Raw genomic sequence first — 106,427 nt, forward strand, 5'->3', positions numbered from 1 at the left:
CCGTGTCCTCTTTTGGGGATACGCACAGCCAAATTCCACTCGGGATACTGCTTGATTAAATGAATACAATCGCCTGTGGCAAAAGCCATAAAAGAAATATAATGCGTCTTTGTCATGGGGTGATCACTCGTAATGTACCAATCGTCTTCTATGACTTGAACAGACAGTTTTTCACTTTCTTCCGCTTTTTTTAGTGCCTGAGCAGTCAGTTTTTTACCGCAGCACGAAATTTCTGCTTTGCCGGTGCAAAGTGAGATGTTATTGCATATTGAACAGATATAATATTTTGTGTTTTTCATATTGCCTCCTACAAAATCATTCGGGGTCATATCGCCGACTAGTAATTTTTGTGTATCAACTCTGAGAAGGTCTGAAAGTTCTGGAATAAGCGAAATATCCGGGCATCCCAAACCACGTTCCCACTTGGAAACGGTTTTGTCGCTGATGTTCATTTTATCCGCAAGCTGTTTTTGCGTCATATTGCATTCCTGACGCAAGGTGCGGATTATGTTTCCGACTTTACTGTTCTGCATTATTTTGTCCCTCCACGTATTAAATTGTACAAAGATTTCATCTGTTATTCAATCAACTCTCCGTAGAGTTGTTTGTTGTATTTTTATGTAAAATATAGTAATATAAATTATACAATTTTGTAGAATCGGAAGAACCATCCCATTGAGTCAGTTTAAGAAAATTTGAGCATGTAGGTAGAGGTTCATGAGGTTCATCTGGAGGAATTAATGGGAAAGAACAAACTTGCACTTGTTGCTCCTATTCTGAAATGGGCAGGAGGAAAGAGACAGCTCATTCATGAAATTGAAAAATATATACCAAGGAAGTTTACAACTTATTATGAGCCCTTTGTTGGGGGAGCGGCGGTGCTTTTTTATACTCAGCCCCCAAAAGCTGTAATTAATGATGTAAACGCTGAATTAATGAATTTATATCAAGTAATAAAAAACGATGTTGATGGATTGATTGAATCCTTAAAAAATCATAAAAATGAGGCAGAATATTTTTATAAAATAAGAGAGTTAGATCGTGATAAGAATGTATATAGTAGATTAACATTAATTGACAGGGCATCAAGGATTCTATTTTTAAATAAAACGTGTTACAATGGCCTTTTTCGGGTTAATAAAGCTGGAGAATTTAACGCTCCGTTTGGAAACTACAAAAATCCAAATTTGGTAAATGAGATTACTCTTAGGGCAGTTAGTAATTATTTTAATAAAGCAAATATAGTGTTTCTTAATGGCGATTTTGAACAAGCGGTAAGAGGTATAAGAAAGGGAAGTTTTGTTTATTTAGATCCGCCATACGATCCTGTTTCAAATAGCGCAAATTTTACAGGATATAATAAGGGCGGGTTTAATCAGGCAGAACAAATACGACTTAAGAAATTATGTGATTCGTTACAGCAAAAAGGCGTAAAATTTTTACTGTCTAATTCGGATACAGGTTTTATAAACGATTTATATAAGTCTTATAAAATTGAGGTTATTCAAGCTAGACGAGCTATAAATTCAAAAGCTGACTCGCGAGGCGAAGTTAATGAGGTTTTGGTGAGAAATTTTGAGTAGTACGAAAAATGATATTGCCTGGGAAAAGTTATTTAAAAGCCATAATATTTTAAGCGAAGTTCAACGAAATAGGAGTTTTGAAATTTCAGCTGCACAGATTAATCAGGTACGTGAAGCTCGACTTATGACTAAATTTGATCATAAGATAAATTTGCCAAAAATTTTTACGGATAATAAATTGTCTATTTTACCGATTACACGGGGCAGTTATGTAATATCCCAGTTTGAAACGTATAAAAAATTTGCGGAGATAGACTCTGAGCTTATAAGAGTATCTCTTCCTGAATACCTTCAAAGCATTGATTATGAGAATATAAATAGTGAAGCAATGGCGATAAATTGTTCTTTTGTTTCAGGAATACTTGCGGATTTTGTTGAAGATGAAGAACTGCTGCCTACTGTTAGCGGGAGGATGGGCTCTAGTTCATTTAGCTTTAATATTAGGAATATGGAACTGAAACGGGATGTTACTATAAATGTTAAGAATTCTCAGATTGAAATTGATGGTGGATATGAAGGGCTTAGGTATTTAACTTTACTTGAAGCGAAAAACGCTATTTCAGATGATTTTCTTGTTAGGCAGCTATATTATCCATATAGATTATGGGCTGGTAACGTAGCAAAAAGAGTTAAGCCTGTCTTTATGGTTTATTCAAATGGGGTTTATTATTTGTACGAGTACCAGTTTGAAAATGTAAATAATTATAATTCACTCGCTTTAATTAAGCAGAAACGTTATAGTATTGAAGCTGTCGAAATAACTTTGGAAGATATTTTACAAATAATGGGGAATATTCAATTTGTTACAGAACCAGAAATTGCCTTCCCGCAAGCAGATAATTTTAATAGAATCATCAATTTATGCGAGTTATTATTCCAGAATGAAATGACAAAAGACGATATTACTACAAACTATGATTTTGATCCACGGCAAACTAATTACTACACTGATGCAGCGAGATATTTAGGTCTCATAGATAAGAAAAGGGACAATAGCTCAATCGTTTTTTATCTAACCTATGAGGGGGAAAAGATTCTTAAGTTAAAATATAAGGTTAGACAACTGAATTTTGCGAGATTAATTTTGAGGCATAGGCCATATCATGATGTTTTAAGAAAGTATTTAACTACACGAAAGATGCCTTCAAAAGAAGAAATTGTCCGCAGTATGAGAGAATCCGGACTTTATAATATTGAAGCAGAAAGTACTTATAAAAGAAGGGCATCTACAGTGGCGGGATGGATAAATTGGATTTTGAATTTATCAAGGTGAAAAAAGCAAGGGGACGCTCAACTCGCTTCCAATCAAGAGCTAAAAGAGGGAAGGCGGTTCCTGTTCCTTTTCAAGAAAGGACAAAGGCACAAGTATACTCCGGCAGAGCAGTAAACATCCCAGTTGATGAAAATCACTCTTTTGGGGGATATATTAGAAACGGAAATTGTTTTAAACTGAACACAGTAAGTTATTTTTTTGTCTTAATAAGAGCTTTTATGGTTTGCGGGCAGGAAACTAAGAAATAATTTTGCATGAGGGGTGGTCCGGAAATGTTTGATGACTGGATTATTTGGGGATCAGTAATTGCCTTAAGTATCATTCTAATAGTATCCGCCCAACTTATTCGAAAAACATCTCATTCGTGTCACCGCAAAATTAAATACGTACATGTAAACCATATAAAATTTAGAGGTTTATATCATATGTAGCCATAATAAGAGGCGATAAAAAACATGGCAAATTTAATGACGGTTCGCGATAGGTATGCCGCAAATAAATTCAGAATGGATATCTTTTTTGTTTATGATTCCAAGCAACATATGATTTTCTTTGATATCCAGCCACAGTCAATGCCATCTGAGCATAATTTAATGCTCTTTGTATCCAATGGCATTTTAAGTGTTTCTACGATTCCCCAAAGGCACTTGTATGCTGCCAAGCGGTCAACTATTTTTGCCAATATCATAAAAATTATTAAACGATGGATAATTGATTGTAAGGTAAAATGATAAAAGCACGGGGACGTTCATTTTGCTCCATTCCCGTTCATACATTAGTTGTCTAAGGAAGAGAGAGATAGTTGTAAAAAAGGATTATAAGTGATAGTGCTGAATTTAAAAGCGTAGCAAAAGTTTTGTATTTGTTGGGGAACATATAGGTAGACTCAATTGGCCTGTTGATTTGCCCGTTTACTGTTATTGTTGGGAGGAATGTTTATGGCTCGTTTTCTTCCAGTTGCGTTGCTTCTCATACCTTTGAGCGTGATGGCTGAATTCCTGCAGTGGGGCCCTGTTCCGGTATTTGTGATTGCCTGTCTGGCGATTTTGCCGTTAGCGGTTTACATGGGCTTTGCCACCGAAGTACTGGCACTTTACACTAATCCTAAAGTCGGCGGATTTTTGAATGCGGCTTTCGGTAATGCAACCGAACTCATTATTGCTTTTTTCGCTCTTAAACAAGGTATGTTCGATGTTGTCAAAGCATCTATAGCCGGATCCATTCTGGGGAATTCCCTGCTGGTTCTGGGTGCCAGTATGGTTGCCGGCGGCGTGCGCAATGGCATACAGCACTTCAGCCGGCAGGCGGTAGAATTGTCGACTACGCTGTTGACCTTTGCTATCATCGGGTTATGCATACCGGCTATATTCCTTTATACGGTCCGGCCTGAACTGGTGAATAGCTGGACATATGAGCCGCTCAATCTGTCGATTGCCGCAGTGATGCTGGTGATCTATCTGCTGGGCATGTACTTTTCTTTTCGCAATAACAGCGACATGTATGGCGGTACAGGGCATGGTGAGGAACAGCCTCGCTGGCCGCGAATGAAAGCGATCCTTATTCTCCTGGGTTCCACCTTGTTCATTGCCTGGGAAAGCGAGATTTTAGTGAGAGCTATTGAACCAATGACCCAGGTTTTGCAGATCAGCCCGCTTTTTGTGGGAATTATCCTGATTCCCTTCATCGGCAATGCGGCTGAGCATAGTACCGCGATCTGGATGGCGATGAAGAATAAGATCGATATTGCTGCCGAAATCGCCATTGGTTCTAGTCTGCAGATTGCGCTGTTCGTGATGCCCTGTCTGGTTATCGCCGGAGCAGTTATCAATCATCCCATGAGTCCGGTATTCAATATTTTTGAAATTTTTTCTTTGGTGATTTCGATTGTGATTGTGAACCGGGTTGCAGGGGACGGGAAATCTAACTGGCTGGAAGGACTTCAACTTCTGGCAGTTTATTTTATCATTGCCGCCTGCTTTTTGTGGATCAATTAAATGACATACGGATTTAAGTGTCAGATTGCGATTTGCTGCTCAAAATTTACTATTTAAAACCTGAGGTGAATCATTATGGGAATTAAACTCAGCCAAGAAACACAGAAAGTTTTAATCAGCAGCATACAAAAGTTTTTTTCGGAAGAATGTGACGAAGAAATCAGTGAGTTCAAAGCCTCGATTTTTTTGGATTTTATTTTGAATGAGGCAGGAGTATATATTTACAATCAGGCTGTTTCCGATGCCTATCAGCTCATGAGTCAGAAAAATGAGGAACTTTTTTCACTTGAGAAACGTATTACAGGGAGATAATTTGCCGGAAATAAAGGAAATCCTAATTTTTACAGCGAACTTACTCTTATAAATCTTTCTTCTAATAAACATGTGAAATGAGGAGTGGCGTCCTATGGAAATTGACCGGAGCATAGCGGGAAAAATTGTCGATTTTATTCTTGCACAAACGGGATTCCATACGATTGTATGTGATACCAGCGGGACAATCATTGCAGATTCGGCTAAAAAAAGAAACGGAATTGTTCACAGCGGTTCGCAGAAAATTTTGCATTCCAGTATTGATTTCATCACAATAACGGAAGAAGACGAAGCTGCCAGCAACGGCAAACTGAAAGCGGGAATTCATTTGGCGATCAAAGACGGCGCCAGTAAAATTGGCTCATTCGGTATTGCCGGCAAGATCGACGTTGTTGAACCTGTCGCCAAAATTGCTGCTGGGCTCATCAAGTCCAAACTAAATGATAACCAAACCCGCATCATGATTCTTAATTCCATCCACGAAATGAATACTGCAATAGAGCAGGCAACTGCCGCTATCCAGCAGTTGACGGCGTCGTCGGAACAATTGGCCGTTGCCGGACAACATGCGGCTGAGATTTCCAGCAAAGCCGGTCATGATATCAGCAGTTCCACCGAGATACTCGAAATGATTAAACGAGTAGCCGGACAAACAAATCTGCTTGGCCTTAATGCGGCGATTGAGGCGGCCCGGGCGGGAGAGTTGGGACGGGGATTTTCCGTTGTGGCCGATGAAGTTAGGAAATTATCGGATGAGACGAATCACTCGGTGAACAAGATCAACGATATATTAAACAGCATTAGTGCGACTGTGACGCAAGTTATTCAAAATACCCAGGAAAACAGCGGCATTATCCAGGAACAGGCGACAACCACCCAGAGTATCGCCCATATGCTGGAAGGCATAGAAAGCAGCAGTAAGAAACTTATCAGTCTGGCTCAGCAACTGTAAAGACGCACTCCCTGCTCCGTACCGGGTAATGGAATGCGGCGGTGGAAATAGACAGTAAACGTAAAAAGTATAAAATCTAAAACTTGACAGCAACGGGGGTCCTTGCTACAATGTAAAAAAGATAGATTTGTACTATATTTTTACAAAAATGATTATTTTAATTGTCTTATGCTATCCGTACAGTATAAGTACGATAGACCGAAAATATTATTTTGCGGCGATGGAGTTCGCCTTGGAAGCGTTTTAAGCGCTAATGACTCCTGCAGAACGAATCTGCAGGAGTCATTAGCGCTTTTTAGACGGTTTGGAGAATTTATAATAGGTTATTTGCTGCTTATGCAGTGGATTAATTTCGTCGTGAGGGCATTTTTCATGATAGAGGTTTAATATATGGGCTCTCATGACGAGGGGGGGATTTTGTGAAGCTCCACAGTATTTTATTTGGGGAAATGGCAGACAGCAGGATAACTGAAACGGAAACAGCAGAAGTTCCAGATTTTTTTAGTGATTTAATTCTTGACCAGATTATCGATGCGATCACGGCTGATAAGCAGGAATATCATTTAAAACCGTTTTTTTACACTCCTTTGCACGATATAAATCTGATTCGATATCGTTATGAAGTTATGCAGGATCTGGCAGACAGAAACCTGTTTGACTGCATCAAAGCATTTACAAGCAAGATGAGCTGTATGCGGGAGCAGCTTGTTCAGGCAGATAAGCTCCACTATAAGTACCAAAAAGAAAGCTGGTTTTTGGCTGCGGTGGAAGTTTATTGTGAAGCCGTAGGCTGTCTGGTTCATGATTTATCCCTTGTTGAACTAAAGTCCCGCGGCTTTTTGGCTTTTCGAGACTACATAACCGAATATTACCAATCGCAAATTTTTACCGCACTGCTGACTGAAACGAAACAAAGTAAAACGGACTTATCACTTGTTCAGTATTGTATGTTAATACAAGATAACTGTATTCAAGTTCGTAAATATGCAGCAGAGACAGATTATAGTGCAGCTGTGGAGAAAACATTCGAGAAGTTCAGACAGGGAGCGGGGAAAAATTATCAGATTCAATTTTCCGATTATCCGGAGATGAATCATGTTGAGGAGCAGATTTTGGACTTTGTAGCCAAATTGTATCCGGAAATATTTTCACGCTTCGATAATTATTGTATAGTCCATGACAATTATCTGGATGAAACGTTGAAAATTTTTGATCGGGAAATACAGTTTTATATTGCTTATTTGGAATTTATTGAAAGATTTGAACAGAACGGATTGAAGTTTTGCTATCCGCAGGTTTCAAGTACAGGTAAAGAAGTGTGTGCTTATGAAAGTTTTGATTTAGCCCTGGCCAACAAGTTGATCGGCGAAAAAGTACGCGTTGTCTGCAATGATTTTTACTTGAAGGGGAATGAACGTATCTTTGTCGTATCCGGTCCCAATCAGGGGGGGAAGACAACATTCGCCCGCACTTTCGGACAGCTGCATTATCTGGCGGGTATCGGCTGTCCCGTTCCCGGCAGAAAAGCGCAGCTTTTTTTGTTTGATAAGCTGTTTACGCATTTTGAGAAAGCAGAGAATATCAAAAATCTCCGGGGAAAATTGCAGGATGACCTGGTTAGAATTTACGATATCCTAAACCAGGCCACAGCAGACAGTATTATTATCATGAATGAAATTTTTACTTCCACCACACTAAAGGATGCTGGTTTTTTAGGCAAACAGATCATGAAGAGAATCGTGCAATTGGATGCGTTGTGTGTTTGTGTAACTTTTATTGATGAATTAACCGCTTGCAGCGAAAACATCGTCAGTCTTGTCAGTACGGTAGTACCTGAAAATCCGGCCTTGCGGACCTACAAAATTGTGAGAAAATCTGCCGGCGGCCGCTTATATGCAGTATCCCTTGCCGAGAAGTATCGATTGACGTATGAATGCTTAAAGGAGCGTATCCAATGAAGGCATTTCTCATGTACAGAGACAGTGATTTCGATATGCAGCAAAAATTACCGGCCAATGAACAGGCACTGATACAGGATTTGGCATTAGACACACTGTTTGCTGCTATGGCACGCGGTGACAAACTTTTATTTGAAGTGGCAAAAAAAGCCGTTTTAACCGGATTAACGAACCCGGATGGTATCGTATATCGACAGCGCATTCTTCAGGATTGTTTGCAAAATGCTTCCATCATCAGGGAGATTTACGCTATCCTGGCAGAGTCAATCGAAGGAAGAAAAAAATATTACTATAGTTTCTTCAGCAAGTATCCTGCGGCGATATTACATCAGGCGATTGAACAACTGGAACTGTTTTTTGACACCTTAAAGAAAATGAGAACTATTGCTGATCAATATGCCGATCATTTTGTTTCGGAAGGGTTTACGGTGTTTTTCGCGATGCTGCGTCGAGAGCTGGATGACGAATATTTGTCCAGAATTGAAGAATACCTGAAAGAACTGACCTTTCGCGATGGAGTTCTAATCAGCGCTGAGTTGGGAAAAGGCAATAAAGGGTCGAATTATGTACTTCGCAAAAATTCGGAGGAGGGAAAACACGGTTGGCGGCAGCGCTTTTTCGGCATGAAAACGCCGGTTTACGTTGTTCATATCCATGCAAGAGATGAAAGCGGTGCTAGGGCTTTAGCGGAGTTAAGAGACAGGGGCATTAATCTCGTGGCTGATGTACTTGCCCGGTCGACAGATCACATTCGCAGCTTTTTTACTATACTGCGGACCGAGTTGGCTTTTTATATCGGTTGCATGAATTTGCAGGAGCAATTGGTCAATATGGGAGCGCCAATATCCTTTCCACTGCCTTTGAATCTAGGAGAACCCGGGCATTCTTTCCAGGGACTGTATGACGTTTGTCTGGCTCTCAGCCTGAAGCAAAGAATTGTCGGCAACAAAGGGAAGCCTGACAATAAAAAGCTTGTGATTATTACCGGCGCCAACCAGGGAGGAAAATCGACTTTTCTGCGCAGCATAGGTTTGGCGCAGCTGATGCTGCAATGCGGAATGTTTGTGCCGGCGGAAGCTTTGAGCGCCTCTGTTTGCAGCGGACTGTTCACTCACTACAAACGAGAGGAAGATGCCGCCATGAATAGCGGAAAACTGGATGAAGAACTGAGCCGAATGAGCGATATTGCCGACCATATTACGGCAAATTCGCTGATCCTGTTTAATGAGTCCTTTGCCGCGACAAATGAAAGGGAAGGGGCGGAGATTGCAAGGCAGATCGTTTCGGCCTTGATGGAAAAACAAATTAAAATTTTCTTTGTTACGCATCAATATGAATTTGCCCATGGCTTTTATGAGAAAAAAAGCGAGGATATCATTTTTTTACGGGCAGAGAGACAAAACGATGGTGAACGGACGTTTAAAATCGTTGAAGGAGAGCCATTGCAGACAAGTTATGGCGAAGATTTGTATAACAAGATATTCGGTACCGCATGATTCGTTGGCTTAGGCATTTTACTGCTAAGGTCAGATTGACGTATGGAGGAGAAAAGTGATGGAGCAGGATATTAAAGATAAAGAACATCCCACAAATGAAGAGCAAGTCGGGATTGCCGATGGTACAGATTCTGCGTTTGAAATCCAGCCGGATTTGGAAAAGCTTCGCATATATACCCAGACTAAATTGGCTTTGGCAAGCCAACTGCGCAGTTTGCGCGAGGCACTGATATCACTTGGTTTGGAAGAAAGTGAACAGCAATGCGGGGAATTGACGGTAAAACTGGCCGAAGATCGGTTTACCCTGGCGGTATTGGGGCAGTTTAAGCGGGGTAAAAGTTCGCTTATGAATGCAATCATCGGACGTGAACTTTTACCAACAGGGGTTCTTCCCCTTACTTCCGCTATCACGGTTCTTAAATATGGACCGGAAGAACGGCTGCTGGTTCGCCGGGAAGATTCCATTTTTCCTGATGAATTGCCGGTTGCGTCTCTGGCCGATTATGTGACCGAAAAAGGGAATCCATCCAACCGGAAAAAAGTGAAGACCGCCTGCGTGGAGCTGCCGCTTCCTTTTCTGCGCCGTGAAATTGAGTTTGTCGATACTCCCGGCGTCGGGTCGGCAGTGACAGCTAATACGGTCACTACGTATGGCTTCCTGCCGGAGTGCGATGCCGTATTGTTTGTAACCAGTGTGGATACGCCGATGACAAGTTTGGAATTGGAGTTTTTAAAAGAAATTCAGGAATATGTGGACAAAATTTTTTTTGTAGTGAATAAGATTGATCTGGTGAAAACGGAAGAAAGAGAGGAAGTTCTGAAGTTTGTGAAAGAAACTATTCGGAAGCAGACCGGCTGTAGTGCTGTGAGGGTTTTTCCCGTTTCCTCCCGCAACGGTATTGCCGCTAAAAATTCCGGCGATCCGGCTTTGTATGAACAAAGCGGAATCAAAAGCATTGAAGAAGCATTGGCTTCTTTTTTATCGGAAGAAAAAGCGTCCGTATTTCTGGCTGCAGTAGCACGGAAAGCATTGCAGCTATTGGATTATGAAACGGATCGGGGAAGTTTTACCGAAGCTGCCTTGCAGCTTCGTGCCGAGACTGTAAAAAATGAAAAAATTATTGTCGTCCGGCGCAATCCCCATGATGCTGCGGTAATGGCGGCAGAGGTGCGGACGAAGCTGCAAGCATTGTATCAAGGTATTCTTAACAACCAAATAGCAGAGGTGGTAAAGAATGAAAACTTGACGGCGGCTGTTCCAGCAGCCTGTCATCAGGATGAGCTGTCAGGGATTGTTTCGCCGCCGGCGGTGTCGGATCTACAGACGGATTTGCAGATAAGGGGCTGTCCGGTTTGCCGACATATTGCCCAGCTTGTTTCTCAATTTTTTGCCCATTGGCAATACAAGCTGGGCAGCGACGGGCAGTCGCAGGCTGAGTTTGCCGCGGAACTGGGCTTTTGTCCGCTGCATACCTGGCAGCTGCTGGCGATGTCTTCTCCCCACGGTGCTTCTGTGGGATACGTGCGGCTGGCAGAAGAAATTGCCCGCCGCTTGAGAGAGAATATAACTGCAGATAAAGGCGGCGAGGCGGTACAGCGATTGGTACGGAATTCCCAGAATTGCCGCGTTTGTGGAATGATCCGACAGGCAGAAAAAGAGTATATTCGGCGGCTGGCTGTCATGGTTGGCGAACCGGCCGAAAATCGTATCGCAGTTCCCAAAGCGTTTGTCTTCATCATCTTGCTATGCTGCTGGATGTTTCAACCGCCGAGACCCGTAAATTTCTGCTTTCTCATACCGCTCAGCGATTTGAGGAAGATGCGGAAGACATGCAGAGTTATGCCATGAAGCATGAGGCCATCCGCCGGGCATTGCAAAACCGCAATGAGGAGGATGCCTACAGAAGAGCCATGATACGTATGGTAGGTGAACGGAATGTTTGCATGTCTTAATATTTATCTATGCAGCAGAGAAACGCTAATTGACCACATAAAACAGGGTGTTATATAATAAAAGCAATCATCATAGGGGCGATGGAGTTCGCCATTAATCCGCAGTGCGCGGTAATGACTCCTACCAGATTGACTGGTAGGAGATTTTGTTGTTCGCTCGCCTGACAAAATAGGAGGATGATGCCGTTGACGGAGAAAAATAAAGCAGGGACGCATGAATCGAAACAAGAACAGGAACAATGTCTTTTGGCGCTAATGACAAAGGCAGCGATGCTGTTTCGCCAGACGGGAAAAAGCCTTTCTGCTTATGGCGATCAGATGGAAGAACTGGCGACCCGGCTGCGGGAAGAACGGTTTCATCTTGCTGTTTTAGGTCAGTTTAAGCGGGGGAAAAGCAGCTTGATCAATGCCTTGCTGGGCGGGGAAATACTGCCGGCCAGTTCGATTCCTTTGACGGCTCTGCCGACGGTGATCCGCTGGGGCGAAAAGCGGCAGGCGGTTATTACTTTTGCAAGCGGGCGGGTGGAGAAAAACGTATTTGCGGATGATCCGTCGTTGACAGCTTATTTGACCCGATTCGTCGCCGAGCAGGAAAACCCTCATAACCAACTGGCAGTGAAGCAAGTGGAAGTCGAATATCCGGCCGGCTTTTTAGCCAATGGAGTGACACTTATTGATACGCCTGGTATCGGATCAACATTCAAGCACAATACGGAAACAACTTTGCAGTTTCTTAGCCAGTGCGATGCGGCTTTGTTTGTACTATCCGCCGACCCGCCGATTACAGCTAATGAAGTGGAATTTTTGCAGACGGTAAAAAAGCATGTTCGCCAAGTCTTTTTTATTTTAAACAAGGTAGATTATCTCAGTGCTGCCGAGAGAGAAACTGTCATTGCTTTTTGCGAAAAGTTTTGCATGAACAGGCAGATGTGGCGGAAACAGTGCCGGTTTACAGGCTGTCGGCGCGGCAGGCGCTGGCAGCCAAACAGGCCGGTGATGTACAGCTGCTTGAACAGAGCGACCTTGGTGCGCTGGAAACGGCATTAACGGTTTTTTTGCAACAAAAGAAAAAAGCAGTATTGGCAGCAGCTGTTGAGATGAAATTTGCTGCCGGGCTGCAAGCGGCTTTTATGGATCTGGAGCTGCATGTTAAGGCGCTGGAATTACCGGTGGATGAATTGGCGATCAAGCAGGAACTGTTGGCGAAAAAACTGGCGGAAGTTGAAGAACAGCACCGGCTGGCCGGTGATTTGCTGGCAGGGGATAGAAAACGGGCGCTGGTATTTCTGGAATCTCAGGTTGACGCTTTGCGGCAAAAGGCCTATGCTCATCTAAGCAATATAGCGGAGGAGCTTCTTGGCAGCGGCTATCGGCCGGGAATGGAGCAGGAAGCTCATCTTGTTTTGTCGCAAGCGGTTCAGACCCTTTTTGAGCAGGAGCTTACGGCAGCGGCCGAGCTTTTCGACGAGTATATGACCGGAATTCTCGCACCTCACCGACAAAAAGCCGACGCATTGATTTCTGCTGTGCGGGAAGCTGCCGTAGCTGTGTTTGCTATCGACTATCAAGCGACGGAGCAGGAAACAATTTTTCAAATGAAGCGTCAGCCCTATTGGGTCAAGGATAAGCTGCAAACCGGAGTGGCTGTTATTCCTCACGCTTGGCTGGAATCTCTGCTGCCTGACACTCTCCGTTTAGCTCGTATTCGCAAACGTCTGAAGCAGCATGTGGATGCGCTTATTACCCAGAATGTAGAGAATCTGCGTTGGGCAATACTGCAAAATGTGGAAAATGCCTTTCGCGCTTTTTCCGAAGCGCTCAAGGTTCGTCTTGCAAGGGCTGTAACGAGCACCAATCAGGCGGTCGCAGCTGCAGCGGCGATGAAAAATGACCGGGCGGATGTGGCGGAGGCAGAATTATCCCGGCTGCGGACGGCAGCACAGGAGGTGCGGCAGTTAATGGGGCGTTTGACAGTGCTGCAAAATAATCAGCCGAAATAGCGGATACAGGATATGCGGCAGGAAATGGGAAAAAGGGCTGAAAATTCTATGAAAAATACCAGTCAAAGGCAAAAGAGGTGAAATCGTATGTTATACGACATCGGCCATTATTTAGAAGGACAGGTCTGCCCCGTTTGTGCCGTGGTGGCGGAAAATGAAGCCCGGTTTGTACGGTGGTTTGATTTGGAGTACGCCAGTTCGCCGCCGATGTGGGCTATGATGGCCGGTGGCGGTCTGTGCCGGAAGCATAGCGAGCAATTGGAAGGACTGGGGACAAGGCTTTCCGCGGCATTGCGCTATGTAACGGATAGTCGGCGGTCTGCGTTAGCCGGACTGGGGCAACAAGTTGGCGAAACGCGAAAAAGTTGGTGGATGAAGGGACCGGACTGGTTTCAACGATATTTTTGGCGCAAGAGTTTAAAGCGGCAAATTGCTGCTCTTACGGGTACTGTCGGATGCCCTGGTTGTGATAGCAATAGACATGCTGTACGTTATGGCGTGATTGTGATGAAAGAATATCTCCTGCGCGAAGATGGCCGGGAATTGTACCGGCGGTATCCGACACTTTGCTGGACTCATTTGGTCGATGTTTTGCAGCAAGCCGATACGCCGGAGACAGTGAATTTTTTAGTCGACTGCCATAAGGTACGGATGGAACAATGGGCTGGTGAATTTGAAGAGTATTTTCGCAAGCTGGATTACCGCTACGCTCAGGAACCAAAAGGATCAGAACAGCAGGTGTGGCGGATTGTGCTTCATTTTTTTGCTCGGGGATGATGTGTCGTATATTGTATTGACGGCTGCAAAACTATTTTGTATAATAAAAATGTCATTCAAAAAAATAGCGGCGATGGAGTTCGCCTTGAATTCTGTGCAAACGGTAATGGCTCCTACCACCTCGCGGTGGCAGGAGTCTATTTTTTTGCAAAGAGGCGGGGTAAACGAATCACCTGAATTGATTTTGACAGGAATCTTTTGGTTATAGCAGTATAGTTTATGGCGATGGGGTTCACCATAAAGTCCGTGAAAACGGTAATGACCTCTACCAAAAATTTGGTAGAGGTCTGTTTTATGGTGGATAAGAAGGGAAATGAATTATATGAATGAAAAGAATGAGCAAGTAGATGATGAAAAAATAGCCAAAAAAAATATTACTGCGTTAGGCTGGGTCGCTTTTTGGGGCGGATTAAGCCAGGATATGATTGTGCCGATTCTGCCGATTTTTTATACGCAGATACTGGGAATGACCAAAGAGACGGTCGGGCTGATCGAAGGCTGTCTGACGACTGTTGTCAGTGTATGCAAAATTTTGTCCGGCATGATTTCCGATAAGGTGGGGAAGCGAAAACCTATTGTGTTTTTAGGCTACTTGTTTTCGGCAATAGGGCGGTTGCTGCTGGCCTTTTCTTCTCAGGTGGGGGCGGTGTTTGGCGTTAGAATGCTGGATGGTATCGGCAAGGGGACGAAAGACGCACCGCGGGATGCGCTGATTGCTAAGTCAGCATCTATGAAGAATATGGGGTATGCTTTTGGCTATCAACGCATGCTGGATACGCTTGGTTCATTTGTTGGACCGCTGGTCACTACCGGATTGCTGGTTTTATTCGCTCAATACGGAGAAGTACAAAAATATCGAATGGTTTTTTTGCTAGCCGGTATCGTGGCTTTTATTACGATTGTTTTGATTGCTCTATTGGTGAAAGAACGCAGTGAGACAAAGGCTGCCGGTAAGTTTGTTCTTGATTTTTCCGTACTCAAAGGAAAATTTTTATGGTTTTTTATAATTATGCTGGTATTTACCCTGGGTAACAGCAGCGACGCCTTCCTGATTTTACGTGCACAGGACGTAGGGGTAGCTCCTGTGCTGATTCCGGTCATCATTGCAGTATTCAATTTATTGTATGCATTGTTGGCTATTCCCTGCGGCGTTTTGTCCGATCGCATTGGGAGAATTCGCGTCATTCAACTGGGCTGGCTGGTTTATGCTGCCAGCTATTTAGGGTTTGCTGTCGCCCAATCTGCCTGGCATATCTGGATTTTATATGCTGTTTATGGAATCTATTACGCCATGACGGAAGGGGTCGCCAAAGCATTGGTGGCTCAACTGGTGGATGAAAGCCATCGCGGTGCGGCCTTTGGTCTTTATAATGCATCTCTGGGACTTATGGCGCTTCCGGCCAGCGCGCTCGCCGGTGTATTGTGGGATAAAGTGTCACCTAGCGCTCCGTTTTATTTTGGCGCCGGCTTGGCTTTGGCGGCTGCCGGTTTACTTTTTCTGGTGAATTTTAAAAATACTGCCGAGAGCAAGGCGTTATAAATCTTCGTATTGACGGATGAAGAAAACGGCTGGTATAATGAACCCATATCTAAATAGCGGCGATGGAGTTCGCCTTCAATTCCGTAAAACGGTAATGACTCCTACCACTTCGGCGGTAGGGGTTTGTTTATTTTCTGCTGTTGAGTTCTAAAATTTGGCAGCATGGACATTAAAAAGATGGTGGTGGCTTATGATGGGTCGGCAGGAAGTCAGAAGGCATTGGCCTGGGCAGTGGACTTAGCCCTCAAATTTGAGAGCGATGTAGTTGTCGTTTTCGTGGTCAAGCCGCCGGAGTTCAGCGCCAGTATTGATGAGGTGGATGAAGTATATGCCGACGGGGAAAAGCACTGTCGCCCGCTGTTGGAGAAAGCGGCGGCTTATGGCGAAGAGCAGGGAATTACTTTACAGACTAAAGTTTTACACGGCCATCCGGCGGAGAGTATTGTTCGCTATGCCGCTGACCGCAAGGCTGATTTGATTGTGATGGGAACCCGAGGTATGGGCGGATTTAAAAATCTTGTCATTGGCAGTGTGGCGCAAAAAGTGGTTACTTATTCCAAGGTGCCGGTAACGATTATGAAGTAGCAGTAGCAGCAGAGAATGGAAGGAGAAAATTTCTATGCCAAAAATTGCAAGCCAGGCTAAGCGGTTACGAATTTATATTGGGGAAAGCGATCATTGGAAACGGCGATCGCTGTATCATGCCATAGTAGAAAAAGCGAAAGAACTGGATATGGGCGGAGCTACCGTGTTTCGCGGATTAATGGGGTATGGCGCCAACAGCCGGATTCATATGGCCAAGATTGTGGATTTATCAAGTGATCTGCCTATTCTGGTTGAAATTATTGATAGTGAAGAGTTTATTGATAAGTTAATTCCTTATTTGGATGAAATGATGGAGGAAGGCATGATTATCCTGGATGATGTCGAAGTTATCAAATACGGACGCAAGCCGCCTAGACGCTAAAAAATACGGATGAGTTAGTTATTGATGCAAGTGAGGTGAAAAAAGTTGCAGGAAATCATTGCAGTAGCAGTCGGCGGAGGAATTGGTGCAGCGGCAAGGTATCTTGTGTCCATTTGGGCCGCAGGCAAGTTTGGCGCAGAGTTTCCCTATGGAACGCTTATCGTAAATATAGTCGGTTGTTTTATTATCGGCGCTTTTATGACACTTGCCGCGGAACGGCTCATCGTCAGCCCATATTGGCGGTTATTGATTGTTGTGGGCTTTGTAGGCGGATTGACGACTTTTTCATCCTTTAGTTATGAAACGCTGCGTATGCTGGAGGAAGCGGATATAGCTCAGGCCTTTTATAATATCGGCCTTAATGTGATTATCGGTTTTTTAGCGACATGGCTGGGAATTGGCGCTGCCAGATTGATTTGACAGTAAACGAAACTGATTTAGAGGAGTGGAGAATATGATTTCAGTACAATTGCCGAATGGCAGGCAGTATGAATTTCACCATGTTGTGTTTGACTATAACGGAGTATTGGCAGAAGGCGGCCGCGTTTCGGATGAAGTCCGGCAGCTGCTGACGGAACTGGCTGTGAAGGTTTCGGTAGCGGTAATTACTGCCGACACTTTCGGCACAGCCCGGGAAGAATTAAAAAATGTGCCCGATGTAAAGCTGATTGTTTTACCGGCCGACAAAGACGGAACGGAAAAAGCCCGCTTTGTTCAGGAGTGGGGGGCTGATACGACGGCTGTTATCGGCAATGGCGTTAATGATCAGCCGATGTTTTTTATTGCCGGGCTGAAAATCTGCGTATTAGGAGCGGAAGGAGTCAGCAGCGGCATTATGGCGGCAGCTAACGTCGTGGTGCGGTCGCCGGAAGATGCTATCCGACTGTTCTTAGATACTACGCGCCTTAGCGCGACATTGCGGTCATGAGGTGATGCGATAGAAACGCTGTTTTGCCATATATGAGTTTTTTTAGTAGAGAGGAGAGGTACGATGAACTATTCAACGGAAGTAAAAGCAATGTGTACCGTAGCCAAAGGGCCAAACCACGGAGCGGCTCCCATTCCTCAGGAAGGGAAATGGACCAAGGTAAAGGAAGTTAACGAAATTAACGGGCTGACTCATGGTGTAGGCTGGTGCGCGCCGCAGCAGGGGGCGTGCAAACTAACTGTCAATGTAAAAGATGGAATTATTCAGGAAGCATTAATTGAAACGATCGGCTGCTCGGGAATGACTCATTCCGCCGCGATGGCTTCGGAAATTCTTCCCGGTAAGACTATTCTGGAAGCATTAAACACGGATTTGGTTTGTGATGCCATTAATACGGCTATGCGTGAGCTTTTTCTTCAAATCGTGTATGGCAGAAGCCAGACGGCGTTTTCTGAAAATGGGCTGCCTATTGGAGCGGGATTGGAGGATTTGGGTAAGGGATTAAGAAGCCAGGTTGCCACTATGTACGGCACATTAGACAAAGGACCCAGATATTTGGAACTGGCGGAAGGGTATGTAACTCATATCGGGTTGGATGAGAACAGTGAAATTATCGGCTATCAATTTGTCCATCTTGGGAAAATGATGGAGATGATCGGTAAAGGAATGGATGCCAATGAAGCGCTGAAGAAGGCGACAGGCCAATATGGACGATATGACGAAGCGGTAAAGGTTATTGATCCCAGACATGAATAATCCACATGGAGGAGGAACCATCATGATTACGTTTGAAGGCTACGAACGGCGTATCGACAGTATTAATAAAACACTTAGCAAGTATGGGATGGAATCCCTGGAGCAGGCAAAAGAGGTTTGTGATAAAAAGGATATTGACGTATACAGCATCGTAAAGGGAATTCAGCCAATTTGCTTTGACAATGCTTGCTGGGCCTATACGCTGGGGGCGGCGATTGCTATCAAAAAAGGCAATACAAAGGCAGCCGAGGTCGCACAAACACTAGGCGAAGGGCTGCAAGCATTTTGCATTCCCGGCTCTGTTGCCGATCATCGCAAAGTGGGTTTAGGTCACGGTAATTTGGCCGCCATGCTGCTAAGGGAAGAAACGAACTGCTTTGCTTTTTTAGCCGGACACGAATCATTTGCGGCAGCAGAAGGGGCTATTGGCATTGCGAAGTCCGCCAATAAGGTCCGGAAAAATCCATTACGCGTCATACTGAATGGATTGGGGAAAGATGCAGCTCAAATTATCTCGCGTGTGAATGGCTTTACATACGTACAAACGGAATTCGATTATCATACAGGAACATTAAATATCGTAAAAGAGATAAAGTATTCTAAGGGTGAACGGGCGAGTGTTCGCTGCTACGGGGCTGACGATGTAGTGGAAGGCGTGGCGATTATGACTAAGGAAGGGGTAGACGTATCCATTACCGGAAATTCGACAAATCCAACCCGCTTCCAGCATCCGGTGGCAGGTACGTATAAAAAAGAATGTATAGAGCAGGGAAAAAAGTATTTTTCCGTTGCTTCCGGCGGCGGAACGGGAAGAACGCTGCATCCTGACAATATGGCAGCGGGACCGGCATCGTACGGCATGACGGATACGATGGGGAGGATGCATTCAGATGCTCAGTTTGCGGGTTCATCTTCCGTGCCGGCCCATGTGGAAATGATGGGCTTGATTGGAATGGGCAATAATCCAATGGTAGGCGCCAGTGTAGCAGTAGCGGTGGCGGTTGAAGAAGCAGTCGGTTGAATCCGGAAGTAGGCCGGCTTTACATTGCAAATATAACGGTCTTTGCTGAGAATTATTGGCAGAGACCTGCTTTTTTTTTATTTTATAAAAATTAGTTGATTATGCTTGCTTTTTATATCGTTATATCGTAATATATGAATATAAAGATATAAGGAGCTGATACAATGAAAGTTGTGATAATAGGCGGTGTGGCCGGCGGTGCCAGCGCGGCGGCAAGATTGCGGCGGTTGGATGAAACAAGTGAAATTATTTTGTTTGAACGGGGGCAGTATATTTCCTTTGCCAACTGCGGTCTGCCCTATTATGTGGGAGATATAATCCGCGAAAAAGAGCAGCTGCTGGTACAGACGCCGGCGGCGATGCAGGAACGGTTTCGCATTGATGTCAGGACCGGCAGTGAAGTGGAAGCAATTGACAGAACCAATAAAACAGTAACCGTATATGAGGCGGCAGGTGGTAAGCGCTATCAGGAGTCCTACGATAAGTTGATTCTGTCACCGGGGGCTCTTCCCATCAAGCCGGAACTGCCGGGGCTGGACGCTGACAATGTGTTTACGGTCCGTAATATTCCCGATACCTACCGGCTGCGAAATTTTGTTGACAGCCGCAATCCGGAACGGGCGGTTGTGGTCGGCGGCGGCTTTATCGGCATTGAACTGGCGGAGAATCTGGCCGAGCGGGGCGTTAAGGTTTCGCTTGTGGAACTGGCCAATCAGGTGATCGGCCCAATCGATTTTGAAATGGCAGCTCTGGTGCAGCGCCATTTACGGGAAAAAGGAGTAACTTTATATTTGAACAGCATCATTCAAGCCGTAAGCAAAGAAGACGGATATTCCGTTGTTGAATTGTCCGGGGGAGAAAGGCTTAAAACCGATCTGGTGGCGCTGGGAATCGGTGTTACACCGGAAAATCAATTGGCCAAAGCTGCGGGACTGAATGTGGGAAATCGGGGCGGTATCCGGGTAGACAAAACGCTGCGTACTTCCGATCCGGATATTTATGCGGTAGGGGATGTAATTGAGGTCACCGATTTTGTCAACGGTCAGCCGGCGATGATTCCTCTGGCCGGTCCGGCCAATAAGCAGGGGCGGATTGCCGCCGGCAATATTTGCGGTTTTTATGAAGAATATGAAGGAACACAGGGAACTTCAGTGCTGAAAGTATTTGATCTGACAGTCGCTTTTACGGGAAACAATGAAAAGATTCTCCAACGGCTGCAGATTCCCTATGAAAAGTCCATCACCCATTCTATGTCTCATGCTTCCTATTACCGCGGTGCTACGCCGATTTCGCTGAAACTGCTGTTCGCGCCGGACACGGGCAAAGTGCTGGGGGCTCAGGCTGTCGGCTATCAGGGAGTGGAAAAGCGGATTGATGTCATTGCCACTGCCATCCGGTCCGGCATGACGGCGGGCGATCTGGAAAAGCTGGAGCTGTCCTATGCACCGCCATATTCCTCGGCGAAAGATCCGGTGAATATGGCCGGCTATGTGGCGAATAATATTGTCAAAGGCGACAGTAAGGTGATTCACTGGCAGGATATAGCCACTTTGGACCTGGCGAAAACAGCGTTGATCGATGTGCGGACAGCCGTGGAGTTTTCTCTGGGAACGATTCCGGGGGCAGTGAACATCCCCCTTGACGAGCTGCGGGAGCGGCTGGCGGAAGTGCCTCAAGTGAAAGACGTTGTGGTTTTTTGTCAGGTCGGCCTGCGGGGCTATCTGGCATACCGGATTTTAGTCCAGCACGGGTTTGATCAGGTTCGCAATTTAAGCGGCGGGTATAAGACCTATTCCGCCGCGGCGGAGCAGTCCGGTTCCGCCGACTCCGATGGGGACGGTATTTCGGCATCAAGCAATCTGCAGGCAGGCGGAGAACAGTCAAAAGCGGCGGTGCAGGAACAGCCGGCTGCCAGAAGGATTGATGCCAGCGGACTGCAGTGCCCGGGACCGATCATGCAGGTTCACAAGGCGCTGGCCGTGATGGAGCCGGAGCAGGTTCTGAAAATTACAGTAAGCGACCCCGGATTTGCTGCCGACATTACCGCCTGGTGTCAGAGAACGGGCAACCGGCTGCTGAAAATCAACCGGCAGGGAGTGCAGGCTATTGCTTATATCCAAAAAGAAAGTTCCGGCAGTAAAAGCGAATTACCGACGGGAGGGCACGATAAGACGATGGTGGTTTTCAGCAATGATCTGGATAAGGCCATGGCTTCCTTTGTCATCGCTAACGGAGCGGCGGCTATGGGCCGCAGGGTGACAATGTTTTTTACCTTCTGGGGGTTGAATGTTTTGCGAAAATCTGCGCCGACTGCGGTGAAAAAAACATTTTTGGAAACAATGTTCGGCAAAATGATGCCCCGCGGTTCCCGGCAACTTAGCCTGTCGAAGCTGAATATGGGGGGGCTGGGAGGCAGGCTGATGCGCTATATGATGCGCACGAAGCAGGTCGCCTCGCTGGAAGATTTAATGGGACAGGCAAAAGATCAGGGTGTCCGGATGGTGGCGTGCAGCATGTCCATGGATGTGATGGGGATCAAGCCGGAAGAACTTATTGACGGAGTGGAAGTCGGCGGTGTGGCGGCTTATTTAGGTGCCGCGGAAACGGCGGATACCAATTTATTTATTTGAAATCGGGGTGAGGCAATGGAAGATTTGAGACAATACGAGCAGTGCAGTGAAATGCTGAAAGCCTTGGCTCATCCGGTGCGGCTGTGCATTGTGCGGGGCTTGCTGGATCATCAGTGCAATGTGACAACGATGCGGGAATGTCTGGAGCTGCCGCAATCGACGGTTTCGCAGCATTTGGCCAAGCTAAAGGCGGCAGGAATCATTGAAGGCAAGCGGACGGGACTGGAAATCTGCTATCAGGTGGTGAATCCCCAGGTCCGCCGGATTGTGGAGGTATTGTTTGGCGGATAAAATAAAGACAGCCGCTGCAGAGAGACGGTTGGCCTTGTTTCCGGTATTTTGAGGGATATGTGGGGAAAGCGGATGCTTGATGTGCAATTAAAATTTTTCAAACATTGTTGAGCAGAACGGATTTTCCAAAGCGCAGAAGTGCTGCATATGGCACAGTCTTCCGTCAGCCAGCAGATTCAGCGTCTGGAGGATTAAATTGTTTGAACGGCTTTAAAACACTTATGATGCCTTTATGCAAATAATAAATTTTTTATTTGCATAAAGGCAGGATTTTTTGATAGAGTATAAAATTAATAAACTAAGTAACAGTGCAGTGCAGCCGGGGAATCGGATCAGGCAAAACGAAATGAATTCGTTGTACTGTCGCCAATAAGTTATATCAGCGACAAATGAATACAAGAAGAAAAATATGCCATGAAGGCTTTTCTCTGTAACGGGAGAGCTTTTTTGGCATTTTTTATTTTAATTTCAGGAGGCATGAACAGATGATAAATCAGCAGCAATGGGAGCAGTGCGTGGAGTTTCACGGGCATGAGTGCCCGGGACTGGCAATTGGCTTTAAAGCCTGTGAAGCCGCAAAAGAAAAGCTGGGAATTACATTTTCCGCCGATGAGGAAGTGGTGTGCGTGACGGAAAATGATGCCTGCGGCGTCGATGCTATTCAGGTAATTACCGGCTGCACTTTGGGAAAGGGAAATCTGTTGTATAAAAATACCGGCAAGCAGGCTTTCAGCTTTTTTGACCGGGCGAGCGGCAGGAGCATCCGGCTGGTATTAAAGCCTTTTTCCGGGGAAATGGAACGAAAAGAAAGGCAGAACTATATTTTAGAAGCACCGGCCGCTGAGATTTTTACCTGCAAAGAACCTCATTTCAGTGTACCGGAAAAGGCCAGACTGTTTAATACCGTGATTTGTGAACAATGCGGTGAGGGCGTCGCGGAACATCGAGTAAGGATTCATGAAGGCAAAAAGCTCTGTCTGGACTGTTTTGCCGATTATAACCGAGGGTGGGGCAACTCATGAAACTGGAGGATTTTACGGCGGCCTGGGATAATGAACCGGATTTAAACCGGATGCAAAAGGTCTGGAACTTGCGGGCCGATGAATTTAATGATCATTTCCGTCACAGAGAAAGCAGCCGGCGGCAGGCAGATGTCCTCGCTTATTTAACTGAAAAGGGCATGCTGTTTAAAGGCTCCAGTATTTTGGATATTGGCTGCGGTCCCGGCCGGTTCACGGTGGAATTTGCCGGGCAGGCGAAACAGGCAGTCGGCCTGGATATTTCTCCCAAAATGCTTGAGCATGCCCGGGAGAACGCACGGCAAGCCAACTGTGACAATGTTTTTTTTGATATGGCTGCCTGGGAGTCCTTAGATTTAAAGGAACGCGGCTGGGTAAAAAAATTTGATCTGGTTTTTGCTTCCATGTGCCCCGGCATCAGCAGCGGCAACGCTTTGCTGAAAATGTGCCAAGCCAGCAGCGGCGCCTGTTTTATGAGCAGTTTTGCAAAGCGGGAAGGCGCTGTCAGGGACGAGCTGCAGCATATTCTTCATAATCGGGGCGGGGAGGCGCGATGGGGCAGGAACATTTACTATGCCATCAATATTCTTTTCCTGTCCGGTTACTATCCTGAGATTACTTATCAGGATACCGAATGGGAAAATACCTGGCCGCTGGAACAGGCTGTGGAAAATTACACCAATCAATTTCAGACAGACGGCAGCGACGAGGAGGCAATAAATAAAAAAATCCGGGACTATCTTGCCGCTATCGCTGCGGACGGCAAGGTCAGTGAAAAAGTCAGCTCTAAAATTGCCTGGATTTGCTGGAAGGTATAGGAGTATTGGGAAAGAGGGGACCGGTACTGTTGATGAATAAGGTGTGTAAAATTATGGCAGCGGCGCTGGCTGTTGCTTTGCTGGTGCTGGCGTCAGGCTGCGGCGGGAATTCTTTATCATCCGACCGCGGAAAAGCGCTTGTGGTGAATCTGGCAGGCGGCGACTGCGGCTATCCCACTCCTTACAGCCACTATGCCAGAGGTCCAGGCATGTTTAAAATGCAATTGATTTTTGACAGCTTGCTGGAACGGGGAGAAAAAGACTATATTCCCTGGCTGGCGGAAAAATGGGATGTATCGGCCGATGGAAAGGTCTATACGTTTTTTCTCCGGCAAAATGTGAAATGGCAGGATGGCAAGCCGATGACGGCAGAGGATGTAAAATTTTCTTTTGAGTATTTTATTCTGCATCCTCCCCTTGGGGATGAATTGACTCTGAACGGCAAGAGCGTCATTGAGAAAGTGGAGGTTCTCAATGACCACACTGTAAAAATTACGGTGGATCAGCCTAACGCTGCGCTTTTGGGGCGGCTGGGGCAAGCGCGGATGATTCCAAAGCATATTTGGGAAAAGGTACAGGATCCGCAGAATTTTAACGGCCCGGAAGCGGTGATCGGCTGCGGGCCTTATGTTTTGAAGGAATACAATAAAGAACTGGGCGCTTATAAATTTGAAGCGTTTAAGGAATATTGGGGACCGAAGCCGCGGGTGGATGTTTTGCAGTTTGTTCCCGTCAGTGATAATATTTTGGCCTTTGATAAAGGCGAGATTGACTTGACGGTAATTTCTCCCGATCTGTTGTCTAAGTATCAAGATAATGAAGAATTTAAGATTCAGAAGAATCCGCCGTTTTGGGGATACTGCCTTACTTTCAATCTGGAACGGCGGCCGGAGTTTCAGGATAAAAACATGAGGCAGGCTTTTGCTTATGCGGTGGATCGACAGGAGCTTGTGGAAAAAGTGGCAAGAGGGGCGGCTGTACCGGCCAGCGCCGGTTATCTGCCGACCGGTCATATCTGGTACAATCCCGGTGTCAGGCAATATGAATTTAATATTGCCAAAGCACAAGAACTGCTGAAGGGCCGGACGCCGGAGTTTACGCTCCTGATTTCGAATTCAAATGATGAAGTCCGGATTGCCGAATTGCTTAAAATCAGCTGTGCCCGGGCCGGTATTGGGCTGAAAATCAGGAGTGTCGACGGTAAAACGCGGGATGCGGCGGCCAAAAAAGGAGAGTATGAGATTCTTCTCAACGGTTACGGCGGCTGGGGCGGTGATGCCGATCTGCTTAGAAGCGTTTACGCCGCCGGCGCAAATGCAGACTCCGCTTTCCTGGGCAGAGGAATACCCGGCTACAGCAATACGCAAATTAATGATCTTGGCGCACAGCAAATCATAACCATGGACAGGGAAAAGCGTAAAGCCTTGATTTTTCGGCTCCAGGAAATAATCGCCGAGGAAGTTCCGCGGCTGCCTCTTTATAATACAACCGGCTATATTGTCTACAGACCGGCTAAATACGACGGCTGGAGGTATATGTTTGACCATCACGAAGTCACCCACAACAAATTATCCTATTTGGCAGGCCAATAGCCCCGGAGGCCGGATGGTGAGAAAATTCGGCGAATATGCACTTACTTTTTTTTGCATCATTACGCTGAATTTTCTCCTTCCCCGGCTGATTCCCGGGGATCCCTTTACTTTTTTGGCAGCGGATACGGACGAAGTTGCGATAACCTGCTCCGAAGAGCAGATTGCCAGGTACAAGGAATATTATGGCCTCGATAAGCCGCTTTCCAGCCAGTACGTGCAGTATATCGATAATATGCTGCACGGGTATATCGGCTACAGTATTTATTATCATGAAGATGTGCTGGCCATGATTGAAAAACGGGCAGCTTGGACTGTTTCCCTGGTGACGGTGTCCCTTGGGATCAGCTGTGTGCTGGGAACGATTCTGGGCAGTTTTTCCGCCTGGAAGCGGAATCGTTCTTTTGACCAAAGATTGTATCTGTTAATGATCAGTTTTTCAGAAATTCCGTCCTTTTTAATTGGACTGTTTTTTCTGTTTATTGGCGCGGTCTGTCTGGGGTGGTTTCCGTTGTCCGGGGGAATGAGTCCCTTTGCGGTTTTTGCATCGCCGCTGCCGAAGATGCTGGATATTGTTCATCATGCGCTTTTGCCGGTCCTGACTCTGGTGGTGGCGCGGCTGGGGGAATTTTACCTGATTTCCCGGAACAGCATGCTGACCGTTTTGTCGAAAGACTATATTCGTACGGCACAGGGCAAGGGACTGACGAAAAAACGGATTTTGTTCGGTCATGCGCTGCGAAATGCCGCCATACCGGTTGTCACCCGGATGTTTCTGAGCCTGGGGCATGTTTTTGGCGGTGCTGTGCTGGTGGAAAATGTATTTCGGTATCCCGGAGTGGGGTATTTGATGCGGGAGTCGGTGATGATCCGGGATTATGCTTTAATTCAGGGGATTTTTTTGTTTATCGCCGCTGCGGTTCTTACCATGAATTTTGCCGCTGATATGCTTTATCAAAAGCTTGATCCCCGGATCCGTTAACAAAAGAGAGGAACCTGTGCAATGCGAATCACGGAGATCTTTGCCAAAATATATCATAAGCTGTCGCCAGCCGCCAGGATTGCCCTTATAGTTGTGCTGTTTATTCTGTTTGCCGGTGTTTTTGCCGGCTGGCTATCGCCTTACTCCTACAATCTGCCGTCGGGGAAAGCGCTGCAGCCGCCTGGTGCCCAGCACTGGCTGGGAACCGACGACATGGGAATTGATTTGTGGGCGCAGATTTGTCACGGCGCACGGCTGAGTGTGATTATCGGGCTGAGCACCGCTTTTTTGGCCGGACTGGGCGGCAGTATTCTGGGAATGGTGTCCGGATATTTTGGCGGGATTACCGACCGGATCGTAATGCGGTTGACGGATTTGATGATTGCCCTGCCGGATCTGCCGATGATGATTTTACTGGGGGTATTTTTCGGCCCCGGCATTTACAATATTATTTTAGTCCTTGCCTTGTTTTCCTGGACCGGCCCGGCCAGAATCGTGCGGTCCAGGATACTGTCCATCAAACAGGAAAAATATATTACGGCTGCTGTCAGCTTCGGGGCGGGTTTTTTTCATTTAGTCAAACATCATTTTCTTCCCGGAGTGCTGCCGCTGATTGCCATCAGCATCATTCGCCTGACCGGACGGGCGATCGTGGCGGAAGCCGGTCTGTCGTTTCTGGGCCTTGGCGATCCGACTTCAAAAAGCTGGGGACTGATTTTGAATCATGCGGTTCATTTTAAGGGCATTTATTTCACGGAATTCTGGAAATGGTGGCTGACCGTCCCGCTGGCAGCCATTACACTGCTGGTTGCGGCTATTGCCATTTTGGCCAGAGACTGCGAGAAATTGGTGAATGCCAAATTATAGGGAGACATTCATGACGCCAATATTGCTGAAAATAGAAAATTTGACAGTTCGTTATGCTGCCGGTTCTTTCGCGGTTACGGCGGTGGATGATGTTTCACTGATACTGAAACAGGGAGAAAGTCTCGGTATTATCGGTGAATCCGGCAGCGGCAAGACCACCACTGCTCTGGCGGTGCTGGGGCTGCTGGGCAGAGAGACCGGCGTATGCGGACAGGTGTATTATCGCAGCACGGAATTGCTGCAATTGCCTGAACCGGAGCGCAACCGCTATCGCTGGGGGAAAATAGCCCTTGTTTTTCAAAATAGTCTGGATGTATTGAATCCGGTGCTTACGGTTCGGGAGCAGATCCTGGAATGCTTGCGGGAGCATACGATTTTGGGCAACAGGGAGGCAAAGGAAAAAGTCGGCAGCCTTTTGGCGATGGTGGGGCTGGACCCGGACCGGCAATATGATTATCCCCATCAGTTGTCGGGAGGCATGCGGCAGCGGGTTTTGTTGGCCATGGCTCTTTCCTGTGAACCGGATGTCCTGCTTGTGGATGAGCCGACGAATGCCCTGGATGCTGTCGCTAAACAGGAAATTGCCGCTTTGCTGCGGCAGCTTCACTGTGAGCAAAAGTTCGGTATGATTGTCATATCCCATGAAATCGGCTTGGTAGCCGGCCTGACATCACGGCTGGCCGTGATGTATAAAGGCCGGATTGTGGAAGAGGGTCCAACGGAAAAGATTATGGAACATCCTCTTCATACCTATACCCGGGGACTGTTGAACGCTTCGCCGGAAATAAATCCTTTTCGCGATTTATGGGGAATTCCCGGTGAAGAAAAGGAGACAGAAGGAGGCGGCTGTCCGTTTTATCCCCGCTGCAGTCAGTGCCTTGCGGTTTGTGAAAGTCAAAAGCCATTGCTGCAGCCAGCGGAGCCAGGACATTTGGTTGCCTGTAACCGGGGCGGCATTGTGACTGTTCTAAAAGGGAGTGGTATTTGTAAAACGTATAAGCTGCAGGGAAAAGAGATTCCGGCCTGCGATGAGTGCGCCATTGAAATTCGTTCCGGAGAAATAGCGGCGCTGATCGGTCAGTCTGGTTCCGGCAAGACGACTTTGGCGAGTATTCTTTGCGGCGTACTGGATGCCGATGCAGGCGAAGTTTTGTTTCAGGGAGACAAGGTGAAGCATAACGGGGCAACCTGCCGGAAAAACGGCATGCAGATCGTATTTCAGGACCCTTATTCTTCGCTTAATGAACAGTTTACGGTGGAAGCGGCGGTGCGGGAACCGCTGGATATTTTGCGGGACCCGGCTTCTGCCGCTGAACGGCAAGAGGCAGTCAGAAAGGCTTTGATTCAGGTACAGCTTCCCATGCGGGATGATTTTCTGCGGCGGAAATGCTACACGTTAAGCGGCGGCCAGCGCCAGCGGGTGTCGCTGGCCCGGGCTTTGGTTATGGAACCGGTTTTGCTGATTGCCGATGAAATCAGTTCCATGCTGGACCCGTCGACGCAGGCTAATATTTTGCGGCTGCTCAAAGGTCTGCAGAATCGCAGCGGGTTTGCCATGCTGTATATTACCCATGATTTGGCGGTAGCGCAAAAAATCGCCGATACAGTTTATGTGATGTATCAGGGCCGGATCGTCGAGCACGGAGATGCCCAGACAGTATTTTTCAAACCGGCTCAAGAGTATACGAAACAATTGCTTGGGGTCGGACAGGCGGGGGAAATTTAGTGCTGCTTTTTGTAAATCGTGTTCTTAGCAATGCTTAGGATAGGCAATCAAACGGGGGAGGTATATTTTTTGAAAAAAATAAAGAGACGATCATTAGTTTCAAAAACTATTTTAGCGGTGATAGCATCTTTTATGGCGGCAGCTCCGGCGGTATATGCGGAAGATGCGGCGCCGGATTTTACCATGGAGACGATTTTGGTCACCGACAGCCGGGCTGTTCAGGATAATGAAAATGAAGCGACGAAAGTGACTTCCATTAATGTGAAGGATAAAATCGATGCCGGGCAGATTAAAAGCATTACCGATCTGCTGCAGGATGTTCCCGGAGTCATTGTGAATACCAGCCCTCAGTCCGGCACTACCGTTAGTATGCGGGGAATGAGCAACGAAAGAATTCTGGTGGCCATTAACGGCAATGTCATCGAAAATCAGGGGGGGATCTTCCGGGGCCGGTCCCTGGAATGGGACTCCCTGCCTGTCAACAATGTCAAGAAAATTGAGATTATCCGCGGTGCCAGCTCGGCTTTATACGGCGGCACCTGGGGCGGCGTTATCAATATTGTAACGGTGGACAATCCCGGAGAAAATAAGACGTTTCTCAAATACAGCTACGGCAGCTATAATGATTGGAAGACCTCACTGACGAACCAGGGAACCGATGAGAACGGTAAATTTTCCTGGATCATTAACGCCAATAAACGGGAAGGCGACGGCTATTACCGCAATAATTCCATTGATGCCAAAGATGTTAACTTGAATATGACCTATCATCTTGCAGAGAAGAAAAAAATGTCTTTTGCATTTACTGACAGCGACAGAAAAGAAGGGGTCATTACCGGCAATAATCACTTGGCGGCGAATGACAATGGCTGGGATTCCGACTATCCGGAAGTACCGGTGGCGCCTAATGCCGGTTTTGCTTCCGGCAAGCAGTATCTGGACGGCAGCTACCGTGAATTTAAAACAAAGAATTATGCTTTGAATTATGATAATGAAAATTGGAAATTGAACTTATACAGAAATACGCAGAACCGGGAGGATTATTTAATAACGAAAAACAGTACGTCTGTCTCGGGGCTGGATACCAAAAATACCGGCTACAGCTGGCAGCAAAACCGGAAGATCAATAATCATAACCTGATAGACGGCCTGGATTTCCGGCAATTGAAGCTGAGCGGCAGCAGCGCCTTCGAAGCCAATCTGCACGGCTATTTTCTTCAGGATAACTGGCAGGTCAATCATAAAACAGTCGTCGGCTTGGGGATGCGCTATGATGTGTACGATGCGGAAAATCAGAAAACCGATGTGGATTTGGCGGATGAATCCCAGTTGAGCCCGAAAGCCAGCGTAACGTATCAGCTGAATTCCCGGGAAGCGGTGTACGCCAGTGCCAGCCGGGTGTTCCGGGCGCCGACGGTGGCCGATTATTCCCGTTGGAGCGGTAACTATTATAACGACTCTAAGGGAAACACTCCGGCTAATTTGACGACATATAACACCGCACATGGTTTAAAATGGAATTTAAACACCTGGCAGCAGGTACTGGGAACACTGAAGCCCGAACACGGCATGGCCTACGAATTGGGCTGGAAAAAGGAGTTTACCGCTAAATGGAACGGCCGGGTTACCGGTTTCCTGAATGATATCGATGACTATGTGAATGTTTATTCCGGTTCGGAAATTGGCTCTCAACCGCCCACGTATAATATTGATCATGCTAAAATTAAGGGGCTGGAGTTTGCCACCGACTATCAGTTCAATCAAAAAGCGGGCGCGGTATTCAATTTTACGACCCAGACCGCCAGTAAATCAGGTGATCAGCTTGATCCTGACGGGACGGATTTGACTAACCTGCCGAAACAGACTGTTAATTTCGGCCTGCGCTATAATAATCTGCAGGGATTCCGCAGTTCCCTGGACACCCGCTACCGGAAGAATAAAACCCTTGGCAATTATGCGATTGTTGATCTTGCTATGTCGTATACGAAAGACAACAGAACGGTTGCTTTGGCCGTCAACAACATTTTCGACAAAGATTATCAGCAAACAGCCGGATTCCCAATGCCGGGCATTAATTACAGTCTGTCGTACCAAATCGGCTTTTAAGGCGATGCTGCAGCGTTCGTTTGCTTCAAGGCAGAAAAGATGTTATTATGGCTATAATAGTTTGACGCTTGATTCGAATTGAGATTAGGCACGGAGGATGATGCAACAAATGAAATTGCAAACTATACGCAAGCTGCATCTTTGGCTGGGATTATTCTTTTCTGTTTTTTTACTGGTTGAAGCGGTAACCGGTTTATTGCTTTCCGAACCGTGGCTGCTGGGAGAGAACCAGCCGAAGATGAGAGTGGAAGCCGGGAAGCAGCAACATTTGGCGGCTGCCGCCGGGAATGGCGGGCAGAAGCTGCAAAATCAGCCGAGAGGGCAGGGACAACATTCTGACAGTCTGTATCATACAATGAAAACGTTGCATACCGGAAATTTTGACAATATGAATCTGAAATGGCTGGTTGATCTTACCGCCATTGCTCTTATTATTTTAGCGGCTACGGGAGTTTATTTCTCAGTGGTTTTGCTGCGGGCGGGCAGTAAAAAATAATGTATTGGTTACGGGTTAAATCGTTATGTATAGTTACAAAAATTCCTTTCATGTATACATGAAAGGAATTTTTGTACGAAGCAGCACAAACGGGGATAACGCTGTTGGTAGTCTTAACAGCAGTCCTTTTTATCCATTGAAAGAATAAATTTACAAATCATCGCATGCTGAAAAAAATGGCAGGGATCCAGACCGACAATTTTTTTCAGTTTTTCCAGACGGAACTTCAGGGTGTTCCGGTGGATAAATAATTGGCTGGCAGTCGCGGAGATGTTGAGATTGTTTGCCAATAGGCAGTCCAATGTTTTATGCATATCATAGGGACTTTTGACTTCGTCAAATTTCTGTTTGATTTTTTTTAGCGCCAGGGAAGAAGCGCATTTGCCGCATTGATTTTCAAATAGATAATTTAGCAGGATGTCATATTCGGCGATGGAGCGGGTTTGATCCGGCGGGGAAGACGACAGAGCAAATAGCGCCTCTTCGTAAGACTGGCGAAGCAGGGATTCATTGGCTGCCGGACTGCCGATTCCTATTTGTATCGTCAATGGAGGCTGCAGAGATTTTAGCATGCCAGTTACACTTTTCGTAAAAATATTCAGCTTCTTTTCGCAGAAATCATCGGCCAAGGATTTAATAATACATAAATTTTTTTTATAAAACAAGCTGATATCCTGGTCGGTAAAACAAGCAGCTTCTTTAATCGTATTCAGCACCGTTTCCCGGATACGGGCGGAATACAGATTTTGCAGGCCATCGGCGCAAAAATCGTCTTTGCCTGCCGGCTCCAGTGCAATGAGAATGACCAAGCGCGGCAGGTTGATCCGATAGTTGAGCATTTCGGCCAATGTTTTAATATCTTCTTTTGCTCCCTCCGGTTGATTGGAGAACAGCAAATCCACCAGCTGTGCTTTTACTCTGTTTTCCGATCGGTAATCGGCCAGAAACATTTCCCGTTCCAGAATCAACTCGGTGACGGTTTTTACCAGCTTAGCGGTATCACGTACTTCACGCGGTTCACCGGTTACGCCGACAACGCCGACAATTTTCTTTTTTATATCAATCGGCCACATGACTCCAGGCAAAGCACCGCTGTAATGCTCCACTTCGTTCGTTTGGATTTCAACGACATTTTTTTCTTCTACAGCCAGTTTTCCTCCCTGATGAAAAGTATTGATTCGTTCAGACTGACCGGAAGCGATGATAAGTCCGCTGCAATTCATAATATTTACATTCCGGTGGACAATATCCATAAGTTGATTAACGATTTTCTGTGCAAGTTCCCGCGAGATAATGGTAATAGTATCAACCCCTTTCCGTCAACTTCATTTTACCATTATCCCGGTTGTGAGTAAATGCGGCTGGCTTTTGTACATTAGTGGCAATGGAATTCGTATATGTGCCTGATGAACAAGAATGAACTGTGAATATTCTAAATTTTTGTTCTTGAAGCACAAAGGGATCATAAAGAAGATATTGAATTATATTTCATATGATTTAAATACAAGTTTGGAGGAAAAAAGATGGCGACAATTAATATTCCGTACAGTAAAAGCCATATTGCAGTTTCCCTGCCGGACGCACAGCTGCAAGGCATATTGGAATCCAGGGCTCACCGGTATAAACCGGAGGCCGGTGAAGCTGAATTGGTACAACGGGCGTTGGAAAATCCTATTGCATCGCCGCGGCTGTGCGAGCTGGCAAAGGGACGCAAAAAAATTGTGATTATTACCAGTGATCATACACGGCCTGTCCCCACTAAAATTATCAGTCCGCTGCTGCTGAAAGAAATTCGCAGCACGAATCCGGGCGCAGATATTACGTTTTTGGTGGCGACCGGCTTTCATCGGGCGACCACGCAGGCTGAGCTGCTGAATAAGTTTGGCGAGGAACTGCTGAAGAATGAGAAGATCGTTGTGCATGACTGCTGGGATAAAAGTACACTGGTTTCTGCCGGTAAGCTGCCGTCCGGCGGTGATTTGTTAATCAACAAGCTGGCAATGGAAGCAGATTTGCTTATCGCCGAAGGGTTTATCGAGCCTCATTTATTCGCCGGGTTTTCCGGGGGGCGGAAAAGCGTTCTGCCGGGGATTGTCAGCGGAGAAACTATTCAGGCCAACCATTGTTCCGAGTTTATTGCCCACGAAAAAGCCCGGGCCGGTATTTTAGACGGTAATCCGATTCATACCGACATGCTGTTTGCCGCGAAACAGGCGAAGCTGGCCTTTATTATGAATGTTGTCATTGATGCCGATAAAAAAGTCATTCATGCTTTTGCCGGGGATCTGGAGCAGGCTCATGTGGCAGGCTGTCAGTTTGTTCGCGAACTGGCATCCGTTGAGGCAAAGCCGGCCGATATTGTGATTACCTCTAACGGCGGCTATCCTTTGGATCAGAACATTTATCAACTGGTGAAAGGCTTGTCTTCCGGGGAAGCGACCTGCAAGCAGGGGGGGGTAATCATCATTTGTGCCGCCTGCAACGACGGACACGGCGGCGAGGCGTTCTACAAATGGTTCAAAGAGGCACCGGGCGGCGCCCGGGAGGTTATGGACAAGATTATGAAAATCGGCCGGAACTCCACCATTCCCGATCAGTGGGCGGCGCAAATTATCGCCCGCATTCAATTGAAGCATACGGTTATTATCGTCAGTGATCAATGCGATCATCAACTCATTGCCGATATGGGATTCAAACCTGCATCGACAATGGAAGAAGCACTGGCGGCGGCAAAAATTGCCGGCCCCCAAGCTACATTTACTGTAATTCCCGATGGGGTGGCAGTCATTATCAACTGAGTATAGGCGGGTTTATCAGTCGGCTATATAAGGGGCATTAGAAATATGGATTTTTAATGCATTATATAGAAAAACACAAAGGAGGAAAAATATGGCTATTGATGCAATCGTATTGAATGAGAAGGATAATGTGGCGACAGCAGTGCAAATATTGAAAGCCGGTCAAAAAGCATCGGTTCGCTTAGGACGTGAACTGCATGCGGCTGTTTTGGCAGAGGATATTCCTTACGGGCATAAGTTTGCTGTGCGGAATATTACCAAAGGTGAAGATATTCTAAAGTATGGCGAGGTTATCGGACGGGCAACGAAGGATATTCCGAGCGGCTGTCATGCCCATGTGCAAAATATTGAAAGCCTGCGCGGCCGCGGTGATCTGAAAGGAGATAAATAATTATGGAATTTTTGGGTTATCGCCGTGCCGACGGTACGGTGGGTACGCGAAATTATGTAGGTGTTTTATCTGTAGTTGTATGTGTGAATGAAGTGGTAGAAGCGATTGCCAGCAAGGTTCAGGGCACGGTTCGTTTTACTCATCACCAGGGTTGCTGTCAGACGCCCCTTGATATTGGCAAGGTCAATCATACTTTGATTGGGCTGGGACGCAATCCCAATTTGCACTCCGTATTATTGGTCAGCCTGGGGTGTGAAAGCACGGATCTTTCCCAAGTTATCGAAGGTATTCGTGCCAGCGGCAAACGGGTGGAGCATATTGTGGTGCAGGAAACCGGCGGCGCGTCAAGGACTACGGCTCAGGGGATTTTGCTGGCTCAGGAAATGGTACGGGAGGCATCGTTGCAAGCCAGAGAACCGTTTCCCATCAGCGAACTCGTCATGGGTATGAAATGCGGCAGCTCGGATACGACGTCCGGTCTTGTACCAAATCCGGCGATTGGTGTGGCTTCCGATTTACTGGTAGCTGAAGGCGGTACTTCCGTATTGGGTGAAGTCACTGAGTTTATCGGGGCAGAACATATTTTAGCCCGTCATGCCGCTAACGAGGAGGTGGCCAAAGGAATTTTCGCTCTTGTAAAACGCATGGAAAATCGGGCGATGGCAGTTGGGGAAGATATCCGCGGCGGCCAACCTACCGGCGGCAACATTAAAGGCGGTCTGACCACGATTGAGGAGAAATCCCTCGGCGCTATTGCTAAGGCCGGCAGCGCACCCATTCAGGCAGTGTACGAGTATGGCGAGCGTCCGCAAGTCAAAGGACTGGTCGTTATGGATTCTCCCGGCCGGGAACCGGAGATCCTGACCGGTCTGGCGGCGGCAGGCTGTAATGTGATTGCGTTCGCAACCGGGCGGGGAGCGCCGCAGGGATTTCCCTTTGTCCCGGTATTGAAAATTACCGGTAGCCGTACAGCAGCGGAAAAAATGAGCGATCATATTGATATGAATCTGAGTGCCGTAATTGACGGGGGCGATACGATTCCTGATGCCGGACGGCGTGTTTTGGAAGAATTGGTCAAAGTTGCTTCCGGTGCCATGACAAAAGCCGAGATATCCGGTTATACCAACTCAATGGATATTTATATGTGGGGTCCGGTTATCTGATTAGCACTACGAAAAAAGGATAATTATCTTCCTTAAGTAACCATGGAGTTGTTATAATACCTGGGTTTTGATTAAAATGCATGGGGATAAATAGACGAATGTATAAAATAAAATATCATCCGTGCTAGTTAAATAAGGGGGGACAAGTTTGGACGCTTTAATTGCTTCATTACCAATAATAGTCATGCTGATCGGTCTGCCGATACTGATGAAACCGGCAGTTAAGGTTGCTCCGGTTGCTTGGGCGGTGACCGTTTTAGTTGCAATCTTTTATTTCGGATTTCCGGCACAGGTAACCTTGCTGGCTGCTTTGCAGGGTGCAATCACCGGTATATTTCCAATTATGTATATTCCCTTTGGGGCCATTGTTATTTATAATGTATTAAAGGCTACCGGCTGGATGGATAAGCTGCAGAATTGCATGTCTTCATTGACCAGCGACCGTCGGGCCCAGGCTTTGCTGATTGGCTACGGCTTCAGCGCTTTCCTGGAAGGTATCTGCGGTTTCGGCGCACCGGTTGCCATTCCGGCCAGTATTTTGGTCGGGTTGGGCTACGACCCGATGACAGCCGCTCTGGTTTGCCTCGTATCCAACACCGGACCGGTTCCGTTCGGTTCACTGTCGATTCCGACTAATACCCTGGCTCTTACCACCGGCCTTGATTTTGTAAAACTGTCGCAAATGGGCGGACGTATTATGCCGATTATGGCGTTCCTGATGACATTTTCCTGTGTTTATGTCATGTCCGGCGTCAAAGGCATGAAGGGTATTATTCCGGGAATTTTGATTACCGGTCTTAGTTTTTCCGTTGTCCAATTTGCTGTTTGTAATATCATTGATTCCACCATGGCCACCATTTTGGGCGCTTTGGCTTGTTTAGCCGCATTGTCAATTTATCTGTATAACCTAAAGACCGAGACAGTATGGGTTTTCCCCGGAGAAGCCGCTTGCAGTGGAATGGGGTCTAAAAATATTGATTTCAAAGAACTGGGACTGGCGTGGCTGCCTTATATCCTGGTGGCAATTTTTGTTCTAGCAGTAAGCTTGCCTTCAACAGCACCCTATATTTCGGGTAAAGCTCCGGGATTTAGCGCTTTGCTGGTAAAATTCCAAATTTACAATCCCGGAAAACCATATGCATTTTCCTGGTTCCAAAGCCCTGGTACAATTGTATTGATTGCCGGGTTGGTTGCTTTCCAGTTCATGGGGATCCGCTTTTCGGAATTTACCAAGCAGGTTGGGGTTACTCTAAAACAAATGATGCCGGCTTTCATTACCGTTGCCTGCATCTTGTCTATTTCCGAGGTCATGAATTTAGCAATGCCGATTGTAGATCCTAAGACAAAAGCTGTTGTTTGGGCAACTGCTTCGGGGGCTGCGCAAAAATCGATGATTGCAATTATGGCGCAGAATCTTGTCAATACGGTGAACCAGCAGGTTATGCCGTTCCTGAGTCCGCTGATTGGTGCCTTGGGCGTATTTATTACCGGCAGCGCTACCTCGTCTAACGCTTTGTTCGGTAATTTGGAGAAATTGACTGCCCAAGGTTTGGGACTTTCCGATATCCTGATGGCAACCGGCGGGAATGTTGGATCGACAGCCGGCAAAATGATTTCGCCGCAGAGTATCGTTATTGCCGCTACCGCTGTGGGATTGATGGGCAAGGAAGGTTTGATTATGCGTCAAACTATTAAGTTTGCCGTTCCCTACGCCATATTGCTGGGCATCATCGTCTGGCTGTATGCCTTTGTATTCCCTGGCTTGGTGCCGTAAAAGAGTATTGCAAAACTTATGAAGAAAGCACGCCGGTGGCGTGCTTTCTTCATATTTGAATATTTGGCGCAATTGAGGTAAAATAATGGTATAATTTGGTTGTGATTTGAAATTTTGGATTACATTTTATAGGCGGCGGAGGTAATGTTATGGCACAAAAACATCAGATTCCTCAGGAAATTGCACAGAAAGTGGTGAATTTGCTGTATGAAGCGATTAACTGTAATATTAACGTGATGGGTGAAAATGGCGAGATTATTGCAACGATGCAAAAAGAGCGGCTTGGCAATATTCATGAGGGGGGAAGACGGGTTGTAAGCGGAGAGGCGGAATATGTTTCGATAGACGCAGAAATGGCAAAAACAATGACGGGGGTTTTACCGGGGTATATGGGTCCTATTGAGCTGGGTGGAGAAAGGATAGGTTGCATCGGTATTACAGGAGATCCCGGACAGGTAAAACCAATACAAAAACTGGCAGTTATGATCATTACGGAAGAACTAAAAAAAGAAAGACTGCATTCGGCACGGCAGCAGATTATTAATACGGTAGCGGGGAAAATTCAGGGTGCCTCCGCCAGTATTCAGGAGATTTCCGCCGGTGCCGAAGAAATTGCCGGTACCAGCCAGACAATGAAGGAAACGGCACAGGAAATTGATCAACATGTCAGTGACATTAACCGGGTTGTAGATTTAGTTAGAAACATTGTTATGCAAACCAATTTATTGGGCTTGAACGCCGCGATTGAAGCGGCTCGTGCCGGAGAGTACGGACGAGGATTCAGTATTGTGGCGGAAGAGGTTCGGAAGCTTTCCGTCGATTCTGCTACTTCTTTACAAGATATCAGCAAGACACTGGATCAAATAAAAATTTCTGTTTTAAATATTACTAAAGGGGTTGAACAAACAGCCGTAACCACAGATGAACAGGCAACTGCCTTACAGACCGTGGGAACCAGTATTATTGATATTCAGAATCAGGTTACGGCTTTAGTGGAAGAAAATTCGGCGGATGGTAAATCATCAGGCTCTTGACTTTTTTAATAAAACATAATATTATTTACATGAAATATATTTCATAAGGAGTATACTATGGTTCGTCCACAAAAAGAACGGCGGATAGAGCAGCTGCCGCCGGTTACCCATTATAAACCGGCAGGCGTTCCACTGAGGGATATGAAAGAAATTGTATTGACATTTGAAGAGATGGAAGCAATCCGTCTGGCGGATGTGGAGCAGATGGATCAGGCCGGTGCCGCTCAGCGGATGGAAATATCGCCGCCTACTTTTAACCGGATCGTAAATGGAGCCCACGGGAAAATTGCCACCGCCCTTTGGCAGGGCTATGCCTTGCGGGTTGAGGGGGGGAACTTTCGTATTGCCCGCTGCTGCCAGCAGCAGGAGAAGCGGAAGTTTACCTGTAACGCCTGCGGCCATCACTGGGTCCTGCCCCATGGCACGGGACAAAGATGCCGCGATGTCGTTTGTCCCCAGTGCCATTCCGGCGATATCAGTCGTTATCAGGAATAGACGCCGGTATAATCCGGCAGGAAAAAATAATTATGGAGGGCTGCACTTGCAATTCAGTCCCATCGAATCGGCTCCTGACGCCGAAAGAGAGAACCGGCAGGAGCAGCAATTAAGCAAGTTAATCCGTCGTGTTTATCAAAAGACGGTTTTTTATCAGGAACGAATGGCGGCATGGAATCTGCAGCCGTCCGATATTCAGGGTATCGGTGATTTGAAGAAGATGCCGTTTATGAATCAAACAGATTTAGCCGTAAATTATCCTTTTGGGCTTTTGACTATGCCGGTAAGCGGATTGAACCGGTTGTGCCAGGAGAAAAACGGCGAAGGCTTATTTTTTTCTGCTGGATTTACACAAGATGATCTTAAGCGGAAAACCGAGGCAATTGGCCGCATCTTACTTTCTTGCGGCATTACGACGGGTTCAGTGCTTATGTTTGATTCGGCTTTGCCGCCGGAAAGGAGTCTGTCTCTTCGGCAGGCTGCTGAATGTCTGGGTGCAACGGTGGTATCTGCGGCCTCGGCTGATGCCAGTTCCCAAGTTCAGGCGATACTGGACTTCGGAGTTACAACGATTGTTTCCAGCCCGGAAGCGATATCTTTATTATTCGGTATTGCCAGACAGAACGGTATTGACCGGCTGCCCTTGCAGAGTGCTTTTTGCGAGGTTCACCAATGCCATGAGGATGTCCGTGCTGTTTTGGAGGAAAAGTTTCAGATTCCCGTTTTTCTCTTTTACGGTCGTTCCGATATTATGAATGTGGGAATTGCCGGCGAGTGTTACCAGCGGGATGGGCTGCATATTCAAGACGATTGTTTTATTCCCGAAATTATTGATCCGGATACCGGTGAATTGCTGGATGAAGGGAAGCCGGGGGAACTGGTTCTTACGACACTATTCCGGGAAGGAATGCCGCTGATTCGTTACCGGACGGGAGATATTGTACAATTGATCCGCGGCCGCTGTATATGCGATCGTACTATGCCCCGATTGCAAATTATTTTTGATCCGATGACCAACCGCTCTTAACTTCCGTTTCTGCAAGCGGGAGTTAAGAGCGGTTGAGTCCCTGGATAAATTCGACTGAAATTCAGATGGAGTTCAAACTTCACTTGAATTAAAGCTCATTCGATCAGAAAAAGGAGATGTAGCAGATGTCATGCGGTACAAGTGATTTGGCAATGCAGGAACAGGATCAGCGAATCAACAGCTTCCTGCAGAACGTAAAGCATAAGTTTTTAGTCATGAGCGGCAAGGGCGGCGTGGGAAAAAGCACCGTTGCCACCAACTTAGCGGTTTTTCTCAGTAATGCGGGATACAGCGTAGGTTTGCTGGATGTGGATGTACACGGACCGAGTATTGCCGGTATGCTGGGTATGACCGGAATGAAACTTAATTTTGCCGAAAATAAACTTCAGCCCTATCTTTATAAGGAAAATTTAAAAGTGATCTCGATTCAGGGACTGCTGGAGCAGCCGGATGAACCGCTGATTTGGCGCGGCCCGGTGAAGATCGGAATTATCCGTCAGTTTCTTGCCGATGTGAACTGGGGCCCGCTGGATTATTTAATTATTGACAGCCCTCCCGGTACCGGTGACGAACCTCTTACCGTCGCCCAGACGATTCCCGGCTGCCAGGCTTTGATTGTCACCACACCTCAGGAGATATCCCTTGCCGATGTCCGCAAATCATTGGAGTTTTGCAAAAAAGTCAATATGGATATTGTTGGGATTATTGAAAATATGAGCGGCTTTGTCTGTCCCGACTGCGGTACGATTCACGAAATCTTTAAATCCGGCGGCGGTGAGAAAACAGCGGCTAAATGGGGCGTTCCCTTCCTTGGCCGGCTGCCGATTGATCCGTCTGTCGTAGCGGCGGGAGATGATGGCAGGCCTATTGACAATTCGGACAGCCAGGTGGCCAAAGAAATGCAGAAAATAGTGAATTCTATTCTTAAACGGTAAGCAAAAACGGCAAAGCACATTTGGATGATATCATGTCATTTCAAATGTGCTTTTTGTTTTAGGCAAAGTAGCTCTCGAATGAAAAATAGTTGCAGAAAAATAGTTAATATATTATAATATGATAAAAATATAATATATACATATTTCTTCAAGGAGGTGTTTCTATGCTGCAAAAATTTGCCGACATGCTGGTTTATCAATGGCTTGGTTTGATACCCGGGACGACGCTGGGCGAAGCAATTAATTTTTTTGTCTATGACAGCATAAAGATATTTCTTATGCTGATTGTCATTATTTTTGCCGTATCATTACTGCGCTCGTATTTTCCGGCAGAGCGAACGAAAAAAATTCTCAGCCACAGGCGGGAGTTTTATGGGAATATTGTGGCGGCACTGCTCGGGATTGTTACGCCCTTTTGCTCCTGTTCCGCCGTACCGGTGTTCATCGGGTTTATTGAATCCGGGGTACCTTTGGGGATTACCTTTTCCTTTCTTATTTCCTCGCCAATGGTCAATGAGGTGGCGGTTATCATGCTGTGGGGATTATTGGGCTGGAAAATTACTGTCATGTATATTCTGTCGGGCGTTACCATTGCTATTATTGGCGGGTATCTGATCGGTAAATTTAAATTGGAACATTTGGTGGAAGAATATGTGTATCAAATGAAAGTAGGCGATATTGAGATCGCCGAACAGTCTTTTGCCGATCGTTTGCTATATGCCCGGGACTATACGAAAGAAATTTTACGAAAAGTGTGGCTGTATGTCATCATTGCCATTGGCATTGGCGGTTTTATTCATGGTTACGCTCCGGAAGACTTTTTGGTCCAGTATGCAGGGAAGGATAATATCTGGGCGGTACCGATGGCGGTCTTAATTGGTGTGCCGTTATATTCCAATGCCGCGGGAGTGATACCTATTGTTACGGCACTTATTCAAAAGGGTATGAGCCTGGGAACGGCACTGGCCTTTATGATGGCAGTGACCGCCTTGAGTTTTCCGGAAATGATTATTCTGCGCAATGTGCTGAAGCCAAAACTGATTGCAATTTTTATTGCTATATTGGCAGCGGCGATTATCTTTACAGGATATCTTTTTAATTTTATAATTTAATCATATTATTAAATTCTTAGCAGCATATTCCATTACGGTTATCGGATAGGGGCGTTCATTAAATTGATTCGGAGGTTCTTGCTATGGCGGAAGATATTGTGGTCAAGTTAACGGCCGAACTGTTTAAAACACTAGGCCATCCTGTCCGCATTGAAATTTTGCGGATGTTAAGGGACGGCGAGCGGTGCGTTTGTGAAATGATTGAGCAAATCGATATTGAACAGTCCAATTTTTCACAGCATCTGGGCGTGCTGAAAAAGCAAGGCTTAATCGATTCGCGCAAAGACGGGCAGCGGGTTATTTATTGGCTTGCCTATCCGTCGATAACACAATTAATCGAAGCGGCGGAACAAACGCTGAGCGAGCAGATCAGGCATAGTCAGGGTCTGCTGAAGTTTTTGAAATAAATTCAATTTGTGGAGGAAATGCAATGAAAATTGAAATTTTAGGCATGGGCTGTCAGAAGTGCAATGCATTAGAGCAGGCAGCAAAACAGGCGGCAAAAGAGCTGGGCATTGATGCTGAATTTGTGAAAGTGGAAAACATTAAGGAGATTATGAAGTACGGGGTTATGACTACACCTGCACTGGTGGTTGATGGAGTTGTTAAAGCCGCTGGCAAAGCGCTCGGCAAAGAAGAAATCAAAACAATGCTTACGATCAGCTAAGACTCATCTTCCTTAAGCACTTCCCGATAACAAAGTTTGTTTTTGACAAAGAAACGGAGACAAAGTATAATAAATACGGAGTTTTGGCATATTGTAGTTATTGCTGCCTCCCAAGTCGGCGGGGTATCTGTAATGGAAACGATTAGCATGCCTGAGGCATGCTTTTTTCGTTGTATATATTGTGTCAGGAATGGTAAAGCGGAGGGTAAGGAATGGTAACGATACGAGAGAAGGTCCGGTTTGTGGAAACCGATATGATGGGGGTTGCCCACCATTCTAATTATTTCCGCTGGTTTGAGATGGGGCGGGTGGAGTATTTGCGGCAGGTGGGAATCTATTTGAATGAGCTGATGGCGGCGGGTATTGTGTTTCCCATTACCAATGTGGACTGTCAATATCGGGCATCTGCCAAGTTCGACGATTATATATTGATAGAAACGACGCTGGCGGAAGTGTCACGGGCTAAAATGGTGTTCAGTTATGACGTGCGGCGGGAGACGGACGGTGTTTTATTGGCCGCCGGTCACACCACGAATGTTTTTACCAATCATGGCGGTAAAGTTGTTCGTTTGCCGGTCCAATATTATGAGCCATTATCAGTTGCATACGCGCAGCGCATATAATATTATGGTCTGGGGAAATATTTCTGCATAGGGAGGTGGCGTTGTGAAAAATAACGCGCCAATCGGTGTGTTTGATTCGGGAATTGGCGGGCTGACGGTGGTGAAAGAACTGATTCGCAAAATGCCTGGCGAAAATTTGATTTATTTCGGGGATACGGCTCGTGTTCCTTACGGCTCCCGGCCGGTAGCTGAAATTAAGCAATTTATGGATCAAATACTGCGGTTTTTTGTTGCCCAGCAGATTAAGCTGGCTGTCGTAGCTTGTAATACAATGACGACAGTGGGTTTGCAGGAAGCTGTCAAGCGATATCCTTTTCCCATGGTTGGCATGAATACCGGCGTTCATAGGGCACTGCAAATCAGCCGCAGGCAGCATGTCGGAGTGATTGCTACGGAAGCTACTATTGCCGGCGGCAAACATGCGGCGGCGGCATTGGCGGTTAATCCTCAGGCTCAGGTCTTTTCTCAGGCGTGTCCAAAGTTTGTGCCGCTGATCGAACAGGGACGTGTTAAGGGACCGGAGATCGAAGCTGCGGCCAGGGAATATCTGCTGCCGATGAAGGAAGCCGGGATTGATGCGTTAATTATCGGCTGTACTCATTACTCATACATAACTCCATTAATCAGCCGGATTGTAGGTTCGGAAGTGGCTTTGGTGGATCCGGCCGGTGAAACAACAGAGGATGCTTATGGGCTGCTGGAACAGGAGGAACAGCTTTCGGCGCTGACCCAAGGGACAGTGCGGTTATGTGTATCCGGGGATGTACTTCAGGCCGACAGAATGGCGTCATTGGCATTGGAACCGCCGCTGCCGCAGTTTAAACGGATCAGACTGCTGGATTTTCCCTGAGAACATAGATTTTCAGGGAAAAATTTGGTATACTATTTAAGTTAATAGTTAAGGAGAGCGTTAGTTAGAGATGGAGGCTTTGGTGTGGATTTTTTACTGATTTTATTGTTGGTAGCCTTGGCATTTGCGGCAGCGGTTTGGCTGTTTATCACTCATCAGGGAGATGCTGAGTTTGCTTTCTTGGTGGATCAGCGTACCGACTTTGCCGTAACTGAGATAAATGAAAATATGGCAACATTTTCCTGTAAGGTCCCTTTTATAAATAAAGGTACACAACTGGGAACGATTATGGATGCCTATACCCGTCATTTGCTGCCTTATGAGCAGTATGACGGCGTAGAGGTTTATTCCCGTCTGGAATTGGAATCGGCACCGCGGACGGATGGCTATTTTGAAGCATTGCTTGTGCCTAAATCTACCGGCCAGACAGTAGTTATTACTGTGAAACTGACTGCCAAAGACGGCGATATTCGGCAAGCGCTTGCCGATATGGTGGACATGCCTGTTGATATCGTTTATCAGGCGGTGGCTCGCGGGAATTGGTATATCGACAAGGCACGTATTGTGATGAAAGCTGCGGAAATCAGGCAGGCTGCGAAGCTAAGCGGCGCTGCCGCATAGAATTGTCGGTGCGGGAGGTAAATATGGAAGAACTGGAACTTAAATCAGTACATACACGAATATTGACTTCGGATGATAATATAGTGGATGCCATTGAACAATATGCGAAAGAAGATATCGGTCCCAATGACGTTGTGTCGGTTGCGGAGAGCGTTGTTGCTATTACCCAGGGACGGATGAAACGGCCGGAAGAGATGGATCCCTGCTTTCTGGCGAAATTGCTCTGTCGGCTGGTGCCGCAAGAAGGAAGCCTGGCCAGTGCGTACGGCATGCAGGCGGCTATGGATGCGGAGGGGAAGTGGCGGGTGTTGTTTGCCATGGTGATGGGCATACTGGCAAAAATCGTGGGGAAAAGCGGTGTTTTTTATCAGTTGGCCGGCACACAGGCAGCGTTGATTGATGATGTAACCGGCACGATGCCGCCTTTTGATAAACATTTGGTATACGGACCCCATAATCCCGATGCGGTAGCGGAAGAAATAAAACAGCGTTTCGGTTGTTATGGAGCGGCCGTAGCGGATGTTAATGATTTGAAGCGGGCGGCTGTACTGGGAGTATCGGCAGGACTTGATGGCAAGCAGTTGGCTCAGATACTGATTGATAACCCCTTCGGCAATGCGTCTCAGCGTACGCCAATCGTTATTATTAAAAATTATGCTCAGGCGAGAGCCCATTCAAATGAGCCAGGTTAAAGGATTACCGAAGAGGATAGAATAACACTATCCTCTTTATTGTTATTATGGAGTTTAAACGGGGGAGGCAGGGTGGTGTCTCGTATTGGCATGACGACTACGGTACCGGTGGAAATTATTCTTGCCGCCGGACAGGTTCCGGTTGATTTAAATAATATTTTTATATCGGATAACCAGGCCTCCGTCCTGGTAGAAGCTGCGGAAGATGAAGGTTATCCCCGTAATATTTGCGGCTGGATCAAAGGACTTTACTCGGTAGTAGTGAGTGGCGGCAATATTGATAAGGTAATTGCCGTTACTCAGGGGGATTGCAGCAATACTCATGCCCTAATGGAAACTTTTCAATTGGCGGGAATTGAAATTATACCGTTTGCTTTTCCGTTTGACCGGGATTACGACTTGCTGCGATTGCAAATGGACAAATTGATTCAGCTGTTGGGAACCAGCTGGGAAGATGTTCAGAGAGTCAAACACCGTTTGGATGTAGTGCGGAAGAAGGTGGCCGAGATTGACCGGCTTACCTGGCAGGAAAACACGGTAAGCGGCTGGCACAACCACTTGTATCAAATTAGCTGCAGTGATTTTAACGGTAATGTGTCTGAGTTTGAGCAGACTGTTGATCGTTTTTTGCTTCAAGCCGGTGCTGCATCCGAATTTGATGAAGATATCCGTCTGGGATATATTGGCGTACCGCCGATTTTTACTGATTTATACAGTTACTTGGAGAGTGTGGGAGCCCGGGTCGTTTTTAATGAAGTGCAGCGGCAATTCGCCATGCCTTTTCCGGTGGATGATATCGTGGAGCAATACCGGCTGTATACGTATCCCTATGGAGTTTTTGGCCGGATTGAAGACATCAGGGCCGAGATAGAGAAGCGTAATTTGGACGGGGTTATTCACTATGTACAAAGCTTTTGCTTCCGTCAGATCGAGGATATGATTTTCCGGGAGAAGCTGGATGTGCCTATTCTGACGATTGAAGGGGATAAGCCGGGCAAAGTGGATGCCAGGACGAAACTGCGAATCGACAGTTTTGTGGAGATGTTGCGATGAGGTGAGGAATATGCGGTGCGGCATTGATTTAGGCAGTCGCAGTGTGAAATTAGTGTTAATGAATGAAACCGGCCTGCAGGACTCCAGGTTATTTGAAACCGTTGATTTTTACCGCAATTATGGCCGGCGGACAGACAATGGCATGGTTGTTGACTTTCCGGCGATTGGTATTGAAGCAGTGGACAGCATTACGGCTACCGGTTATGGCCGCAATACCATCGATATCGTCGGTGCGAAGATTATTCCTGAGCTGAAAGCCCATGTTGTGGGTGCTATTTGGCAGACCGGACTGGAAAGCTTTACCCTTTTGGATTTAGGCGGGCAGGATAGCAAAGTGATCAAAGTGCAGAGCGGTAGGATGGTCGGCTTTGAAACCAACGATAAATGTGCGGCCAGTACCGGACGGTATTTGGAGAATATGGCGACAGTTTTAGGTATCAGTTTGGAAGAATTGAGCCGTTACAGTGACAATCCGGTAGAGTTAAATGCTACCTGCGCTATTTTTGGTGAGTCTGAACTTATCGGCAGGATTGTGGAAGGACATGGTATTCCGGAATTAGCGGCCGGAGTGAACTATACCATTTTTAAACGGATTAAACCTATGCTGCGTTCTTTGCTTAGCGAAACGGTTGTTTTTACCGGGGGGGTGGCTCTTGGCAAGGGAATTTGCCGTTTGCTTGAGCAGGAGCTTGGCGTAAAGGTCGTTGTGCCCCGCCATCCCCAATTGAACGGCGCAATCGGCTGTGGGGTGTATGAGAAGGGAAAGAGGCGATAAAAGTGCTGTTAGGAATTGACGTGGGAGGGACTTTTACCGACGCGGTTGTAGTAGCGGCTGGGAAGGTTATCGTACAGGTAAAAACTCCTACCACCCATGGCCAGCTTTTGGCCGGAATTTTAACGGCGCTGGACAAAGCGATGATCGGCATTGACAGTGGTGAGATTGAACGGGTTGCTTTGTCTACGACCATTGTTACCAACACTTTAGTAGAGGGGAAAACCGATCCGGTGGGGTTGTGCCTTCTGCCGGGTCCGGGGATGGATCTTAGCGGGATGATTCCCGCCAAGTCCTATCGGTTGGCAGGCAGTATTGATCATCGGGGCCGGGAAGTGGTGGAACCTGACCGATTGGCAGTACATGACGCCTGCCGGGATTTTACCGATTGTGATGTTTTTGCCGTTTCCGGTAAATTTTCAGTACGCAATCCGAAACAGGAATTGCAGGTCGCCCGTTGGATCAGGGAAACGGCAGATCCAAACTATATTAGTCTGGGATCTGCCGTATCAGGAACGCTTAATTTTTGGCGCCGAACCAATTCCGCTTATTATAACGCTGCCGTCTGGCGTCAGTTCGGTGTTTTTGCGGCTGATATTGAAACGGCTTTGGCTCAGCGGGATGTTACAGCTCCTGTATACGTATTAAAAGCCGACGGCGGGACAATGCCTTTGGCGGCGGCCAAGGAACAGCCGGTAGAGGCCATTTTTACCGGACCTGCCGCTAGTGTGCTGGGGATTATGGCGATGCATGACAATCACCTTCCCGCCATATCACTGGATATTGGCGGAACAACAACCGATATTGCTTTGTGGCAGGAAGGGGTGCCTTTATTTGCTGCCAGGGGAGCAAATATCAGTGGTTATCCTACTGCTGTTCGGGCTTTTTGGCTGAAATCGGTGGGCCTGGGCGGCGATAGTTTTGTTCGCCGGGAAAATGGGAAACTTAAGATTGGGCCGATGCGACGGGGACCGGCCATGGCAATGGGCGGTGATCAGCCAACTGTATCGGATGCGATGATTGTGGCAGGGAAAGCTTCCTTTGGTGATGAAACTCGGGCCTATGAGGCGATGACGCAGGTTGCTGCTTCCGATCAGACGCCCCAGGAAACGGCCCGAATGGTAATGGAGGCTGCGGCCGAGATTATTTGGCAATCGGTGGAAGCTATGCTGGATGAACAGGTTGCTGCGCCTGTTTACAGGGTGGAAGATGTTGTTCATAGTAATCGCTTTTTACCCCGATGGGTAATTGGTGTCGGAGGAGCGGCTGGTGGATTGGCACCGTTAGTGGCGAAGAAGTACCAGGTTCCCTGTGTGGTACCGGAAGGCGCGATGGTTGCTAATGCTGTTGGCGCTGCCGTTGCGAGACCTACAATTGATATTACGCTGCGGGCCGATACTGCCCAGGGTTATTTCACGATTGCGGAACTGGGCCTGCGGCAGCGGTTGACCAAACAACACTTCGGTCTTGCTGATGCCGGTGAGCTGGCATCACAGTATTTGTCCGAACGGGCCAAACAAGCCGCTATGTCTGTTTCTGAGGTGGAGACTCTGCAGGCGGAAGAGTTTAACCTGGTCAGAGGCTTTAGTACGGCAGGAAAAATTATCACCTGCCGCAGACAGATTAAGCCGGGAGTACTGATGAATATTTCCGGGTTTAGCCAAAAGGGGGCCGTGTTATGAGTGCCAAACCGTTAGGCCTGGTATTTTTCCCGGCTTTTGACTGGGCAATCAGTCCAAGCCATCCGGAACGGGAAGAACGATTGTTGTATACCCGGGATCAGATTGTGGAAGAAGGGCTGCTGGACATGCCCGGCATTCGGGAATATAAGCCGTCTATGGCTGACTATAAAGATATCGAACGGGTACATATTGGAGTGCCGAATCTTCGGTCCCTTATCACTGATGCTCATTTAGTTTCGGCAGGGGGAGCAATTACGGCGGCAGAGTCGGTGATTCGGGGAGAAACAGCCCGGGCTTTTGCTTTGGTTCGTCCGCCGGGACACCATGCTATGCGGGTGGTCCATGGTACCCGTGGTTTTTGTACTGTAAACATGGAAGCTGCCATGATTGAGCATTTGCGGCAGCAGTATGGCATCAAAAAAGTGGCTATTGTTGATACCGATGTTCATCATGGTGACGGGTCCCAAGACATATTCTATAATGATCCGGATACTTTGTTTATTTCTTTTCATCAGGACGGCCGGACGCTGTATCCCGGCACCGGTTTTACCGATGAACTTGGCACGCCCAATGCCCTGTGTTCTACGGTAAATCTGCCGCTGCCGCCGGGAACTGGCGATGAAGGACTGCATTATATACTGGATCAGTTGATTCTGCCGATGCTGGATGATTTTAAGCCCGAATTGGTGATCAATTCCGCCGGGCAGGATAATCACTACACCGATCCTTTGGCCAATATGGCGATAACGGCTCAGGGCTATGCTCGCTTAGCCGATAAATTAAAGGCGGATATTGCCGTATTGGAAGGCGGCTATTCGATTGAGGATGCGCTGCCCTATGTGAATGTGGGAATTATTCTGGCTATGGCCGGCCTTGATTACAGTAAAGTCAGTGAACCCGATATTACCAGATGTCCGCGGCAGTCGGTAGCTACTACTGCCTATATTAAAAGACTGGTGCAAGAGCGGCAGGAAATGTGGCGGAATCGGGAGCAATTAAGGCGGCAAGCCATTGCCCGGGCCGGGGATTTCTGGCAGCGGAAGCGTGGTATTTATTATGATGACAGTGGAATCAGCGAGCAGCAGTTGGAGTCCGTGCGGATTTGTCCCCATTGTCATGGTTATGTTACGCTGGCAACTGAGTCGGGGGATTACGGAATAAATGCAAAGTCTGCCTTTGCGGCAATTATTCCCCGGAATGCCTGCTCTCATTGTCGGCAGGAAGCCCGAGACCGTGTTTTAAGAGCCAAAAAGCAGGGGAGATTCGATTACTATTTTATTCAGGATAAGCCGGCCGATCACTTAGAGGAATTGTAATAACGATATACAGGAGGTACTTATGACACGAATTGATGGACGACAAAAAGATGAAATGCGGAAGGTGAAAATTACTCGTAATTATTTAAGATATGCGGAAGGGTCGGCTTTGATTGAGGTTGGCAATACCAAGGTAATTTGCGCGGCCACCATAGAAGACAGAGTGCCTCATTTTTTAAAGGGAAGCGGTGAAGGCTGGATTACGGCCGAATATTCCCTGCTGCCTCGTTCGACCCAGAGCCGTAATCCGCGGGAATCGGCAAAAGGCAAAGTGACAGGGCGTACCCATGAGATTCAGCGGCTGATTGGACGGGCACTACGCAGTGTAGTGGATTTAAAAGCATTGGGAGAACGGACAGTTTGGATTGACTGTGACGTGATACAGGCCGATGGCGGCACTCGCACCGCCTCTATTACCGGTGCATTCGTAGCCCTGGTTGACGCTGTGGATACCATCTATTCCAATAGCGACAAACCTTTTCCTGTTAAGGATTTTCTGGCGGCGGTGAGCATTGGATTGCTTGAAGAGGGAATTGCTATGGATTTGTGCTATGAAGAAGACTCTAGCGCCATTGTGGATATGAATGTAGTAATGACCGGCACCGGCCAATTCGTTGAAATACAAGGTACCGGCGAAAAACGGCCTTTTACCAAAGATCAGATGGAACAGATGGTTGGGGTGGCTGAACAGGGTGTTATGAGTTTAATTGACTATCAAAAAGATATTTTGGGGCCGCTGACATGGAAGGTGGGCCGGGAACCGTGATAGAAGTTGTTGTAGCCAGTAAAAATGCCGGAAAAGTTGCTGAATTTACTGCTGCTTTTGCGGCTGTTCCGATTCGAATTTTATCGCTTGCTGATTTCGGCGATATTCCGGAAGCGGAGGAAAACGGCGACACTTTTGAAGCCAATGCTCTTGCCAAGGCCCGGCATTATGCCCATTATACGGGCAAGGCTTGTCTGGCCGATGATTCGGGCCTGGAAGTTGACGCACTGGATGGGGCGCCGGGGGTATACTCGGCCCGTTATGCCGGAGAACATGGCAGTGATGAAGCGAATAACCGTAAATTATTGGCCGAAATGGAGAAATTTGCTCCGGGAAAACGAAGCGGGAGATTCTGCTGCGTATTGGCATTTGTTGCCGAAGATGGTACAACCTTAACAGCTGCCGGTACTTGCGAGGGAATTATCCTTCAGGCTCCTTCCGGTCATGACGGTTTTGGCTATGATCCGTTATTTTATGTCCCCGCAAAAGGAAGAACCTTTGCGGAACTTTCCCTAACGGAAAAGAACGGCATCAGTCATCGGGGAAAAGCCATTCGAAGCATGGTGGAGCAATTAACGGGGTATTACCGGTGAAATTCGGCGTTATCAGCGATACTCATGGCGATGAAGCGGCTATTCGGCAGGCCGTTGCGCTAATCGGCGAGGTGGATGGGTGGCTCCATGCCGGCGATTACAGTCAGGATGGCGCGGTATTGGCCGCCTTAACCGGGCAAAAAATAATTGCGGTTAAGGGAAACTGCGATGGGGCGGCTTCGGCAAACATCAATGAATTTATCGATGTTGACGGGAAGAAAATCTGGCTTACCCATGGACATCGGTATCAGGTAAAGCAGGGAATTCACGAGCTCAGCTGGTGGGCCAGGCAGTATGAAGCGGACGCGGTGATTTACGGCCATACTCATGTCTCCAATATTTTTTGGGATAAGGAGCTTTTATTATTTAATCCCGGCAGTGCCGCCTGTTTCAACTGGAATGACAATTCTGCCTGCGGCATACTGGAAGTGGATTCTGCGGGAAATATCATTCCCCGGATTCTTAAGATTGCATGAAAAGAAAGCTGTCTCATGATAAGTTTTTCCTATCTGAGATAGCTTTTTTAGCAGGTAAAATTTAAGTTATGCCGAAAGGATCATTTATTCAGATATGATTGGACTCATTTATAAGGAGTACGACATGGTGTGTATTGCTCAATTGAGACAGGATATCATGAAGATTAATAATGCAATTAATACGAAAATGTATGGCAGAGGTCTTATTCGGCAGAAAGTTTGTTTTTTGGAAGAAGAGAATATAATCTTAATCATTGCCAACAATCAAAGGGTGCCTGCGTTGGCGGCATTAGACAGTAAAGATCGTACAGCGACCCGACTGTTTGATATGACATTACTTAAAGAGTTTTCGGAAAGATTGAAGGAAGAACTTTCTATTACACTTGGATTATCGATAAAATGTATTTTAAAAGACTACGATCCGGTTTGTGAATTAGCAGTTACAACAATTGTTTTAGAAAAGAGGATAATTGATAAAAAATAATAAAATGAGTAATATTTGTGCAGGAAAAAAGCAGATTGTATCGAAATACTACTCATCAAAGATGAGCTAAATAAATAGGTGGGCCGAAAGAACTCGTTTTGAGTGCTTAAAAGCTACCAGTATGAACGCAAGCGGTTCGAAATGCAGATTTTAAAATGCATTCCGGCAAGAGCGTTTTACTGGTAGCTTTTTGTCTTACTTGGCTTAAAGGAAGGTGATAAGTGAAAAGGGCTGAAAGGAATACTAATGTTTTTATTACAGAGGGGGATGAAGTGGTGGAAACAAACGGGAGGACAAAGGTAAAAGATGTATTAACAGTGCTTGATAAAATTACCGGTGGCAGATGTGTGAAAAATCTAAGTGATATTTTTGAAGGGAAAAACCCTTTTGTCGTAGTAAAGTCTTCCAATATTCCTGGTAAGCAATGTATGGAAACCCCAGGTTTTGTCTGCGGTAATTTGGAAGCACCGGTACACAAAATTGCTGTGACCATGACATTGACGGAGTGTAATATTGAATTGGCCGGGGCTATCGGTATTGATGTTATTATTGCGCACCATCCGATTGTGGAGGCGGCTAATTCCGGGGGAGTGACTTTGCGAAATTATTTGGCTCTTTATGGAATCTCAGTGTTTGAACTTCATGAGGCATTTCATGGTCTGCACCCCGGGATTGCATTGCTTCACGGACACAAGGCATTTCGGGTAGATATTGCCTATGGCGGTATACCGGGAAATATTTTATATGTGGGGAAAGCCTTGGAAGAGGTAGATACTTTAGGAGATATTTTAGAGCGACTGGATACCTTTATGGGGCTTGAAGAGGAGAATAAGGTCTTGATTGCGGAGAGATCATGCCGGGGCTGCGATTGCATTAGCGAAACGAATGTTGCTACAGGCGGAAAAATATTGCTGGGTACCCGTAAGGATAAGGTGGACACTATTATTCATATTTTTCCGCACACTGGGTTTAGCCCTAAACATCTTGAACAGGTGAAAAAAGAGCATCCTGAGGCCGACACTGTATTGGCGTCCATCAGCCGCGTCCGACCCGACAGTGAGCTAGTGGAAAAAGCGAAAGAATTAAAAATGAATTTTATTGTAGGGAATTCTCATGCCATGGAAATTTTGGAAAATGGGCTGCCGTTGGCGAAAGCGATTGAAAAACAGCTTCCTGATGTAGAAGTGGTCCTGTTTAGAGAGCGTATTACCTCAACTCCTTTAGCGATGGCAGGAACAAAAGCAGTGCGAGAATACGCCGCCGACATTGCGGAACGGTTTCTTCAACCAAAGTAGTGAAATATAACGGAGGTATGAACGATGAGTGAGAATAACAATGCCGAAACTGTAAAAAAGGCTTCGCTGAAAAGAGAAATGAAGCCCATCGAATATCTAGGGTTTGTATTGGTAGTTTTAGCATTAATCGCACTATTCTATTTTCCTGCACCGGTCGCCGGCGCGTTTACAGCGGCGGCGGCTAAGGTTAAATCCGTTTGCTTTGATGCGTTTTTAATGAATATTGTTGGGTGGGCAATTATTTGCGGTGTTATTTTAGGACGATTAATGGAACGGGCCGGTTTTACCGATGCGTTAATTCGGATATTTGTTCCTATTACCCAGCGAATTGGCGTGAATCCCGCGGTTGTGGTACCCGCTATTTATCACATTATAGGGGATATTAATGCCGCGGGCAGAATAGCCGGGCCGACGGTGAAAAAAGCTGGGGCGACTAGAGATGAACAGAAAATTGCAATCGCGACAATGGTTCAGTCACAACAGTCATTTTCTACATTTATGCTGGGCCTTGTCGCCCTCACATTAGCGAACATCAATCCGTTTCCCCTGATTATTATTGCGATCTTTCTGCCGATTGTCGTTGTGCCGTTTATTCTTAAAAACACAATTTGGCGGGATACGAAAGGCGTTCCGTTGAGTGAACTGCCGCGATTTACTCCTGAGACGCCATGGATGAGTGTTTTATTCGGAGCGGCAAAAGAGGGGGCCGAGGTTCTGTTCCTGATTGTTATACCGGCTGCTGCTGCGGTGTTTGCTATTATCGGCGCCTTGGAATACGCCGGGATATGGCAGGTGATTCAAGGGTGGATCACGGTAGCTTTAAATGCGATTTCCGTTGATGTCGAAACCGGGACAGTCACCATTCTAGCCGCGCCAACTTTGGCTATGGGCATGCTGACAAAGACGGCGGCGACGATTCCGCCTAAAATGGTGGTTGGTTCGTTTGTCTTGGCGGCTTCGGGATTTCCGATTGGAGTAATGTTGGGGCAGATCCCCATGATTTGGAAGGGAGTATCCGATTTGACGGAAGCGGAAGCGGCGAAAGCCGCCTGTTTAGGTATTGGAATGCGGATTATTACTGCATGGCTGGTGGCCGAGTTTTTAACGCCTTTCATCATGAGGTAGATAGTAACTATGGCAGGGGTATAGCCCCGGATTCATAGTTGACGTACGGAATTTATTAGCAAGGAATCTTAATCAAGTAGTTGCCGCGGGATGTCCAATCAATGGCAACATCGGGACGAAGCAGGGGAATCTCGGTGGGCATCCCGCCATCGGCAGCGACTGCAAGGGACAGATAGTAGGCAAGTTGTCCTTGGTCAAGAATTACATTTGTTTCCAATGCAACGGTTAGTTCTTTTAGCTGATTTTCTTCCAGCGACAAGGGCGCTGATTCAGCAGCCTCTAACGGACCAAGCCCTGCCGGAAGATCATCTAAAGCATATTGTTTTGTGCGGCCAAAGCCGGCAATCCGTTTACCTGGTAAAATGAAATCGTTCAGATTATACTGATCCCGGCCGGAGGTTTCGGGGATAACCTGCCCGTTGTTTACCAGAGCAACTGAAAAATAGTCACCGTTGTTGACCTCAAGCTGATGTTCCGTTTTGATTTCCATGGACAGACGCATTAGTTTTCCCTCCTAATACTTTCTCGCGTTTTCTCGTATCAAAATATGCAAGAATGTTAAAAGTGTGAGTATCCTTACTTGTGGGGGAGGAAAAAATTAGTGCGGGTCGAAAATGATTAGAGACTTGTGCATTGATGCCCAGATAGGCTCAGGCGGATATATTCTGCAGTTAGTTGCTACGGTTTTTCTGATGATCACAAAATTGTTAAAATATTTTTAATATAATGTTATTTTGTGCAGGAAAAAAAGAAGAACCAGCGAAGTAGTACTCATCATAAATGAGCGATGAGACGTACTCAATTTCATGAGCGCTATAATGTCTCATTGAAGTAAAAAGGAGGAGGATATTATGGCTAAAAAAGTAGTAATTGTTGGTGGGGGATGGGCAGGCTGCGGCGCCGCATTAGCGGCTCGGAAAGCAGGCTGCGATGTAGAATTATTTGAGCGGGCAGATATGCTGCTTGGTACCGGACTGGTTGGCGGGATTATGCGCAATAATGGACGGTTCACCGTTGCCGAGGAAATGCTTGCTATGGGTGGCGGCGATCTGTTTACCATTACGGATGAAAATGCCCGTCACAGAAACATTGATTTTCCCGGGCATAAGCATGCATCGCTTTACGATGTATGTACCATTGAACCCGCTGTGCGCAAGGCACTGCTGGCTGCCGGGGTAAAGGTTCATCTTAAGGCCCGTGTTAAGGATGCTATTGTGGAAGATGGTAAGATTGTAAAGGTTATCGCTGATGTATTCCATAGTGGTGAAGTGATTGAAGCCACGGGTGACGCTTTCGTCGATGTCTCTGGTACTGCCGGTCCCCAAGTCAATTGTATGAAGCATGGTAATGGCTGCGCCATGTGTATCTATCGCTGCCCGACCTTTGGTCCCCGCTTCAGCATTGCCGCCAAAGCCGGCATTAAAGAGATGATCGGTGAAAAAGCGGACGGTAGTTTTGGTGCTATGAGCGGTTCATGCAAACTTCACAAAGATTCCTTAGCACCCGCGGTGAGAGAGGAGCTGGATAAGACTGGCGTTTGCGTCATTCCGGTGCCTAAGAATCTCCAGAAAAGCATGTCGGATCTTGCGCAAAAAGCCTGTCAACAATATGCGCTGAAGGAGTTTGCTGAGAATATTGTTTTACTGGATACCGGCCACGCAAAACTGATGTCTGCTTATTATCCAATTGAAATGCTTCGCCAGATCCCTGGTTGTGAGAATGCCCGTTTTGAGGATCCCTATTCCGGCGGCATTGGCAACTCCATGCGTTATTTCGGAATGCTGCCCCGCGACAATGCTCTCAAGGTAGAAGGACTGAAAAATGTCTTTTGCGGCGGAGAAAAAGCCGGGTTGTTGGTAGGCCATACCGAAGCAATTATTACGGGAACTCTTGCTGGTCATAATGCTGCAAGATGCGCATTGAGGCTGGATATGATCGAGATTCCCCGGAGTCTGGCCTGCGGCGAAGGCATAGCTCATGTAAAAGAAAGAATGCAGACGAAAGAAGGGTTAACTAAGAAATATACCTTCTCAGGTTCGGTGCTATTTGATCATATGAGGAGCAAAGATTTGTATACCACTAACGTTCAAAAAATTAAGGAAAACGTTAAGAACGCCAATATGATAGACTTTTTCGCAAAGAATCTTACGGGTTATCGTTCGGAAGCGGCTGCAACTAGAACGGATCAATAAGTAGTTGAAGTACATATTTTGTTTTTCCCGGCAAAGGCATAGAGAGGTTACTCTATGCCTTGTCGTGTGAAACATCCGATTTCGAGCGATGCCAGTTTAGTCACTAAATGTTAAATGGGGGAGGATTCTACAATGCAACAAGTTGCGACATTGTCACTTGCGGATTGGGTCTTTATGTTTTTTGTAATTGTTACCTTGGGCTGTTTGGCGACACGTCGGGATGCTTTGCTGCCGACTTCCGTGGGACTGTTAGTGGTTGGGTCGATTCTTAAGGGGAGTATTATTGGTGGACTTATGGTGTCATTTAATGCCATTTTGGCGTCTACTACCGACTTATTAAATATTATCATTGTCATAGCTATGGTTGTTATGATGACCAAAACAATGGAAGATATGGGTTCAGACCGCCTGATGGTTGCTCCTCTCCGTAGTTTATTAGGCAATCCCAGTGTTTCTTATTGGGTTATTGGTTTTGCAATGCTAATTCTTTCCTGGTTTATTTGGCCTACGCCGGCTGTTGCCCTATTGGGTGCGCTTGTTTTGCCTCTGGCGATTGTTGGCGGTTTACCACCTATCATTGCTGGTATGTCGCTATCAATTTTTGGTAAAGGCATCGCTTTGTCAAGTGACTTTATTATTCAGGGCACGCCATCCATAACTTCCAAAATGACAGGAATACCGGTTGGTGACATTATGTCCGCCAGTATTCCCGTATGGGCAACGGTTTCTCTTGTTGCGGCCGTTAGTGCTTTCTATATTGCGCACAAGGCTATAAAAGCCAGCAAAGGCAAAGAAATTGAGAATACTTCCAGCAGCCAAGAAATGGCGAAAAGGGCTGCTGCCGCTACGGCCACTATTAACGCCAGCCCAATTGGCAGAGTGATGGCATGGATTATCCCGCTGGCCCTGCTGCTGGATGTTTTCTTTATGTTTAAACTGGGACTGAAAGGCGGCGCGGCGACCGCTCTTGTCGGCGGTACTACGCTGGCTATTACCATGATTAGTGCTTGTTTTCAGTATAAGGACGATGCTTTCTCCAAAGTGATGAATCATGCCCGTCAAGGCTGGATGTTTGCCGTAAAAGTATTTGGACCGGTTGTAATTATCGCCGGATTCTTTTGGTTAGGCGGCGATTCACTGAAAGATATCCTAAAGGATAAAAATGTTCAGGGCCTAATGTTTGACTGGGGGTACTTTATTGCCGCCCATGTACCGATTAATACCTTTATGGTATCTTTAATGGTGACTATTGCCGGCATACTAGCCGCTTTCGACGGCTCCGGCTATGCGGCCATTCCTCTGGGAGCAAGCATAGCTATGGCTCTTGGTACGCCAATTGGTGCCGATGTATCTATCCTGGCTTCTCAAGCCCAAATGGCTGCTATTTGGACAGGCGCCACTTTGGTTCCCTGGGGCTTCCTTGCGGTTACCGCATCTTTCGCCGGCGTTGACCCGGCTGACTTGGCACGACGCAACATGTGGCCAACCCTGCTGGGCTTGGGCGCGGGTGTTATCGTCACCACGTTTCTGGCGTAATTTCAAATATGTGGAGACCAAACATACAAATCATCAAAGATGATGAATCTTTTTAAAAATATTGTTAGAAAAATTCGTAAAGGGTTGCAGAAACAGCTGGGTTGATTTATACTAATAGTAGGTCATCAAAGATGAGCGATGATCGAGAGCTTAATTGAAAAATCTAATAGGGTCATATTATGGGTTAACACTACTCATTAATGGTGAGTTACTAATGGGTGAGATATTGGAGGGAGTATCGTGTTAAGATCCTTAAACCAAGTGATGGATGCGCTCGACATAGAGACTTTCTTTATCTGCCAAAGTGAACAGGAAGGTAAAAACCTGATGTTGAGTCTGCTGACGAATATGGGCTTTAAAGATATTGATATTGTGTTTGCTCAATATGCAGGCCCCGGCGCCCGCATTAGGGGCAGGGCCTATGTGCATCGTCCTGCGGATCAATACAGATGGCTGTTTGCCGATACTGGAAAGGAAGGGGAATAAGTATGAAATGCAAAGTGATGCTTGTTCCTATTGATCCGGTTCATGATATCGGGTTAAAAATGATCGCCAGAGGTTTGATAGAGAAAGGTCATGAAATCATAATGCTGCCGCCGGATCTAGCGATGGAAGAAATCGTCGAGCAAGTGCTCAGAACAAAAAATGTTGACACACTCTTGATGAGCCGGACGCTGGGCTACGGTGTCGGGGAATTATTGGCCCGCTTTATTGATCTTGTCGACTCAACAGGAATTCGGGAAAAAGTCAAGATTGGTATCGGCGGAATGGCCATTAGGCCTGAGCTTGCGGCTGAATTGGGCTTTGATGCCGGTTTTGGCCCCGGGACAACGGTGGAAGAAACAATATGCTTTGTGGAAGGCCGGGAATATACACCTGATACACTGCGAACTCAAAAGGTTAAGCAAGACATGACAGCAGGGTATGACTACGCCTATCATAGTACGTTAATCGGCGATGAGCTGCATTCCATTACCGATATGATTCTGGACTGGGTCGACGATAAGACATCACCAGGCGTCGAGCGGGCTAAAGTACGCGATGAACTTTGGGATATAGAAAGATGGCGCAGCCGCCAAGGTAATCCGGAATTTGACAAAGTCTATCCTGGCCTATGCGGCGAGATCCCTCGCCGCTACTACCAGACAGGTGAATTACATCCCAAGACTCGACGCTTTACAGTCGATGAAGTGCAGGCTTTTGAAAGATATCAAAAAGAAACAAAGTCCCGGATGTCAGTAATGAAACTGCAGCATACGCGTAAAAAGCCAATGATATTTAATCAGTACGGTACAGGATGTCCTTTTATGGATATCGGTCATGTAATAGCCAGCGAAGCGTGGGGGGCGGATGGTGTAGTTCATTTCGATCCTTCGTGGGGGGCAAGAACGGAAGGGTTTCTGGACGGGTTTTTAACCCATCAGGAGGATGGAACAGTTATTACCCCGGCGAACCTTAATCGTATTCATGGGGGATTGGAAAAGTCTACATTGTGGCAGGTTCGGGCGCATCGGGGCCTTAATACCCCGGAGACGGTTGTGCTGGCGGGAAAGATAGGCGCTGATTTGACGAAGATTAACATTTGCTATGGGGCGCTGGGGGCCGGCACTGATCCGGAACGAATGACTGTCGACGGTTATCATTCAATCTTATATGCCGCAAAGTACAATATGCCTTTTGACGTAGTAACAAATGAAGAACTGTGCGGGGTTCCGTCATACAAGGCGTTTGCCGGCATGCTGATTGTCGCTGATCTAGCGAGAAGACTTGGCGCCCGGCCCATTTTACAGCCCCTTTTCGCTTATTCGCCGGAAGTGATGATTCACGGATATATGGAAGACAACTATATTGATTTCAATGCCGCAAAAGTGTTCGCGTTACGAAGCATTATTAATGCACCTATCTGGCCCGGGGCACCAATCGGTTTCTTGACTCATACCGAAGACCGTGTGCAGTCGGCGATGACGACGGCACTGCATACTTGTCTGGGTTCATCACTAGGTGTTGATGCTGTCTCTATTGCTTCTACTGACGAGGCATATTCCGGCGGGCCGATTACCATTCCGGCCAAAATAGACACACTGCGTGCGGTCGCGGAAAGTCTTCGTTTCATGGGCCAGGCCCATATTAGAGAGACAGAACAGGCTCAGGTATATGCCGATCGCATGGTAGAGGGTATAAGCCACGTACTCTCCGACATCATCCATTGTGGTGATTTTGTTACCGCCATTCATGCGGGCCTCCTGGGAAGTAGAGAAGAAGGAGCATATCCGGGACGAACCGGTAAAGGTACAGTAACAATAAAGAAAGGGGTGTATGAATATGACAGATCCTTATGCGGCAGGGAAGCTTGTCAGTAATCCCTATACAAAAAAGAGTGATGTGGCCGGTCCATTGGTTGCAATTCTTGACGGCCGGATGGAAGACAGGGGCCTTAATTTAATGAAGCCGATTTCTCGCTGTGTTAAAACTTATGATGTGCATGAAATCATTCTTACTGATGAGCAGGAGGCCGGTCCTGGTAGGAAAGTGAACCGAATTGCTTATTTGGGTTTTTTTGAAGTGGCTGGCGGTGGCGTAATTGTCGCCGGTGATAAAGTACTTCTTGATGATGTTTGTGTTGGTGTCTTGGCGGGTTTTGATGAGACCCATATGCCCAATCATCTCAATATTGTCATAAAGACAGATAAATTATTAACCGGCGTAGAATGCGGGGCAGGTTTAGGTAATATAATTACCTTTAAAATAAAAACCTAATATCAATAGGGGAGGAAAAAGATGAGTATTGAAGCTAAGCTGAAAGAGATGGGTCTGGAACTTCCGTCAGCACCAAAGCCGGTAGCGGCTTATGTTCCAGCCGTAAAGGTTGACGGGTATGTCTACACATCAGGACAGATACCTTTTGTCAATGGCGAATTAAAGTTTAAAGGTAAAGTAGGCAAGGATCTCGACGAGACACAGGGATATGAGGCGGCTAAATGCTGTGTGTTAAATTGCCTGAGTGTAATTAAAGCACAAATCGGTGATCTTGACCGTATTGAAAAGGTGATAAAGGTTGTGGGCTTTGTAAGCAGTGCTCCAGGCTTTAATATGCAGCCTAAAATTATTAATGGTGCTTCAGAACTTTTAGGTCAATTGTTTGGTGAAAAGGGACAGCATGCCAGGTCTGCTGTCGGCGTTAGCGAATTGCCGCTTGATGCTGCCTGCGAAGTAGAATTGATTGTAAAGTTTAACTAAATATAAATACATAAATAAAGGAGAGGAATTTTCTATGGCTAAATTCAAGTATAAACATCAAATGTATCAACATCTTCTGGCGAATACTGCCAATATCTATGCCGATGCCCGGAAGGCTGCTGAAGAACTAAAAATCCCGGCAGATATTAAAGGTAAATTTGGGATGACAGGTGGCATCTCGGGGTGTCCGGCACCGCTGAGGGACGATATGATAAAAGCAGGCGAAGAAGTATCCCAAAAGGTAATGCCTCTGGCAGGCATGGTTACTCAGATCCGCGAACTGGTTAAGGATATTTATGGCGACGAATATGACGCTGCTCCGGTTAGTACTTGCGAAGCAGGCCTATGGACGGCTTTTGGTTGTTTGTTTACGCCTCCCAGCCTTGGCATGGGTGATAACTATCGTGCTCGTTATATAGCGCCTCTGGAAAAACATTTTCATCATCAAGGCGGCTATGGCCGGCCGTTCCCTGCTCGCTATAAAGATATGCTTGCTGACCGCGGGACTACTCCGGGTGAGCTTGGGGTATATGGCAAGCGCCAAAACAACCTGGATGTCATTGTAGTACCGCTTGCCGGTGCGAAATACGATGTTCATGGCATCAAATCCCATCCGGTTCCGATGCTGGCGAAAGTTGATCCGAAGCAGGTCTTTGAAGATATGAAAAAATTTGCCGGCATTCATGCCAGCATGCTGACTGGTATCGCATCCGTGGGCTATGATACTCCGGGCTACGGTTACGGCGTCCATGAAAAAGATGGTTGCCCAACCTTGCAAAAAATGTATGCCAAAATTGCCCAGGAATATGGTATTCCGTACGTGATTGATAATGCCTGGGGTGTACCCGGTATTGGCCACGATATCCGTAAATCTGGTGCTGACGTTATCATCTACAGTATGGATAAGGCCAGCGGTTGTGCTACCAGCGGTCTGATTATTGGAAAAGCAGATGTTATGGTGCCAATCCGTCGTTCATTGGGCTTCCATGGCGACAGATGGGGTTCAACCGGCTCTTATGGTAAAGCTGCTTTCGTAGGGTTTGATCCCGGGAAAGAAGCACTTGCCTCGCAAATTCAGGCATTGAAAGTATTGCGGGATAATCCTGGCGTATACACGAATGCAGTTGATGATCTGTATGATGTGGTTGTAGAAGAGTTTGCCAAGATTAATCCCAAACTTAAAACAGGCATCGTCATCAGTAAATCCTATAATTCCCGTGCAGTTGAAGTTAACTACGAAGGCACTTGGGCGAACGGTGAAATGGGATTGCCGATTTTCTCGATTGAAGATATGTATTCTAACACAAACATGTTCCAAAGCGGTATGGCGCAAATGGGCGTAATTCCGACCATTGCTTATGATGGCAACTTATTCTTCTCGCCGGATCTTGCAACTACCGACAGTAAGGGTAATCTGTTGAAGGATGTTATGAGATATGGTGTTAAGGCTCAGGTTGCTTTAATGGAGATCGTCGCAAAGTATGCAGGCGTTATCTAATTCAGCCGGTTAAAATTCATAATGGATGTAGAGCAGGTATGGCAGAGGTATTGAGGACAATCCTTGATGCCTCTGCGTATTTTCAAAACAGCCGCTGGATGAGGAAAAGAGTAGAATCTTTAGGGCAGACTATATTGATGCCCCAACAGTTCTAGCTGAATCTAGCTGGAATTTCCCGCGACCTGGGCGAAACGATAGCAGGTATTGAAATCTCCACCATTCCGGCTAATGAACAGATGCAAGAACGTGGTTGAGAAGTAAAATTGAATGATTATTATCAAGAATAATTGAAGAAGGCAGGAAATAATCAGCTTCGAGGCGAATCCACAAATATCTAGGTTTGTCTACTCGCGATTGTTCGTACGGAGGTTGGATCATTGTTAAGCAATAAGGAAAAAATAGAACGGGATATTTTGCGGATTGTTCGCGATGCTAAAAAGCCGATTGGTTGTGGAATTATTAGCACGCTGCTGCAGGCCGAGGGGTATAGTGTCAGTGAGGCTACTGTTGGTAGAGTATTACGGGATTTAGACAATATGGACTATACGGAAAAAGCTGGGTATCAAGGCCGGACGTTATCTTGTACCGGCGAAAAGCGGTTGATTGAACTTTGTAAGGAAGAACGACGGCTGCAATGGGGCGTAGAGTTCGCCGAGGCGCTGCAGGGACATACGAAAGAGCAGCTATTGGAAGTCCTTGTGGCCCGGAGGGCGATAGAAAGTGAGCTGGCCGCCCTGGCCGCACAAAATGCTACTTCAGAGCAGTGCTCCATATTGCAGCAGATTTTGCAATGTCAGCGTACTACTACTGACTTTGGCGGCACTACGGCTCAGGAGGATATCGAATTTCACGCTGCAATTGCACAAATGTCAGGCAATGCCGTGCTTAAAGCGGCCATTGCTCTCATTCGCCAGGATACACAGCTGTCACCGGTATTGGAATATATCCGTAAACGGGTGCATAGTGTGGTGTTTATTGATCATCAAAAGATATATCAGAGTATAAATGACAGGAATTCCCCTGCAGCCAGAGAGGCTATGATTCAACATATTAACAATCTGATTCATGATGTTGAGTCTTATTGGGAAAATACGCTATCAGATGAGACTTGATCCAGGGGGGTGACTCCAGCTGAATAAGGGTGAGATGTTGTTAGCTCATTGAGAAGGTCCTTTTGCTACAGGCTGCGTAGTTGCTGCCGCCATTATGCGAAAGTATTCTTAATGAGCTATTCTTTTACGGTAGTGCCAAAAAATTCATTGGGCAGGTGATGACAATATTTACTGAACTCACACTTGGATTGGCCGGGACTGCTAAAAACACGGGAAAGACGACCACTGCGGCAACTATCATTGAAGAAATCAGATCCCGGGGTATCGCTTTATATTTAACAAGTATTGGTTTTGACGGCGAAACCGTTGATAACATAACCGGTCTGCCTAAGCCTAAGCTTTGGGTTGAACCGGGAGATATCGTTGTAACAGCCGAAAGGTGTATCGGTATCAGTACAGCGAAACTGAAAAAAATAGAGGACACCGGCATTACTAATCCTTTGGGAAAGATATACATTACTCAGGTGAGACAACGCGGGTTAGTGGTTACTGCCGGTCCGAACAAAAGCAGCGAACTGTGTAGGATCATGGATATACTGCGACGCTTAGGTCCGGCAGTAACGATTGTCGACGGGGCATTAAACCGCATGGCTCCCATGATAAAAACGGATGGATTTGTATTATCTACAGGGGCATCAAGAACGCCGAATATTGAACAGTTGGCCCAGGAAACGGGCTTGATTTGGAATCTCTGCAATCTTGTAAAGGTACCTAGAGCCGGTGAACTGGCTGAACAGAGAATTGATAAAATTACTCTTCTGGACGGCAGTCTGAAAGAGGTGGCATCATGTCCGGCTTCTTCCTTACTCAATGAGGCTGAAGTTGCGAGTTTGTTTGCACAACCGATAAAGGACGGGTATTATCTTTACATACCCGGAATTATTGGGGAGAAAGCATTGCACAGCGTGTATGAAAAGCTGGCAGGTCTGCATCGACGACTGATTTTGGCTTTTGCAGATCCGATCAAATTATTGGTATTTGGCAATCCGGCAGCTTATTATCAATTGCTTATGCAGCTTGAAGAAATAGGCGTATTTGTTGGAGTTGTAAAACGTATTCCGCTGTTAGCGATTACGGTCAATCCGTTTTATCCCGAATATAGGTGGAATGACAATCGCTATAGTCCGGCATTTGTGGATCTTATTCGCTTGCAAGTTTCGATTCAAAACAGCGTTAGGGTACCGGTATACAATGTAGTCCGGCAAGGCGGCAAGGAACTTGTAGATCAGCTTTTAACCAATGCCCGGCGATGGGAGAGTCCGTCGACTATAACCTTTACATAAAGTGAAGAATAATTTTCAGCCCGCGCTAACGGTTCCGGACTGCAGAGGTGACAGTGGGAGGACGGCTGAAATAAAATTTGACACCTAGATTCCAGAATACATTTCTAGGAGATATTAGGAAGGCTTCATATATTTTTAAGGACAAAATTGATTGTCAATACAATTAGATTGTGCTAAAATGAACATAGATTTGAGTAACAGGAGGGATGATATGCGTACAATTGAGGTTGAACAAATTACTCAGGCAATAGCAAAAATGTGCATAAATGCCTGCTATTATTTGTCTGAGGATGTTTATGAAGCTTTAGTCGCAAGTAAAGACACAGAAGAATCTCCACTAGGGCGAGATGTTCTTGACCAAATTGTCAAAAATGCTGATATTGCCAGAAATGAAGACAGACCAATTTGTCAGGATACCGGGATGACGGTCGTCTTTATGGAAATTGGACAAGATGTTCATTTTGTTGGCGGGAATCTTGTAGATGCTGTAAATGCCGGTGTGGCGAAGGGCTATACCGAAGGTTATTTGCGCAAATCAGTAGTAGCTGAGCCGCTGTTTGATCGAAAAAATACTACCAATAATACTCCTGCCGTATTACATATTAGTATCGTGCCTGGCGACAAAGTAAAGATCAAGCTGGCACCAAAGGGTTTCGGCAGCGAAAATAAAAGCGGTTTGCAGATGCTGGTTCCGGCTGACGGTGTAGAAGGCGTTAAAAAAGTAGTTTTGGACGTCGTTAAACATGCCGGAATGAATCCCTGTCCGCCGATGATAGTGGGTGTTGGTATCGGTGGAACTATGGAAAAAGCCGCTATTTTGTCGAAAAAGGCATTGGTTCGTTCCATTAAAAAACGGAACGAGCATCCTCAATACGCCAAATTAGAGCAAGAGTTACTGGAAATGATCAATAAAACAGGTATTGGGCCTCAGCTAGGCGGTACGACTACCGCTTTGGCTGTAAATATTGAATGGTATCCTACGCACATTGCCGGGTTGCCGGTTTCTGTGAATATCAGTTGCCACGCTACAAGGCATGCTGAGATTGAGTTATAAGGAGGTGTAAAGTGTAATGGCAGAAAAAATTCGTATTACCACTCCGTTAACCGAGGAAGCGGCTCGCAAACTGAAAGCCGGTGACAGCGTGCTCATTAGCGGAATTGTTTATAGCGCGCGTGATGCTGCGCATAAGCGCATGGTAGAGGCTTTGGATCGGGGCGAAAAATTACCGGTTGATTTAACGAATCAAATTGTTTATTATCTTGGACCTACTCCGGCTAAACCGGGCAACCCGATTGGATCGGCAGGCCCGACTACTTCCGGACGTATGGATGCGTACGCTCCTAAGATTATTGAACAAGGATTAAAGGGGATGATTGGCAAAGGTTCCCGTTCGACAGCAGTAGTTGATGCGATGAAAAAGCACGGCGCTGTTTATTTTGCTGCTGTTGGCGGTGCTGCTGCCTTAATTTCCAAATGTATAAAAAAATATGACGTACTGGCATATGATGACCTTGGCCCGGAAGCGATTGCCGCTTTGACGGTGGAGGATTTTCCGGCAATTGTTGTTATCGACAGCGAGGGCAACAACTTCTATGAAGAAGGCCAAAAACCGTACCGTAAGATTTAGGGTAGGCTGTCCCATTATTTGGTCATTGCATCTGTTTTGAAACAATGAATATTGAGTTTTAAAACAGATGTGTTTTTTTGATTTTAATTGGACAAAGTCAAAACAGATGGTCTATGATTTGCGGCAGGGGGGTGGTACCCTGTATTTTGCCACCGAAATATTACAGGAGGTACAAGCATGAGCAATTCAGACTTCTATATCCGGCGAGTTCATTCGATCCTAGGTATCGTTCCCATTGGTTTCTTTTTGTTAGAACATATTTTTTCGATTTCCAGTGTAATGGGGGGGCCGGCTTCCTTCGATACAACGGTTGCCAAAATGGCTAGTATTCCCCATGAAATTATGATTCCGCTAGAAATTATTGCTGTTGCTATTCCATTTCTGTTCCATGCCATTTACGGCTTAATTATTGCATTCAATGCCAAAAATAATGCAATGGGTGGTTATACGTATTCCCGTAACTGGCAGTTCTTTCTCCAAAGGATGTCCGCTTTCTATCTATTTGCTTTTCTGATCTGGCATGTTGTTTACCTGCGTTTCATGGTTAAAGGCGCCGGGCTGCCGATTGATTATACTCAAATGCATGCTTATGTAAGCAATCCGATTGTCTTAGTTTTGTATGCGATTGGTTTGGTAGCGGCTATTTTCCATTTTACCAATGGTATTTTCACATTCTGTATTACTTGGGGTATTACTGCTGGACCTCGTGCGCAGGATGTGGTCAACAAAATCATGTGGGTACTCTGCGTAGTACTGTCAATCATCGGTGTGATTGCTCTGGCCAATTTTGCAATGTAAATTGAGCGGTATGAAAAGAATATGAATTAAGGAGAGAACCCGAGTGAAAAAGAAAATTATAGTTGTTGGCGGTGGTTTGTCCGGCTTAATGGCTACAATGAAAATTTGTGAAGCCGGCGGCGAAGTAGAATTATTCTCGTATTGCCCGGTAAAACGTTCTCATTCCCTTTGTGCCCAAGGCGGTATTAACGCTTGTATGGATACAAAGGGTGAACATGATAGTATTTATGAGCATTTTGATGATACTGTTTATGGCGGTGACTTCCTTGCCGACCAGACTGCAGTAAAGGGTATGTGTGAAGCAGCACCTAAGTTAATTAGAATGTTCGATCGTATGGGTGTTCCCTTTACTCGTACGGCGGAAGGACTACTTGACCTTCGTAACTTTGGCGGTCAGAAAAACAAACGTACTTGTTTTTCCGGTTCCACCACAGGGCAGCAGCTCCTTTATGCACTTGACGAACAAGTCCGTGCCTGGGAAGTCAAAGGTGCTGTTACGAAATATGAATTCTGGGAATTCATTAAAATTATTAAAAATAAAGAGGGCGTTTGCCGCGGTATCGTAGCACAAAGCATGAATTCTATGGAAATCAAAGCTTTCCCCGGGGATACGGTTATTTTGGCAACCGGCGGTCCTGGTATGGTATTCGGCAGATGTACTGCTTCGACAATTTGTAATGGTTCAGCCGTATCTACTGTATATCAGCAAGGCGCTCGTATTGGTAATCCTGAATTTATTCAGATCCATCCAACCGCTATTCCCGGATCCGATAAGAATCGTTTGATGTCTGAAGCCTGCCGTGGTGAAGGCGGACGTGTCTGGGTATATAAAGATGGCAAGCCTTGGTACTTCCTAGAAGAAATGTATCCTGCATATGGCAACCTTGTACCGCGTGACGTAGCATCCCGTGCTATTTACGATGTATGCATGAATCAGAAACTCGGCATTAACGGTGAAAACAGAGTCTATCTTGATCTTTCCCATATCCCGGCAGAATACCTTGAACGTAAATTAGGCGGTATTTTGGAAATGTATTCGGAATTCGTTGGCGATGACCCGCGTAAAGTTCCAATGCAGATTTATCCGTCCGTTCATTATTCCATGGGCGGCATCTGGGTAGATACAAAACATAACACCAACATTCCTGGTCTTATGGCGTCCGGTGAATGTGACTATCAATACCACGGTGCAAACCGTCTTGGTGCGAATTCACTTCTTTCCGCTGCTTATTCCGGTACTATTTCCGGTCCGGAAGCTATGCGCTGGGCTAAGGAAGGAGAAAGAGGTTCGGAACTTACGGATGAAGATTTAGCAAACGCCGAGAAAGAATGTCGCGACCAATATGAAGCTATCTTAAAGATGGACGGACCGGAAAATGCTCACGAACTTCACCATGAACTTGGTGATTTAATGAACAAATACGTTACTATTGAACGTGTGAACAAAGATCTTGATTATTGTTTCGTTGAAGTCAAGAAAATTCTTAAACGCTGGAATAATATCGGTTTATCCGACAAAGGAAACTGGGCAAATCAGGAAGCTATGTTCGTAAGGCAGCTTCGCAATATGATTCATTATGCTTTAGCGGTAACAAAAGCAGCCCGTATGCGCGATGAAAGCCGCGGGGCTCACTTTAAACGCGAGTTCCCAACACGTAATGACGAACGCTTCATGAAAACAACAATCGTTGAGTATGATTCGGCCACCGAAGAACCTCAGATCAGTTACATCGATTTTGATCATTCTTTGATTAAACCTCGTCCGCGTAACTATGCTGTTGCTAAGAAAGAGTAAGAAGGAGGTAGAATAATTATGGCAGACACAAAGAAAAAAGTACATTTTATCATAGAAAGACAAGACGGTCCTAATTCCAGCCCTTATACAGAAGAGTTTGAAGTTGACTATCGGCCTGCGCTGAATGTTGTTGCAGCGCTTATGGAAATTCAAAAAAAGCCTGTGACAAAAGACGGCAAAAAAACGACTGCTGTTGTTTGGGAATGCAACTGTCTTGAAAAAGTATGCGGTGCATGCATGATGGTTATTAATGGCAAAGCTCGTCAAGCCTGCGCAGCTTTGGTTGATCAGTTGGAACAGCCGATTCATTTGGCACCGGCTCGTACTTTTCCTGTTACTCGTGACCTTATGATTGACCGTTCCATTATGTTTGAAAACTTAAAGCGCATTCAAGGATGGGTAAAAGTTGATGGAACATGGGAAGTTCATAATGACGCTCCCCGGCAGAATCCCAAAACTGCCGCCACAGCATATGAAATTTCCCGTTGCATGACTTGCGGCTGCTGCATGGAAGCCTGCCCGAATGTAAATCTTGGTTCTGACTTTGTTGGACCGGCAACAATGGGGCAAACTTATTTATTCAATTTGAATCCAATTGGTGAGTACAATAAGGAAGAACGTCTGAATGCTCTCATGGGCAAGGGCGGTATTGCCAGTTGCGGCAACAGTCAAAACTGCGTACAGGCTTGTCCTAAGAATATTAAATTGACCACTTATATTGCTAAATTGAACCGCGCGGTGAATAAGCAAGCTTTAAAAAATTTATTTGACAAGTAAATTTGTAAAACCCAGCTGAGTTTTGGCCCAGCTGGGTTTTTTATAATAGAATTTACATAAAGAGATATTGACGTGGGATGAAGGATATAGTATAATCTATTTTGTGATCGGCGGGGCGTGGCTCAGTTTGGTAGAGTACCTGGCTTGGGACCAGGGGGTCGCAGGTTCGAATCCTGCCGCTCCGACCAGTAATTGTATATGGTTTACCTTAATGCGGGTGTAGCTCAATGGTAGAGCACTAGCCTTCCAAGCTAGCTACGAGGGTTCGATTCCCTTCACCCGCTCCATTTTAATTTATAGGCGCTTGTAGCTCAGTGGATAGAGCAACGGACTTCTAATCCGTTGGTCGACCGTTCGAATCGGTCCAGGCGCACCAGTGAAATTAAAGGGATACAGGGCGTGAAGCCTTGTATCCCTTATGTTTTTGCATAGATGCCAATATTATATTTAATATTATCATGCTAAATCACGCAAAATTTTTAAACAGAGTTGTCAAGAGCTTTTGATTTCCCCAAAAATTTATGTCGCTTTTACAAATAGACCTATTTTTATGTCTTTGCACCTTATTTGCACCTTATGGAGAAGTTTAAGCTTCGGTTGGATAGGGACAAAACGACAAGACTTCGGAGAAGAAGAATTTTTCAAAGGCTTGCTTGCGGGCTACTTCATCGTCTAAGCCTTGGCTTGAGTCTTCTAGGAATTTTTTGAACTTGCTTTCATTAAATTTTAATCCGGATATGCCGCGATGATCTGTTTCGTTATTCTTTAAATAACGATTCTTGAGCTGCTTTTTCTGATCGCTTTTGTTGAGTTTTGCTAGTTCTTTTCCTGTGAGTCGCTCACCATAAGCTGTTTTCAAATGATTTCTAAATTTGGAAATACTACATGCGGAAAATTCTCGGTTTACGATGGTAAACCATTTCTTATAGTTCAAATACATGTCGTTGGCATCTACAAAATCGTTAGAGTCATCTTTCTGTGAATGATTCGCCTTTTCCGGATCAAATGTTTGGATGTAAAATTCGTTGAAAAAATCGGCAATACATTCCTCTTGCGCAGAAAGTACGGAAGGTGAAGGTTCTTCAGTCAGCTTTTCTTCAATAAGGTTGATTCCATACGCTAAAAATCCGGTCACGAGAAAAAACAGCTCATAGGCGTCAAGCCTATTATAGGCGGTTTCATATGTGTTGCCTTCGCAGACTATGGTATCGTGAGCGATTTCCGCAGAATTTTTAAACAGGTCATTAACGCTTTGCACGATTTTGATGTAATAGGAGTTGCTGCGATACGTTAGGATACTGTTAATCGTTCCATCGTTGTCGGAGCCTGTAACGGCGACACCAGAGACAAATTTAGAGAAGGTTTCAATGAACGGCGTGGTATTTGCATCGATGTTTACAATATTGCCCAATAATTTCTCTTTAATCAAGTCTTTAATGTTTTTGGAATTACATACATAGCTGCAAGGGTGAGTAGTACAGAGATAAAAATTTTCGGGACGTAGCATGCGGTGGACAGAAGATACACGTAACTCTCGTTTGCTATAGTCTATATTTTTCGGATTAGGTGTGTATTCGAATATGTCCACTAAGAAATTCTTTATATAAGCTGGATTATCCGATACGATGCATGTTAAATTTTGCATGACGGAGTCGGGATAAAGTTTTTTCAGGTTATTTTTCCCGATAAATATTTTGGTCAATAATACTGCAAATTTCTTTATAATCAAAGGATTTCCATCGGAAATATCGTAAAATACATTGCATAATTTAGCAAATGGCGGATTCGAAGGCGGCAGATAATCCAACTGTGTTGAGCAAGCATGTAAAGTAGTAGTGTATCGTGCGACTAGATCTGGGGTGTCATCAAAAGTGAGATTAAACATTTGTCTGATAAACTTATCAAATTCGGTTATGCAAGTTTGAATTTGTTCATTATAGGTTGGTTCGGTGGCGAGGATACGGGGAATTTTGAAACGACAAAATAAGTTTTTAGCAAGCTGATAGACGACTATTTTATAAGATAGCGGGGGAAAAAGCGGAAAAGAAATTGATTTTAATCTTCCAGAATTTTTCAGAAATTCTCTATGGATTTGTATAAATGCACTGAGTTCCTCGTCGTTTGGTTCTACCATGCGAGATCCTGATGAATAGATGCCAGAACCATCAGGACTATTGAATTCATAGCGAATAGGAAGAAACCATTGTCTTAGCTTAGGAAAGTCATCATCCTTCGACAAACAAATATTTGAAAAATCCGGTTGTTTTAAAAGGTCCAGTGATGGTATATAGTAAAAAAAATTTTTGTCCATAGATCGGTAATTTATCTTGTGTTTTTCGCACAAACACTCTGCGCAAAAATAGTAAGAATAATAGTCTCTCGGGAAATAGTAATCATAGCCTGGCATTTTTCTAAAATGCCAGATGCTACATTGATCGCAGTTTTCGTCATTGCATAGTTTGGCAAAAAGTTGAAGAGGTCTAATTTCTTTTCTTAATTTATCTGGGAATTTTTTGGCAATATTATAGTTTTTGTTCTTTAAATAAATTTGGTGTATCTCCGCCTCAACATTTTCCATTAAATTTTCTGAATTCTCAGTTCTGCCCATTTTAACACTTTCTTTCGATATATTGGTTTTTCGCCAATGAGTCGCCAGAATTTTTGGTGACTCAAGTGGTATAATTTTACACTTCGTCATAATATGTGAAAACCCTTTATATATAAGGCTTTTGTGGCATTGTAATTTGAAGTTTCGCCAAAGAATGTGCCAATAAATATAATAAATAAATTCAGCAATTAACCTATTTATGGCATATATTATGTTGGAATTTTAGTATAACATTAGTCGTGGTTATGACGAAAAATTTGAGATTTATTACTCTCTCAAAAAGGTGAAGCGAGAGGTGTGGTAACACCGTAGAATGTCGATGGGGGAATTGTCGCTGATGGTACAGCCATGCCATTCAAACGATAAGCTTATTTCCGAATAGTAATTGCGTGCCGTGGTGCAACAGGCGATCCATGCTCAGCGAGTCTCATCGATTGGTGAAAGCTAGTTGTTGAGTTCTTATTCCATAGCAGCTAAAGGAATTTTTCCCGTTGTACTATGAGGATTGCTGTTCACTTGTACATCGCTTGGTGATTTAAGTCATCTAGGTCATCAAAATACTCCCTGATAGGTAAAGAAGTTGTCTTTTAGCTTGATGAGCCGTTTGACCCAGTTTTTGGTTTGTGACTGTCTTGATCGCAGAATTTAGGCATAGCTCCACGACAGAGGCAGAATTCTTAAAATATTTATTATACAAGATTTGTCGGCTTCGCTGTTATTAATAACAGTATTCATAATCTGTGGAGAGCCATTGAACTATTTAAAGGCGTTCACCATTTAGCGTAATAGAGTGGTAGAACTTGCGCCGCTTGGAGTTAAGTATTTAGTTTTTGAGTGTCCCATGGCAGAATGCTGATTTTCTAAGATGCTGCTAAAAGATGAATTTGGAAAAAATCTGATTCAACTTTATAGCGGGAAAGATGCTTTATAGTATGGATTTTGTCATTTAAATCATAACGTATAATTTTGCTAGTAGTTTATTATTTTTAAAGTAACACAACATAACAGAAGCTAGTAAATAATGCCGAGTTCTTGTATCCTTATTTATTAGCTAGCAATGTTTAGTCAGTATCGGTGTTGCTTTGTAAAAAGATTCAGTCTACAGAAAACCAAAAGTGCTGTCACGTGGATCAGAACCACCAAAATATTGGATAAAATGATTGGAATTAATCAAATATCATGGTTATATTTAATTGTGATTATCATTCTCGTTAAATATCCTGTATTCTCACTGCTATGAGATAATATTAATGATTTTTCATGATAATCTATTGTGAGAGAATGAAGTTTATGATATGCTTTGTTACAAACATCGTTAAATTGTATTGAATTAATTCGGTGTGGCAGGACTCTCAAAGTAGCAGGTTAAACCTGTGGATATTGCGGTTCCACAGATTAATTATATACTCACAAGGTTAACGACATTTCGTATTCCCTATGGAAGCTAGCCAGCGCTCTTAAGAAGATTGAATACTATGCCATGAATGCTGAGTTTCCAGCAGCTTCTCCGGCAACATCCCACTTGTTCATAGTGAATCCTTTCAGTGGTGCTGGCAGTTGGGGCACTAGTCTTTTCAGCACCCATCCTGCAACCAAACAAAGAGTCGCAAGGCTTGAGGAACTGGCTAGACGGATGAGTTAGACGAGAGGGGGAATTCCCTGGAGGCTTGTTCATTTGTTTGTAAGGAGTGAGGCATTATGGGATAGTTACAAAGATAATGCTGCTGATTGTATTAGGTAGCGCCGCGTTGGTTGTTTTACACGTAGCTTTGGATAGAATTCCGTAAATAATTGACGCAAATTAGTACTGTATACTACCGCTTAAATTTGAAATACTATGTGGCAAGAAAATATCTATTTTTCATTAGGACATTTTCTAATTTAGTTGGATATTAATATAGGAAGACCTGTGGGGGATTATTCTACAGGTTTATTTTTATATAAGGAGAGATTGGTTTTGTCCCAATTTTATTCAGCAGATGATGCTAATTCAAGGAAAACCAGAGCAGCAAAAGTTTCTGTTTTATCTAATAGCATATTAGTAATTGCAAAATTAATAATTGGAATAGTAACCAGTTCGGTAAGTGTCATTTCTGAGGCAGCACACTCATCTGTTGACTTATTAGCCGCCTTAATCGCCTATTACGCAGTAAAGACATCAGGGAAACCCCCTGATTCTAGGCATCCGTATGGTCATGGTAAGATTGAAAATATTTCAGGCGCTGTAGAAGCTATATTAATTCTTGTTGCTGCTGCTTGGATTATTTATGAAGCAGTACACAAGCTGTATGTCGAGACTTTACCTGAAAAATTAGAGTATGGCATTTATATTATGTTCATATCCATTGTACTGAATATCTTTGTGTCAAAATATCTATTTCGAATAGCTAAAGAAACGCAATCTCATGCTTTAGAGGCGGATGCTTTACATTTACGGGCTGATGTTTGGACTAGTATCGGAGTTCTTGGAGGGTTATTAGCCATCAAATTAACTGGCGTATATTGGCTGGATCCGGTAATTGCCATTGGAATGGCCTTCATAATATTTAAGGCTGGATATGGTATGACGAAAAAAAGTGTAGCTGAATTGATGGATGTCACCATGACGGAAGAAGATAAACAGGTGATTGCAGGGATTTTGCAAGAGCATTCGATGGTTAAGGGATTTACAAATTTGCGGACACGCCGATCTGGTAGTATGTATATCATTAATGTTAATTTAGTCCTCGATAAAAACCTTTCGCTGGATAGGGTTCATTTTGTTTGTGATGAAATAGAACAGCAAATTAGAAAGCAATTTACACCTTCTGAGGTTTTTATTCATGTAGAGCCCAGCAATAATTTATTGGGATAAAGATGCTCCCCAATATATAAAGTTGTATGGCATTCATTACTAGTTCCCAGAAATAGATCTTAAAGGTATAATCGAAATACGCTATCTTAGAATAAATAGTGGGGGAAGAAAATGGAAGATATAATTGCTTTGTTTTTAGGATGGGGTTTACTCGGCTTAATTGTAGCTGCATTTACCGAATCTTTCTGTTCACCCATTTTACCGGATGTGTTCTTATTACCATTAGCTATGGCCCAGCCGCAGCACGCGATTTATTATGGAGCCATGGCGACCATTGCTTCTGTTCTGGGTGGCTTTATTGGCTATGGAATTGGTCATAAAATTGGCTTGCCTGCTGCAAAGAAAATGATACCAGCGAAATACGATGAAAAAATTCGACTATTAGTCGAAAACAATGCAAAATGGGCTATTTTTTTAGCCGCGATGGCACCAATTCCATATAAGTTTGTTAGCATTACAGCAGGAGCACTAAAAATTAATTTTCCTTTATTCCTGGGAATGTCCCTTCTCGGCAGAGGAAAACGTTTTTTACTGGAAGGAGTTCTGATTTACTATTATGGACCAAAGGCCGAGCATGTTTTCAAACAACATTCTAATGAACTTCTTTTTATTTCAGCCGGAATCGTTGCATTAGTTGCAGTGGGAGTTTACCTTTTCAAACGCTATCAGCAAAATGCTTTGCCAGAACGAGATTAAAAGACCGTGATATTTATTGAATAGAATGCTTCATGATTTGAATAGATCGGATGCAATTATTGACGTGATTACCATAAGAAGTAGCAGACTTTCCACCTCCTCCATATAATATACTAGATCGTTATTATAGGGAGGTTTCAATATGCCAAGGCCCAAGTATTATAACCCTGGTAGCACGTTTGATTACTGTCCCGATGAAATGGAGGACTGCCCTAATCATTGCGACCTGTATTTACTACGCGATGCAGCTGCTGATGAGCGGGGAGCAATTGCAGATTATTTAAGTTGCGCTATTAACAACCCTTGCGTAGCTGAAGTTTTTTTAGATGTTGCGGAAGACGAGATGCAGCACTATGTCGAGACTATGCGACTGATTTCTTTATTGGACCCAGTTCAAAGACAAATGCTAAAGGAACAAAACTTAGATTATCTGACGATGAAGAAATTAACAAGTCGGGCTAACTGGACGAAAAAATATCAAGTACAAAACGATGAAGACGTTAAAGTGATACCTCCTCATAAAAGGGACCTCGCAGCTGTTCATTGTTTTACCAAAGCAATTCAAGATGAACTTCACGCAATTAATAAATATCAACGATATATGAATGAGGCTGAGGAGCCAAGGGTTAAAAAGCACTTTTGTGAATTGATGAATGAAGAAAAAGAGCATGTAGCTGAATTTACCGCTGCTTTATATGAATTGACTAATGAACCCTTACCGGAAGAAGTGGATTAAAAGGATAAGATAAATTGGTCATTGGACTTTTACCAGATGACCTAAAAACAAATTTCTTCTGCATTGGAGGTACTAGCAAAATTCGAAAGTAAAAGAACAGGCTGTATTTACGGCCTGTTCTTTTACTTTTGAGGATTATATAGCTAAAGATTGGCCATATCCGATAATAGCAAAATCAATCGATGACAATTATATCGGAAAAAGCTGGTGATTTCAGGAAAATTAGTCGGGAAAATTCAGGCGAATTCGGTATTACAATAAATTGGTTACAAACTAATCAGCACAAATTACACTCAAACAGTGAGTTTATGCCGAAAAGGTATTACATATTTAGTACAGAATTTTGTCGATAGTATTTGTTCGATGATCGAATAGATGTGTTGCACATGAAATACAAGGGTCGAATGAGCGTATGATGCGGCCAGGAATGACAAATTTGAATTCTGGTGCGGAAATTTCAGTGCCGACGAGGGCGGTTTCCGCCGGACCCCGATTCCCATAATCATCCTTAGGAGAAAAATTCCAGGATGTCGGGGTAATGATGTCGTACCTTTCTATTTGTTCTCCCTGTAGACGGGTGCTGTGAAGTAGTGGTCCACGCATGGCATCGGTAACAGAGAGAGCTTGGTCTTGAACCAATTCTTTCTTTTGATTGATTGGCGGTTCTCCCGGTTCTAGCTCATGCAGCCATTCTTCAACGAGTTCTGTTATATAAAGAGTTTCCAAAGAACGGGCAACAATGCGATCCATTGTGGATGTGCCGCCATTATAAAACCCGTTTATAGTCATACGGGCCAGCGGGCCGCCCTCATAGTGCTGTCCTCGGTACAAAACGGCTTTCGTCCAGGAATAAGCTCCCGGTTTGCGTGGTGCGGGGCGTACTTCCCCCTGTTCAGTCGATTCCGAACGTTCAAACCAAGCTCTTGAAATATCTTCTTGTATAAAATCCAGTTGCGGTTGATCTAACCGGCATCCGTTTAGAATGCCCGGTTTCCACAGCACCTGGTTGTTTTTATTCCCGAACCGGAATAGCCCAAAAGATAAAAACCGGCCAGGTGTTTCGCCAATGTGAAAGTAGTCTTCATAGCACCTGGAGATGAGTTCCGTGTCTGGCATCATATACAGTTGGACAAAATTACGAATGTCATGAATGAGAGCTAGGGCTTGGTTGATTTTATCAGCCGTGGGTGCGACCGCTACTCCGCCATGTACAAAGCTATGCTGGTGAGGGGCTTTGCCACCGAAAAGAGCGAGAATTTGGTGGCTTTTCTCTGCTGCTTTAATTGCATCAATATAGTGGCCTGCCAGGCGTCGGTTATCGATATCGTCAAGGCGGCAGTCACTGCAGTTTTGATTAAGGAAGGGTGGTTGATTAGGCATGATGACAAAGTCAGGTAATCCGAAAAAGTAGAAGTGGCGAATATGGTTTTGCAAAAAATCAGCCCCAAACATGATGTTCCGTAAAATTTGGGCGTTCTCGCTAATGTCGTTGTCGTATAACTGGTCTAGGAGATAACTAGCTACAGCACCATGAGCCGTTGAGCAAATGCCACAAATCCGCTGCGTTAGGTAAACGGCGTCTGTAATATGCCGATTACGCATAATATATTCAAAGCCACGGAACATCGTGCTGCTGACATCGGCTTCCGTTATTATTCCGTTATCCAATGATAGTTCGACGGAGAGGAGGCCGCTTAAGCGGGTAACCGGACTGAATAGAATTTTTTGCGGACTCATTAAACTTCACCCTCCGTCATCGGCGGTTGTTTATGGTTATCATCTTTTTCAGCCTTGCTTTTTTGGGGTAACGGAGAGAAAAATGGGGCAGACCCGTCGGGAAAGTCCGGATTCGTACAACCGATGCAAGGCGTATTTACTTTGACCGGCCAGCTAACGTGATTAATCCACTGCCGGTATGGGCAGTCGGAGCCGGTGCGGGGACCGGAGCATCCTTGTGAAAACATACATTCAATATCGCCTAGTTGTTTGGCGAAGTCTTTCTTGTCAAAGTAGGAACGGCGTTGACAATGATGATGAACGGTAAATCCGTAAAAGAGCTTGGGACGGTTGTACTCATCCAGTTCCGGCTTTCCATACATCAGCAGGTGGGCTAACGTTCCTACGAACCAATCGGGATTTACCGGGCAACCACTTACATTAATGACTTCCCGCTCCAGCACTTGGCTGACTCCAACGGAGCCGGTTACGTTTGGTGCAGCGGAAGAGGCACCGCCAAAACTTGCACAAGTGCCGATAGCAATCACGTGTTGAGCAGCTTCGCCAAGCCGGGTTATTGCCTCTAATGCGGTTATAGGACCATTTTTCGTCCGGGCGATTACATTATAGATTCCTCTGTCTTTTGTTGGCACAGCTCCTTCAACTACTAACGTAAATCTCCCGCGAAAGTGGTTGACAGTATCCTCCAGCAGCAGCAGCGCGTCACTTCCTTGGGCAGCCATGAAGGTATTGCTGTAGATAAGATCAATCATATTTGTAAACACATGGTTTAAATATGGGTACGTTGCATTCATGAAGGCAATATTGTTGTCGCCACTATCACTCGTTTCCAACCATATTACCGGAAGTTTATCGGTAGAGTGATCTAGCAGATATTCGCGTACGACAGGCAAGATTCTTGCCGATAACTTATGGTTACCAGCCAGAGAATTATCACGGCACAATTGTAGAAATTCGTTTTTCTCCATGATTCGCCTCACTTCGAATTTTTATCATCATCATATGCGAGGCAGCTCTTGTCTATTACCGCGACCAGTCGTACAAAATAAAAACCTGCGTTTCACGGCAGGTCAGGGCGAATCATTTATCAACATTTTACAACAGTTTGTTATAAGAACCGATGGTAGCTTGCATCTAGCACTGAGAAATCGGCATTACACTAATGATTTGTTGGCAACGTATGAAAGTAACTCCTGCACCAACTTGTAAGACTATGTGGTCATGTTCAACTTCCAGCAATCTTCCATATAGCGAATTACGTGTTGTTTCAACTACTATATCCATTCCCATAACTGATATTAATCTTTTGAGCCAAGACGGTTCCACAGGGGTAATCATTTCCGGGAGTTGAGCCTCGCATTTCATCCCAGACAACAGTCTCCCTCCTTTGCGCAAATCTGTTACACTACATAATATGTTATAGCGGCGATGTTGGTTCGTTCTAAAATATTTGACCAGGCATTTATAAATGTATTCAATGCTACTGTTGAGTGCGGAATTATTTAGGTAAGGAAGCAGCAAGCAGTCTGACGGTAAACAGCGGTTGCGTGGTTGACAAGCCGAAGACACCACCAAGCATTTCTAAAAACTATGGCAAAAAGATTGAGAAATAGGTTGGCGGTACCTATTAGGTAGGGGCGCGTTTAAGCAATTCTATCTTTTTAGTTTATGACGATAAAAAAATGTGCACGGAAAAATTATCTTGTATTTTTTTATACATTATATTATAATATGATAAAAATCTAATATATAATAAAAGCATAGTAAGAGAAGGAATCGTTTATGAACAGTCACGATCATTACGATCATGGCGACAGTCATAGTGTATGCGTATACTATTATATAACTTTGGCGAGGCTGTATCGGAGCTTACAATTATAATCGAAAATCTGCTGCTTATTTAAAACCTGGTAGCAAGTGGGGCTGTACAAAGACAGGTTTAATTCATGGAGGTGTTCGTATGTTAAAGGAATTTGCCGATCTTTTGGTCTATCAATGGGTGGGTTTGATGCCTGGGACCACGCTAGGCGAAGCAATTAATTTCTTTGTCTATGACAGTATAAAAATCTTTTTAATGCTGTCGATTATTATCTTTGGTGTATCGTTACTGCGTTCGTATTTTCCGGCTGAGCGCACGAAAAAAATTCTCAGCCACAAGCGAGAGTTTTACGGGAATATTGTGGCTGCACTGCTCGGGATTGTTACGCCCTTTTGCTCCTGTTCCGCAGTGCCTGTATTCATTGGTTTTATTGAATCGGGCGTACCGCTGGGCATTACCTTTTCTTTTCTGATTTCATCGCCGATGGTAAATGAAGTGGCAGTTATTATGCTCTGGGGATTGTTAGGCTGGAAAGTTATGTCTATTTATATCCTATCTGGCGTTACCATTGCTATTATTGGGGGTTATCTGATCGGTAAATTCAAGCTGGAGCATTTGGTGGAAGATTATGTGTATCAAATGAAAGTAGGTGATATTGAGATCGCCGAGCAGTCTTTTGCTGATCGTTTACAATATGCCCGGGACTATACCAAAGAAATCTTAAAAAAAGTGTGGCTGTATGTTATCATTGCCATTGGCATTGGCGGCTTTATTCATGGCTACGCTCCAGAAGATTTCCTGGTACAGTATGCGGGTAAGGATAATATCTGGGCGGTACCGATGGCAGTCTTAATTGGGATTCCGTTATATTCTAATGCCGCTGGAGTTATTCCGATTGTTACGGCTCTGATCCAAAAGGGCATGAGCCTGGGAACGGCATTGGCATTTATGATGGCGGTGACAGCCTTGAGTTTTCCGGAAATGATTATCCTGCGTAATGTACTAAAGCCAAAACTGATTGCAATCTTCATTGCTATTTTAGCTGTAGCAATTATCTTTACTGGATACCTTTTTAATATTATAATTTAATCATATTATCAAATAATTAGCGGTGGATGTTGCTAACATCGGGCATTAATGTAATTTGAGCAGGAGGTTAGTATTATGGCGGAAGATATTGTAATCAAGTTAACGGCTGAACTGTTTAAAACATTAGGGCATCCTGTACGCATTGAAATTTTGCGCATGTTAAGGGATGGCGAGCGGTGCGTCTGTGAAATGATCGAACAAATCGACATTGAGCAGTCCAATTTTTCGCAGCATCTGGGAGTGTTGAAGAAGCAAGGTTTAATCGATTCGCGCAAAGATGGGCAGCGTGTTATTTATTGGATTGCCTATCCATCGGTAACGCAATTGATTGGAGCGGCGGAACAAACGCTGAGCGAGCAGATTAGGCATAGTCAAGGACTGTTAAAGTTTTTAAAATAAAACTAGTTTTATAGGAGGTAGTTAAGATGAAAATCGAAATTTTAGGTATGGGTTGCCAGAAATGCAATGCTTTAGACAATGCAGCTAAACAGGCAGCTAAAGAGTTGGGGATTGAAGCAGAGTTCGTAAAAGTGGTAGACATTAAAGAAATTATGAAATATGGTGTAATGACCACACCGGCTCTAGTGGTTGATGGTGTAGTTAAAGTCGCTGGAAAAGTGCCCAACATCGAAGAAATCAAAGCAATGTTGAAGTAATAATATTCAGGTGCGATAAGAAAATACCTTAGTGCTAGTAATGATATTGAAACGACTTGATTCGCCTATTTGGATAGGCGAATTTTTGTTTTAACGGGGGTCATTAATATCATATATCTCCCGAAAGGGATTTTATGGTAAGTATAGAATATATACAAAATAACAAATGTGTAAAAAGGAGGAGCTTAAATGAGAAAAATACTTTTTCCCTTATGGTAAGCGGTTTTCTACTCAACGTAACACCGGTTTTTGCGGACGAGGGAAAGGCGGATAATTCTCAGGAATGGTTTTCTCCTTCAGGGGCTGCAGAAGCCAGGTATAATCAACCTATAGTTGTACTCGACACAGATAGTGGATTAGGGCGGCATTCGCTACATACAAAAGAAATTGGGCTGAAAGATCTTGCTAGAATGCATGGCCATCTATGTGATGGACTGGTAATCAGTTATATCGAATCAAAGCCGTATTAGAACAGCTATTTCCGAATGGTGTAGTTGATAGAACTGACTTACGAGCTGTTTCAAAAAATGGACCCTGCTGGGTAGATGCCTCCTCTATGATGACGGGCGCACGTATAAATTTCCAAACGCTCAGAATCGATTCTTCAATTGGTGATGGCTTTATTATTCAACGGATATCAACTGGTGAAGCGTATGATGTTCATTTGAAGTCGGGAAATTTCTCTGAAGAGCAAGCTCAGCTTGAAAGTAAAATACGTAAATTAAGAAGCCAAAATCAGATGGTCACTGCTGAAGATATTGATAAAGTGGAGTTGATGGGCGAGAAATTAGGGCAAAAATTATTAAACTCACCGCCGGACGAAATTTTATCTATCAAACCTATATCCGGATATAAGTTTGTATTTAGTGACATGTTTGGAAATCGCGGCGATATCATCAATAAAGATATGCCGAGGATAACAACTGAAATTAACAAATGAATCGTAGATAAATCTAAGACTTACAATTTTCATATTTAGGAGGAAACTATGCACACAAATATTGATATTGCCAAAATAAGAATGGACGCAGAAACATATTATCGCAATGGCGATTTTTATTGCTCAGAAGCGGTTGTGAAGTCGATAAAAGATGAATTTGCTTTGCCGCTGGACGATAGTGTAATTTCAATGGCATCTGGATTTCCAGTTGGCATGGGTGGATCTGGGTGTACCTGTGGAGCCATAGCCGGGGGAATTATGGCTATTGGTATGGTCTTTGGCAGGAGTAAGCCTAAAGATTCAAAAGTGAATAAGGCAATGCAATTGGCTAAAGAGTTGCACGACGCATTTCGGCAGCGCCATAAATGCTTATGTTGTCGGGTGTTGACTAAAGGAATGGAACTAGGTTCACAGAAGCATATGGAGCAATGTATTTCTTTCACCGGTGAAGTTGCAGAGGAAGCAGCAAAAATTATTCTCCGGGAATTGAGTGCTTAAGCGTAGGTAATCTGAAATGTTTTATTTTTCCATGAGAGCAATTGAGATCAATAAAGTATTTTAGAACAAATCATAAGCATAAAGGAATTGTACGTTTAAAACTCCTACCTAAACTAAAGGTAGGAGTTTTTTTATGGTAGGCATTTAATCTTTTTGAATTGTATATCCACCGTCAACCGGAATCGAAGCCCCTGTAATATATTTTGCCTGATCCGAGATTAGAAAAAATACTGCCTGGGCTATTTCATCTGGCATCCCAAATCTTTCTAACGGGATTAGCTTTTGACGTGAAACTTCGCCATCTGTATCAGTAATATGTTTTTTTAAGAGATCGGTAAGGGTTCTGCCAGGCTCAATGGCGTTAACGTTGATTTTATAGGGTGCTAATTCAACGGCCATGGCCTTAGTCAACATTCGGACACCCGCTTTGGCAGTTGCGTATGCCGCCATGCTTTTTCCTACAAGGCTAGCTCTCATACAGGCAATATTTACGATATTACCACTTATGTTGTTTTTGACCATCCAATTTGCCACTGCTTGGCCCCAAAGGAATACTCCTTTTAAATTTACGTTAATCGTTTTATCCCATTGTTGTTCAGTCATTTTTAGAAAGTCTACCTTTTCCATTATGCCTACGTTGGAAATTAGTGCATCGATACGCCCGGTTTCTCCAAGACACTTGCTTAAAGCTTTATCAACATCTGCTTTAACGGTAACATCTCCACAGAAATAGCCAGCAGTTCCGGTGGAAAAATTATCACTAATTACTCGGTTTAACTCATTTTCATCTTTATCAAATATAAAAACATAATATCCATTGTGAGCTAAATGTAATGAAATGGCTTTTCCTATTCCTGCGGCACCGCCGGTTACAATAGCTACATGTTTTTCAATCAATCGTATCACCTCATCAGTATGATAACTAAAGCCCGTTTTAGTTAAATTTGTTAGAAGGGACTGTTTTTGTGACTGTATATATGCTTAATTTAATACTTCTGTCATTACTTTAGAAAGAATATCAATCATATCATCAGAATCCTTAGAAGTTACAATTAGCGGCGGCATCAACCGTATCATCATAGGCTGCGGTGAATTAATTATCAGACCCTTTTGAAGGCACCTGGAAACAATCTCTTTTCCTTTGTCTTTCGGCAGGTTAAATGCAATGAGCAATCCCTGTCCTCTTATATGCGTTAAGTGGAATAGGTTTGCTAAGTCCTTTAATTTACTCTGAATATATTTTCCCTGCTTCTCTGCGCTTTCGGCAAGATGATCTTCAATGATTTTCTTTACCACTGCTAAGCCAACTGCCATGCCAAGAGGCTGACCGGAATAGGTTCCTCCCTGATCCCCTGCCTCAAATATATTAAACTTTTCTTTGACCAATAAGGCCGATAAAGGGAAACCACCGCCAATTCCTTTAGCTAAAGTCATAATATCGGGTTCTATATCGTAATGTTCATATGCAAATAGCTTACCGGTTCGGCCCAACCCGGTTTGGACTTCATCAAAGATTAAAAGAATTCCGGTTTGATCGCACAATTTGCGTAATTCTTTCGTATATTCTTTTTCAAGCTCAAAAACACCGCCTTCCCCTTGAATTGGTTCCAGCATAATCGCACAGGTTTTAGGGGTTATTGCCTCTTTAAGGGCATTCAAATCATTTAGAGGAACATGCTTAAATCCCGCAACTTTAGGCTCAAATAAATTCTCAAATTTTTTCTTGCCAGAAGCTGACATCATAGCGAGTGTACGGCCGTGGAAACTATTTGTTGCTGTGATGATTTCGTAGGCACCATTGAGATATTTCGAACCATATTTTCTGGCTAATTTAATCGCGCCCTCATTGGCTTCAGCTCCGCTGCTGGCAAAGAAGACCCTGTCGAAGCAAGATTTTTGCGTGAGCAGTTTTGCTAATTCAATCATCGGCTCATTGAAATAAGAAGGGCTCGCGTTTACTAATTTACGACTTTGTTCTTCAAGCGCCGTTGCAATGATATCGGGACAATGCCCCAAAGATGTAACTGCCCAGCCACCGATAAAATCTAAATACTTTTTCCCGGTTGTATCCCACAAGTACATGCCTTTTCCTTGTTCCATTATGATGTCAGGCCTAACAGCAGTGAATAGAATGGACTTTTTGGCATCATTAAGAAGTTTTTCAGTTTTGCTCATTTTTTCACTTCCAATTCAAGTGTTTTGTATAATTATACATCAACACCGATTAATTATTCAAGAATTTTTTCCATCTGAATGGAAAATTGGGGAGTTTAAAGAAAGGAGGTTTAGAGCTATCTTGTACATGATTTATTTAATTCAAGAATTTATACAAAACTATACTTAATATAAAAATTGAAAAGGAGTTGCATTTTTGTTTCTGCGGGCATATTATAATTATATAATCGCGTAAACGATTATTAACATATTCGCCATTTGGAAAAGAGGTGCATGAATGGAAAAACTCATTGATATATTAAAATCACTATCCGATGAAACACGACTTAGGATATTGAATTTGCTCTATGAAAAAGAGCTCTGTGTCTGCGATGTGATGAAAACCCTGCAAATATCACAGGCAAAAGCGTCAAGACACTTGATTTATCTTAAAAATGCGGGTCTTGTCAAAGATCGGAAGCAGGCGCAGTGGGCATATTATTCTCTGGCTAAAGACGAACGATTAAAATTCATCGACAGCTTGGTCTATGACAACTTAAGAATGATGGAGCCTTACAAAAATGATATGGATAACCTGGAAGAATGGTTGAAACACAAGGATATTGATTGTGACTAAATCTTAAATCATAAGGAGAGATGGATAATGAAAAACGTTGAGATTTTTGATCCGGCAATGTGCTGCCCAACAGGAGTATGCGGTCCTTCGATTGACCCTGAATTACTTAGAATAGCGACGGTTATTAATATGCTGAAGGAAAGTGGAATTATCATCAAAAGGCATGGACTGTCGAGCGAACCCCAAGATTTTGTTTCCAACAAAGTGGTCAACGATATTCTGCAAAAAGATGGCGCGGATATTTTACCGATTACGCTAGTAGACGGTGAGGTGGCGAAAACAAAAGAATATCCAACGAATGCGGAACTGTCGTCATGGCTGGGTGTAGAAATCAAAACAAAGGAACCGGAGAAAAAAGGCGGGTGCTGCTGTGGCTCCAAGGGGTGCTGCTAAGATGACGGCTCCCTTTGAACCATTTGACCTGGGGAGAATACCTTTGACAAAGTATTTGTTTTTTACTGGCAAAGGCGGTGTAGGTAAAACTTCGACCGCCTGTGCCGTTGCTGTCGGCTTAGCGGATAATGGCAACAAGGTATTGCTTATCAGCACTGACCCTGCATCCAACTTACAGGATGTTTTTCATACGGAACTGAATGGTAAAGGGGTACCCATTGATGGTGTACCCGGTCTTGTGGTTGCAAACCTTAATCCGGAGGAAGCGGCGAGAGAATACCGGGAATCGATTGTCGCTCCCTACAAAGGGAAACTGCCCGAAAGTGTAATCACCCATATGGAGGAGCAGCTTTCCGGCTCTTGTACCGTCGAAATTGCTGCGTTTGACCAGTTCTCGAATTTCATAACGGATCAAACGACGGAAAAGAAGTACGACTTTATTATTTTTGATACTGCCCCTACGGGGCATACCCTCCGTATGCTGCAACTGCCGTCCGCCTGGAGCAATTTTATCAGCGAAAGCACTCATGGTGCATCTTGTTTAGGCCAACTTGCTGGGCTTGAAAATAAAAAAGGAATGTATAAGAAAGCGGTGTTGAATCTCGCCGATAAGCACAAGACCACACTGCTATTAGTTTCCCGGCCGGAGGAAACCCCGCTGCTTGAGGCAGAACGTTCCAGTCTTGAACTCAGCGATTTAGGGATCAACAATCAGTGGCTAATTATTAACGGCGTGTTAGGCTGCGCCTCGGATAATTTATCGCACAAGATAGTCGATAAACAGCAAAGAGCGATAGAAAATATCCCTTCAGGATTAAAGAAACTCAAGACGTTTTCCCTTCCCCTTCGTTCTTACAACATTTTAGGACTGGATAAAATCAGGGCCTTTTTTAATAGCGACCAGTACGGGGCTACCGATACAAGCGGAAAATTACTTGATTTGAAACCACTGAGTGTTTTGGTTGACGATATCTATACTTCGGACAAAAAAGTTATTTTCACGATGGGGAAGGGTGGCGTTGGTAAGACGACAATCGCGGCTGTGATTGCCCTATCGCTTGCTAAAAAGGGAATCAAAGTGCATTTAACATCGACGGACCCGGCGGATCATCTCGCTTATGTCATCCATGAAACAAATCACATTACGCTTAGCAAAATTGATGAAAAGCAAGAATTGTTGAAGTATCAGAACGAAGTGCTAAACAAGGCTCGGGAAACGATGAGCGAAGAGGATATAGCCTATATTGAGGAAGATTTACGGTCCCCTTGCACTCAGGAGATTGCTGTCTTCCGGGCATTTGCTGAAATTGTTGACAAAGCGGAAGATGAAGTGGTGGTTATAGATACCGCACCCACCGGGCATACGCTATTACTGTTGGATTCGACCCAGAGTTATCACAAAGAAGTGCAAAGAACAAAGGGTGAAATCCCGGTATCGGTGCAAAGATTGCTACCGCGGTTACGGGACGAGCAGCAGACAGAGGTCGTAATTGTTACGCTGCCGGAGGCAACTCCTGTTTTTGAAGCTTCCCGCCTGCGGGATGATTTACTAAGAGCGGGAATTCAGAATAAGTGGTGGGTTGTTAATCAGTGCTTGTCACTCACGAATACCACGAATGCCATGCTGACTGCACGGGCTGAGGCTGAGAAGCAGTGGCTGGAAAAAGTGAGAAGGATAAGTTCCGGTAATTTTGCTGCCATACCCTGGCTTGAAGATGCGTCGATCATTACGATCAGCAAAGTTACAAATCAAATTAAATAAGGGGCGATTTTTATGGATAACACAAAAGCCCGGTTATCATTTTTAGATCGGTTTTTGACGTTGTGGATTTTTATCGCCATGGCTATTGGAGTTTTAGGCGGGTATTTATTCCCTGAGCTTGCAAAGTCGCTGGCAGCGTTCAGTACCGGCACTATATCCTGGCCAATCGCCATCGGGCTTATTGTTATGATGTATCCGCCTCTTGCCAAGGTGAAGTATGAAGAGATTGGTAAGGTGGCAGAAAATAAAAAGGTATTTACTTTTTCGCTTATCCAGAACTGGGTCATTGGGCCTGTTCTAATGTTTGGCTTGGCGGTGCTGCTGCTGGGAGATATGCCGGGCTTCGCTATCGGACTCATCATCATCGGGTTAGCTCGCTGTATTGCCATGGTGATTGTGTGGAATACGCTTGCAAAAGGGGACAATGAATATTGTGCTGCCTTAGTGGCGCTCAATTCCATATTTCAAATCCTGCTGTACACCGTATACATCTACCTCTTTGTGACCCTTGTTCCCAAATGGCTGGGACTCTCCTGGGGAGGGCAAGTGGTTGAGGTATCCATGTGGGAAGTAGCGAAAAGCGTATTAATTTATCTCGGGATTCCTTTTGCTGCCGGTTTTATTACACGATTTGGCCTGATTAGGGCTAAAACAAAAGACTGGTATGAGACCGTTTTTATCCCCAAAATCTCACCGTTAGCCCTGATTGCATTGCTATATACGATTGTCATCATGTTTACGACCAAAGGGGAGCAAATCATCCAAAACCCTGGCAACGTTGTTAGAATTGCGATTCCGTTGTTAATTTACTTTGGAATTATGTTTTTTGTCAGCTTTTATATGTCGTATCGCGGCGGCTTTCAATATGAGCAGACCGTTACCTTGGCGTTTACAGCAGCCAGCAATAATTTTGAGCTGGCGATTGCTGTTGCTGTAGCGGTATTTGGGATTGCCTCGGATGTTGCTTTTACCGCAGTTATCGGCCCATTGGTTGAAGTGCCGGTCATGATCGCATTGGTTAATGCAGCCCTCTTTTTCAAAGAAAAATATTACAATAAGAATGGGATGCCTAAAGCTGAGGTATCCCGATGACAGAGAAAATTAAAGTTGCCTTTATATGTGTTCATAATGCATGCCGTTCACAGATGGCCGAAGCAATAGCAAAGCTTTTTAGCGCAGATGTTTTTGAGGCATATTCGGCAGGAACGGAGACAAAGCCGCAGATTAACCAAGATGCTGTTGCGGTAATTAAAGAATTATTTGGAATCGATATGAACCAGACACAAAGTTCGAAGTTGCTTTCTGCAATTCCGCCGGTTGACATCCTGATCACTATGGGCTGTAATGTTACGTGCCCGTACTTGCCCTGCCAATACAAGGAAGACTGGGGGTTGGAAGACCCCACCGGAAAAGATAAAGCGGCGTTTGTTCAGACTGCCGATGCTATTCGGGAAAAGGTATTGGGTTTAAAAAAGCGAATTGAAAATGGCAGTATTCCGATTGGTTCAAATTGACAATTTGAGTGATGTTTGATAAAATCCAAATAAAGTTAATCGTTAGCTGATCAAATAAATTGAAGGCTAAAAAACTTCCTACAAGGGAGCTTTTTAGCCTTTTTTTTTTGAAAACTAATTGGGGGGAGAGCAAATGTGTAACCAAATCCAGCGGATAACGGATCGATGCCTTCGGTGTGGAGCTTGTGTAAAAAAATGCGAATATCTTAGTCGGTATTGTAAAAAATCGCCGGTTGATTTGATTGACAAAATTCAGTCAGGTGAACTCAAGGACAATATTCCGGCAGTGTTTACTTGCAATATGTGTAGCCTTTGTGAAGAGGTGTGCCCGGTAAACCTGAATATTGGAAAGCTTTCATTAGAGTTGAGACAGAATTTTGTGGCTCGACATGGCGGCGTCAGTGAAATTCACAAACCATTATTGGACGTTCAGAAAATTTATGTTTCCGAGGAGACGAAAACGGTTCTTCGCGGCTGTCAGAAAGAATCAACAACCCTCAAGGGAGCAGGGACGGTCTTTTTTCCGGGATGTTCCCTACCACTCAATTCACCACACCTGGTGAAAAGAACTTTTTCCTTTTTACAGAAGCAAATTCCCGGTATCGGCATCTTGACCGGTTGCTGCGGAGCTCCGACACATCTGATCGGCGAGCAAAAAATCCCGGGGGATATTTTTAACGACATTGTCCGGAGAGTTAGGGAAGTAGGAGCAACAACGATTATAGCTGCCTGCTGCTCGTGTGTAAAATTGTTAAAGAGCAAGCTGCCGCAAGATATTCGTGTTATTTCTCTTTATCAGGTATTGGCAGAATTTGATTTTCCGAAACGCTCCGGCGCATCCCACATATTTAATATTCATGATGCCTGCTCATCCCGCGGTGATCACTTAACGCAGGCAGCTGTGCGAAAAATAATTACCGACCTTGGCTACTCTATTGAAGAAATTGCGCATTCGAAGAATGTAACCCAGTGTTGTGGGATGGGAGGAATGGCCTCCGTCGTGGACGACAAGTATAGCGCAACCGTGGCTCAACGTACCTTGCGAGAAGTTCATCGGGATTTAATTGTTTATTGCGCCACCTGTAGGGCTAACTTTTTTAATCAGGGGGCCCGGGCCGTTCATCTACTGGAACTTTTATTTAATGAGGAATGGGAGGCGGCAATAACCAAAGCACCATTACCATTCGAAGAAAGCGCAAAGAATCTTCCCAAACTAAAAAAATATTTTGAAGAGGTGGTGCGATAGGAAGGGTATTTTTTAATAAAAATGAGGAGGTAAAGGATGAGAAGAAAGACATTAGTATTCATGATCAGCAGTTTTTTGATGTTGAGCTTTGCGTTAACCGGCTGTGGTTCCCAAAATTCTACTTCGAACCAGGCTCAGCAAAATACAGCGTCCCCAAAAGTTAAGGTGGGATATTACGGCGGCACCTGTGAAGCACCGGTTTACGTTGCCTTTGAAAAAGGTTTTTTTAAGAACCAGGGCCTTGACGTAGAATTGGTTAAAGTATCGGGTGACGTGCTCAAAGAAGGAATCGCAACCGGAAAGATCGATGCGGTGCAGGTGTCACCGGGTTTATTAAAACCAATTGAACAAGGCTTGAATATCAAAATTACGGACGGAGTACATACCGGTTGCATTCAAGCCGTTGCGGCGCAAGATTCCGGCATATCTTCCTTACAAGATCTAAAAGGTAAAACAATAGGGGTTGATGCAATCGGCGGGGTTCCCATGGTTCTATTATCAGTAGAACTTGGTAAATTGGGGATAGATCCGAAAAAAGATGTTGAGTGGCGGGCCTATCCATCGCCTCAATTATCCCAAGCCTTAGAGAAGGGGGATATTGCAGCTTTTGCAACCTGGGATCCTTTTGGTGAAATCGCAGTTGGTAAAGGTGCACGACTGATTTTTAGCAGTACCCATGACCCACAGTATCATGATCAGTTCTGTTGCTTTGTCGGCATTAACGGTGATGTAGCACAGAAGAACCCGGAAATTGCCAAGAAAATTACCGCTGCAATTCGGGAGGCCGGTGAGTGGATTGCCCAGCATCCGCAAGAAACGGCAGAGCTGGCAGTGAATAAAAAATATATCGGTGGCAGTATAGAGCTAAATACGAAACTCCTAAGTGATTATCAATTCAAGTCTAGTCCTTCCCTGGCCCAAAGCAGTCTCCTATTCCATTTGGAGAGTATGCACGAACAAGGAATACTGGATTCCAGCACCGATCCCAATGAGTTATTACAGCACATGTTTTTAAGTTTAGACAATTAAGAATAGAAAATGAGGCTATTAACCATCAATGGGTTGGTAGCCTTGTTATTTTATACTGATAAAACCGATAATAATTTTGTAATATTCGTTGCATAAAAACATTGATAGGAAATGTTTTTAGAGAAGAATTATGTGGAAAACATGTAACTGATAAGTCTTAACGTACTAGGTTCTCTTTATCTTTATTGACAGAACTTGGTATAAAGAATATAATCATAATATAAGCATATAAGAATATAATAATTATAGAGGTGCTTTTATGATAGAAAAATACACAAAGTTTTTTAAAGCTCTTGGTGAACCTACACGTCTAAAAATACTACGACTTTTAGTAGAAAGAGAGATGTGCGTTTGTGAGTTAATGAAAGTTTTAGACATGAATCAACCTCGTATTTCACAGCATCTAAAAATTTTAAAGGAAGTGGGAGCTGTTAAAGAGCGTAAGCAAGCGCAATGGAGTTACTATTCGGTGTGCTGCGAAGATTTTCAAGACTTTATTAATGCCTTTGCTATTTTCATGACGGAAGATATGAAAAATATTACTGATTTGTCCAGTGAATATCAAAGAATGAAAATCTGTAAAAAGTGATAAGGAGGCCTAGTGTGAAATTATTAGTAAATTTTAAAGTCGCCTTTTTAAATGGCATTTGTCCCTTCCCTATCTCATATTTAAATAATTTCAAGTAATCTTCATTAGAAGTGTAAGACGGGGCGAGGTTTTTTGTTGATAATCATTAACTATGATAGAAAACAAGGGAGGCAAAAAAATGGATGGTAATGAAGTACGTGAATTGGTTCGTCAAAAATATGCGAAAGCGATTACTGCCAAAAAGGGCTGTTGTGGTGGCTCAAGTTGCTGTGGCTCGAATGACAGCAAGGCTGCCAACCTGATCACTGGAGGATTATACGATGCCAATGAGGTGAAAGAAATTCCGGCAGAAGCCGTGTATGCCTCGCTGGGCTGTGGGAATCCGACGGCACTGGCGGAATTGCACCCTGGCGAAACCGTACTTGATTTAGGAAGCGGTGCCGGACTTGATGTTTTGCTTTCCGCCAAAAGGGTAGGAGCTTATGGGAAAGCTTATGGCCTGGATATGACGGACGAAATGCTTGCCGAGGCAAATGCCAATAAGCTAAAGGCGGGGGTAACCAATGCTGAATTTTTAAAAGGCCACATCGAGGAAATGCCTTTACCCGAAGCGGCAGTTGATGTGGTGATTTCCAACTGTGTAATTAATTTGTCGGTTGATAAAGATCAAGTATTCCGGGAAATTTATCGTGTCCTAAAGCCTGGCGGCCGGGTTGCGGTATCTGATATTGTAACCACAAAGCCATTGTCAGAAGGTATTAAGCAGAATTTACTAGCTTGGGCCGGCTGCATTGCGGGAGCGCTTTTTGACGAAGAGTATAAAGCCAAATTAGCAAAAGCCGGTTTTAAAGATATTGAAGTTGAAATTACCAGAAAGTACGACTTAACCGAACCATCCGCGCAGAATCTTGTTCCTGGATTTACGGATGCGGAGCGTGTTGAATGGAACGGGGCATTGGTCAGTGCGTTTATCCGGGCCAAAAAGCCAAGTAAGCAATTGGTTGTAGATAAAGATTTTAGAATCAGGCAGGCGGGACAAGAAGATTGGGAGAACATACACGCGCTGTTAAGTAAGAATGGCCTCCCGACAGCGGGCGTCGATTCTGCCTGCGAAAATTATTATATCGCCCATAATCATCAGGAACTCATTGGGGTAATCGGATTCGAGCCTTATGGAACAGCGGCACTGCTACGCTCGCTGGCCATTAAGCCTAAATTCCGGAAAGCGGGTGTTGCCCATGAATTAATAAACCATGCTTTACAGGCAATACGAGAGGCTGGATTTACCGATATCTATTTATTAACGAATACAGCCGACCAATATCTGGCTCGATATGGATTTAATAAGATTGAGCGCAGTAAAATACCGGCTAATGTGTTAACAACTTCTGCACTTGGTGATGCCTGTCCAGCTTCAAGTACATGCATGCATTTGAAAGTATAAAAGAGGGAGGGTGCCAAGTGTTCGATCATGGATATGAATTTGAGCAGGTTTATGAGGAGTTTCAGCCTAAAATTCATCGCTATTTGACGCGGATGATTGGTCCTAAAGAAGCGGAAGATTTAACACAGGAAGTTTTTATTAAAGTCGGCAAAGCGCTAAACACTTACCGCAAAGAATCCCAAATGTCTACATGGATTTATCGCATCGCTACCAATGCGGCAATTGATCGAATGAGAAATCCTTCTTATCGGCGAGAACTGGTCGGAAAGCAGCCAAATAGCTGTCTAAATAAAGTGAATCATACTGAAGATGCGGGAAACGGGGCTGGAGTATCGTGTCAACCTTGCTCAATGGAAGAGCAAGTGGTTCACAAGGAGATGAACGATTGTATTCGGGGTGTTATAGAAAATCTTCCCGATAATTACCGGGTAGTTGTTATTCTAAGTGAACTAGAAGGACTAAAAAATAAAGAAATTGCTGAGATATTGGAAATAAGCCTGGACATGGTAAAAGTACGCCTCCATCGCGGAAAGGCAAGGCTGAAAAAGGAACTGTTGAATTATTGCCAATTTTCCTGGGATGAACGTAATGAATTTATCTGCGATCCTAAAGTACCGGTAAAAAATAAGAAATAGAAGATTAGCAAGTGTATCTTTTTTGTCCTCACCTTCGTCTATAGATGTAGAAGGAGGTGAGATAATTATGAGTTTGGATGGGCGGATCACAGCGTTGATTTCTATTGGAGTATCGGTCGGTGTAAACTGCCAGCCATGTTTGCAATATTATATTGCTAAGGCCAAAGAAAATGGAGTGAGCGAGCAGGAGATTCAAGAAGCAATCGAGGTGGGGCAGGCAGTGAAGAAAGGTGCGGCATATAAAATGGACGAATATATTGCGACTTTCTTTGATAAGAGTTCCTCAGTGCAACCACCAGCCAGCAAAGGATGTGGGTGCGGTTGTTTATGCTGATTCACTACATTTTATTCACAGACTGAGGTATCGATCGCCGAATAGAAAATTCATCGTAGGCACATATAGCATGTTGGCTTTTTCATTTGCTATATGTGCCTACGCGTAACAGAGGGGTGAAGAGGATGGGATGCTTTCCTTATTGGGGGGCCAATTCAGGCTTTCCGTGGTTTTTGTGTATCCTACCGATATTGTTTTTTCTAGGTATGTTTATGGTCTGTGGGTTTAGGCGCAGATGGCGATTCGCTAATTGCTGCAATCAAGAGACGTCGGGTCTGGCCGACGAGGTATCCAGACTTCGCAAAGAGTTAGAAGAAATTAAAAAAAAATAAGATTAGTGAGATCTGGTAGTTATGTTACTTATTGGGGGTTTGAAATAACACAGGGGAGGAAATGACATGTCAACCGGATGTGGACAAAAAGGTAGTGAAGCACGGATTTGTCCAGAAGGGGCAAGGTATGTAGAAAAAATATTGGCAGGCCCACCTCGAAAAGCCATCCTGGCCTGTGAAGGTGGTTGTATTAAAGGTGAAGTCGCCCGTGTTGCCGCTAATATATTGGCGTATCAGTTGGAACGGGATTCTGCTGTACGAATATGCCTGGGGGATGCTGTAACCGGCGATTCCGGTTTTGTGGAACTGGTGAAACAGGCTCCTGAAACCATTATAATTGAAGGCTGTTTTCTACACTGTGGTACACAGATAATGAAAACGCGTATTCCAGATTTTGATCCTGTCGTTGTGGAGGCAATTCGATTATACAGTTTTAATCGTGAAAAGTATTTTGAAATCTTCGATATACCCAGGTCAGAACTAGAGCAATATGCGAAGAGGGTCGCAGATTATGTTCAGCAGACAAAATTTCAAGGTGCACAGATTGATGAGTCGCAGCTTGATGTAGGTTGTTGTAGCTGTTCTTCTGGCAAATAAATTTAATTTATCAGTTTCATGCTGATCTTTATTAACGTTTTGGTGATTTACGGAGCTATTCAAATTTTTTAAATAGGAGACTTACGATGGGGTGTTGTAATAATGCAGAAGAAAACGGAAGGGTTTTATATACCTGTTCAGGCGCTTGTGATTTGGGGCAGATAACCGATCTATTAGGCCGCAAACTTAGAAAAAATGGATATGCCCGTTCCTCTTGTAGCTGCCTTGCGAGTATTGGAGCGGGTATTCGGGCTTATGTTGACAAAACTAAAGCAGCGGCGGAGGTAGTTTGCATTGATGGCTGCCCAACTGCCTGCGCCAGTAAGATGATTAAAAAGATTGATGTAGAACCTAAGGTGTATACTCTCACTAAAATGGGAATTCCAAATGGGAAAGTACAGATATCTGAATCGCTGATTAATGAGTTATATAATCGAATCATTGCTGATTAAAAAATGCAGGGAGTGTTTTTCATATGGAAGAAATTACTTTTCAGGAACTATTGGAAAAGTATCCTTCTTTACATACCTATATCCGTCAACAGCACAGGACGAGCAGAAATTTAACGGATATTTTAGCAGATTGCGGTTACCGTTTTGCAAGAATAGAAGATATAGTGTGTGTACAAAAGGATAAAAATAATGAGGTAAAAAAATTTTTAGAGTGTTCGGTTGTCAAAATTCAACAGTGTTTATGATTGATTTTTGGTCTGTGGAGAATTTTTTGTAATGATGGTTTTGGAGGAGATTAATTTATACAAAATTAAATATAGGGACTTGGCGATTGCCAAGCCCTATATTTACGCAAGATTGCTTTGACTTAAAACATACTCAATAACACCCTGTTTAGGAATCTTCCAAACCCGGTTATAGCGAAATGCTTTCACCTGACCCGATGATAATAAACTATAAGCAGCATTTTTTCCGATGGATAGCATTTCGCATAGTCCTTCCACGTTGACCACGTCGTCATATTGCTCAAACATCATTACATTGCCCCTTTAACTATTTTTTAATAATATGTTCTCGTAGTAATAAAGAGAAAATGTATTGATTAAAATAGGAATGCTAAAATAGTAATAATGGAAGATAAACAAAGACACCTTTATTTGGTTAATCTTGATTTCATATAAGCTTCGAGAGCTTCTACTGGTATTTTCCACGCTTTTCCCGCCTTATAAGCATCCAGTTCGTTATTATGAATCATTTGATAAATCCTTTGCGAACTGACACTAAGCAGACTTGCGGCGTCGGATACATGCAGAGCCAGTTTTTCAATTTGCATTGGGCTTCACCTCCTCATCTTTTTTATCATTATGTTAGCTTAATAAAGCGCGGAATGTGTTAGCAGCGTTGACTTCGTCAAAATTCAGTTGCATGACAGGTTAAAAAAATACAATTATATATTATAAAATTGACACTGGCAGGTTTTATGGAGGTCCCATAAACCCTTGCAAAGGAACATACTAAAGGAACATAGAAAAGCACTGACTTTTGCGGTCAGTGCTTTTCCTGTTTCGAGGAGGAATACTGCTATGCCTATTGACAAAGAGGAAACGCCATTGGAATGTCTGTCGGAGGAAACCTTATTAAGTGAATTTGTAACCCCGGCTGCTGCCAAACAGCTCATTGCGGAATATGCCAGTATCTACAATATTCTGAAGCATACGTCGGAACAGCAGTTGGTCGGTATTACCGGTATCGGCAAGGCCAAGCTCAGAAAGCTTGCCTGCATTAAAGCGGTGATCCAGCGGATGGAGCAGGAACGGAAAAAGCAGATCCAAAGAGTCAGCAAACCCCAGGATGCAGCAGACTACTGCTTCGACATGCAGGACTTACGGCAGGAAGAATTCCGTGTTTTACTGTTGGACACAAAAAATAAGATATTGGCGCAAAAATGTGTTTTCATCGGTACCGTCAACTCCTCCCTGGTATCCGCAAGGGAAGTATTTCATGCAGCAGTACAGAATATGGCGACTAATATCATCGTTCTGCACAATCATCCCAGCGGTGAACCGTCTCCCAGCCAAGAAGACAAAGAAGTAACAAAGCGGTTAGTACGGGCGGGGAAGATACTAAACATCCCGGTCATCGACCACATCATCATCGGTAAAAACGGGTATTTCAGCTTTAAAGAAGGCGGCTATATGGATTCCTGTTGAGGCAGGAAGGCGAAAAAGCTTAGCTGCCATTTTCCTGCGTTGGCGTGAAAATCATCCACAGACCGGGCATTATCGTACGAAAATAAACAGCCTGAAATTGCGGATTGTAACGGACAGTTAAAGTTTAATAACTATTCTCTAAAGCCGGAAAAATCGGGATATGCGATAATTTAGGTAGAGAGCGGGGTGAGTACATGGAACTAGAATACCGGGATAAATTACGTCAGGTCGGATTGAACATCAATTATTACAGGCGATACAGGAAACTGACCCAGCTGCAGCTGGCGGAAAAAGTTCATATATCGCCGTGCTATGTAAGTCAAATCGAGCGTGGGTTGGTAAAAAATGCGGTTTCATTGCCAGTACTCATCACCATCGCCGATGTTTTACATATTGAGCTGGCAGACCTTTTCAAGTTTAGAGCAGTGCCAAACTCCAAGGAAGCAGGGGGATAAAAACGATTTTACCATTGCCGGCTACATGCGGCAGTATCTATTTTCTTTACCAATCAATTGCCCGTAAAGTAACCGGACCCCATACATAGGGAGTTGAGCTATTTTAAAAGGAAAAGATGTGAGCCAATCCGGTAAGGTGATTGTCAGGGCGGTTCTTGCCGTTTTATTAGCACCGATTCAGAATTTCTTTTAGGATAGGAGGAAAATTTGTGTTAGATGTAATCATCAACTATGCCTATATCATTTTCGTCCCCATCATTGCCATTGCCGGAACGGTTTGGTATATGAACAGCCATACAATCATTTCAACGGGACCGGAAGGAGAAGCAAAAGGCTGTCTGGGTGTCTTTATCACCTTCGGTATTGTAGGGGCGATACTCGTGACCTTTGCGATGTATGCCCTGTCTTGGTGCATACAATTCTTCCTGACACACTGGAAATGGTTTGCCGGTGGTGCCGTGATTTTAGTTGTATTGCTGCTGTTTGGAAATCAACGGTCGAACCCGACCAGCGAGAAGGCGGAGGGTAAAAAGTAGACTCTATATTAGGTCAAGCGGCAGAACGGCCTTTAACTGCTGGGAGAATATATGAAAAAGTATATATTAACTGTGCTGGCCGCAGTATGTTTGGTATTTACTTTCGGGAATGCCCAGCCAGCAAATGCTCAGCATTTTGACTACGATGAAGCCTATCAAATTCTGCAAGGAGCATGGACGGATGAATCTCCTTCCCATACAAACCCTCAACCAAGATATCTGGTATGGAGGAGCAATGACGGCTCCGAATGCAATATTGTCAACGGGAAAGGTTATACAGATCCTGACGGTAATAGCATAATTTATTTTGATTATAAAGGTACAAGGGCATATGCGAATGTAACCTATTATCCTGATCAAGGGAAATATTACGCTAGAATTTATGCATATATGAATACATCTAAAAGTTGGCTTACCCTTTATGATTGTTTATCTAAAGACAGGTAATATAAAAAGTAAGGATTAAAGCTTGATGGACCAAGTATGTTTCTAGAGAAACTATACATAGCTTTGCACTGACTTAAGGGGTCAGTGCTTTTTTGTGCCAATTTTAAAATCAAGAGGCAGAGGAGAGAAGAAAATGAAACAAGGTAGAACGTTACTGGAACTGGGAACCGAACTGGACCGGCAGAGAAAAGCCCGGAAAGACTATATTGCCGATACCCGCAATCTGGAAGTCGAGACAACCGGCAGGAATACGGTGTTATCCATCAGCCTGGATAATGCAATGGAAAAGTTTGTACTCAATGAACTGGCCCATCAGCAGATTGCTTCCCGGCTGCAAATCCCATACCGGTACTATCAAAAAATGCGGGAAGAATACCCGTCCCTATTGGACGACAACATCAATAGCTGGTTTATGAAGGCACCGGAAAAAAGAATGATTCGGACGCTGGATAACAACGTCAGAGCGTTCTTATCCGACCGGTACCGGCGGCTGGATCATCTGGAGCTTTGCGGCGCGGTACTGCCGGTCATTCAGGAAATGAAAGGGGCGGAAGTGATTTCCTGCGACGTAACAGAGACCCATTTATATCTGAAAGTCCTCAATAAAAAGCTTAAGGCCGAAGTGGCGGTTGGGGATCAAGTGCAGGCTGGGATCGTGATTAGTAACAGTGAAGTGGGTTTAGGTAGTTTGAAAGTCGAACCTTTGGTGTTCCGTTTAGTGTGCAAAAACGGACTGATTGTAAAAGACTTTACCCAAAAACGCTATCACGTCGGCAAGCAGGTAGAGACCGACGATCCGGCGTATGAACTGTATTCCGAAGAAACCTTACGGGCCGATGACAAAGCTTTCTTTATGAAAATACAAGATACGGTTCGCGCAGCGGTGGACGAGGCAAAATTCAACCTGTCGGTCGAGAAGCTGAGAACTGCTGCCAACGAACCCACCGGACCGGACCCTATTAAGACCGTAGAACTGCTGGCGGACAAGTACATTTTATCGCAAAGCGAGCAAGGCAGTATCCTGCGGTATTTTCTGATGGGCCGGGACAGCAGCCGGTATGGACTGATTAATGCGGTTACCCGCAGTTCCCAGGACGAAGCGGACTATAACCGGGCAACAGAGTTGGAGAGGCTTGGCGGAGAACTGCTGGCACTACCACTACAAAGGATGCTGTCCGCTCCGTCCCGTGAGCCGGTAATGAGAAATGTGACCCATCTGGCCAAACGGCTGGAAATGGCATAAGAAAGGAAGAATGATCAAATGTTTCTGTCCCATTGTTTTGCTTACACCCATATCGCGGCTGAAATCCGACAGCAACAAGATTGTGTAGCCATAGAACTCAAAGATGAAAATAGGACCAATCTACAAATTACCTTTAGCTATCTCCAGGCCAAAACACTGGCGGAGGGATTGTCCGCCATGACGAGTCAGGCATCGTTAACCGAAGTACTGGCTCCAAAGTGCGGTTTTATCTTGGGAGATATGGCCGTTCATTTTGTATTACCTATCGAAAAAGAAAATCAGCAGGAAGGAGAGGAGCAAAGATGCCGGCCCAATATTTTACCTGCCCCGACGGCAGAACCATCCCTATCAAAGAGTGCCTGACCGCTTGCCCCAGAAAGCAACGATGTATGTTCCTACCGACCTTAAGGGCGGTAGCTAAATCCTTAAACAGAGGGATTAAGGAACCGACGGTTACGGAGCTTATTGCCGGTTCAAGGGAAACCTATCTTAAGAAAACAGTGGACTATGCTGTGAACCCCCAGGATGTCTTGTATGCTTTGCATGGGCAGGCCGTGCACAAAATTAATGAAAATCATACCGAAGGAGATATTTTGTCAGAAATCCGGCTGTATGACGGAGTGAAAAGCGGTTCCTTTGACTTATATGGCAAGATTATGGATGAAGAAGAAGGAGTATTGGGAGATCTTAAAAATACCAGCTCCTACAAGCTCATGAAGGCGCTCGGCATTTATAAAGTCGATGTAGCGACGGGTGAAGTCTATAAAACCGGATTGAAAAAAGGTTTGCCTAAAACCAGAAAAGAGTTCCGCTACGACGGTGTAAGACACATCATGGATTGGGCCATGCAGCTGAATGCCTACCGTCTTTTGCTGGAATCGGAAAATTTTACGGTAAAACGCATGGTCATACAGGCCATGTGCCGGGATAACAGTCTCAGAATTGCTTCGGAGAGAGGAATTGATAAAACCATCTACCTTATTCCCATTTATAAGCTATCCGATCATTGGCTGAAACGCTATTTCACCGCTAAAGCAAATAGCCTGCAGCACGCTTTAGCCAATAAAGAACTGCCGGAGATTTGTAAGCCCAGAGAACGCTGGCATGACAGGAAATGTTTGGATTACTGCGTAGTGGCCGGATATTGCCCTTACGGACATGTAATACAACAGAAACACCAAAAATCGGCAAGCTGAAGGAGGCGTATTATCATGCAGAAATTGGCGGCAAAATTGGTAAAAGTAATGCACGAAGTGGCATATGTAGCGAAGAATGGCAACAATGAATACCATGGCTATTCCTATGCGACCAGTGCCGACGTATTACAAAAAATCAATGCGGCTTTGACGAAGTATAATATTTGCTCCATTGCATCACCGGAGGTCATCAGTATGACCGATGTAACCACGGCAAAAGGAAATACAGAGCACCTGGCAACGGTAAAAATCAGTATTCTGCTTGTAGATGCGGAAAGCGGTGAAACCGTGACGATTGCCGGGTTGGGCTCCGGTCAGGATATCGGCGATAAGGCTGTCATGAAGGCCGAAACGGCAGCGATTAAGTACAGCTATTTGTTGTCGATGGCTATCCAAACAGGCGACGACCCGGAGGCTGATACTCAAACTGATGAAGCAATGGAAGAACAACCGAATATGGATACTGCCGGTAAAAAGAATGTTAAGCAAACCCGTAATACTTCTAAAGCCACGGTATGTGCGGACTGCGGAGTTGAGATTTCCGAAAAAGTTAGGACATATTCGGCAGGAAAGTATGGGAGACCGTTATGTATGAAGTGCCAACAACAGCAGCATAACGTGGCATGAAGCTTTAAAATAACTCTAATTTAGTTGATTAGGGTTATTTTTTATGCTTTGAGCAGAGCGAATCTACAAAGGTTTTTGTTAACAAAAACTGTATTATATATTTGAGAGCTATGATTTCCAGATGGCGACGCTTTCAAACTATTATCATCTATTACATTTATAAACCAAATGGCTAATTATTTGCTTGTTTCCCCAGTTTCCCCATAAATTTAATGTTCTGGCTTATAGGGTATGATCCAATATTGGGGAAGTTGGGGATATATATTAAAGTTTCTGTATTTAAAGCCAATTTTGGTTTTGATAACTAATGCATATTGGCTTTCAAACCTACCATTATTAGCCTGTTTGGCGTAAAATGGACATTTATTCGAATGCAAAACTTCAATAACAAGTGCCGTATAGTTACGATGATCGATTTTAAAATGTGTAATTCTACTTAATCTGCTTAAACCACCCGCTATGCGGGTGAGAACTGAAAAAGTTATACCTTGACGTAAGAAAACACCGGTTTACTACCTAGATATAGAAACCTTCTGGATATTACTTACAAAGATTTTGTTTTCCGAGTAAATAACTACTAGTTGATTCGTTAGCTATAGCTACAAGGGGGTCGATCAAGCCACCCGTTTTACGGGTGGTGCTATAAACCCGCAAGTAGTTCTGGAAAACTGCACTTCTTTGCACGTACCCGGTTATGCCTGATTTCATGCGGGCCACCGGGATTTTTTACGCGCGCCGCCGTCCGCAAGTAGTTTGGGAAAAAAACAAGGATAAAAAACATTTGAGACAATTTTGTCCGCGATTAAAGGACATGTTATAGACAGCCTTTAAACTCCCTTAAATACTGATTTAAAAGCATTTAAAGGCGTCTATTTTTGGCCGAAATTTAACCTTTGACGTCATGTAACTAAGGAACTAGAAAGGAACTAAAATAAAAAAAGCCACAACCGCTTATAACATAAGGTTTTAAAGCAGTTTAGGCCACGGAAAGGTAAGGAACTTTTTAAGACATGCCATATTAATAAATATAACAAAAAATCCGTATTAATATACGCATTATACAACGATAAATAAAAATCTTTGAAAATGATTTGAATTTAGCATTACAATAAAAAAGAATCTGATATAGAAAGCGAGATGGTCATGTATTGCCGCAGCAATATATAAAAACATTTAATGATGATAATTCCCAGGCGGGCGGCAACCTCTCGCCAATTTATGCTGCTACCAGCGGAATCATGCGTGAAGTTTTTTTTCCGTCAGCGTAGCACAATGTTCTTTAAAAGCGTTTTGAAATTGAATTTTAGCCCAGCCACGCAGATCGGCATCGCCACTCTGCATAAGTTCAGTTAGAACATCGAACATCTCTTTTAAGTCGGGGTCAAATATGGCCTCGACTTTTTGTATTTGCTGTGATGACTCGACCCCTGTTAATATCCAATCAACAGAGCACATTAATTTCTGAGCAATATTTTTTAGTGCAAGAGCACCGGGCAATGAACCATTTTCCCAATTGCTCACATTGCCGGAAGAAACACCGATTAGCTGTGCAAATTTAGCCTGAGAGAGACCCGTTCTTGCTCGCAGCTCTTTCAATCTATTTACAATTTCTTGTGTTTCGTCATTTAAATGCATAGCCTCACCCGCTTTGCTACATTAAATTTAATTTAAAATAATTGACTATACATTAATTTTAATGTAAAATGAATTTGTGCAGTGAACTTGTACACATATTATTCCCAAAAATAACCGCGTTTAACGCACGCGGCGGAGGGTGGTGAATAAAGTGGTATTTCCTGATATTTATATTTCTTTCCGCTAAGGCATGA

Annotated in this window: 111 protein-coding genes, 3 tRNA genes and 5 riboswitches; of the genes, 103 read left to right on the forward strand and 11 right to left on the reverse strand. The window is 44.7% G+C overall.

The window, feature by feature from the left end:
• A partial coding sequence (locus ABFC84_08130; protein MEN6412718.1) for a helix-turn-helix transcriptional regulator occupies positions 1–479 on the reverse strand: 479 nt, incomplete at its 3' end.
• 261 nt (positions 480–740) lie between these two features.
• Between ABFC84_08130 and ABFC84_08135 the strand changes: the two genes are divergently transcribed.
• The 29 genes from ABFC84_08135 (at position 741) to ABFC84_08275 (ending at position 32,034) form a co-directional block, all read left to right on the forward strand.
• Entirely contained in the window at positions 741–1,583 is an 843-nt protein-coding gene (locus ABFC84_08135; protein MEN6412719.1) for a DNA adenine methylase, read from the forward strand.
• Positions 1,576–2,856 (forward strand): type II restriction endonuclease, encoded by a 1,281-nt coding sequence (locus tag ABFC84_08140; protein ID MEN6412720.1) that lies wholly within the window; start codon positions 1,576–1,578, stop codon positions 2,854–2,856. Before ABFC84_08135 ends, ABFC84_08140 begins: the two co-directional genes overlap by 8 nt.
• Positions 2,823–3,104 carry a hypothetical protein gene (locus tag ABFC84_08145; protein MEN6412721.1) on the forward strand — a complete coding sequence of 94 codons (282 nt, stop codon included), beginning with the start codon at positions 2,823–2,825 and terminating at the stop codon, positions 3,102–3,104. The genes ABFC84_08140 and ABFC84_08145 overlap by 34 nt, the downstream gene beginning before the upstream one ends.
• Positions 3,105–3,311: 207 nt before the next feature.
• On the forward strand, positions 3,312–3,587 hold the full coding sequence (locus ABFC84_08150; protein ID MEN6412722.1) for a hypothetical protein: 276 nt from the start codon (positions 3,312–3,314) through the stop codon (positions 3,585–3,587).
• Positions 3,588–3,794: 207 nt separating this feature from the next.
• Entirely contained in the window at positions 3,795–4,850 is a 1,056-nt protein-coding gene (gene cax, locus ABFC84_08155; GenBank protein ID MEN6412723.1) for a calcium/proton exchanger, read from the forward strand.
• A 75-nt stretch (positions 4,851–4,925) separates the two neighbouring features.
• Complete coding sequence (locus ABFC84_08160) at positions 4,926–5,162, forward strand: DUF2164 domain-containing protein (protein ID MEN6412724.1); 237 nt, start codon at positions 4,926–4,928, stop codon at positions 5,160–5,162.
• A gap of 94 nt (positions 5,163–5,256) precedes the next feature.
• Positions 5,257–6,114: a methyl-accepting chemotaxis protein gene (locus tag ABFC84_08165; GenBank protein MEN6412725.1), complete on the forward strand. Its 858-nt coding sequence runs from the start codon at positions 5,257–5,259 to the stop codon at positions 6,112–6,114.
• 207 nt (positions 6,115–6,321) lie between these two features.
• A riboswitch (Fluoride riboswitch) is annotated at positions 6,322–6,384 on the forward strand.
• 149 nt (positions 6,385–6,533) lie between these two features.
• Positions 6,534–8,072 (forward strand): hypothetical protein, encoded by a 1,539-nt coding sequence (locus ABFC84_08170; GenBank protein ID MEN6412726.1) that lies wholly within the window; start codon positions 6,534–6,536, stop codon positions 8,070–8,072.
• A complete protein-coding gene (locus ABFC84_08175) occupies positions 8,069–9,568 on the forward strand; it encodes a hypothetical protein (GenBank protein MEN6412727.1) in 1,500 nt (499 codons plus the stop codon). The genes ABFC84_08170 and ABFC84_08175 overlap by 4 nt, the downstream gene beginning before the upstream one ends.
• A gap of 58 nt (positions 9,569–9,626) precedes the next feature.
• Positions 9,627–11,417, forward strand: coding sequence for a dynamin family protein (locus ABFC84_08180; GenBank protein ID MEN6412728.1), 1,791 nt, complete (start codon positions 9,627–9,629; stop codon positions 11,415–11,417).
• A 172-nt stretch (positions 11,418–11,589) separates the two neighbouring features.
• Positions 11,590–11,652: riboswitch (Fluoride riboswitch) on the forward strand.
• Positions 11,653–11,707: 55 nt separating this feature from the next.
• Complete coding sequence (locus ABFC84_08185; protein MEN6412729.1) at positions 11,708–12,568, forward strand: dynamin family protein; 861 nt, start codon at positions 11,708–11,710, stop codon at positions 12,566–12,568.
• 1,040 nt (positions 12,569–13,608) lie between these two features.
• Positions 13,609–14,298, forward strand: coding sequence for a DUF6062 family protein (locus tag ABFC84_08190; protein MEN6412730.1), 690 nt, complete (start codon positions 13,609–13,611; stop codon positions 14,296–14,298).
• 60 nt (positions 14,299–14,358) lie between these two features.
• Positions 14,359–14,421: riboswitch (Fluoride riboswitch) on the forward strand.
• Positions 14,422–14,510: 89 nt separating this feature from the next.
• A riboswitch (Fluoride riboswitch) is annotated at positions 14,511–14,573 on the forward strand.
• A 47-nt stretch (positions 14,574–14,620) separates the two neighbouring features.
• Positions 14,621–15,838 carry an MFS transporter gene (locus ABFC84_08195; protein ID MEN6412731.1) on the forward strand — a complete coding sequence of 406 codons (1,218 nt, stop codon included), beginning with the start codon at positions 14,621–14,623 and terminating at the stop codon, positions 15,836–15,838.
• Between the two features lie 49 nt (positions 15,839–15,887).
• Positions 15,888–15,949, forward strand: a riboswitch (Fluoride riboswitch).
• Between the two features lie 51 nt (positions 15,950–16,000).
• Complete coding sequence (locus ABFC84_08200) at positions 16,001–16,423, forward strand: universal stress protein (protein MEN6412732.1); 423 nt, start codon at positions 16,001–16,003, stop codon at positions 16,421–16,423.
• Positions 16,424–16,457: 34 nt separating this feature from the next.
• Entirely contained in the window at positions 16,458–16,805 is a 348-nt protein-coding gene (locus ABFC84_08205) for a DUF190 domain-containing protein (protein ID MEN6412733.1), read from the forward strand.
• 45 nt (positions 16,806–16,850) lie between these two features.
• Positions 16,851–17,225: a fluoride efflux transporter CrcB gene (gene crcB, locus ABFC84_08210; protein ID MEN6412734.1), complete on the forward strand. Its 375-nt coding sequence runs from the start codon at positions 16,851–16,853 to the stop codon at positions 17,223–17,225.
• Positions 17,226–17,259: 34 nt separating this feature from the next.
• Positions 17,260–17,733 (forward strand): hypothetical protein, encoded by a 474-nt coding sequence (locus tag ABFC84_08215; protein ID MEN6412735.1) that lies wholly within the window; start codon positions 17,260–17,262, stop codon positions 17,731–17,733.
• A 63-nt stretch (positions 17,734–17,796) separates the two neighbouring features.
• Entirely contained in the window at positions 17,797–18,489 is a 693-nt protein-coding gene (locus ABFC84_08220; GenBank protein ID MEN6412736.1) for a hypothetical protein, read from the forward strand.
• 22 nt (positions 18,490–18,511) lie between these two features.
• Positions 18,512–19,510, forward strand: a complete 999-nt coding sequence (locus ABFC84_08225) for a GGGtGRT protein (protein MEN6412737.1) — start codon at positions 18,512–18,514, stop codon at positions 19,508–19,510.
• 164 nt (positions 19,511–19,674) lie between these two features.
• A complete protein-coding gene (locus tag ABFC84_08230) occupies positions 19,675–22,140 on the forward strand; it encodes a DsrE/DsrF/DrsH-like family protein (GenBank protein ID MEN6412738.1) in 2,466 nt (821 codons plus the stop codon).
• A 15-nt stretch (positions 22,141–22,155) separates the two neighbouring features.
• Positions 22,156–22,431, forward strand: a complete 276-nt coding sequence (locus ABFC84_08235; protein MEN6412739.1) for a metalloregulator ArsR/SmtB family transcription factor — start codon at positions 22,156–22,158, stop codon at positions 22,429–22,431.
• Between the two features lie 485 nt (positions 22,432–22,916).
• The gene (locus ABFC84_08240) at positions 22,917–23,453 is read left to right on the forward strand and encodes an FmdE family protein (protein MEN6412740.1); all 537 of its coding nucleotides are present in this window, start codon (positions 22,917–22,919) and stop codon (positions 23,451–23,453) included.
• On the forward strand, positions 23,450–24,268 hold the full coding sequence (locus tag ABFC84_08245; GenBank protein ID MEN6412741.1) for a class I SAM-dependent methyltransferase: 819 nt from the start codon (positions 23,450–23,452) through the stop codon (positions 24,266–24,268). Before ABFC84_08240 ends, ABFC84_08245 begins: the two co-directional genes overlap by 4 nt.
• A gap of 32 nt (positions 24,269–24,300) precedes the next feature.
• Positions 24,301–25,860: an ABC transporter substrate-binding protein gene (locus ABFC84_08250; protein ID MEN6412742.1), complete on the forward strand. Its 1,560-nt coding sequence runs from the start codon at positions 24,301–24,303 to the stop codon at positions 25,858–25,860.
• Positions 25,861–25,876: 16 nt separating this feature from the next.
• Positions 25,877–26,839, forward strand: a complete 963-nt coding sequence (locus ABFC84_08255) for an ABC transporter permease (GenBank protein ID MEN6412743.1) — start codon at positions 25,877–25,879, stop codon at positions 26,837–26,839.
• 21 nt (positions 26,840–26,860) lie between these two features.
• Positions 26,861–27,706: an ABC transporter permease gene (locus ABFC84_08260; protein ID MEN6412744.1), complete on the forward strand. Its 846-nt coding sequence runs from the start codon at positions 26,861–26,863 to the stop codon at positions 27,704–27,706.
• A 10-nt stretch (positions 27,707–27,716) separates the two neighbouring features.
• Positions 27,717–29,432: an ABC transporter ATP-binding protein gene (locus tag ABFC84_08265; protein ID MEN6412745.1), complete on the forward strand. Its 1,716-nt coding sequence runs from the start codon at positions 27,717–27,719 to the stop codon at positions 29,430–29,432.
• Positions 29,433–29,501: 69 nt separating this feature from the next.
• Complete coding sequence (locus tag ABFC84_08270; protein MEN6412746.1) at positions 29,502–31,538, forward strand: TonB-dependent receptor; 2,037 nt, start codon at positions 29,502–29,504, stop codon at positions 31,536–31,538.
• Between the two features lie 109 nt (positions 31,539–31,647).
• Positions 31,648–32,034, forward strand: coding sequence for a PepSY-associated TM helix domain-containing protein (locus ABFC84_08275; GenBank protein ID MEN6412747.1), 387 nt, complete (start codon positions 31,648–31,650; stop codon positions 32,032–32,034).
• Positions 32,035–32,147: 113 nt separating this feature from the next.
• On the opposite strand, the gene ABFC84_08280 is transcribed toward ABFC84_08275, so the two are convergent.
• Positions 32,148–33,335: a sugar diacid recognition domain-containing protein gene (locus ABFC84_08280; GenBank protein ID MEN6412748.1), complete on the reverse strand. Its 1,188-nt coding sequence runs from the start codon at positions 33,333–33,335 to the stop codon at positions 32,148–32,150.
• Between the two features lie 222 nt (positions 33,336–33,557).
• Here ABFC84_08280 and larA point away from each other — a divergent pair, with 222 nt between their 5' ends.
• The 25 genes from larA (at position 33,558) to ABFC84_08405 (ending at position 55,778) form a co-directional block, all read left to right on the forward strand.
• Positions 33,558–34,832: a nickel-dependent lactate racemase gene (gene larA / locus ABFC84_08285; GenBank protein ID MEN6412749.1), complete on the forward strand. Its 1,275-nt coding sequence runs from the start codon at positions 33,558–33,560 to the stop codon at positions 34,830–34,832.
• Positions 34,833–34,923: 91 nt separating this feature from the next.
• The gene (locus ABFC84_08290) at positions 34,924–35,223 is read left to right on the forward strand and encodes a UxaA family hydrolase (GenBank protein MEN6412750.1); all 300 of its coding nucleotides are present in this window, start codon (positions 34,924–34,926) and stop codon (positions 35,221–35,223) included.
• Between the two features lie 2 nt (positions 35,224–35,225).
• Positions 35,226–36,386, forward strand: a complete 1,161-nt coding sequence (locus ABFC84_08295; GenBank protein ID MEN6412751.1) for a UxaA family hydrolase — start codon at positions 35,226–35,228, stop codon at positions 36,384–36,386.
• 148 nt (positions 36,387–36,534) lie between these two features.
• Positions 36,535–38,160 (forward strand): L-lactate permease, encoded by a 1,626-nt coding sequence (locus tag ABFC84_08300; GenBank protein MEN6412752.1) that lies wholly within the window; start codon positions 36,535–36,537, stop codon positions 38,158–38,160.
• Positions 38,161–38,309: 149 nt separating this feature from the next.
• Positions 38,310–39,194: a sugar diacid recognition domain-containing protein gene (locus ABFC84_08305; protein MEN6412753.1), complete on the forward strand. Its 885-nt coding sequence runs from the start codon at positions 38,310–38,312 to the stop codon at positions 39,192–39,194.
• Between the two features lie 57 nt (positions 39,195–39,251).
• On the forward strand, positions 39,252–39,689 hold the full coding sequence (locus ABFC84_08310; protein ID MEN6412754.1) for a DUF134 domain-containing protein: 438 nt from the start codon (positions 39,252–39,254) through the stop codon (positions 39,687–39,689).
• A complete protein-coding gene (locus ABFC84_08315; protein MEN6412755.1) occupies positions 39,613–40,716 on the forward strand; it encodes a hypothetical protein in 1,104 nt (367 codons plus the stop codon). The genes ABFC84_08310 and ABFC84_08315 overlap by 77 nt, the downstream gene beginning before the upstream one ends.
• Positions 40,717–40,841: 125 nt before the next feature.
• Positions 40,842–41,651, forward strand: coding sequence for an Mrp/NBP35 family ATP-binding protein (locus tag ABFC84_08320; protein MEN6412756.1), 810 nt, complete (start codon positions 40,842–40,844; stop codon positions 41,649–41,651).
• A 164-nt stretch (positions 41,652–41,815) separates the two neighbouring features.
• Positions 41,816–42,763: a permease gene (locus tag ABFC84_08325; GenBank protein MEN6412757.1), complete on the forward strand. Its 948-nt coding sequence runs from the start codon at positions 41,816–41,818 to the stop codon at positions 42,761–42,763.
• Positions 42,764–42,846: 83 nt separating this feature from the next.
• Complete coding sequence (locus ABFC84_08330; protein MEN6412758.1) at positions 42,847–43,170, forward strand: metalloregulator ArsR/SmtB family transcription factor; 324 nt, start codon at positions 42,847–42,849, stop codon at positions 43,168–43,170.
• A gap of 23 nt (positions 43,171–43,193) precedes the next feature.
• On the forward strand, positions 43,194–43,430 hold the full coding sequence (locus ABFC84_08335; GenBank protein ID MEN6412759.1) for a thioredoxin family protein: 237 nt from the start codon (positions 43,194–43,196) through the stop codon (positions 43,428–43,430).
• A 212-nt stretch (positions 43,431–43,642) separates the two neighbouring features.
• Entirely contained in the window at positions 43,643–44,053 is a 411-nt protein-coding gene (locus ABFC84_08340; GenBank protein MEN6412760.1) for a thioesterase family protein, read from the forward strand.
• A gap of 43 nt (positions 44,054–44,096) precedes the next feature.
• Positions 44,097–44,903: a glutamate racemase gene (gene murI, locus ABFC84_08345; protein ID MEN6412761.1), complete on the forward strand. Its 807-nt coding sequence runs from the start codon at positions 44,097–44,099 to the stop codon at positions 44,901–44,903.
• 84 nt (positions 44,904–44,987) lie between these two features.
• Complete coding sequence (locus ABFC84_08350; protein ID MEN6412762.1) at positions 44,988–45,524, forward strand: hypothetical protein; 537 nt, start codon at positions 44,988–44,990, stop codon at positions 45,522–45,524.
• Between the two features lie 23 nt (positions 45,525–45,547).
• Entirely contained in the window at positions 45,548–46,216 is a 669-nt protein-coding gene (locus ABFC84_08355) for a coenzyme F420-0:L-glutamate ligase (protein MEN6412763.1), read from the forward strand.
• A gap of 75 nt (positions 46,217–46,291) precedes the next feature.
• A complete protein-coding gene (locus ABFC84_08360) occupies positions 46,292–47,269 on the forward strand; it encodes a 2-hydroxyacyl-CoA dehydratase (protein MEN6412764.1) in 978 nt (325 codons plus the stop codon).
• Between the two features lie 10 nt (positions 47,270–47,279).
• Positions 47,280–48,044, forward strand: coding sequence for an acyl-CoA dehydratase activase (locus ABFC84_08365; GenBank protein ID MEN6412765.1), 765 nt, complete (start codon positions 47,280–47,282; stop codon positions 48,042–48,044).
• A 2-nt stretch (positions 48,045–48,046) separates the two neighbouring features.
• Positions 48,047–49,723, forward strand: coding sequence for a hydantoinase/oxoprolinase family protein (locus tag ABFC84_08370; protein ID MEN6412766.1), 1,677 nt, complete (start codon positions 48,047–48,049; stop codon positions 49,721–49,723).
• Positions 49,720–51,039, forward strand: a complete 1,320-nt coding sequence (locus tag ABFC84_08375; protein ID MEN6412767.1) for a histone deacetylase — start codon at positions 49,720–49,722, stop codon at positions 51,037–51,039. The genes ABFC84_08370 and ABFC84_08375 overlap by 4 nt, the downstream gene beginning before the upstream one ends.
• Positions 51,040–51,061: 22 nt before the next feature.
• Positions 51,062–51,805 (forward strand): ribonuclease PH, encoded by a 744-nt coding sequence (gene rph / locus ABFC84_08380; protein MEN6412768.1) that lies wholly within the window; start codon positions 51,062–51,064, stop codon positions 51,803–51,805.
• On the forward strand, positions 51,802–52,398 hold the full coding sequence (locus tag ABFC84_08385) for an XTP/dITP diphosphatase (protein MEN6412769.1): 597 nt from the start codon (positions 51,802–51,804) through the stop codon (positions 52,396–52,398). The genes rph and ABFC84_08385 overlap by 4 nt, the downstream gene beginning before the upstream one ends.
• Positions 52,395–52,874, forward strand: coding sequence for a metallophosphoesterase (locus tag ABFC84_08390; protein MEN6412770.1), 480 nt, complete (start codon positions 52,395–52,397; stop codon positions 52,872–52,874). Before ABFC84_08385 ends, ABFC84_08390 begins: the two co-directional genes overlap by 4 nt.
• A 94-nt stretch (positions 52,875–52,968) precedes the next feature.
• Positions 52,969–53,358, forward strand: a complete 390-nt coding sequence (locus tag ABFC84_08395) for a Na-translocating system protein MpsC family protein (GenBank protein MEN6412771.1) — start codon at positions 52,969–52,971, stop codon at positions 53,356–53,358.
• 221 nt (positions 53,359–53,579) lie between these two features.
• Complete coding sequence (locus tag ABFC84_08400) at positions 53,580–54,653, forward strand: Nif3-like dinuclear metal center hexameric protein (protein MEN6412772.1); 1,074 nt, start codon at positions 53,580–53,582, stop codon at positions 54,651–54,653.
• Positions 54,654–54,677: 24 nt separating this feature from the next.
• On the forward strand, positions 54,678–55,778 hold the full coding sequence (locus ABFC84_08405) for a hypothetical protein (GenBank protein MEN6412773.1): 1,101 nt from the start codon (positions 54,678–54,680) through the stop codon (positions 55,776–55,778).
• A 55-nt stretch (positions 55,779–55,833) separates the two neighbouring features.
• Here the strand turns inward: ABFC84_08405 and ABFC84_08410 are convergent, their stop codons facing one another.
• On the reverse strand, positions 55,834–56,280 hold the full coding sequence (locus tag ABFC84_08410; GenBank protein ID MEN6412774.1) for a hypothetical protein: 447 nt from the start codon (positions 56,278–56,280) through the stop codon (positions 55,834–55,836).
• Positions 56,281–56,629: 349 nt separating this feature from the next.
• Between ABFC84_08410 and ABFC84_08415 the strand changes: the two genes are divergently transcribed.
• The 17 genes from ABFC84_08415 to ABFC84_08495 all read left to right on the forward strand — a co-directional run bounded on the left by ABFC84_08415 (position 56,630) and on the right by ABFC84_08495 (position 72,010).
• Positions 56,630–57,970, forward strand: a complete 1,341-nt coding sequence (locus tag ABFC84_08415) for an FAD-dependent oxidoreductase (protein ID MEN6412775.1) — start codon at positions 56,630–56,632, stop codon at positions 57,968–57,970.
• A 132-nt stretch (positions 57,971–58,102) separates the two neighbouring features.
• Positions 58,103–59,506: a hypothetical protein gene (locus ABFC84_08420; protein ID MEN6412776.1), complete on the forward strand. Its 1,404-nt coding sequence runs from the start codon at positions 58,103–58,105 to the stop codon at positions 59,504–59,506.
• Between the two features lie 240 nt (positions 59,507–59,746).
• Positions 59,747–59,992 (forward strand): hypothetical protein, encoded by a 246-nt coding sequence (locus ABFC84_08425; GenBank protein ID MEN6412777.1) that lies wholly within the window; start codon positions 59,747–59,749, stop codon positions 59,990–59,992.
• Positions 59,993–59,994: 2 nt separating this feature from the next.
• Positions 59,995–61,866 (forward strand): cobalamin-dependent protein, encoded by a 1,872-nt coding sequence (locus ABFC84_08430; GenBank protein MEN6412778.1) that lies wholly within the window; start codon positions 59,995–59,997, stop codon positions 61,864–61,866.
• Positions 61,829–62,263, forward strand: coding sequence for a hypothetical protein (locus tag ABFC84_08435; protein ID MEN6412779.1), 435 nt, complete (start codon positions 61,829–61,831; stop codon positions 62,261–62,263). The genes ABFC84_08430 and ABFC84_08435 overlap by 38 nt, the downstream gene beginning before the upstream one ends.
• Before the next feature lie 21 nt (positions 62,264–62,284).
• Positions 62,285–62,743 (forward strand): RidA family protein, encoded by a 459-nt coding sequence (locus tag ABFC84_08440; GenBank protein ID MEN6412780.1) that lies wholly within the window; start codon positions 62,285–62,287, stop codon positions 62,741–62,743.
• A gap of 34 nt (positions 62,744–62,777) precedes the next feature.
• Entirely contained in the window at positions 62,778–64,241 is a 1,464-nt protein-coding gene (locus tag ABFC84_08445) for a hypothetical protein (GenBank protein MEN6412781.1), read from the forward strand.
• 377 nt (positions 64,242–64,618) lie between these two features.
• On the forward strand, positions 64,619–65,353 hold the full coding sequence (locus ABFC84_08450; protein MEN6412782.1) for an FCD domain-containing protein: 735 nt from the start codon (positions 64,619–64,621) through the stop codon (positions 65,351–65,353).
• Positions 65,354–65,511: 158 nt separating this feature from the next.
• The gene (locus ABFC84_08455) at positions 65,512–66,636 is read left to right on the forward strand and encodes a hypothetical protein (protein ID MEN6412783.1); all 1,125 of its coding nucleotides are present in this window, start codon (positions 65,512–65,514) and stop codon (positions 66,634–66,636) included.
• 211 nt (positions 66,637–66,847) lie between these two features.
• Complete coding sequence (locus tag ABFC84_08460; GenBank protein MEN6412784.1) at positions 66,848–67,690, forward strand: fumarate hydratase; 843 nt, start codon at positions 66,848–66,850, stop codon at positions 67,688–67,690.
• Between the two features lie 16 nt (positions 67,691–67,706).
• Positions 67,707–68,264, forward strand: coding sequence for a Fe-S-containing hydro-lyase (locus ABFC84_08465; GenBank protein MEN6412785.1), 558 nt, complete (start codon positions 67,707–67,709; stop codon positions 68,262–68,264).
• Positions 68,265–68,441: 177 nt separating this feature from the next.
• On the forward strand, positions 68,442–69,062 hold the full coding sequence (locus tag ABFC84_08470) for a hypothetical protein (protein ID MEN6412786.1): 621 nt from the start codon (positions 68,442–68,444) through the stop codon (positions 69,060–69,062).
• A gap of 43 nt (positions 69,063–69,105) precedes the next feature.
• Positions 69,106–70,857 (forward strand): succinate dehydrogenase flavoprotein subunit, encoded by a 1,752-nt coding sequence (gene sdhA / locus ABFC84_08475; protein MEN6412787.1) that lies wholly within the window; start codon positions 69,106–69,108, stop codon positions 70,855–70,857.
• Between the two features lie 18 nt (positions 70,858–70,875).
• On the forward strand, positions 70,876–71,634 hold the full coding sequence (sdhB, locus tag ABFC84_08480; GenBank protein MEN6412788.1) for a succinate dehydrogenase iron-sulfur subunit: 759 nt from the start codon (positions 70,876–70,878) through the stop codon (positions 71,632–71,634).
• A 111-nt stretch (positions 71,635–71,745) separates the two neighbouring features.
• Positions 71,746–71,822: transfer RNA gene (locus tag ABFC84_08485), tRNA-Pro, on the forward strand.
• Between the two features lie 25 nt (positions 71,823–71,847).
• Positions 71,848–71,921 (forward strand) — tRNA-Gly (locus tag ABFC84_08490).
• Positions 71,922–71,934: 13 nt separating this feature from the next.
• Positions 71,935–72,010: transfer RNA gene (locus ABFC84_08495), tRNA-Arg, on the forward strand.
• Between the two features lie 210 nt (positions 72,011–72,220).
• Here the strand turns inward: ABFC84_08495 and ABFC84_08500 are convergent.
• Positions 72,221–74,332: a hypothetical protein gene (locus ABFC84_08500; GenBank protein ID MEN6412789.1), complete on the reverse strand. Its 2,112-nt coding sequence runs from the start codon at positions 74,330–74,332 to the stop codon at positions 72,221–72,223.
• A gap of 1,867 nt (positions 74,333–76,199) precedes the next feature.
• On the opposite strand from ABFC84_08500, the gene ABFC84_08505 reads away from it, so the two are divergent.
• The 3 genes from ABFC84_08505 to ABFC84_08515 all read left to right on the forward strand — a co-directional run bounded on the left by ABFC84_08505 (position 76,200) and on the right by ABFC84_08515 (position 78,528).
• A complete protein-coding gene (locus ABFC84_08505) occupies positions 76,200–77,096 on the forward strand; it encodes a cation diffusion facilitator family transporter (protein ID MEN6412790.1) in 897 nt (298 codons plus the stop codon).
• Positions 77,097–77,207: 111 nt separating this feature from the next.
• Positions 77,208–77,792: a YqaA family protein gene (locus ABFC84_08510; protein MEN6412791.1), complete on the forward strand. Its 585-nt coding sequence runs from the start codon at positions 77,208–77,210 to the stop codon at positions 77,790–77,792.
• A gap of 142 nt (positions 77,793–77,934) precedes the next feature.
• Entirely contained in the window at positions 77,935–78,528 is a 594-nt protein-coding gene (locus tag ABFC84_08515; protein MEN6412792.1) for a ferritin-like domain-containing protein, read from the forward strand.
• A 330-nt stretch (positions 78,529–78,858) separates the two neighbouring features.
• On the opposite strand, the gene ABFC84_08520 is transcribed toward ABFC84_08515, so the two are convergent.
• Positions 78,859–80,265 carry a nickel-dependent hydrogenase large subunit gene (locus ABFC84_08520; protein MEN6412793.1) on the reverse strand — a complete coding sequence of 469 codons (1,407 nt, stop codon included), beginning with the start codon at positions 80,263–80,265 and terminating at the stop codon, positions 78,859–78,861.
• Positions 80,265–81,233: a hydrogenase small subunit gene (locus ABFC84_08525; GenBank protein MEN6412794.1), complete on the reverse strand. Its 969-nt coding sequence runs from the start codon at positions 81,231–81,233 to the stop codon at positions 80,265–80,267. The genes ABFC84_08520 and ABFC84_08525 overlap by 1 nt, the downstream gene beginning before the upstream one ends.
• A gap of 522 nt (positions 81,234–81,755) precedes the next feature.
• On the opposite strand from ABFC84_08525, the gene ABFC84_08530 reads away from it, so the two are divergent.
• The 7 genes from ABFC84_08530 to ABFC84_08560 all read left to right on the forward strand — a co-directional run bounded on the left by ABFC84_08530 (position 81,756) and on the right by ABFC84_08560 (position 85,267).
• Positions 81,756–81,878 (forward strand): hypothetical protein, encoded by a 123-nt coding sequence (locus ABFC84_08530; GenBank protein MEN6412795.1) that lies wholly within the window; start codon positions 81,756–81,758, stop codon positions 81,876–81,878.
• Positions 81,879–82,225: 347 nt separating this feature from the next.
• Positions 82,226–83,173, forward strand: a complete 948-nt coding sequence (locus ABFC84_08535) for a permease (protein MEN6412796.1) — start codon at positions 82,226–82,228, stop codon at positions 83,171–83,173.
• A 75-nt stretch (positions 83,174–83,248) separates the two neighbouring features.
• Positions 83,249–83,572: a metalloregulator ArsR/SmtB family transcription factor gene (locus ABFC84_08540; protein MEN6412797.1), complete on the forward strand. Its 324-nt coding sequence runs from the start codon at positions 83,249–83,251 to the stop codon at positions 83,570–83,572.
• Positions 83,573–83,598: 26 nt separating this feature from the next.
• Entirely contained in the window at positions 83,599–83,829 is a 231-nt protein-coding gene (locus ABFC84_08545) for a thioredoxin family protein (GenBank protein ID MEN6412798.1), read from the forward strand.
• Positions 83,830–83,963: 134 nt separating this feature from the next.
• Complete coding sequence (locus ABFC84_08550; GenBank protein ID MEN6412799.1) at positions 83,964–84,299, forward strand: hypothetical protein; 336 nt, start codon at positions 83,964–83,966, stop codon at positions 84,297–84,299.
• Positions 84,284–84,769: a formylmethanofuran dehydrogenase subunit E family protein gene (locus ABFC84_08555; protein ID MEN6412800.1), complete on the forward strand. Its 486-nt coding sequence runs from the start codon at positions 84,284–84,286 to the stop codon at positions 84,767–84,769. The genes ABFC84_08550 and ABFC84_08555 overlap by 16 nt, the downstream gene beginning before the upstream one ends.
• Positions 84,770–84,817: 48 nt before the next feature.
• Positions 84,818–85,267 carry a C-GCAxxG-C-C family protein gene (locus tag ABFC84_08560; protein ID MEN6412801.1) on the forward strand — a complete coding sequence of 150 codons (450 nt, stop codon included), beginning with the start codon at positions 84,818–84,820 and terminating at the stop codon, positions 85,265–85,267.
• Positions 85,268–85,411: 144 nt separating this feature from the next.
• Here ABFC84_08560 and ABFC84_08565 read toward each other — a convergent pair whose 3' ends face one another.
• Both ABFC84_08565 and ABFC84_08570 read right to left on the reverse strand, forming a co-directional pair.
• Entirely contained in the window at positions 85,412–86,164 is a 753-nt protein-coding gene (locus ABFC84_08565) for an SDR family oxidoreductase (protein ID MEN6412802.1), read from the reverse strand.
• A gap of 84 nt (positions 86,165–86,248) precedes the next feature.
• On the reverse strand, positions 86,249–87,442 hold the full coding sequence (locus ABFC84_08570) for an acetylornithine/succinylornithine family transaminase (protein ID MEN6412803.1): 1,194 nt from the start codon (positions 87,440–87,442) through the stop codon (positions 86,249–86,251).
• A gap of 277 nt (positions 87,443–87,719) precedes the next feature.
• Between ABFC84_08570 and ABFC84_08575 the strand changes: the two genes are divergently transcribed.
• From ABFC84_08575 to ABFC84_08640, 14 genes are all read left to right on the forward strand, one after another.
• Positions 87,720–88,058, forward strand: a complete 339-nt coding sequence (locus ABFC84_08575) for a metalloregulator ArsR/SmtB family transcription factor (protein MEN6412804.1) — start codon at positions 87,720–87,722, stop codon at positions 88,056–88,058.
• 27 nt (positions 88,059–88,085) lie between these two features.
• Positions 88,086–88,451, forward strand: coding sequence for an arsenite efflux transporter metallochaperone ArsD (arsD, locus tag ABFC84_08580; protein MEN6412805.1), 366 nt, complete (start codon positions 88,086–88,088; stop codon positions 88,449–88,451).
• Between the two features lies 1 nt (position 88,452).
• Positions 88,453–90,213, forward strand: a complete 1,761-nt coding sequence (gene arsA / locus ABFC84_08585) for an arsenical pump-driving ATPase (GenBank protein ID MEN6412806.1) — start codon at positions 88,453–88,455, stop codon at positions 90,211–90,213.
• Between the two features lie 12 nt (positions 90,214–90,225).
• Entirely contained in the window at positions 90,226–91,305 is a 1,080-nt protein-coding gene (gene arsB / locus ABFC84_08590; GenBank protein MEN6412807.1) for an ACR3 family arsenite efflux transporter, read from the forward strand.
• A complete protein-coding gene (locus ABFC84_08595; GenBank protein ID MEN6412808.1) occupies positions 91,302–91,727 on the forward strand; it encodes an arsenate reductase ArsC in 426 nt (141 codons plus the stop codon). The genes arsB and ABFC84_08595 overlap by 4 nt, the downstream gene beginning before the upstream one ends.
• Before the next feature lie 133 nt (positions 91,728–91,860).
• Positions 91,861–92,973: a (Fe-S)-binding protein gene (locus ABFC84_08600; GenBank protein ID MEN6412809.1), complete on the forward strand. Its 1,113-nt coding sequence runs from the start codon at positions 91,861–91,863 to the stop codon at positions 92,971–92,973.
• A gap of 36 nt (positions 92,974–93,009) precedes the next feature.
• Entirely contained in the window at positions 93,010–94,002 is a 993-nt protein-coding gene (locus ABFC84_08605) for an ABC transporter substrate-binding protein (protein ID MEN6412810.1), read from the forward strand.
• A gap of 259 nt (positions 94,003–94,261) precedes the next feature.
• On the forward strand, positions 94,262–94,591 hold the full coding sequence (locus ABFC84_08610) for a metalloregulator ArsR/SmtB family transcription factor (GenBank protein MEN6412811.1): 330 nt from the start codon (positions 94,262–94,264) through the stop codon (positions 94,589–94,591).
• A gap of 178 nt (positions 94,592–94,769) precedes the next feature.
• Positions 94,770–96,035 carry an arsenic resistance N-acetyltransferase ArsN2 gene (gene arsN2, locus ABFC84_08615; protein MEN6412812.1) on the forward strand — a complete coding sequence of 422 codons (1,266 nt, stop codon included), beginning with the start codon at positions 94,770–94,772 and terminating at the stop codon, positions 96,033–96,035.
• Positions 96,036–96,052: 17 nt separating this feature from the next.
• Positions 96,053–96,670 (forward strand): sigma-70 family RNA polymerase sigma factor, encoded by a 618-nt coding sequence (locus ABFC84_08620; protein MEN6412813.1) that lies wholly within the window; start codon positions 96,053–96,055, stop codon positions 96,668–96,670.
• Between the two features lie 67 nt (positions 96,671–96,737).
• The gene (locus tag ABFC84_08625; protein ID MEN6412814.1) at positions 96,738–97,004 is read left to right on the forward strand and encodes a carboxymuconolactone decarboxylase family protein; all 267 of its coding nucleotides are present in this window, start codon (positions 96,738–96,740) and stop codon (positions 97,002–97,004) included.
• Between the two features lie 398 nt (positions 97,005–97,402).
• Positions 97,403–97,933: a putative zinc-binding protein gene (locus tag ABFC84_08630; GenBank protein MEN6412815.1), complete on the forward strand. Its 531-nt coding sequence runs from the start codon at positions 97,403–97,405 to the stop codon at positions 97,931–97,933.
• A gap of 86 nt (positions 97,934–98,019) precedes the next feature.
• Positions 98,020–98,385: a putative zinc-binding protein gene (locus tag ABFC84_08635; protein ID MEN6412816.1), complete on the forward strand. Its 366-nt coding sequence runs from the start codon at positions 98,020–98,022 to the stop codon at positions 98,383–98,385.
• Between the two features lie 23 nt (positions 98,386–98,408).
• On the forward strand, positions 98,409–98,630 hold the full coding sequence (locus ABFC84_08640; GenBank protein MEN6412817.1) for a hypothetical protein: 222 nt from the start codon (positions 98,409–98,411) through the stop codon (positions 98,628–98,630).
• A 102-nt stretch (positions 98,631–98,732) separates the two neighbouring features.
• On the opposite strand, the gene ABFC84_08645 is transcribed toward ABFC84_08640, so the two are convergent.
• Together ABFC84_08645 and ABFC84_08650 are read right to left on the reverse strand one after the other, a co-directional pair.
• Entirely contained in the window at positions 98,733–98,921 is a 189-nt protein-coding gene (locus ABFC84_08645) for a helix-turn-helix domain-containing protein (protein MEN6412818.1), read from the reverse strand.
• Between the two features lie 116 nt (positions 98,922–99,037).
• Entirely contained in the window at positions 99,038–99,217 is a 180-nt protein-coding gene (locus ABFC84_08650; protein MEN6412819.1) for a helix-turn-helix domain-containing protein, read from the reverse strand.
• Positions 99,218–99,467: 250 nt separating this feature from the next.
• On the opposite strand from ABFC84_08650, the gene radC reads away from it, so the two are divergent.
• The 8 genes from radC to ABFC84_08690 all read left to right on the forward strand — a co-directional run bounded on the left by radC (position 99,468) and on the right by ABFC84_08690 (position 104,598).
• Positions 99,468–100,094 (forward strand): DNA repair protein RadC, encoded by a 627-nt coding sequence (gene radC / locus ABFC84_08655; GenBank protein ID MEN6412820.1) that lies wholly within the window; start codon positions 99,468–99,470, stop codon positions 100,092–100,094.
• 194 nt (positions 100,095–100,288) lie between these two features.
• Positions 100,289–100,549, forward strand: coding sequence for a helix-turn-helix transcriptional regulator (locus ABFC84_08660; protein MEN6412821.1), 261 nt, complete (start codon positions 100,289–100,291; stop codon positions 100,547–100,549).
• 209 nt (positions 100,550–100,758) lie between these two features.
• On the forward strand, positions 100,759–101,085 hold the full coding sequence (locus tag ABFC84_08665; protein ID MEN6412822.1) for a hypothetical protein: 327 nt from the start codon (positions 100,759–100,761) through the stop codon (positions 101,083–101,085).
• Between the two features lie 51 nt (positions 101,086–101,136).
• Positions 101,137–101,532 (forward strand): hypothetical protein, encoded by a 396-nt coding sequence (locus ABFC84_08670; protein MEN6412823.1) that lies wholly within the window; start codon positions 101,137–101,139, stop codon positions 101,530–101,532.
• Between the two features lie 133 nt (positions 101,533–101,665).
• On the forward strand, positions 101,666–102,775 hold the full coding sequence (locus tag ABFC84_08675) for a DUF932 domain-containing protein (GenBank protein ID MEN6412824.1): 1,110 nt from the start codon (positions 101,666–101,668) through the stop codon (positions 102,773–102,775).
• 18 nt (positions 102,776–102,793) lie between these two features.
• Positions 102,794–103,138: a hypothetical protein gene (locus ABFC84_08680; GenBank protein ID MEN6412825.1), complete on the forward strand. Its 345-nt coding sequence runs from the start codon at positions 102,794–102,796 to the stop codon at positions 103,136–103,138.
• Positions 103,139–103,164: 26 nt separating this feature from the next.
• Positions 103,165–103,971, forward strand: coding sequence for a hypothetical protein (locus ABFC84_08685; protein MEN6412826.1), 807 nt, complete (start codon positions 103,165–103,167; stop codon positions 103,969–103,971).
• Between the two features lie 15 nt (positions 103,972–103,986).
• On the forward strand, positions 103,987–104,598 hold the full coding sequence (locus ABFC84_08690) for an ERF family protein (GenBank protein ID MEN6412827.1): 612 nt from the start codon (positions 103,987–103,989) through the stop codon (positions 104,596–104,598).
• Positions 104,599–105,834: 1,236 nt separating this feature from the next.
• Here ABFC84_08690 and ABFC84_08695 read toward each other — a convergent pair.
• Positions 105,835–106,233, reverse strand: a complete 399-nt coding sequence (locus ABFC84_08695; GenBank protein MEN6412828.1) for a helix-turn-helix transcriptional regulator — start codon at positions 106,231–106,233, stop codon at positions 105,835–105,837.
• Between the last annotated feature and the right edge of the window lie 194 nt (positions 106,234–106,427).

The sequence above is a fragment of the Veillonellales bacterium genome, assembly GCA_039680175.1.
Lineage (GTDB): Bacteria > Bacillota > Negativicutes > JAAYSF01 > JAAYSF01 > JBDKTO01.

Coding starts and splice junctions, on each gene's coding strand:
- ABFC84_08135 (MEN6412719.1), top strand. CDS start 741: ATGGGAAAGAACAAACTTGCACTTGTTGCTCCTATTCTGAAATGGGCA.
- ABFC84_08145 (MEN6412721.1), top strand. CDS start 2,823: ATGGATAAATTGGATTTTGAATTTATCAAGGTGAAAAAAGCAAGGGGA.
- ABFC84_08150 (MEN6412722.1), top strand. CDS start 3,312: ATGGCAAATTTAATGACGGTTCGCGATAGGTATGCCGCAAATAAATTC.
- cax (MEN6412723.1), top strand. CDS start 3,795: ATGGCTCGTTTTCTTCCAGTTGCGTTGCTTCTCATACCTTTGAGCGTG.
- ABFC84_08160 (MEN6412724.1), top strand. CDS start 4,926: ATGGGAATTAAACTCAGCCAAGAAACACAGAAAGTTTTAATCAGCAGC.
- ABFC84_08165 (MEN6412725.1), top strand. CDS start 5,257: ATGGAAATTGACCGGAGCATAGCGGGAAAAATTGTCGATTTTATTCTT.
- ABFC84_08175 (MEN6412727.1), top strand. CDS start 8,069: ATGAAGGCATTTCTCATGTACAGAGACAGTGATTTCGATATGCAGCAA.
- ABFC84_08180 (MEN6412728.1), top strand. CDS start 9,627: ATGGAGCAGGATATTAAAGATAAAGAACATCCCACAAATGAAGAGCAA.
- ABFC84_08190 (MEN6412730.1), top strand. CDS start 13,609: ATGTTATACGACATCGGCCATTATTTAGAAGGACAGGTCTGCCCCGTT.
- ABFC84_08195 (MEN6412731.1), top strand. CDS start 14,621: ATGAATGAAAAGAATGAGCAAGTAGATGATGAAAAAATAGCCAAAAAA.
- ABFC84_08200 (MEN6412732.1), top strand. CDS start 16,001: ATGGACATTAAAAAGATGGTGGTGGCTTATGATGGGTCGGCAGGAAGT.
- ABFC84_08205 (MEN6412733.1), top strand. CDS start 16,458: ATGCCAAAAATTGCAAGCCAGGCTAAGCGGTTACGAATTTATATTGGG.
- ABFC84_08215 (MEN6412735.1), top strand. CDS start 17,260: ATGATTTCAGTACAATTGCCGAATGGCAGGCAGTATGAATTTCACCAT.
- ABFC84_08220 (MEN6412736.1), top strand. CDS start 17,797: ATGAACTATTCAACGGAAGTAAAAGCAATGTGTACCGTAGCCAAAGGG.
- ABFC84_08225 (MEN6412737.1), top strand. CDS start 18,512: ATGATTACGTTTGAAGGCTACGAACGGCGTATCGACAGTATTAATAAA.
- ABFC84_08230 (MEN6412738.1), top strand. CDS start 19,675: ATGAAAGTTGTGATAATAGGCGGTGTGGCCGGCGGTGCCAGCGCGGCG.
- ABFC84_08235 (MEN6412739.1), top strand. CDS start 22,156: ATGGAAGATTTGAGACAATACGAGCAGTGCAGTGAAATGCTGAAAGCC.
- ABFC84_08240 (MEN6412740.1), top strand. CDS start 22,917: ATGATAAATCAGCAGCAATGGGAGCAGTGCGTGGAGTTTCACGGGCAT.
- ABFC84_08245 (MEN6412741.1), top strand. CDS start 23,450: ATGAAACTGGAGGATTTTACGGCGGCCTGGGATAATGAACCGGATTTA.
- ABFC84_08250 (MEN6412742.1), top strand. CDS start 24,301: ATGAATAAGGTGTGTAAAATTATGGCAGCGGCGCTGGCTGTTGCTTTG.
- ABFC84_08260 (MEN6412744.1), top strand. CDS start 26,861: ATGCGAATCACGGAGATCTTTGCCAAAATATATCATAAGCTGTCGCCA.
- ABFC84_08265 (MEN6412745.1), top strand. CDS start 27,717: ATGACGCCAATATTGCTGAAAATAGAAAATTTGACAGTTCGTTATGCT.
- ABFC84_08275 (MEN6412747.1), top strand. CDS start 31,648: ATGAAATTGCAAACTATACGCAAGCTGCATCTTTGGCTGGGATTATTC.
- larA (MEN6412749.1), top strand. CDS start 33,558: ATGGCGACAATTAATATTCCGTACAGTAAAAGCCATATTGCAGTTTCC.
- ABFC84_08290 (MEN6412750.1), top strand. CDS start 34,924: ATGGCTATTGATGCAATCGTATTGAATGAGAAGGATAATGTGGCGACA.
- ABFC84_08295 (MEN6412751.1), top strand. CDS start 35,226: ATGGAATTTTTGGGTTATCGCCGTGCCGACGGTACGGTGGGTACGCGA.
- ABFC84_08305 (MEN6412753.1), top strand. CDS start 38,310: ATGGCACAAAAACATCAGATTCCTCAGGAAATTGCACAGAAAGTGGTG.
- ABFC84_08310 (MEN6412754.1), top strand. CDS start 39,252: ATGGTTCGTCCACAAAAAGAACGGCGGATAGAGCAGCTGCCGCCGGTT.
- ABFC84_08315 (MEN6412755.1), top strand. CDS start 39,613: ATGGCACGGGACAAAGATGCCGCGATGTCGTTTGTCCCCAGTGCCATT.
- ABFC84_08320 (MEN6412756.1), top strand. CDS start 40,842: ATGTCATGCGGTACAAGTGATTTGGCAATGCAGGAACAGGATCAGCGA.
- ABFC84_08325 (MEN6412757.1), top strand. CDS start 41,816: ATGCTGCAAAAATTTGCCGACATGCTGGTTTATCAATGGCTTGGTTTG.
- ABFC84_08330 (MEN6412758.1), top strand. CDS start 42,847: ATGGCGGAAGATATTGTGGTCAAGTTAACGGCCGAACTGTTTAAAACA.
- ABFC84_08335 (MEN6412759.1), top strand. CDS start 43,194: ATGAAAATTGAAATTTTAGGCATGGGCTGTCAGAAGTGCAATGCATTA.
- ABFC84_08340 (MEN6412760.1), top strand. CDS start 43,643: ATGGTAACGATACGAGAGAAGGTCCGGTTTGTGGAAACCGATATGATG.
- ABFC84_08355 (MEN6412763.1), top strand. CDS start 45,548: ATGGAAGAACTGGAACTTAAATCAGTACATACACGAATATTGACTTCG.
- ABFC84_08365 (MEN6412765.1), top strand. CDS start 47,280: ATGCGGTGCGGCATTGATTTAGGCAGTCGCAGTGTGAAATTAGTGTTA.
- ABFC84_08375 (MEN6412767.1), top strand. CDS start 49,720: ATGAGTGCCAAACCGTTAGGCCTGGTATTTTTCCCGGCTTTTGACTGG.
- rph (MEN6412768.1), top strand. CDS start 51,062: ATGACACGAATTGATGGACGACAAAAAGATGAAATGCGGAAGGTGAAA.
- ABFC84_08395 (MEN6412771.1), top strand. CDS start 52,969: ATGATTGGACTCATTTATAAGGAGTACGACATGGTGTGTATTGCTCAA.
- ABFC84_08405 (MEN6412773.1), top strand. CDS start 54,678: ATGAGTGAGAATAACAATGCCGAAACTGTAAAAAAGGCTTCGCTGAAA.
- ABFC84_08410 (MEN6412774.1), bottom strand. CDS start 56,280: ATGCGTCTGTCCATGGAAATCAAAACGGAACATCAGCTTGAGGTCAAC.
- ABFC84_08415 (MEN6412775.1), top strand. CDS start 56,630: ATGGCTAAAAAAGTAGTAATTGTTGGTGGGGGATGGGCAGGCTGCGGC.
- ABFC84_08420 (MEN6412776.1), top strand. CDS start 58,103: ATGCAACAAGTTGCGACATTGTCACTTGCGGATTGGGTCTTTATGTTT.
- ABFC84_08430 (MEN6412778.1), top strand. CDS start 59,995: ATGAAATGCAAAGTGATGCTTGTTCCTATTGATCCGGTTCATGATATC.
- ABFC84_08435 (MEN6412779.1), top strand. CDS start 61,829: ATGACAGATCCTTATGCGGCAGGGAAGCTTGTCAGTAATCCCTATACA.
- ABFC84_08440 (MEN6412780.1), top strand. CDS start 62,285: ATGAGTATTGAAGCTAAGCTGAAAGAGATGGGTCTGGAACTTCCGTCA.
- ABFC84_08445 (MEN6412781.1), top strand. CDS start 62,778: ATGGCTAAATTCAAGTATAAACATCAAATGTATCAACATCTTCTGGCG.
- ABFC84_08455 (MEN6412783.1), top strand. CDS start 65,512: ATGACAATATTTACTGAACTCACACTTGGATTGGCCGGGACTGCTAAA.
- ABFC84_08460 (MEN6412784.1), top strand. CDS start 66,848: ATGCGTACAATTGAGGTTGAACAAATTACTCAGGCAATAGCAAAAATG.
- ABFC84_08465 (MEN6412785.1), top strand. CDS start 67,707: ATGGCAGAAAAAATTCGTATTACCACTCCGTTAACCGAGGAAGCGGCT.
- ABFC84_08470 (MEN6412786.1), top strand. CDS start 68,442: ATGAGCAATTCAGACTTCTATATCCGGCGAGTTCATTCGATCCTAGGT.
- sdhB (MEN6412788.1), top strand. CDS start 70,876: ATGGCAGACACAAAGAAAAAAGTACATTTTATCATAGAAAGACAAGAC.
- ABFC84_08500 (MEN6412789.1), bottom strand. CDS start 74,332: ATGACGAAGTGTAAAATTATACCACTTGAGTCACCAAAAATTCTGGCG.
- ABFC84_08510 (MEN6412791.1), top strand. CDS start 77,208: ATGGAAGATATAATTGCTTTGTTTTTAGGATGGGGTTTACTCGGCTTA.
- ABFC84_08515 (MEN6412792.1), top strand. CDS start 77,935: ATGCCAAGGCCCAAGTATTATAACCCTGGTAGCACGTTTGATTACTGT.
- ABFC84_08520 (MEN6412793.1), bottom strand. CDS start 80,265: ATGAGTCCGCAAAAAATTCTATTCAGTCCGGTTACCCGCTTAAGCGGC.
- ABFC84_08525 (MEN6412794.1), bottom strand. CDS start 81,233: ATGGAGAAAAACGAATTTCTACAATTGTGCCGTGATAATTCTCTGGCT.
- ABFC84_08535 (MEN6412796.1), top strand. CDS start 82,226: ATGTTAAAGGAATTTGCCGATCTTTTGGTCTATCAATGGGTGGGTTTG.
- ABFC84_08540 (MEN6412797.1), top strand. CDS start 83,249: ATGGCGGAAGATATTGTAATCAAGTTAACGGCTGAACTGTTTAAAACA.
- ABFC84_08545 (MEN6412798.1), top strand. CDS start 83,599: ATGAAAATCGAAATTTTAGGTATGGGTTGCCAGAAATGCAATGCTTTA.
- ABFC84_08550 (MEN6412799.1), top strand. CDS start 83,964: ATGGTAAGTATAGAATATATACAAAATAACAAATGTGTAAAAAGGAGG.
- ABFC84_08560 (MEN6412801.1), top strand. CDS start 84,818: ATGCACACAAATATTGATATTGCCAAAATAAGAATGGACGCAGAAACA.
- ABFC84_08570 (MEN6412803.1), bottom strand. CDS start 87,442: ATGAGCAAAACTGAAAAACTTCTTAATGATGCCAAAAAGTCCATTCTA.
- ABFC84_08575 (MEN6412804.1), top strand. CDS start 87,720: ATGGAAAAACTCATTGATATATTAAAATCACTATCCGATGAAACACGA.
- arsD (MEN6412805.1), top strand. CDS start 88,086: ATGAAAAACGTTGAGATTTTTGATCCGGCAATGTGCTGCCCAACAGGA.
- arsA (MEN6412806.1), top strand. CDS start 88,453: ATGACGGCTCCCTTTGAACCATTTGACCTGGGGAGAATACCTTTGACA.
- arsB (MEN6412807.1), top strand. CDS start 90,226: ATGGATAACACAAAAGCCCGGTTATCATTTTTAGATCGGTTTTTGACG.
- ABFC84_08595 (MEN6412808.1), top strand. CDS start 91,302: ATGACAGAGAAAATTAAAGTTGCCTTTATATGTGTTCATAATGCATGC.
- ABFC84_08600 (MEN6412809.1), top strand. CDS start 91,861: ATGTGTAACCAAATCCAGCGGATAACGGATCGATGCCTTCGGTGTGGA.
- ABFC84_08605 (MEN6412810.1), top strand. CDS start 93,010: ATGAGAAGAAAGACATTAGTATTCATGATCAGCAGTTTTTTGATGTTG.
- ABFC84_08610 (MEN6412811.1), top strand. CDS start 94,262: ATGATAGAAAAATACACAAAGTTTTTTAAAGCTCTTGGTGAACCTACA.
- arsN2 (MEN6412812.1), top strand. CDS start 94,770: ATGGATGGTAATGAAGTACGTGAATTGGTTCGTCAAAAATATGCGAAA.
- ABFC84_08625 (MEN6412814.1), top strand. CDS start 96,738: ATGAGTTTGGATGGGCGGATCACAGCGTTGATTTCTATTGGAGTATCG.
- ABFC84_08630 (MEN6412815.1), top strand. CDS start 97,403: ATGTCAACCGGATGTGGACAAAAAGGTAGTGAAGCACGGATTTGTCCA.
- ABFC84_08635 (MEN6412816.1), top strand. CDS start 98,020: ATGGGGTGTTGTAATAATGCAGAAGAAAACGGAAGGGTTTTATATACC.
- ABFC84_08640 (MEN6412817.1), top strand. CDS start 98,409: ATGGAAGAAATTACTTTTCAGGAACTATTGGAAAAGTATCCTTCTTTA.
- ABFC84_08645 (MEN6412818.1), bottom strand. CDS start 98,921: ATGATGTTTGAGCAATATGACGACGTGGTCAACGTGGAAGGACTATGC.
- ABFC84_08650 (MEN6412819.1), bottom strand. CDS start 99,217: ATGCAAATTGAAAAACTGGCTCTGCATGTATCCGACGCCGCAAGTCTG.
- radC (MEN6412820.1), top strand. CDS start 99,468: ATGCCTATTGACAAAGAGGAAACGCCATTGGAATGTCTGTCGGAGGAA.
- ABFC84_08660 (MEN6412821.1), top strand. CDS start 100,289: ATGGAACTAGAATACCGGGATAAATTACGTCAGGTCGGATTGAACATC.
- ABFC84_08670 (MEN6412823.1), top strand. CDS start 101,137: ATGAAAAAGTATATATTAACTGTGCTGGCCGCAGTATGTTTGGTATTT.
- ABFC84_08675 (MEN6412824.1), top strand. CDS start 101,666: ATGAAACAAGGTAGAACGTTACTGGAACTGGGAACCGAACTGGACCGG.
- ABFC84_08680 (MEN6412825.1), top strand. CDS start 102,794: ATGTTTCTGTCCCATTGTTTTGCTTACACCCATATCGCGGCTGAAATC.
- ABFC84_08685 (MEN6412826.1), top strand. CDS start 103,165: ATGTTCCTACCGACCTTAAGGGCGGTAGCTAAATCCTTAAACAGAGGG.
- ABFC84_08690 (MEN6412827.1), top strand. CDS start 103,987: ATGCAGAAATTGGCGGCAAAATTGGTAAAAGTAATGCACGAAGTGGCA.
- ABFC84_08695 (MEN6412828.1), bottom strand. CDS start 106,233: ATGCATTTAAATGACGAAACACAAGAAATTGTAAATAGATTGAAAGAG.